Source organism: Streptomyces roseicoloratus (assembly GCF_004117935.1).
GTDB lineage: Bacteria > Actinomycetota > Actinomycetes > Streptomycetales > Streptomycetaceae > Streptomyces > Streptomyces roseicoloratus.
In genome coordinates, this window is the sequence record NZ_SDOY01000142.1 from 1 (window position 1) to 113919 (window position 113919).

Annotated in this window: 96 protein-coding genes, 1 tRNA gene and 3 pseudogenes (1 of these 100 only partly in view); 40 read left to right on the plus strand and 60 right to left on the minus strand. The window is 73.2% G+C overall.

The annotated features are described in order from the left end of the window. Positions 1–40: 40 nt before the first annotated feature. A complete protein-coding gene (locus ESG85_RS22530; protein ID WP_128977433.1) occupies positions 41–1264 on the minus strand; it encodes an IS30 family transposase in 1224 nt (407 codons plus the stop codon). A 50-nt stretch (positions 1265–1314) separates the two neighbouring features. On the opposite strand from ESG85_RS22530, the pseudogene ESG85_RS22535 reads away from it, so the two are divergent. Then, positions 1315–2604, plus strand: a pseudogene (locus tag ESG85_RS22535) (ATP-dependent helicase C-terminal domain-containing protein); the annotation flags it as partial. Here ESG85_RS22535 and pgfA read toward each other — a convergent pair. The 3 genes from pgfA to ESG85_RS22550 form a co-directional block, all read right to left on the minus strand. Next, positions 2588–3589, minus strand: a complete 1002-nt coding sequence (gene pgfA, locus ESG85_RS22540; RefSeq protein WP_128982094.1) for a cell envelope lipid trafficking protein PgfA — start codon at positions 3587–3589, stop codon at positions 2588–2590. The pseudogene ESG85_RS22535 and the gene pgfA overlap by 17 nt on opposite strands. Before the next feature lie 11 nt (positions 3590–3600). Next, the gene (locus ESG85_RS22545) at positions 3601–3741 is read right to left on the minus strand and encodes an SPW_0924 family protein (protein WP_128982096.1); all 141 of its coding nucleotides are present in this window, start codon (positions 3739–3741) and stop codon (positions 3601–3603) included. Positions 3742–3920: 179 nt separating this feature from the next. Further along, on the minus strand, positions 3921–5669 hold the full coding sequence (locus ESG85_RS22550) for a lytic transglycosylase domain-containing protein (protein ID WP_128982098.1): 1749 nt from the start codon (positions 5667–5669) through the stop codon (positions 3921–3923). 198 nt (positions 5670–5867) lie between these two features. Here ESG85_RS22550 and ESG85_RS22555 point away from each other — a divergent pair, with 198 nt between their 5' ends. Then, complete coding sequence (locus tag ESG85_RS22555) at positions 5868–6803, plus strand: DUF4184 family protein (RefSeq protein WP_128982100.1); 936 nt, start codon at positions 5868–5870, stop codon at positions 6801–6803. A gap of 296 nt (positions 6804–7099) precedes the next feature. Here ESG85_RS22555 and polA read toward each other — a convergent pair whose 3' ends face one another. Next, the gene (gene polA / locus ESG85_RS22560; protein ID WP_128982102.1) at positions 7100–9820 is read right to left on the minus strand and encodes a DNA polymerase I; all 2721 of its coding nucleotides are present in this window, start codon (positions 9818–9820) and stop codon (positions 7100–7102) included. Between the two features lie 188 nt (positions 9821–10008). Between polA and ESG85_RS22565 the strand changes: the two genes are divergently transcribed. The 8 genes from ESG85_RS22565 (at position 10009) to ESG85_RS22600 (ending at position 19985) form a co-directional block, all read left to right on the plus strand. Then, entirely contained in the window at positions 10009–12291 is a 2283-nt protein-coding gene (locus ESG85_RS22565; RefSeq protein WP_128982104.1) for an FdhF/YdeP family oxidoreductase, read from the plus strand. 79 nt (positions 12292–12370) lie between these two features. Continuing rightward, on the plus strand, positions 12371–12880 hold the full coding sequence (locus ESG85_RS22570) for a PaaI family thioesterase (RefSeq protein ID WP_128982106.1): 510 nt from the start codon (positions 12371–12373) through the stop codon (positions 12878–12880). 519 nt (positions 12881–13399) lie between these two features. Beyond that, positions 13400–13672, plus strand: coding sequence for a hypothetical protein (locus ESG85_RS36130; protein ID WP_246095220.1), 273 nt, complete (start codon positions 13400–13402; stop codon positions 13670–13672). A gap of 449 nt (positions 13673–14121) precedes the next feature. Continuing rightward, positions 14122–15357 (plus strand): branched-chain amino acid ABC transporter substrate-binding protein, encoded by a 1236-nt coding sequence (locus ESG85_RS22580; RefSeq protein ID WP_128982110.1) that lies wholly within the window; start codon positions 14122–14124, stop codon positions 15355–15357. A gap of 134 nt (positions 15358–15491) precedes the next feature. Continuing rightward, positions 15492–16424 (plus strand): branched-chain amino acid ABC transporter permease, encoded by a 933-nt coding sequence (locus ESG85_RS22585; protein ID WP_128982112.1) that lies wholly within the window; start codon positions 15492–15494, stop codon positions 16422–16424. 5 nt (positions 16425–16429) lie between these two features. Then, on the plus strand, positions 16430–18193 hold the full coding sequence (locus tag ESG85_RS22590) for a branched-chain amino acid ABC transporter permease (protein WP_128982114.1): 1764 nt from the start codon (positions 16430–16432) through the stop codon (positions 18191–18193). 5 nt (positions 18194–18198) lie between these two features. After that, a complete protein-coding gene (locus tag ESG85_RS22595; RefSeq protein ID WP_128982276.1) occupies positions 18199–19272 on the plus strand; it encodes an ABC transporter ATP-binding protein in 1074 nt (357 codons plus the stop codon). After that, entirely contained in the window at positions 19269–19985 is a 717-nt protein-coding gene (locus tag ESG85_RS22600; RefSeq protein ID WP_128982116.1) for an ABC transporter ATP-binding protein, read from the plus strand. Before ESG85_RS22595 ends, ESG85_RS22600 begins: the two co-directional genes overlap by 4 nt. 106 nt (positions 19986–20091) lie before the next feature. Here the strand turns inward: ESG85_RS22600 and ESG85_RS22605 are convergent, their stop codons facing one another. Continuing rightward, on the minus strand, positions 20092–20757 hold the full coding sequence (locus tag ESG85_RS22605) for an ANTAR domain-containing response regulator (protein WP_128982118.1): 666 nt from the start codon (positions 20755–20757) through the stop codon (positions 20092–20094). 103 nt (positions 20758–20860) lie between these two features. Between ESG85_RS22605 and ESG85_RS22610 the strand changes: the two genes are divergently transcribed. Further along, a tRNA-Leu gene (locus ESG85_RS22610) sits at positions 20861–20943 on the plus strand. A 116-nt stretch (positions 20944–21059) separates the two neighbouring features. Here ESG85_RS22610 and pyk read toward each other — a convergent pair. Together pyk and ESG85_RS22620 are read right to left on the minus strand one after the other, a co-directional pair. After that, the gene (pyk, locus tag ESG85_RS22615) at positions 21060–22490 is read right to left on the minus strand and encodes a pyruvate kinase (protein WP_128982120.1); all 1431 of its coding nucleotides are present in this window, start codon (positions 22488–22490) and stop codon (positions 21060–21062) included. 146 nt (positions 22491–22636) lie between these two features. Further along, on the minus strand, positions 22637–23311 hold the full coding sequence (locus tag ESG85_RS22620) for an SIMPL domain-containing protein (protein ID WP_128982122.1): 675 nt from the start codon (positions 23309–23311) through the stop codon (positions 22637–22639). A 126-nt stretch (positions 23312–23437) separates the two neighbouring features. Here ESG85_RS22620 and ESG85_RS22625 point away from each other — a divergent pair, with 126 nt between their 5' ends. Beyond that, a complete protein-coding gene (locus ESG85_RS22625; protein WP_128982123.1) occupies positions 23438–25234 on the plus strand; it encodes a bifunctional metallophosphatase/5'-nucleotidase in 1797 nt (598 codons plus the stop codon). 15 nt (positions 25235–25249) lie between these two features. Here the strand turns inward: ESG85_RS22625 and ESG85_RS22630 are convergent, their stop codons facing one another. From ESG85_RS22630 to ESG85_RS22645, 4 genes are all read right to left on the minus strand, one after another. After that, complete coding sequence (locus ESG85_RS22630; RefSeq protein WP_128982125.1) at positions 25250–26677, minus strand: lysine N(6)-hydroxylase/L-ornithine N(5)-oxygenase family protein; 1428 nt, start codon at positions 26675–26677, stop codon at positions 25250–25252. Continuing rightward, a complete protein-coding gene (locus tag ESG85_RS22635) occupies positions 26674–28050 on the minus strand; it encodes a pyridoxal phosphate-dependent decarboxylase family protein (protein WP_128982127.1) in 1377 nt (458 codons plus the stop codon). Before ESG85_RS22635 ends, ESG85_RS22630 begins: the two co-directional genes overlap by 4 nt. A gap of 180 nt (positions 28051–28230) precedes the next feature. Then, positions 28231–29850, minus strand: a complete 1620-nt coding sequence (locus ESG85_RS22640) for a multicopper oxidase family protein (RefSeq protein WP_128982129.1) — start codon at positions 29848–29850, stop codon at positions 28231–28233. Beyond that, entirely contained in the window at positions 29843–30220 is a 378-nt protein-coding gene (locus ESG85_RS22645; RefSeq protein ID WP_181019087.1) for a hypothetical protein, read from the minus strand. Before ESG85_RS22645 ends, ESG85_RS22640 begins: the two co-directional genes overlap by 8 nt. Positions 30221–30325: 105 nt before the next feature. On the opposite strand from ESG85_RS22645, the gene ESG85_RS22650 reads away from it, so the two are divergent. Further along, positions 30326–31216, plus strand: a complete 891-nt coding sequence (locus ESG85_RS22650; RefSeq protein WP_246095221.1) for a LysR family transcriptional regulator — start codon at positions 30326–30328, stop codon at positions 31214–31216. 98 nt (positions 31217–31314) lie between these two features. Here ESG85_RS22650 and pepN read toward each other — a convergent pair whose 3' ends face one another. The 4 genes and pseudogenes from pepN to ESG85_RS22670 all read right to left on the minus strand — a co-directional run bounded on the left by pepN (position 31315) and on the right by ESG85_RS22670 (position 36365). Continuing rightward, complete coding sequence (gene pepN, locus ESG85_RS22655) at positions 31315–33798, minus strand: aminopeptidase N (protein WP_164986295.1); 2484 nt, start codon at positions 33796–33798, stop codon at positions 31315–31317. 196 nt (positions 33799–33994) lie between these two features. Continuing rightward, the gene (locus tag ESG85_RS22660) at positions 33995–34990 is read right to left on the minus strand and encodes an asparaginase (protein ID WP_128982133.1); all 996 of its coding nucleotides are present in this window, start codon (positions 34988–34990) and stop codon (positions 33995–33997) included. 179 nt (positions 34991–35169) lie between these two features. Continuing rightward, positions 35170–35466, minus strand: a pseudogene (locus tag ESG85_RS22665) (chorismate mutase); the annotation flags it as partial. Positions 35467–35477: 11 nt separating this feature from the next. Continuing rightward, a complete protein-coding gene (locus ESG85_RS22670) occupies positions 35478–36365 on the minus strand; it encodes a helix-turn-helix transcriptional regulator (RefSeq protein ID WP_128982135.1) in 888 nt (295 codons plus the stop codon). A 95-nt stretch (positions 36366–36460) separates the two neighbouring features. Here ESG85_RS22670 and ESG85_RS22675 point away from each other — a divergent pair, with 95 nt between their 5' ends. Continuing rightward, complete coding sequence (locus tag ESG85_RS22675; RefSeq protein WP_246095222.1) at positions 36461–38377, plus strand: glycoside hydrolase family 35 protein; 1917 nt, start codon at positions 36461–36463, stop codon at positions 38375–38377. 149 nt (positions 38378–38526) lie between these two features. Here ESG85_RS22675 and ESG85_RS22680 read toward each other — a convergent pair whose 3' ends face one another. Continuing rightward, the gene (locus tag ESG85_RS22680) at positions 38527–39312 is read right to left on the minus strand and encodes a S1 family peptidase (RefSeq protein WP_128982137.1); all 786 of its coding nucleotides are present in this window, start codon (positions 39310–39312) and stop codon (positions 38527–38529) included. A 234-nt stretch (positions 39313–39546) separates the two neighbouring features. On the opposite strand from ESG85_RS22680, the gene ESG85_RS22685 reads away from it, so the two are divergent. Together ESG85_RS22685 and ESG85_RS22690 are read left to right on the plus strand one after the other, a co-directional pair. Beyond that, a complete protein-coding gene (locus tag ESG85_RS22685; RefSeq protein ID WP_128982139.1) occupies positions 39547–40389 on the plus strand; it encodes a hypothetical protein in 843 nt (280 codons plus the stop codon). A gap of 79 nt (positions 40390–40468) precedes the next feature. Further along, a complete protein-coding gene (locus ESG85_RS22690) occupies positions 40469–42256 on the plus strand; it encodes an ankyrin repeat domain-containing protein (protein ID WP_164986296.1) in 1788 nt (595 codons plus the stop codon). A gap of 290 nt (positions 42257–42546) precedes the next feature. Here ESG85_RS22690 and ESG85_RS22695 read toward each other — a convergent pair. The 3 genes and pseudogenes from ESG85_RS22695 to ESG85_RS22710 form a co-directional block, all read right to left on the minus strand. Continuing rightward, positions 42547–42921: pseudogene (locus ESG85_RS22695) on the minus strand (GNAT family N-acetyltransferase); the annotation flags it as partial. Positions 42922–43667: 746 nt separating this feature from the next. After that, positions 43668–44543, minus strand: coding sequence for an SDR family oxidoreductase (locus ESG85_RS22705; RefSeq protein ID WP_128982143.1), 876 nt, complete (start codon positions 44541–44543; stop codon positions 43668–43670). Continuing rightward, positions 44530–45369: an SDR family oxidoreductase gene (locus tag ESG85_RS22710; RefSeq protein WP_128982145.1), complete on the minus strand. Its 840-nt coding sequence runs from the start codon at positions 45367–45369 to the stop codon at positions 44530–44532. Before ESG85_RS22710 ends, ESG85_RS22705 begins: the two co-directional genes overlap by 14 nt. 64 nt (positions 45370–45433) lie before the next feature. Here ESG85_RS22710 and ESG85_RS22715 point away from each other — a divergent pair, with 64 nt between their 5' ends. Genes ESG85_RS22715 through ESG85_RS22735 form a run of 5 tightly spaced genes read left to right on the plus strand, consistent with a single transcriptional unit; the run spans position 45434 to position 49737 of the window. Continuing rightward, the gene (locus ESG85_RS22715; RefSeq protein ID WP_128982147.1) at positions 45434–46186 is read left to right on the plus strand and encodes an enoyl-CoA hydratase family protein; all 753 of its coding nucleotides are present in this window, start codon (positions 45434–45436) and stop codon (positions 46184–46186) included. Further along, positions 46183–47031: a CoA transferase subunit A gene (locus ESG85_RS22720; RefSeq protein WP_128982149.1), complete on the plus strand. Its 849-nt coding sequence runs from the start codon at positions 46183–46185 to the stop codon at positions 47029–47031. Before ESG85_RS22715 ends, ESG85_RS22720 begins: the two co-directional genes overlap by 4 nt. Continuing rightward, the gene (locus ESG85_RS22725; protein ID WP_128982151.1) at positions 47028–47741 is read left to right on the plus strand and encodes a CoA-transferase subunit beta; all 714 of its coding nucleotides are present in this window, start codon (positions 47028–47030) and stop codon (positions 47739–47741) included. The genes ESG85_RS22720 and ESG85_RS22725 overlap by 4 nt, the downstream gene beginning before the upstream one ends. Positions 47742–47752: 11 nt before the next feature. Then, positions 47753–48799 carry an NAD(P)H-dependent flavin oxidoreductase gene (locus tag ESG85_RS22730; RefSeq protein ID WP_128982282.1) on the plus strand — a complete coding sequence of 349 codons (1047 nt, stop codon included), beginning with the start codon at positions 47753–47755 and terminating at the stop codon, positions 48797–48799. Between the two features lie 11 nt (positions 48800–48810). Continuing rightward, entirely contained in the window at positions 48811–49737 is a 927-nt protein-coding gene (locus ESG85_RS22735) for a tyrosine-protein phosphatase (RefSeq protein ID WP_128982153.1), read from the plus strand. A gap of 197 nt (positions 49738–49934) precedes the next feature. On the opposite strand, the gene ESG85_RS22740 is transcribed toward ESG85_RS22735, so the two are convergent. The 4 genes from ESG85_RS22740 to ESG85_RS22755 are packed head-to-tail and all read right to left on the minus strand — an operon-like array spanning position 49935 to position 53752. Further along, positions 49935–51092 (minus strand): acetyl-CoA C-acetyltransferase, encoded by a 1158-nt coding sequence (locus tag ESG85_RS22740; protein WP_128982155.1) that lies wholly within the window; start codon positions 51090–51092, stop codon positions 49935–49937. A 36-nt stretch (positions 51093–51128) separates the two neighbouring features. Next, positions 51129–51743 carry a TetR/AcrR family transcriptional regulator gene (locus tag ESG85_RS22745; protein WP_128982157.1) on the minus strand — a complete coding sequence of 205 codons (615 nt, stop codon included), beginning with the start codon at positions 51741–51743 and terminating at the stop codon, positions 51129–51131. Between the two features lie 21 nt (positions 51744–51764). Then, a complete protein-coding gene (locus ESG85_RS22750) occupies positions 51765–52586 on the minus strand; it encodes an SDR family oxidoreductase (RefSeq protein ID WP_128982159.1) in 822 nt (273 codons plus the stop codon). Continuing rightward, entirely contained in the window at positions 52583–53752 is a 1170-nt protein-coding gene (locus ESG85_RS22755; RefSeq protein ID WP_246095223.1) for an acyl-CoA dehydrogenase family protein, read from the minus strand. The genes ESG85_RS22750 and ESG85_RS22755 overlap by 4 nt, the downstream gene beginning before the upstream one ends. A gap of 55 nt (positions 53753–53807) precedes the next feature. Here ESG85_RS22755 and ESG85_RS22760 point away from each other — a divergent pair, with 55 nt between their 5' ends. Together ESG85_RS22760 and ESG85_RS22765 are read left to right on the plus strand one after the other, a co-directional pair. Further along, positions 53808–54962, plus strand: coding sequence for an acyl-CoA dehydrogenase family protein (locus tag ESG85_RS22760; RefSeq protein WP_128982161.1), 1155 nt, complete (start codon positions 53808–53810; stop codon positions 54960–54962). Then, a complete protein-coding gene (locus ESG85_RS22765) occupies positions 54962–55960 on the plus strand; it encodes an acyl-CoA dehydrogenase family protein (protein WP_128982162.1) in 999 nt (332 codons plus the stop codon). The genes ESG85_RS22760 and ESG85_RS22765 overlap by 1 nt, the downstream gene beginning before the upstream one ends. A gap of 42 nt (positions 55961–56002) precedes the next feature. Here the strand turns inward: ESG85_RS22765 and ESG85_RS22770 are convergent, their stop codons facing one another. The 6 genes from ESG85_RS22770 to ESG85_RS22795 form a co-directional block, all read right to left on the minus strand. Then, the gene (locus ESG85_RS22770) at positions 56003–56530 is read right to left on the minus strand and encodes a pyridoxamine 5'-phosphate oxidase family protein (protein WP_128982164.1); all 528 of its coding nucleotides are present in this window, start codon (positions 56528–56530) and stop codon (positions 56003–56005) included. 83 nt (positions 56531–56613) lie between these two features. Further along, positions 56614–57009, minus strand: a complete 396-nt coding sequence (locus ESG85_RS22775; RefSeq protein WP_128982166.1) for a VOC family protein — start codon at positions 57007–57009, stop codon at positions 56614–56616. A gap of 72 nt (positions 57010–57081) precedes the next feature. After that, complete coding sequence (locus ESG85_RS22780; RefSeq protein WP_128982168.1) at positions 57082–57801, minus strand: VWA domain-containing protein; 720 nt, start codon at positions 57799–57801, stop codon at positions 57082–57084. Positions 57802–58079: 278 nt separating this feature from the next. Further along, positions 58080–59540 (minus strand): glutamate synthase subunit beta, encoded by a 1461-nt coding sequence (locus ESG85_RS22785; protein WP_128982170.1) that lies wholly within the window; start codon positions 59538–59540, stop codon positions 58080–58082. Beyond that, the gene (gltB, locus tag ESG85_RS22790) at positions 59533–64104 is read right to left on the minus strand and encodes a glutamate synthase large subunit (RefSeq protein WP_128982172.1); all 4572 of its coding nucleotides are present in this window, start codon (positions 64102–64104) and stop codon (positions 59533–59535) included. Before gltB ends, ESG85_RS22785 begins: the two co-directional genes overlap by 8 nt. Positions 64105–64732: 628 nt before the next feature. Then, positions 64733–65461 carry a VIT1/CCC1 transporter family protein gene (locus ESG85_RS22795; protein ID WP_128982174.1) on the minus strand — a complete coding sequence of 243 codons (729 nt, stop codon included), beginning with the start codon at positions 65459–65461 and terminating at the stop codon, positions 64733–64735. A gap of 253 nt (positions 65462–65714) precedes the next feature. Here ESG85_RS22795 and ESG85_RS22800 point away from each other — a divergent pair, with 253 nt between their 5' ends. The 7 genes from ESG85_RS22800 to ESG85_RS22830 all read left to right on the plus strand — a co-directional run bounded on the left by ESG85_RS22800 (position 65715) and on the right by ESG85_RS22830 (position 74254). Then, entirely contained in the window at positions 65715–66827 is a 1113-nt protein-coding gene (locus ESG85_RS22800) for an ADP-ribosylglycohydrolase family protein (RefSeq protein ID WP_246095224.1), read from the plus strand. A gap of 620 nt (positions 66828–67447) precedes the next feature. Continuing rightward, positions 67448–68584 carry an ADP-ribosylglycohydrolase family protein gene (locus ESG85_RS22805; RefSeq protein ID WP_128982288.1) on the plus strand — a complete coding sequence of 379 codons (1137 nt, stop codon included), beginning with the start codon at positions 67448–67450 and terminating at the stop codon, positions 68582–68584. Beyond that, the gene (locus ESG85_RS22810; RefSeq protein WP_128982176.1) at positions 68547–69758 is read left to right on the plus strand and encodes an ADP-ribosylglycohydrolase family protein; all 1212 of its coding nucleotides are present in this window, start codon (positions 68547–68549) and stop codon (positions 69756–69758) included. Before ESG85_RS22805 ends, ESG85_RS22810 begins: the two co-directional genes overlap by 38 nt. Before the next feature lie 206 nt (positions 69759–69964). Beyond that, entirely contained in the window at positions 69965–71305 is a 1341-nt protein-coding gene (locus ESG85_RS22815) for an ADP-ribosylglycohydrolase family protein (RefSeq protein WP_425471266.1), read from the plus strand. Continuing rightward, complete coding sequence (rbsK, locus tag ESG85_RS22820; RefSeq protein WP_128982177.1) at positions 71302–72195, plus strand: ribokinase; 894 nt, start codon at positions 71302–71304, stop codon at positions 72193–72195. The genes ESG85_RS22815 and rbsK overlap by 4 nt, the downstream gene beginning before the upstream one ends. After that, positions 72192–73451: a CaiB/BaiF CoA transferase family protein gene (locus ESG85_RS22825; RefSeq protein WP_425471267.1), complete on the plus strand. Its 1260-nt coding sequence runs from the start codon at positions 72192–72194 to the stop codon at positions 73449–73451. The genes rbsK and ESG85_RS22825 overlap by 4 nt, the downstream gene beginning before the upstream one ends. Continuing rightward, positions 73448–74254 (plus strand): HpcH/HpaI aldolase/citrate lyase family protein, encoded by an 807-nt coding sequence (locus ESG85_RS22830; protein WP_128982179.1) that lies wholly within the window; start codon positions 73448–73450, stop codon positions 74252–74254. Before ESG85_RS22825 ends, ESG85_RS22830 begins: the two co-directional genes overlap by 4 nt. 139 nt (positions 74255–74393) lie before the next feature. Here ESG85_RS22830 and lgt read toward each other — a convergent pair whose 3' ends face one another. The 11 genes from lgt to hisI form a co-directional block, all read right to left on the minus strand. Further along, positions 74394–75410, minus strand: a complete 1017-nt coding sequence (gene lgt, locus ESG85_RS22835; RefSeq protein WP_128982181.1) for a prolipoprotein diacylglyceryl transferase — start codon at positions 75408–75410, stop codon at positions 74394–74396. Positions 75411–75659: 249 nt separating this feature from the next. Beyond that, positions 75660–76508 carry a DsbA family protein gene (locus ESG85_RS22840; RefSeq protein ID WP_128982183.1) on the minus strand — a complete coding sequence of 283 codons (849 nt, stop codon included), beginning with the start codon at positions 76506–76508 and terminating at the stop codon, positions 75660–75662. A 63-nt stretch (positions 76509–76571) separates the two neighbouring features. Beyond that, positions 76572–77390 (minus strand): tryptophan synthase subunit alpha, encoded by an 819-nt coding sequence (trpA, locus tag ESG85_RS22845; protein WP_128982185.1) that lies wholly within the window; start codon positions 77388–77390, stop codon positions 76572–76574. Beyond that, positions 77387–78670 carry a tryptophan synthase subunit beta gene (trpB, locus tag ESG85_RS22850; protein ID WP_128982187.1) on the minus strand — a complete coding sequence of 428 codons (1284 nt, stop codon included), beginning with the start codon at positions 78668–78670 and terminating at the stop codon, positions 77387–77389. The genes trpA and trpB overlap by 4 nt, the downstream gene beginning before the upstream one ends. Before the next feature lie 1178 nt (positions 78671–79848). After that, positions 79849–80133 (minus strand): tryptophan biosynthesis modulator TrpM, encoded by a 285-nt coding sequence (trpM, locus tag ESG85_RS36985; RefSeq protein ID WP_425471268.1) that lies wholly within the window; start codon positions 80131–80133, stop codon positions 79849–79851. A gap of 6 nt (positions 80134–80139) precedes the next feature. Further along, positions 80140–80949, minus strand: a complete 810-nt coding sequence (trpC, locus tag ESG85_RS22860) for an indole-3-glycerol phosphate synthase TrpC (protein WP_128982189.1) — start codon at positions 80947–80949, stop codon at positions 80140–80142. A 121-nt stretch (positions 80950–81070) separates the two neighbouring features. Beyond that, positions 81071–81571, minus strand: a complete 501-nt coding sequence (locus ESG85_RS22865) for a DUF2752 domain-containing protein (protein WP_128982191.1) — start codon at positions 81569–81571, stop codon at positions 81071–81073. An 82-nt stretch (positions 81572–81653) separates the two neighbouring features. After that, on the minus strand, positions 81654–81914 hold the full coding sequence (locus ESG85_RS22870; protein WP_128982193.1) for an HGxxPAAW family protein: 261 nt from the start codon (positions 81912–81914) through the stop codon (positions 81654–81656). Positions 81915–82073: 159 nt separating this feature from the next. After that, positions 82074–82730 (minus strand): TIGR02234 family membrane protein, encoded by a 657-nt coding sequence (locus ESG85_RS22875; RefSeq protein ID WP_128982195.1) that lies wholly within the window; start codon positions 82728–82730, stop codon positions 82074–82076. A gap of 25 nt (positions 82731–82755) precedes the next feature. Then, the gene (locus ESG85_RS22880) at positions 82756–84249 is read right to left on the minus strand and encodes an anthranilate synthase component I (RefSeq protein WP_128982197.1); all 1494 of its coding nucleotides are present in this window, start codon (positions 84247–84249) and stop codon (positions 82756–82758) included. An 11-nt stretch (positions 84250–84260) separates the two neighbouring features. Beyond that, positions 84261–84629 (minus strand): phosphoribosyl-AMP cyclohydrolase, encoded by a 369-nt coding sequence (gene hisI / locus ESG85_RS22885; RefSeq protein WP_128982199.1) that lies wholly within the window; start codon positions 84627–84629, stop codon positions 84261–84263. A gap of 119 nt (positions 84630–84748) precedes the next feature. On the opposite strand from hisI, the gene ESG85_RS22890 reads away from it, so the two are divergent. Next, positions 84749–85384, plus strand: a complete 636-nt coding sequence (locus ESG85_RS22890; RefSeq protein ID WP_128982201.1) for a TIGR03085 family metal-binding protein — start codon at positions 84749–84751, stop codon at positions 85382–85384. A 55-nt stretch (positions 85385–85439) separates the two neighbouring features. On the opposite strand, the gene ESG85_RS22895 is transcribed toward ESG85_RS22890, so the two are convergent. The 10 genes from ESG85_RS22895 to hisD form a co-directional block, all read right to left on the minus strand. After that, complete coding sequence (locus ESG85_RS22895; protein ID WP_128982203.1) at positions 85440–86678, minus strand: MFS transporter; 1239 nt, start codon at positions 86676–86678, stop codon at positions 85440–85442. Beyond that, on the minus strand, positions 86675–87271 hold the full coding sequence (locus tag ESG85_RS22900; protein ID WP_128982205.1) for an ArsR/SmtB family transcription factor: 597 nt from the start codon (positions 87269–87271) through the stop codon (positions 86675–86677). Before ESG85_RS22900 ends, ESG85_RS22895 begins: the two co-directional genes overlap by 4 nt. A gap of 128 nt (positions 87272–87399) precedes the next feature. Next, positions 87400–88155 (minus strand): imidazole glycerol phosphate synthase subunit HisF, encoded by a 756-nt coding sequence (hisF, locus tag ESG85_RS22905; protein WP_128982207.1) that lies wholly within the window; start codon positions 88153–88155, stop codon positions 87400–87402. Next, positions 88152–88547 carry a RidA family protein gene (locus ESG85_RS22910; RefSeq protein ID WP_128982209.1) on the minus strand — a complete coding sequence of 132 codons (396 nt, stop codon included), beginning with the start codon at positions 88545–88547 and terminating at the stop codon, positions 88152–88154. The genes hisF and ESG85_RS22910 overlap by 4 nt, the downstream gene beginning before the upstream one ends. After that, on the minus strand, positions 88544–89272 hold the full coding sequence (gene priA / locus ESG85_RS22915) for a bifunctional 1-(5-phosphoribosyl)-5-((5-phosphoribosylamino)methylideneamino)imidazole-4-carboxamide isomerase/phosphoribosylanthranilate isomerase PriA (RefSeq protein WP_128982211.1): 729 nt from the start codon (positions 89270–89272) through the stop codon (positions 88544–88546). The genes ESG85_RS22910 and priA overlap by 4 nt, the downstream gene beginning before the upstream one ends. Next, entirely contained in the window at positions 89269–89916 is a 648-nt protein-coding gene (gene hisH, locus ESG85_RS22920) for an imidazole glycerol phosphate synthase subunit HisH (protein ID WP_128982213.1), read from the minus strand. The genes priA and hisH overlap by 4 nt, the downstream gene beginning before the upstream one ends. After that, a complete protein-coding gene (locus tag ESG85_RS35095; protein ID WP_164986297.1) occupies positions 89913–90077 on the minus strand; it encodes a hypothetical protein in 165 nt (54 codons plus the stop codon). Before ESG85_RS35095 ends, hisH begins: the two co-directional genes overlap by 4 nt. Before the next feature lie 2 nt (positions 90078–90079). After that, positions 90080–90673 (minus strand): imidazoleglycerol-phosphate dehydratase HisB, encoded by a 594-nt coding sequence (hisB, locus tag ESG85_RS22925; RefSeq protein WP_030492957.1) that lies wholly within the window; start codon positions 90671–90673, stop codon positions 90080–90082. Then, positions 90670–91800, minus strand: a complete 1131-nt coding sequence (locus ESG85_RS22930; protein WP_246095225.1) for a histidinol-phosphate transaminase — start codon at positions 91798–91800, stop codon at positions 90670–90672. The genes hisB and ESG85_RS22930 overlap by 4 nt, the downstream gene beginning before the upstream one ends. Further along, a complete protein-coding gene (gene hisD / locus ESG85_RS22935) occupies positions 91797–93140 on the minus strand; it encodes a histidinol dehydrogenase (protein WP_128982217.1) in 1344 nt (447 codons plus the stop codon). The genes ESG85_RS22930 and hisD overlap by 4 nt, the downstream gene beginning before the upstream one ends. Positions 93141–93345: 205 nt before the next feature. Here hisD and ESG85_RS22940 point away from each other — a divergent pair, with 205 nt between their 5' ends. The 4 genes from ESG85_RS22940 to ybaK all read left to right on the plus strand — a co-directional run bounded on the left by ESG85_RS22940 (position 93346) and on the right by ybaK (position 97486). Further along, on the plus strand, positions 93346–94947 hold the full coding sequence (locus ESG85_RS22940) for an oxidoreductase (protein ID WP_128982218.1): 1602 nt from the start codon (positions 93346–93348) through the stop codon (positions 94945–94947). Positions 94948–95156: 209 nt separating this feature from the next. Next, positions 95157–96173 carry a hypothetical protein gene (locus ESG85_RS22945; RefSeq protein WP_246095226.1) on the plus strand — a complete coding sequence of 339 codons (1017 nt, stop codon included), beginning with the start codon at positions 95157–95159 and terminating at the stop codon, positions 96171–96173. A gap of 66 nt (positions 96174–96239) precedes the next feature. Continuing rightward, the gene (locus ESG85_RS22950; RefSeq protein ID WP_128982220.1) at positions 96240–96977 is read left to right on the plus strand and encodes an LON peptidase substrate-binding domain-containing protein; all 738 of its coding nucleotides are present in this window, start codon (positions 96240–96242) and stop codon (positions 96975–96977) included. Positions 96978–96988: 11 nt separating this feature from the next. Continuing rightward, positions 96989–97486, plus strand: a complete 498-nt coding sequence (gene ybaK / locus ESG85_RS22955; RefSeq protein ID WP_164986299.1) for a Cys-tRNA(Pro) deacylase — start codon at positions 96989–96991, stop codon at positions 97484–97486. A 45-nt stretch (positions 97487–97531) separates the two neighbouring features. Here the strand turns inward: ybaK and ESG85_RS22960 are convergent, their stop codons facing one another. From ESG85_RS22960 to ESG85_RS22975, 4 genes are all read right to left on the minus strand, one after another. Then, positions 97532–98191 carry a DUF2567 domain-containing protein gene (locus ESG85_RS22960; protein WP_128982224.1) on the minus strand — a complete coding sequence of 220 codons (660 nt, stop codon included), beginning with the start codon at positions 98189–98191 and terminating at the stop codon, positions 97532–97534. 60 nt (positions 98192–98251) lie between these two features. Continuing rightward, positions 98252–99079, minus strand: a complete 828-nt coding sequence (locus ESG85_RS22965) for an ABC transporter permease (RefSeq protein WP_181019088.1) — start codon at positions 99077–99079, stop codon at positions 98252–98254. Positions 99080–99140: 61 nt separating this feature from the next. Next, entirely contained in the window at positions 99141–100112 is a 972-nt protein-coding gene (locus ESG85_RS22970; protein WP_128982298.1) for an ABC transporter ATP-binding protein, read from the minus strand. Between the two features lie 20 nt (positions 100113–100132). After that, entirely contained in the window at positions 100133–101431 is a 1299-nt protein-coding gene (locus ESG85_RS22975) for an NYN domain-containing protein (RefSeq protein ID WP_128982226.1), read from the minus strand. A 261-nt stretch (positions 101432–101692) separates the two neighbouring features. On the opposite strand from ESG85_RS22975, the gene ESG85_RS35100 reads away from it, so the two are divergent. After that, positions 101693–101866, plus strand: a complete 174-nt coding sequence (locus tag ESG85_RS35100) for a hypothetical protein (RefSeq protein ID WP_164986300.1) — start codon at positions 101693–101695, stop codon at positions 101864–101866. A 115-nt stretch (positions 101867–101981) separates the two neighbouring features. Here the strand turns inward: ESG85_RS35100 and dnaE are convergent, their stop codons facing one another. Continuing rightward, complete coding sequence (gene dnaE, locus ESG85_RS22980; protein ID WP_128982228.1) at positions 101982–105521, minus strand: DNA polymerase III subunit alpha; 3540 nt, start codon at positions 105519–105521, stop codon at positions 101982–101984. A gap of 384 nt (positions 105522–105905) precedes the next feature. On the opposite strand from dnaE, the gene ESG85_RS22985 reads away from it, so the two are divergent. From ESG85_RS22985 to ESG85_RS23000, 4 genes are all read left to right on the plus strand, one after another. Beyond that, positions 105906–106634 carry a hypothetical protein gene (locus ESG85_RS22985; RefSeq protein ID WP_128982230.1) on the plus strand — a complete coding sequence of 243 codons (729 nt, stop codon included), beginning with the start codon at positions 105906–105908 and terminating at the stop codon, positions 106632–106634. Positions 106635–106729: 95 nt separating this feature from the next. Next, a complete protein-coding gene (locus ESG85_RS22990; RefSeq protein WP_128982232.1) occupies positions 106730–107545 on the plus strand; it encodes a thioredoxin domain-containing protein in 816 nt (271 codons plus the stop codon). A 255-nt stretch (positions 107546–107800) separates the two neighbouring features. Beyond that, positions 107801–109450 carry an alkaline phosphatase D family protein gene (locus ESG85_RS22995; protein ID WP_128982234.1) on the plus strand — a complete coding sequence of 550 codons (1650 nt, stop codon included), beginning with the start codon at positions 107801–107803 and terminating at the stop codon, positions 109448–109450. Positions 109451–109788: 338 nt separating this feature from the next. After that, the gene (locus ESG85_RS23000; protein ID WP_246095227.1) at positions 109789–110760 is read left to right on the plus strand and encodes a zinc metalloprotease; all 972 of its coding nucleotides are present in this window, start codon (positions 109789–109791) and stop codon (positions 110758–110760) included. Positions 110761–110877: 117 nt separating this feature from the next. On the opposite strand, the gene ESG85_RS23005 is transcribed toward ESG85_RS23000, so the two are convergent. The 4 genes from ESG85_RS23005 to ESG85_RS23020 form a co-directional block, all read right to left on the minus strand. Continuing rightward, positions 110878–111447 carry a dienelactone hydrolase family protein gene (locus tag ESG85_RS23005; RefSeq protein ID WP_128982236.1) on the minus strand — a complete coding sequence of 190 codons (570 nt, stop codon included), beginning with the start codon at positions 111445–111447 and terminating at the stop codon, positions 110878–110880. 175 nt (positions 111448–111622) lie between these two features. Continuing rightward, positions 111623–113209 carry a Na+/H+ antiporter gene (locus ESG85_RS23010; RefSeq protein WP_128982238.1) on the minus strand — a complete coding sequence of 529 codons (1587 nt, stop codon included), beginning with the start codon at positions 113207–113209 and terminating at the stop codon, positions 111623–111625. 162 nt (positions 113210–113371) lie between these two features. After that, complete coding sequence (locus ESG85_RS23015; protein WP_128982240.1) at positions 113372–113839, minus strand: GNAT family N-acetyltransferase; 468 nt, start codon at positions 113837–113839, stop codon at positions 113372–113374. Beyond that, positions 113836–113919 carry the end of an RluA family pseudouridine synthase gene (locus tag ESG85_RS23020; protein ID WP_128982242.1) on the minus strand. The gene runs 858 nt beyond the window's last position, so 84 of the gene's 942 nt are visible here — the last part of the coding sequence; its start codon lies off the right edge, out of view; it ends in the stop codon at positions 113836–113838. Before ESG85_RS23020 ends, ESG85_RS23015 begins: the two co-directional genes overlap by 4 nt.

Sequence of the window (113919 nt, forward strand, 5' to 3'; positions counted from 1 at the left end):
GGCGGTTTCTAGGGGTCGTCGCAACACGTGGTCGTGTTGGTCAGGCCGCGAGTAGTTTATGCAGGCGCTCGGCCGGGGTTTCCCAGCCGAGCGTTTTGCGTGGGCGGCGGTTGAGCTGGTCGGCGACGGCGGCCAGGTGCTCGGGGTCGTGGACGGACAGGTCGGTGCCTTTGGGGAAGTACTGCCGCAGCAGGCCGTTGGTGTTCTCGTTCGAGCCGCGCTGCCAGGGGCTGGCGGGGTCGCAGAAGTAGACCGGGATGTCGGTGGCGAGGGTGAACTGCGCGTGGCGGGCCATCTCGCTGCCCTGGTCCCAGGTCAGGGACCGCATCAGCTGGGCGGGCAGGGTCTGGACGGTGGCGGTCAGGGCAGTCAGGACGGCCTCGGCTCCGTGGTCGCCGGGCAGGTGCAGGAGCATGACGTAGCGGGTGGCGCGTTCGACCAGGGTGCCGATCGCGGACCTGCCGTCCTTGCCGATGATCAGGTCGCCCTCCCAGTGGCCGGGAACGGCCCGGTCCTCCACCTCGGCGGGCCGTTCGCTGATCATCACCATCGGGGTGGTGAAACGCGGCTGGCGGCAGTTCGCCTGCCGCTGGGGTCTGCGGCGGGCCCGCCCGGAGCGCAGGGCGCCGGCCAGCTCGCGCCGCAGCTGACCCCTGCCCTGGACATAAAGTGCCTGATAGACGGTCTCGTGGACCACGTGCATCTCCGGCCGCTGGGGGAACTGTGTCCGCAGAGCGTGGCATATCTGCTCCGGGCTCCACTTCTCGTCCAGCATCGTCTGGACGGCGTCCCGCAGCTCGGGGTTCCGGAGGATCTTGCGGGGCTTGGGGCGGGGACGGCGGGCGTCGGCGCGGGCCTGGGCGGCGTGCGGGCGGTAGTGCCACTGGCCGCGTGTGCCGTCGGTGCGGTTGCGGCGGATCTCCCGGCTGACCGTGGACGGACTTCGGCCCAGCTCCGCGGCGATCGCCCGTACCGTGGCCTTCTCCCGCAGCCGGTCCGCGATGTGGATCCGCTCGTCCTCGCTCAGGTATCGGGACGGACCGGAAGCCGGCACCACCAGATTGATCGGTGGTACCGGCTTCCGGTTGCGTTCCCCGGAGCGGCCGTTGCGCCACTTCCGACCGGTCCGCTCATCGATGCCGACAATCCGGCACGCTTCGGTGTTGCTGTATCCCTGCCGCACGAGCCGGGAGTATGCCTCCCGCTCCCGGGACAACTTCTTACGCCCCTGCGGTGTCCGGTCCGCTCGGATCTGGAAGTCCATCGCACCCCTTGAACTGGGGTGTTGCGACAACCACTAGAACCAACGAGGAGGGCCGGGCGACGGACCGCGGCGCGCGGATGTCCCGGCTCGGGCTGCACCCCCGGCTCGGCCGGGCCCTGCTCGACGGGACGGCCGAGGTCGGGGCGCGGCGGGCGGCCGAGGTGGTGGCGCTGCTGAGCGAGGAGCCGCCCCGGGAGTACGGGGACGACCTGGCGGCGGCCTGGCGCGGGGCGCGCCGGGGCGGCGACGGGTACGCGGCGCGCTGGAAGGCGGAGGTCCGGCGCCTCGAACGATCGGCCGGCGAGGAGGCCGGCGGCGCGGAGGACGCGCGGACCGGATCCCTGGACGCAGGCGGCGGAGAGGATGCGGTGGCGGGTCTGGTGACGGCACTGGCGTTCCCGGAGCGGGTGGCGCGGGCGCGGGAGCAGAGCGGCCTGCTGATGGTGTCGGGCACGGGGGCGCGGCTGGCCGAGGGCTCGCGGCTGGGGTCGAGTCCGTGGCTGGCCGTGGCGGTGGCGGACCGGACTGCGCAGAGCGCCACGGCACGGGTGCGGCTGGCCGCCGTGGTGGACGAGGAGGTGGCGCGGCGCGCGGCGGGGCATCTGCTCAGCGCCGGCGAGGAGGTCCACTGGGAGGACGGGGACGTGGTGGCCCGGTCGGTGGAGCGGCTGGGGGCGGTGGAGCTGACCGTCCGCCCGCTGCGGAACGGCGCGGATCCGGCGCTGGTGCGGGAGGCGCTGCTGGACGGGCTGCGCCGCGAGGGCACGGGGCTTCTGCGCTGGAACCGGGACGCGGAGGAGTTGCGCGCCCGACTGGCCTTCCTTTACCGGGAGTTGGGCGAGCCGTGGCCGGACGTGTCGGAGGAGGCCCTGCTCGGCCGGGCCGCCGACTGGCTGGAGCCGGAGCTGTCGCGGGCGCGTCGGCGGGCCGATCTGGGGCGGATCGACGCCGGTGAGGGGATACGGCGGCTGCTGCCGTGGGCGACGGGCGAGGCGCTGCGCCTCGACGAGCTGGCGCCGGAGCGGATCGAGGTGCCGAGCGGTTCGCGGATACGGGTGGAGTACGGCGGGGAGCGGCCGGTGCTGGCGGTGAAGCTGCAGGAGATGTTCGGGCTCGCGGAGACGCCGCGGGTGGCCGGGGTTCCGGTCCTGGTGCATCTGCTCTCCCCCGCCGGCCGGCCGGCGGCGGTGACGTCCGATCTGGCCTCGTTCTGGCGGGACGGCTACCGGGCGGTGCGTGCGGAGCTGCGCGGACGCTATCCGAAGCATCCATGGCCGGAGGACCCTTCGGCGGCCCAGCCGACCCGGCACACCAGTGCCCGGCTCAGACGGGAGCGGTGAGAGGCGCCGGCCCGGAGCCGGTGTCCGGTCCCGGGCCCGCCGCCCGGGCCCGGCGGGAGCGGGCTTCGAGCCAGAAGGAGAGGGCGAGCAGGAGGAGGGCGAGGACGGTGAAGGTCCACGGGAGATAGGAGACGAGCATCAGCACCATCAGCCGATTGCCTTCGACCAGGTCGACGACGTGGGCGATGTAGTCCTCGCGCATCTTCACGTGACCCTCGAAGACGGTGACGGTGTCCTGGCCCATCAGGGCGCGGGCGTTGCGGAGCTCCTCCTTGTGGATCTCCTCGCCGTTGACGGGAGCGCCGGTCACGGGGTCGACCCAGAACATGCGCTTGGTGGTGTACCAGCGGGTGAGGCCGGTCTTGGCGAGGACGCCGGGGTCGATGTCGATGGGCATCGTCTTGGGCATGGGGACCTTGGTCCAGGGGATGGTCTGCTCGAAGTAGTAGACCTCCAGTCCGCGGAAGGTGCGGGTGCCCTGGTAGTGGATGGGGGCGGAGGTGCGGGTCTGGGCGTCGAAGTACCGGTAGTCCCGCTTCTCGGTGAGGAAGGGCCACTTGAACTCGATGCCCTCGCGGCGCACCGGGTCGCCGTCGACCGTCTCGCCGGTGGCGTGGACGGGGTCCTGGGTGTGGGCGTCGAAGATGTAGCGCTCGGGGATCTTGGAGACCATCTTGCCGTCGGGGCCGAGGACGTAGGAGAGGGAGTCCCAGACGACGACGTCGCGGCCGGCGTCGCGTTCGATCTTCCTCGACTCCTCCACGTTGCCCTTGAGGGTCTGGACGATGGTGATCCGGTCGACCTTCTTCGCCTTGAGCGTGGAGTAGTCGAGCAGGGTCGCGGGCTTCGCCTCCAGGACCGTCTCCTGGTACTGGTTCGGCGGGATCTTGGCCAGGCGCGGGAAGGCGTACCAGCGCATCGTGGGGGCCATGGCGGCGAAGAAGACGGCGAAGGCGAGCAGGACGAGGCTGGCGCGGCGGCGCATCGGGCGGCCCCTCACTTCTTGGGGCCCGGATCGGCGGTGAGCAGGGGCTTCGGCGAGGTGGGACCGTCCGGCGGCAGATCGACGAAGGAGACGAGGAGGATGAACAGGAGGACGGGAACGAGTCCGATGACGGCGGCGGCAAGGGCGCGCAAGGTCGGCCTCCCGGTGCTCGATCTGATGCGTCGTCAGGGCGGGGGCACCGTAGCAACGTCGCCGCGAGATGAGAACACGTCGCACCGGGAACACGTGCGCCGCCCTCGCGTCCGGCGGGGACGCGAGGGCGGCGCGGTGACGAGCAGGAGACCGGGGTGGTCCTTTCGCCCTCAGGCGGTCAGGAGGTCGGCGTGGGCTCCGGGGTGCCGCCCGTGGACGAAGAGGGCGACGGCGTCGGGGTCGGCTCCGGCTCGGGTTCCGGGGCGGTGACCGTGATCGTGATCGTGACGGAGCCGCCGCCGGGCGCGGTCAGCCGCAGCACGAAGGTGCCGGTCTTGTCGCCGGCGTGGATGTCCGGCAGCTCGTACGTGCCGTCGGCGCGGGTCTTCAGACCGGTCAGGGTGCGCACCGCGGTGCCGTCGGCGTCCTTGAAGTAGGGGCCGTCGGTGGCGGGCTGCGGGTCGGTCGCGGACGTGACGAACGTGGCGGTGAGGGCGACACCGGCGGCGGCGGCCCCGCCGTCGGTGGCCTTGACCGTGACCGGGCCGGTGACGGTGCCGCCGGTGGTGGCGGCGAGCTCCTTGGCGTCGACGTGGGTGAGGGTGTCGGCGGAGCGCTCGGTGACGGTCGCGGCGAACTCGACGGCGTTCAGGGCGCGTCCCACGACGGTGGCGCTGACCTTGAAGCCGCCGGTCTGCTCGCCGGCCTTCAGGGTCGGCGCGACGGCCTTGCCGTTCGACCCGGTGACGGCGGTGACCTCGCGGGCGCCGACGGCGAAGCGGGCGTCGGTCTCGTCGCTGATCCGGAAGCGCACCTGGACGCCGGCGACCGGCTTGCCGGCCAGGTCGACGGCGAGCACCGTCGGCCGCGTGGTGAAGGTGGTGCCGGCGGTGGCGCTGAGGGCGGTGGCACCGTCCTTGTTCAGGCGCGCCACCTTGGCCGCCGGATCGGTGGTGGGCGGCGTGGTCGGCTTGGTGGGCGTCGGCTCGGCGGGCTTGGACGGGCTCGGCTTCGGCGTGGTCGGCTTCGGCTTCGGCGTCACGGGGGCCGTCGGCGTCGGGCGGGCGCCGGGCGTGGTGCGCGGGTTGTCGCTGCGGTCGCCCGGGAGCACCCCGGTGCCGTCGGGCACCTGGTGGCTGCCACGCTTGTAGTACTCGAACCAGGACAGGACCGTGTTCAGGTACTCGCGGGAGCGGTTGTAGCTGAGGATGGCCTTGTCCAGGTCGGCCTTGACGGCGAGGTTGCGGCCGTTGGCGCAGAGGTAGAGGCCGGCGGCCTGGGCCGCGTCGTAGATGTTGTTCGGGTCCTTCTTCCCGTCGCCGTTGGCGTCCTGGCCCCAGGTGGCCCAGGTGGACGGGATGAACTGCATCGGGCCGACCGCCCGGTCGTGGACGCTGTCGCCGTCGTAGGCGCCGTTGTCGGTGTCGGAGATGTTCGCGAAGCCGACACCGTTGAGGACCGGGCCGAGGATAGGCGAGTTCGTGGTGCCGTTGGCGTCGACGGCTCCGCCGCGCGCCTGCCCCGACTCGACCTTGCCGATGCCGGCGAGCAGCTGCCAGGGGAGGTTGCAGTCGGGGTCGGTGGAACGTATCGACTGCTCGGCGCGCTGGTAGGCGGCGAGGACGGACGCGGGTATGCCGGCTTCGGCCGGGCCGGTGATGACCGGCAGCGTGCCGGCCGGAGAGCCCGGCTTGTTGGGCGTGTTCAGCGGGGGCAGTTCCGTGTAGTACGGAGAGTCGCCGGAGGCCGAGCCGTCCGGGGTCGTGGCGGTGTCGCCGGTCCCGATCGGCACGTCACCACTCGCTCCGTCGGTGGGCGGCTGGGTCGTGCCCGGCCCCTGAGAGGCGGCCAGCGCCGCGACCGCCGCGGCCACCACCGCACCGCTCGTGGCTCCCCTGCGCAGCCGACGGCCCAAGTGCCCTGCCATACGTGTGGTCCCTCCCCGAGTCCCGCGTCCGCGCTCCCCGCGCGGGTCCGACCCGCCGACCCTATGCCAACTCCGAGGTCCGGCACACCGGCCCCTGACCGTGTTTCACGGTTTCGTCACCACTTGGCCGTCCCGGCTTTCGGCGCGGGGCGGTCATGAATACTTGACCGGCACATCGAAACGAGGGGGAGCAGTCCGGTGCCTTTCACGCTCAGTCATGCCGCCGCGGTACTCCCGGGACTTCGGCGGGATGCCACGGCACGGGGTCCGTTGGTGGCGTCGGCACTGGTCGCGGGTTCGTTCTCACCCGACATGACCTATTTCACGGCCTCTGTCGTGCCCGGTGCGATGCGGTTCGGGAACGTGACCCACTCCTTCCTCGGAGTCGTCACCGTCGACGTGCTCATCACCGCCGTGGTGGTGGCGCTGTGGCTGACGGTGCGTGAGCCGCTGGTGGCGCTGCTGCCGCGGCGGTGGCGCGGGCGGGTGCACGGCTTCGTACGCGGCCGGCCGTGGCGGGAGCGCCGCCCGGTGGCGCTCGTCTGCTGGTTCTCCGTGTCGGCGGCCGCCGGCGCGACGACGCACGTCGTGTGGGACGCCTTCACCCATCTCGACCGCTGGGGCACACGGCTGATCCCGGTGCTCGGCGACGTGGTGGGCGGGTTCCCCGTCTATCTGTACGCGCAGTACGGGGGTTCGGCCCTGGCGCTGGTGCTGCTGGGCTGGTTCACGCTGCGGGCGCTGCGCGCGGCCCCCGCCGACGGGCCGACGCCGTCTCCCGGCCGGGTCCCGGTCCTCGACCGGCGCGGGCTGCTGATCGCTTGGGGCGTGATCGGCGCGTGCGTGGCGATCGGAGTGGTCCAGCGGGTGCTGCGCTTCTACGCGTACGGGCTCGAGGTCGGCACCCCGTTCGACATCATCCCGACGATCTGCTTCGGGGCGGGGTCGGGGCTGGCGCTGGGCGTCGTGCTGTACGGGGTGGGGGCGCGGGTGTGGTCGGCGACGCGACCGGCTTCCCGGGCGGGGGCCGAGGCCGGCCGCGGGGACGGCTCGGCGGCGGGGTCGGAGGCCGGCCGCGGGGACGGCCCGGCGGCGGGCCGACGCCCCGAACCCGTCGGCCCGGACCGCCGCTGACCGGCCCGACGGCACTCGCTCCCGCCCTCGGTGCCGTACGACGTCCCTTGTCGGCCTCCCCGCACCTGGACGGTCACTCCGTACAGCGCGGCGCCCTGGTGGTGCGGGCAGGTGCGGGGCGCGGAGGCGCCGCTGAGGGCGCCGTCCCGTGTGCCCATCCGTCCCGCCCTCGGGACGATCGCCCACACGGAGGTGTGCGCCGGGCCCGCGCGGGAGGACCACCACGACACCGCCCCGCGCGGTGAGGTATGTCCGTCGCGGGGGTCCGCCTGGTGCCGGAGTGGGTGGGGGTGGGGTCAGTGGGCTGCTGAGTCCCAGTTGGGGCCTACGCCCACCGAGACGTCCAGGGGGGCTCGGAGGTCCACGGCGTGGGACATGTGGGTGCGGACGAGGGACTCGACCTCCGCGCGTTCGCCGGGGGCGAGTTCCAGGACGATTTCGTCGTGGACCTGGAGGAGCATGCGGGAGGCGAGACCGGCCTCGGTCAGCGCGCGGTCGACGCTCAGCATGGCGACCTTGACGATGTCCGCCGCCGTGCCCTGGATCGGCGCGTTGAGCGCCATGCGCTCGGCGGCCTCGCGGCGCTGGCGGTTGTCGCTGTTGAGGTCCGGGAGGTAGCGGCGGCGGCCGAGCATCGTCTCCGTGTAGCCGGTGGCCCGGGCCTCGTCGACGACCCGGCGGAGGTAGTCGCGCACCCCTCCGAAGCGCTCGAAGTAGGTGTCCATCAGGCCGCGCGCCTCGGCAGGCTCGATGCCCAGCTGCTGGGAGAGGCCGAAGGCGGAGAGGCCGTACGCCAGGCCGTACGACATGGCCTTGATCTTGCGGCGCATCTCCGCGTCGACGGCGGACCGCTCGACGCCGAAGACCTGCGAGGCGACCGTGGTGTGCAGGTCCTCGCCGGAGGTGAAGGCCTCGATCAGGCCCTCGTCCTCGGAGAGGTGGGCCATGACGCGCAGCTCGATCTGGCTGTAGTCGGCCGTCATCAGCGCCTCGAAGCCCTCGCCGACGACGAAGCCGTGCCGGATGGCGCGGCCCTCGTCGGTGCGGACCGGGACGTTCTGCAGGTTCGGGTCGGTGGAGGAGAGGCGGCCCGTGGCGGCGACGGTCTGGCTGAAGGTGGTGTGGATGCGGCCGTCCGCCGCGACGGTCTTGATCAGGCCCTCGACCGTGGACCGCAGGCGGGCCTGCTCACGGTGGCGGAGCATGATCACCGGCAGCTCGTGCTCGGTCTGGCCGGCCAGCCAGGCGAGCGCGTCGGCGTCCGTCGTGTAGCCGGTCTTGGTCTTCTTGGTCTTCGGCAGGTTGAGCTCGCCGAAGAAGACCTCCTGGAGCTGCTTGGGCGAGCCGAGGTTGAACTCGTGGCCGACGGAGGCGTGGGCCTCCTTGACCGCCTGCTGCACCGCGCCCGCGAACTGCTGCTCCAGGGCCTCCAGGTGGTCCCGGTCGGCGGCGATGCCGTGCCGCTCCAGGCGGGCGAGGAGGGCGGAGGTGGGCAGTTCGACCTCGTGGAGGAGCTCCTTGGCGCCGACCTCGGCGAGCTTCTCCTCGAAGGCCGCACCGAGGTCCAGGATCGCCCGGGCCTGGCTCATCAGGGCCTCGGCCTCGGCGGTGTCCTCGGCGCCGAACGCGAGCTGGCCGTCGGCGGCCGCGGCGGGCGCGAGCTCCCGCCCCAGGTACTCGACGGACAGCGCGTCCAGGGCGAAGGAGCGGCGGCCGGGCTTCACCAGGTACGCGGCGAGCGCGGTGTCCATGGTGACGCCGGCGACGCTCCAGCCGTGCTCGGGGAAGACCCGCATGGCGCCCTTGGCGTTGTGCATGACCTTGGGGCGGGCGGGGTCGGCGATCCACTCCGACCAGGCCTTCTCGTCCGCGGCGTCCAACCGGCTCGGGTCGAACCAGGCGGCGGCGCCGTCGCCCGAGGCGAGGGCGATCTCCGAGACGTTCCCGGTGCCGAGGGCCCAGCTGTCGACGGTGGCGATGCCGAGGGGCCGCGCGCCGTGCTCGGCGAACCAGCCGGCGAGCTCGCCGGTGTCGAGGACGGTGAAGTCGAGCTCGACGCCGGGCGCGGGCGCCGGGGCGGCCTGCTCGGCGGCGCCGGGGTCGACGGCGAGGAGCCGCTCGCGCAGCGAGGGGTTGCGGATCTCCAGGGTGTCGAGGACGAGCGCGACGGCCGTGCGGTCGTACGGCTCGCGGGCGAGGTCCGCCACGGTCTTCGACAGCTCGACGTCGCGGACCATCTCGGTGAGGCGACGGTTGAGCTTCACCGACTCCAGGTGGTCACGGAGGTTCTGGCCGGCCTTGCCCTTGACCTCCTCGGCGCGCTCCACCAGTTCGGCGAAGGACCCGAACTGGTTGATCCACTTCGCGGCGGTCTTCTCGCCGACGCCGGGGATGCCGGGCAGGTTGTCCGACGGGTCGCCGCGCAGGGCGGCGAAGTCGGGGTACTGGGAGGGCGAGAGCCCGTACTTCTCCTGGACCTTCTCCGGGGTGAAGCGGGTCAGCTCGGAGACGCCCTTGGTGGGGTAGAGGACCGTGGTGTGCTCGGAGACCAGCTGGAAGGAGTCCCGGTCGCCGGTGACGATCAGGACCTCGAAGCCGGCGGCCTCCGCCTGGGTGGCGAGGGTGGCGATCACGTCGTCCGCCTCGAAGCCCTCGACGGCGAAGCGCGGCGCGTGCATCGCGTCGAGCAGCTCGCCGATCAGCTCGACCTGCCCCTTGAACTCGTCGGGCGTCTTCGAGCGGTTCGCCTTGTACTCGGGGAACTCGTCGGAGCGCCAGGTCTTGCGGGACACGTCGAACGCGACGGCGAAGTGCGTGGGCGCCTCGTCGCGGAGCGTGTTCGCCAGCATCGACGCGAAGCCGTAGATGGCGTTCGTCGGCTGCCCCGTCGCGGTCGTGAAGTTCTCCGCGGGCAGCGCGAAGAACGCCCGGTATGCCAGCGAATGCCCGTCCATGAGCATGAGCCGGGGGCGCGTCTCGTCGGTCTTCTCGGTCTTCTTCGATGCTGTCTCAGCCACGGAACGATCCTCCCACGGACCACTGACATTCCCGCCCGCGCACGGCGACCGCGGCGGCCCGGCCGCGATCCCGACCGGGCCTCCGGCGTCCCCGCGGGGCTCCGGCGTCCCCGCGGGGCTCCGGCTGTCGGTGGTCCGTGACAGGATCGGAGACGTACGACACTCGTCACCGCTCAAGGGAGAGCGCGATGGTCAGCAAGCCGCCCGTCGGCGACCCGGTCCAGGACGCGCCGCAGGTCGCGGCGCCGCAGCACGCCGCGGCCGGGCTGCCCGCCGTCGCCCACACCCTGCGGATCGCGCAGGCCCAGATGGGCGTGCGGCGGACCGCGCGGACCCTGCTCAAGGTCAACCAGAAGGACGGCTTCGACTGTCCCGGCTGCGCGTGGCCCGAGGGCGACAAGCGTCATGTGGCGGAGTTCTGCGAGAACGGGGCGAAGGCGGTCGCCGAGGAGGCGACGCTGCGCCGGGTGACGCCGGAGTTCTTCGCCACGCACCCGGTGGCGGACCTGGCGACGCGCAGCGGCTACTGGCTGGGCCAGCAGGGCCGGATCACGCAGCCGGTGTACCTGCCGGAGGGCGCCGACCGCTACGAGCCGGTGAGCTGGGAGCAGGCGTTCTCGATCATCGCGGAGGAGCTGACGGCGCTCTCCTCCCCCGACGAGGCGCTGTTCTACACCTCGGGCCGCACCAGCAACGAGGCCGCGTTCCTGCTCCAGCTGTTCGCCCGCGAGTTCGGCACCAACAACCTTCCGGACTGCTCCAACATGTGCCACGAGTCCTCGGGCTCGGCGCTGACCGAGACGATCGGCATCGGCAAGGGCAGCGTGTCCCTGGAGGACCTGCACCGGGCCGACCTGATCATCGTGGCCGGGCAGAACCCGGGGACGAACCATCCGCGGATGCTGTCGGCGCTGGAGAAGGCGAAGGCGGCGGGCGCGCGGATCATCTCGGTGAACCCGCTGCCCGAGGCCGGTCTCGAGCGGTTCAAGAACCCGCAGACGGCGCAGGGCATGTTCAGGGGCGCCGCGCTCACCGACCTCTTCCTGCAGATCCGCATCGGCGGCGACCAGGCGCTGTTCCGCCTGCTCAACAAGCTGGTCCTGGAGACGGAGGGCGCCGTCGACGAGGCCTTCGTCCGGGAGCACACCCACGGGTACGAGGAGTTCACGGCGGCCGCGCGGGCGGCCGACTGGGACGAGACGCTCGCGGCGACCGGCCTGTCCCGGCCGGAGATCGAGCGGGCCCTGGAGATGGTCCTCGCCTCGGAGCGGACGATCGTCTGCTGGGCGATGGGGCTCACCCAGCACAAGCATTCCGTGCCGACCATCCGCGAGGTGGTCAACTTCCTGCTGCTGCGCGGCAACATCGGGCGGCCGGGTGCCGGCGTGTGCCCGGTGCGCGGTCACTCGAACGTGCAGGGCGACCGCACGATGGGGATCTTCGAACGGCCCGCGCCGGCCTTCCTCGACGCCCTGGACAAGGAGTTCGGGATCGTCTCGCCGCGCCACCACGGCTTCGACGTGGTGCGGTCCATCCAGGCGCTGCGCGACGGCGAGGCGAAGGTCTTCTTCGCGATGGGCGGCAATTTCGTCGGGGCGACGCCGGACACGGAGGTCACCGAGGCGGCGATGCGGAACGCGCGCCTGACGGTGCACGTGTCCACGAAGCTGAACCGCTCGCACGCGGTCACCGGCACGCGCGCGCTGATCCTGCCGACGCTGGGCCGCACGGACAAGGACGTGCAGAAGAGCGGCCGGCAGGTCGTGACCGTCGAGGACTCGATGGGCCTGGTGCACGCCTCGCGCGGCAACCTGCCGCCGGCGAGCCCGCACCTGCTGTCCGAGCCGGCGATCGTGGCGCGGATGGCACGGGCGGTCCTGGGCGGGGGCTCCGCGACGCCGTGGGAGGAGTTCGAGGCGGACTACGCGCGGATCCGCGACCGCATCGCGCGCGTGGTGCCCGGTTTCGAGGACTTCAACGCCCGGCTGGCCGCCGACCCGGGCGGCTTCGCGCTGCCGCACGCGCCGCGCGACGAGCGGCGTTTCCCGACGAAGACCGGCAAGGCGAACTTCACGGCGGCGCCCGTGGAGTACCCGAGGGTGCCGGAGGGCCGGCTGCTGCTGCAGACGCTCCGCTCGCACGACCAGTACAACACCACGATCTACGGTCTCGACGACCGCTACCGGGGCATCACGGGCGGCCGGCGGGTGGTCCTGGTCCACCCGGACGACGCGGCGGCCCTGGGCTTCGCGGACGGCGCGTACGCGGATCTGGTGAGCGAGTGGACCGACGGCAGCGAGCGGCGGGCGCCCGGTTTCCGGGTGGTGCACTATCCGACGGCCCGGGGCTGCGCGGCGGCCTACTACCCGGAGACGAACGTGCTGGTGCCGCTGGAGTCGACGGCGGACGTCAGCAACACCCCCGCGAGCAAGTCCGTGATCGTGCGTCTGGAACAATCCGAGTCCGCCTAAGCGTTTGCTCAGGCGACGTGGAGTCCGCGAAGGACCAGTCGACCTCGACCAGCCGTACGACGACGAACGGAGCCCGGCCATGGGTGAGCAGCAGCATGTGAAGTTCCCGCAGGAGGTCATCGACGAGTACGCCTCGCTCGGCGTGGACCTGCCGGCGCTCTTCTCCGCCGGGCACCTGGGCAACCGGATGGGCGTGCAGATCGTGGAGGCCTCGGCCGAGCGAGTGGTCGGCACCATGCCGGTCGAGGGCAACACCCAGCCGTACGGGCTGCTGCACGGCGGCGCCTCGGCGGTGCTCGCCGAGACCCTGGGCTCGATCGGTTCCATGCTGCACGGCGGGGTGTCGAGGATCGCCGTGGGCGTGGACCTCAACTGCACGCATCACCGCGGGGTGCGGAGCGGCCTGGTGACGGGAGTCGCCACGCCGGTGCACCGGGGGCGGTCGACGGCGACGTACGAGATCGTCATCACGGACGAGCAGGACAGGCGGGTGTGCTCGGCGCGGCTGACGTGCATGCTGCGGGAGATCGGCGAGAAGGACGCGGGCAACCTGCCGGAGGCGGGGCGTGCCGGGGAGACCGGCGCGTAGGTTTCTCGTCTCAACTTCCCTTTCGCCAGGGGCTCTTGCCTCTCTCCGTGATAGCCGGTTCACTGGCGGTTCACCGACGAGGGGACTTCCGATGCGCGTCATTGCCGCGGCGCGGGCCGTCGCCGGGGGCGGGAACGGTCACCCGGTGTGCCCGGGGGCGGGCTCCGGCGCCCGTGGCGGCAGGGTGCTCGGGCTGTCTTCGGCCAAGATCGCGGAGTGCGGGAGTCGTGCGCCGGCGAGTGGGCGGCCGGGGGCTCGACGGCCGGAGCGGCCGGAGGCGCGGCACGGGTCGGACGGCGCCCATCCGGCCGGTGGTGCCCGCGCCTTGCCGAGGTCGTGCGGTCAACTGCCGTGAGCGGCAGGCCGCCGACCCCGGGCAGGGTCGCGTTCGCCGTTGTCCTGAGCGGGTGCGTGCTGATGTCGGCGGGTGGGTGCGAGGGGGGTCGCGAGCCCGCGGTGGCGCCGTCGGCTCGTACCAGTTCGCCCGCGGACGTGTGCACAAGTCTCGTGTCGTACTGGGTGAAAGAGGCACTGAGGGGCAGCAAGTGGGCGGGGCTCGACTGGGAGCAGAAGGGGATGTCGAACGAGCAGTACGGGATCCACGACGAGGTGCTCGTCGCGGCGCGGGCGGAGGAGCGCCGCGCGGGCCGCGAGGCGGCCTTCGCGCTGACCGACCGTGAGACCCGGCGGCGCTGCGAGGCGGCGAAGGGGGCGACGGGAAGTTCGGAGAACTGGCGACCGCCCAGCGAACAGCGCGTACCCACCAGCGGTTACCGGCCATCCGTGCCGTGACTCTGCGTGACGTTCCCCTGGGGTGGGAACGGAGGGGGAGCGGAGGATTCCGCTCAGCCGCGCCGTTCGCTGAGATCACACGGGGTGTCCGGTATCCGGACAGCCCCTCGGCTGCACCGTCAGGACCATGATCCACCCAAGCCCCTTAGCGGAACTGGGCGTTCTCAGTATGTGAACACCGGGCTCCTGACCCATTCGCCCTGGTTTGCCCACCGCCTGCACACCGGTTCCCCCTGTCGGCATAACAAGACAGTCACATCCTCACTTCGGCGCTCCCGGTCCTTCCCCAGCTGCGCTTAGAGTCACGGCCAGTCACCGCGCCGCCGGGCGCCTCCTCTGCACGGCCCCGCTCCACCAGTACGGCCCGGCATCGAAAACGGCACCTCTAGCTACACAGCTTCACGGCACCGCCTCAGCTTGAGGGGGCCGCGCCAGGGAAAGGAATCTTCGTGCGACACCGTTCTTTGCTCATCCTGACCAGCGTGCTCACCACGGGTGCGCTCACCCTCACCGCCTGCGGTTCGCGTGACGAGGGCAAGGGCAGCGGCGACAACGCCGGCGGCACCACCACCGTCGTCATCGGTGTGGACGCCCCGCTCACCGGTTCGCTTTCCGCCCTGGGCCAGGGCATCAAGAACTCCGTGGACCTGGCGGTCCAGACCGCCAACAAGAACAAGGAAGTCCCGGGCGTCACCTTCAAGATCGAGGCCCTCGACGACCAGGCCGTGCCGGCCTCCGGTCAGGCCAACGCCACCAAGCTGGTCGGCAACAAGGACGTCCTCGGCGTGGTCGGTCCGCTGAACTCCGGCGTCTCCCAGCAGATGCAGGGCGTCTTCTCCTCCGCCAACCTGGCGCAGGTCTCCCCCGCCAACACCAACCCGTCGCTGTCGCAGGGTGACAACTGGGGCAAGGGCGAGTTCAAGCGCCCCTTCAAGACCTACTTCCGCACCGCCGCCACCGACGTGGTCCAGGGCAAGTTCGCCGCCCAGTACCTCTTCAAGGACGCGGGCAAGAAGAAGGTCTACGTCGTCGACGACAAGCAGACCTACGGCGCCGGCCTCGCGGCGATCTTCACCGACGAGTTCAAGCGTCTCGGCGGCCAGGTCGTCGGCACCGACCACGTGACCGTGAAGGAGACCGACTTCTCCTCCACCGCCGACAAGGTCAAGTCCTCCGGCGCCGACTCCGTCTACTTCGGCGGCCAGTACCCCGAGGGCGGCCTGCTCTCCGACCAGATCAAGAAGACCGGCGCCAAGGTCCCGGTCATGGGCGGCGACGGCATCTACGACCCGGCCTTCATCAGCGCCTCCGCCGAGGCCAACGACGGCGACCTGGCCACCTCGATCGGCTACCCGGTCGAGAAGCTCGACACCGCCAAGAAGTTCATCGAGAACTACAAGGCGGCCGGCTACAAGGACCCGTACGCGGCCTACGGCGGCTACTCCTACGACGCCGGCTGGGCGATCATCCAGGCCGTCAAGGCCGTCGTCGCGGCGAACAACGGCAAGCTGCCCGAGGACGCCCGCGCCAAGGTCACCGAGGCCCTGGGCAAGGTCTCCTTCGACGGTGTGACCGGCAAGGTCTCCTTCGACGAGTTCGGCGACACCACCAACAAGCAGCTCACGGTCTACAAGGTCGAGGGCGGCAAGTGGATCGACGTCAAGAGCGACACCTTCAACCAGTAGGCACCACCCTCCCGGCGCACCGCCGAGTGCCCCGGCGCCGGGAACCTCCCCTCACGAACTGAACACCACCGCGCGAGGGCGCAAACAGCGCCCTCGCGCGGAGTCTTATCCGACAAGCTCATCGGAGGCCTGCGGTGCACGAACTGCCGCAACAGCTGGCCAACGGTCTGGCCCTCGGTGCCCTCTACGGCCTCATCGCCATCGGGTACACCATGGTCTACGGCATCGTCCAGCTCATCAACTTCGCCCACGGCGAGATCTTCATGATCGGGGGCTTCGGCGCCCTCACCACCTACACCGCTCTGCCGAGCGGAACGTCCCTTCTGGTGGCGATCCCGCTCATGATCCTCGGTGGCGCGATCGCCTCCGTGGCCGTCGCCACCGCCGCCGAGCGGTTCGCCTACCGCCCTCTGCGCGGCGCCCCCCGCCTCGCCCCCCTCATCACCGCGATCGGTCTCTCCATCGCGCTCCAGCAGCTGGTCTGGCAGTTCTACCCGGACGCCAAGAAGGCCGTCAGCTTCCCCGAGTTCAAGGGTGAGGCCTTCCAGATCACCGATGGCCTCCAGATCCAGCGGGCCGACGCCTTCATCCTCGCCCTCGCGCCGCTCTGCATGCTCGCCCTCGGCCTCTTCGTCTCGAAGAGCCGCAGCGGCCGCGCCATGCAGGCCACCGCGCAGGACCCCGACACCGCGAAGCTGATGGGCATCAACACCGACCGCATCATCGTCATGGCCTTCGCCATCGGTGCCGCGTTCGCCGCCGTCGCGGCCGTCGCCTACGGCCTCGACAAGGGCCAGATCAACTTCGAGATGGGCTTCATCCTCGGCCTCAAGGCCTTCACCGCGGCCGTCCTCGGCGGCATCGGCAACATCTACGGCGCGATGGTCGGCGGCGTCGTCCTCGGCATCGCCGAGTCCCTCTCGATCGCCTACATCGAGGACATCCCCGGCATGCAGCAGCTCGGCGGCGGTGCCTGGTCCAACGTGTGGGCCTTCGTCCTCCTCATCCTCGTACTCCTCGTGCGGCCCCAGGGCCTGCTCGGCGAGCGCGTCGCGGACAGGGCGTGAGCACCATGAGCGAGAACACCCTCACCACCGAGACCACCGCCGTGGCCAAGACGACCACAGGGCCCGCCACGCTGCTGTGGGCGATCGTCGCCGGCGCCGTCGCGACCGTCGCCAGCACCTTCCTCGCCTGGACGTGGACCACCGCCTTCCCCGGCAACCTCACGGTCTACGGCTACCCCGCCCCGCTCCAGATGCTGACGCTCGTCGGAGCCGTGCTCACCGCCGCCTACGCGCTCGCCGCGCTCGGCATCAAGGGCTTCGGCTGGCTGATCCCGACCGGTGCCCGCAAGGCGCTGTGGATCCTGGCCCTGGGCACCTTCGTCACCACCCTGTTCACCGCGATATCGATCATCGTCGAGCTGGGTGCCCTCGTGGACCTGGAGCCCGGTGCCGGCGTCGCCGTCGTCGCCGCTGCCGTCCCGGCGATCGCCGCGTACCTGCTGCCCGACGACACCCGCAAGGCCGCGCCCGCCAAGCCGCTGCCCTCCTGGGCCGAGATCCTCGTCATCGTCGGTGCCTTCGCCGTCGGTCTCTACGTCGTCACCTTCGGCATCGACACCGACGACTCGGAGCCGCAGCTCTTCATCGCGTACCTGATCCTCGTCGGCTTCGCCGCGACCGCCCTGGTCAAGTCCGGTCTCACCCAGCGGCTCACGCGGATCACCGCGCGCAACCGCCAGGTGACGGTCGCCTCCAGCCTCGTCATGGCGATCGCCTTCCCGTTCCTGCAGCAGAGCGGCGACACGTACACGCTGATCGCGGTCAACATCCTGATCTTCGCGACCGTCGCCCTCGGCCTGAACATCGTGGTCGGCCTCGCGGGTCTGCTCGACCTCGGTTACGTCGCCTTCCTCGGTGTCGGCGCGTACACCGCGGCCCTGGTCTCCGGCGCCACCTCCTCCGCCTTCGGAGTCCAGTTCCCCTTCTGGGCCGCCGCCCTCACCGGCATGGCCACCTCGCTGATCTTCGGCGTCGTCATCGGCGCCCCGACCCTGCGGCTGCGCGGCGACTACCTGGCCATCGTGACCCTCGGCTTCGGTGAGATCTTCCGCATCGCCATGGGCAACCTGGACGGCACCTCCGGCCCCCGGATCACCAACGGCCCGAACGGCATCCCGAACATCCCGCACCTGGAGTTCTTCGGGTACAACTTCGGCGAGTCGCACACGGTCCTCGGCATCGAACTCGGCGCGTACGCGAACTACTACCTGCTCATGATCCTGGTCATGGCGCTGGTCGTGCTCGTCTTCTCCCGCGCCGGCAACAGCCGCATCGGCCGCGCCTGGGTCGCGATCCGCGAGGACGAGACCGCCGCGACCGCGATGGGCATCAACGGCTTCCGGGTGAAGCTCGTCGCCTTCGCCCTCGGCGCGGCCCTGGCCGGCCTCGCGGGCACCGTGCAGGCGCACGTCAACACCACGGTGGTCCCGGAGAACTACATGTTCGCCGGTCCCGTCCCGCCGAACTCGGCGTTCCTGCTCGCGGCCGTCATCCTCGGCGGCATGGGCACGATCACCGGCCCCATCGTCGGCTCGGCCCTGCTCTTCCTGATCCCGGCCAAGCTGCAGTTCCTCCAGGACTACCAGCTCCTCGGCTTCGGCATCGCCCTGATCCTGCTGATGCGCTTCCGTCCCGAGGGCCTCATCGCCAACAAGCGGGCGCAGCTGGAATTCCACGAGAACGACGACGACCAGCTCGCCGTACCGGAGCAGCGCCAGTCCGCCGAGGCGGGCACGCAGGCCGACGGCACGGCGAAGGCGGGGGCGTGAACGACATGACGACCACCACCGAGACCGGGGCCGCGAAGACGGCGACGGCCGCGACCGTCCTCGACGCCAGCGGCGTGACCATGCGCTTCGGCGGTCTGACCGCCGTCCGCAACGTCGACCTGACCGTGCGCGAGGGCGAGATCGTCGGCCTGATCGGCCCGAACGGCGCCGGCAAGACCACCTTCTTCAACTGCCTGACCGGCCTGTACGTCCCCACGGAGGGCCAGGTCAGCTACAAGGGCACGGTCCTGCCGCCGAAGCCGCACCTGGTCACCCAGGCCGGCATCGCCCGTACCTTCCAGAACATCCGTCTCTTCTCCAACATGACGGTCCTGGAGAACGTCCTCGTCGGACGTCACACCCGGACCAAGGAGGGCCTGTGGTCCGCGCTGCTGCGCGGCCCCGGCTTCAAGAAGGCGGAGGCCGCCTCCCGCGAACGGGCCATGGAACTCCTGGAGTTCGTGGGCCTCGCGAACAAGGCGGAGCACCTGGCGCGCAACCTGCCGTACGGCGAGCAGCGCAAGCTGGAGATCGCCCGCGCGCTCGCCAGCGACCCCGGCCTGCTGCTCCTCGACGAGCCGACGGCCGGCATGAACCAGAGCGAGACCCGCACCACCGAGGAGCTGGTCTTCGCCATCCGCGACCGCGGCATCGCCGTCCTGGTCATCGAGCACGACATGAAGTTCATCTTCAAGCTGTGCGACCGGGTGGCCGTCCTGGTCCAGGGCGAGAAGCTCGTCGAGGGCACGGCCGAGGTCGTGCAGGGCGACGAGCGGGTCGTGGCCGCCTACCTGGGCACGCCGTACGAGGGCGCGCCGGGCGCGGCCGAGGTCGCCGAGGTCGAGGCCGCCGAAGCCCACGCGGAGGCCGAGGCCGCGGCCGAGGCGACTGCCGAGGCGGCGGAGGCCACCGACGACGCCGAGGCCGAGGACGCTCCGGCCGACGCCGACGCCGACGCCGACGCGGACTCCGACGACGCCGAGGCCGAGGCCGACGGCGGCGCTCCGGCCGACGCGGCTCCGGCGGACGCGGACGCGGCCGACGAGCAGCACAGCACCACCGAAGGAGACTCCAAGTGACCGCTCTTCTCGAGGTCGAGGACCTCAGGGTCGCCTACGGCAAGATCGAGGCCGTCAAGGGCATCTCCTTCTCCGTCGAACAGGGTCAGGTCGTGGCGCTGATCGGCACCAACGGTGCCGGCAAGACCACGACCCTGCGCACCCTGTCGGGTCTCCTCAAGCCCACCGCGGGCAAGATCGCCTTCGACGGCCAGGTGCTCAACGGCATCCCGGCCCACAAGGTGGTCTCGCTGGGCCTGGCCCACTCCCCCGAGGGCCGGCACATCTTCCCCCGGCTCAGCATCGCCGAGAACCTCCAGCTGGGCGCCTTCCTGCGCAGTGACAAGGACGGCATCGAGCGGGACATCCAGCGCGCCTACGACCTCTTCCCGATCCTGGGCGAGCGTCGCAAGCAGGCCGCGGGCACCCTCTCCGGCGGTGAGCAGCAGATGCTGGCGATGGGCAGGGCCCTGATGTCCCAGCCCAAGCTGCTGATGCTGGACGAGCCCTCGATGGGTCTGTCGCCGATCATGATGCAGAAGATCATGGAGACCATCGCCACGCTGAAGGCGGAGGGCATGACCATTCTGCTGATCGAGCAGAACGCGCAGGCCGCGCTGTCCCTCGCGGACTACGCGTACGTGCTGGAGGTCGGCTCGATCAAGCTGTCCGGCACCGGCCAGGAGCTGCTCGTCAACGACGACGTCCGCAAGACGTACCTCGGCGAGGAGTAGGCGCCACCCCAGACGGAAGACCCGCCCCACGACGACGTGGGGCGGGTCTTCTTCCGTATGCGGAGCGTCCGCGATGCGGAGTGTCCGCGGCGGTGCGCTCGCGCGCCTACTGCTCCTTGGCCTTCGCGGCCTTCTTCTCCTCCGCGTCCTCGATGACCGCCTCGGCGACCTGCTGCATCGACATGCGACGGTCCATGGAGGTCTTCTGGATCCAGCGGAACGCGGCGGGCTCGGTCAGCCCGTACTGGGTCTGCAGGATCGACTTGGCCCGGTCGACGAGCTTGCGGGTCTCCAGGCGCTGGGAGAGGTCGGCGACCTCCTTCTCCAGGGCGCGCAGCTCGGCGAAGCGGGAGACGGCCATCTCGATGGCCGGCACGACGTCGCTCTTGCTGAACGGCTTCACCAGGTACGCCATGGCGCCGGCGTCCCGGGCGCGCTCGACGAGCTCGCGCTGGGAGAAGGCGGTGAGCATGAGGACCGGGGCGATGGACTCGCCGGCGATCTTCTCCGCGGCCGAGATGCCGTCGAGGACGGGCATCTTCACGTCGAGGATGACCAGGTCGGGCCGGTGCTCGCGGGCGAGCTCCACGGCCGTGGCCCCGTCGCCTGCCTCGCCGACGACGGTGTAGCCCTCCTCCTCCAGCATCTCTTTGAGGTCGAGGCGGATGAGGGCCTCGTCCTCGGCGATGACGACGCGGGTCGTCAGCGGCGGGACGTGCGACGCGGTCTCGGCGTCGTCGGCGGCGGGCTGGGGCGACTCGGGGGCGGTCACGGGGGCTCCTCGTTGCTGGCCTCGATGCAAGGCGGTGCTGCACATGAAGGGTACCTAGCTGCCACAGCACTTCCGCACCGGGTACACTCCGATCAGCTGTCTGGCCGGGTTGGTGGAACGGTATACACGGAGGTCTCAAACACCTCTGCCCGTGAGGGCTTGCGGGTTCGAGTCCCGCACCCGGTACAGCTGAAAGTGGAGGTTCACCTGGTCGTGGACCTCCACTTTTCGTTACACGGGATCACGGCCGATCACCCAAAGCAACCACATGGACGCCCATGTCGGCCCGGTACCGACCACCGTCAGTTCGTGACGGGGTCCCCGATGTGGTGGACCCGGACCATGTTGGTCGAGCCCGGGACGCCCGGCGGGGAGCCGGCCGTGATGACCACGATGTCACCCTTCTCGCAGCGGCCGATGCGCAGCAGCTCCTCGTCGACCTGGGCGACCATGGCGTCGGTCGAGTCGACGTGCGGGCCGAGGAAGGTCTCCACGCCCCAGGTGAGGTTGAGCTGGGAGCGGGTCGCCGGGTCGGGGGTGAAGGCGAGCAGCGGGATCGGCGAGCGGTAGCGGGAGAGCCGCTTGACGGTGTCGCCGGACTGGGTGAAGGCGACCAGGAACTTCGCCCCGAGGAAGTCGCCGATCTCGGCGGCGGCGCGGGCGACCGCGCCGCCCTGGGTGCGGGGCTTGTTGCGCTCGGTCAGCGGCGGGAGGCCCTTGGCGAGGATGTCCTCCTCCGCCGCCTCGACGATGCGGCTCATGGTGCGCACGGTCTCGATCGGGTACTTGCCGACGCTGGTCTCGCCGGAGAGCATCACGGCGTCGGTGCCGTCGATGACGGCGTTGGCGACGTCGGAGGCCTCGGCGCGGGTGGGGCGGGAGTTCTCGATCATCGAGTCGAGCATCTGGGTGGCGACGATGACCGGCTTGGCGTTCCGCTTGGCGAGCTTGACCGCGCGCTTCTGGACGATCGGCACCTGCTCCAGGGGCATCTCGACGCCCAGGTCGCCGCGGGCCACCATGATGCCGTCGAAGGCGGCGACGATGTCCTCGATGTTGTCCACGGCCTGGGGCTTCTCGATCTTGGCGATGACCGGGACCCGGCGGCCCTCCTCGGCCATGATCCGGTGGACGTCCTCCACGTCGCGGCCGCTGCGGACGAAGGACAGGGCGATGACGTCGGCGCCGGTGCGCAGGGCCCAGCGGAGGTCGTCGACGTCCTTCTCGGACAGGGCCGGCACGGAGACGGCGACTCCGGGCAGGTTGAGGCCCTTGTTGTCGGAGACCAGGCCGCCCTCGACGACGCGGGTGTGCACACGGGGCCCGTCGACGGAGGTGACCTCCAGGGTGACGCGGCCGTCGTCGACGAGGATGCGCTCACCCGCGGCGACGTCCTCCGCGAGGCCGGCGTAGGTGGTTCCGCAGCGGTGGCGGTCGCCCTGGACCGGCTCGACGGTGATGGTGAACTCGTCGCCGCGTTCAAGGAGTACGGGCCCCTCGCGGAATCGTCCCAGCCGGATCTTCGGGCCTTGAAGGTCGGCGAGGACGCCCACGCTGCGGCCGGTCTCCTCCGCGGCCTTGCGGACGCGCTGGTAACGCTCCTCGTGCTCCGCGTAGCCGCCGTGGCTGAGGTTGAAGCGGGCCACGTCCATTCCGGCCTCGACCAACGCCTTGATCTGGTCGTATGTTTCGGTGGCGGGCCCAAGGGTACAAACGATTTTTGCTCGGCGCATAGGACGAGACTAGGCCTTACCAGCTGGTAGCGAAGGGGCCGCGCATGACTACTCAACAACCTTTCGGTGAAAGGTTGTTGACAAGTCTTGAATGTGTGCGGCGGGCTGCTCCGATGAGCGGAATACGGCCCGGGAAGCGGTTCGTCTCAGAGTGCGGGCGGCGCCATCGTGAACCGCGCCGCGACCTCCGCGGTGACCGTCTGCCGCTGCGGTTCCAGGTCCAGCGGGGCGGGCGCGTCCGCCGCCTCGGCGGCGAAGGCCATGCGCATGCCGCCGGCCGGCGCGGGCATGCCCGGCGCGAGCCCGGTGTCGGAGAGTTCGAGCAGCGCGACCAGCGAGGTGTCGAGCGCCCGCGCGTATTCGCGTGCCCGTCGCACCGCATCCCGTACGGCCTGCCGACGGGCCTCCGCGTGGGCCGGCGAGTCCGGGCGCAGCGACCACCACGGGCCGTCGACCCGTGTCCACTCCAGGTCGGCGAGCCGCGTGCTCAGCTCGCCGAGGGCCGAGAAGTCGGTGAGCTCGGCCGTCAGGTGCACCCAGCCCTGGTAGGCGCGCACCCGCTCGCCGCGGCCGTGCCGGACGGGCTCGGGCGTGACGGACAGGGCGCCGGTCTCCAGCGTGGCGACCGCCTCGCCGTAGGACCTGACCAGGGCGATCGCCTCGGCGTTACGGGACGTCAGGGCGGCCAGGACCCCGGCCCGGTCGGCGCCCCGGGCGCGGACGGACACGCCGATGCGGGCGAGCTCCGGATCCACTTCGAGACGGCCCTCGCCACGGACCGTCACCTGGGGTGCGTCGGGGGTGGGGTGCGGCTGTGTCATGCCGAACACTTTCCCACTCCGTGACCCGTAGGGGCTGTTGCGACAGTGCCGTCTGAGCCAGAATCTACGCGCGTTGTGCGCCACCCTCGGCGCGGACGCCGCAGATCACAAGGGGAGAACACGCACATGCCGCTGAACCGCCGGGCCTTCCTGGAGAGCTCCGCAGCCGTCGGAGCCGGAGTCGCACTCACCGCCGGGGCCGCCGCCCCCGCCGAGGCCCACCCGGCCCGCCCCCGGCCGGCCAAGCGGTACTCCTTCACCGTGATGGGCACCACCGACCTGCACGGGAACGTCTTCAACTGGGACTACTTCACCGACAAGGAGTTCGACGACAAGGCGCACAACGACGTCGGCCTGGCGAAGATCTCCACCCTGGTGAACCAGGTGCGCGAGGCCAAGGGCCGCCGCAACACCCTGCTGATCGACGCCGGCGACACCATCCAGGGCACCCAGCTGTCCTACTACTACGCCAAGGTCGACCCGATCACCCGGGCCGGCGGCCCCGTCCACCCCATGGCCCGGGCCATGAACGCCATCGGCTACGACGCCGCCGCGCTCGGCAACCACGAGTTCAACTACGGCATCCCGGTGCTGCGGAAGTTCCAGGACCAGTGCGACTTCCCGCTGCTCGGCGCCAACGCGCTCGACGCGAGGACGCTGCGCCCCGCCTTCCCGCCGTACAGCATGCACTGCCTGCGCACGCCGCACGGCCGGGACGTCCGGGTCGCCGTGCTCGGCCTCACCAACCCCGGCATCGCCATCTGGGACAAGGCCAACGTCACCGGCAAGATGGTCTTCCCCGGCCTGGAGGAGCAGGCCGCGAAGTGGGTGCCGAAGCTGCGCTCCATGGGCGCCGACGTGGTGATCGTCTCCGCGCACTCCGGCTCCAGCGGCACCTCCTCGTACGGCGACCAGCTGCCGTACGTCGAGAACGCGGCCGGTCTCGTCGCCGAGCAGGTCCCCGGCATCGACGCGATCCTCGTCGGCCACGCCCACACCGAGATCCCCGAGTACCGGGTCAGGAACAAGGAGACCGGCAAGGACGTCGTCCTGTCCGAGCCGCTCAAGTGGGGCCAGCGCCTCACCCTCTTCGACTTCGACCTGGTGTGGCAGAAGGGCCGCTGGGTCGTCGAGAAGGCCGGCGCGCGCGTCCTCGACTCCAACACCGTGGGCGAGGACCCGGAGATCACCGCGCTGCTCTCCGACGAGCACAAGAAGGTCGTGGCGTACGTCAACCAGGTCATCGGCACCTCCACCGCCGCCATGACCACGGCCGACGCGCCGTGGAAGGACGAGCCGATCATCGACCTGATCAACATCGTGCAGGCCGAGACGGTGAAGGCGGCCCTGGCGGGCGGCGAGTACGCCGGCCTGCCCGTGGTCTCGCAGGCCTCCTGCTTCTCCCGCACGGCGCGCATCCCGTCCGGGGAGATCACCATCAAGGACGCCGCCGGGCTCTACCCCTTCGAGAACACCATGGAGGCCCGTCTGATGACGGGCGCCCAGCTGAAGGACTACCTGGAGTTCTCGGCGCGGTACTACGCCCGGACCCCGGCGGGCGTGCCGGTGGACACCGCGAAGCTGACCAACGCCGACGGCATCCCGGACTACAACTACGACGCCGTGTCGGGTCTGACGTACGAGATCGACATCGCGAAGCCGGCCGGTTCGCGGATCGTGAACCTGTCCTTCGAGGGCAGCCCGCTGGACCCGGCGGCGCGGTTCGTGCTCGCCGTCAACAACTACCGGGCGAACGGCGGCGGCGCGTTCCCGCACGTCGCCGCCGCCCCGCAGCTGTGGTCGAACTCGGACGAGATCCGCAACACCATCATCCAGTGGGTGCAGGCGAAGGGCACCGTCGACCCGGCCGCGTTCGCGTCGGTGGACTGGAAGCTGACCCGGGACGGCGTGCCGGTGTTCTAGGGCGGTCGCCGTCTCTCAGTGCTGGACGAGAGGCGTCAGCTTCCGGCCCGGGGCCTGCCGGCCCTGGGCCGGAATGCCCGGCGCCGCTCGCTCGTCCAGGCCGAAGGTGGTGAAGGCGGTGCGGTGCGGCAGCGGGTACGGCTCCTTGCCGGTCACCGAGTTGAGGATGACGGCGCTGCGCCAGGCGGCCAGCCCCAGGTCGGGCGCGCCGACGCCGTGGGTGTGCCGCTCGGCGTTCTGCACGTACACGGAGCCGGTGACGGACTCGTCGAGGACCAGCCGGTAGTCGGCGGCGACGCGGGCCCGGCCGGCCGAGTCGTGGCGCAGGTACGGGTCGAGGCCGGCGAGCATGCGGTCGACCGGGCGTTCGCGGTAGCCGGTGGCGAGGACGACGGCGTCGGTGGTCAGCCGGGAACGGGTGGACTGCTGGATGTGCTCCAGGTGCAGCTCGACGCGGGTGGTGGCGACCCGGCCGGCGGTGCGGACCCGGACGCCCGGGGTGAGGACGGCGTCGGGCCAGCCGCCGTGGAGGGTGCGGCGGTAGAGCTCGTCGTGGATGGCGGCGATGGTGTCGGCGTCGATGCCCTTGTGCAACTGCCACTGGCGGGGCAGCAGTTCGCCGCGGACGGGCTCGGGCAGGCTGTGGAAGTAGCGGGTGTAGTCGGGCGTGAAGTGCTCGAGTCCCAGCTTGGAGTACTCCATCGGCGCGAAGGCCTCGGTGCGGGCCAGCCAGTGCAGTCGTTCCGCGCCGGCCGGGCGGGCGCGGAGCAGGTCGAGGAAGACCTCGGCACCGGACTGGCCGGAGCCGATGACGGTGACGTGCCCGGCGGCGAGCAGGGACTCGCGGTGGGCGAGGTAGTCCGCGGAGTGGACGACGGGGACGCCGGGGGCGTCGGCGAGGGGCCTCAGGGCCTCGGGGACGTACGGTTCGGTGCCGACGCCGAGGACGACGTCGCGGGTGTACGAGCGGCCCAGGGCCTCGGCCTCGCCGTCGGCGTCGAGCTGGGTGAAGTCGACCTCGAACAGGCGGCGTTCGGGGTTCCAGCGGACCGAGTCGACCTGGTGGCCGAAGTGGAGTCCGGGCAGCTGCTCGCTGACCCAGCGGCAGTAGGCGTCGTACTCGGCGCGGTGGATGTGGAACTTCTCGGCGAAGTAGAACGGGAAGAGGCGGTCGCGGGCGCGGAGGTAGTTGAGGAAGGTCCAGGGGCTGGCCGGGTCGGCGAGGGTCACCAGGTCGGCGAGGAAGGGGACCTGGAGGGTGGAGCCCTCGATGAGGAGCCCGGGGTGCCACTCGAAGGCGGGGCGCTGCTCGTAGAAGGCGGTGGAGAGGCCGCCGGGGACGCCGTGGGCGAGCGCGGCGAGCGACAGGTTGAACGGGCCGATGCCGACGCCCACCAGGTCGAGCGGACGGTCGTGGTCGTGCTGCGGGGTGCTGCCGGTCATCGGTGGGTGCTGCCTTCCACGAGGGTGAGGATCTCTTCGAGGTCGCCGGGGGTGGCGTGGGGGTTGAGCAGGGTGGCCTTGAGCCAGAGCCGGCCGCCGGCCGCGGCCCGGCCGAGGACGGCCCGGCCCTCCGCGAGCAGGGTGCGGCGGATCTCCGCGACGGTCGCGTCGTCGGCGCCGTGCGGGCGGAACAGGACGGTGGTGAGGACGGGCCTGGCGTACAGCTCGAGGCCCGGCGCCTTCTCCACGAGGTCGGCCAGCTGCCGCGCCCGGTCCACGCAGGCGTCGACGAGCGCTCCGAGGCCGGAGCGGCCGAGGGCGCGCAGGGTGACGGCGGTCTTGAGGACGTCGGGGCGGCGGGTGGTGCGCAGCGAGCGGCCGAGGAGGTCGGGCAGTCCGGCCTCGGTGTCGTCGTCGGCGTTGAGGTAGTCGGCGGTGTGTCCGAGTACGGCGAGGTCGGCGGCGTCCCGTACGGCGAGGAGTCCGGCGGCGGCGGGCTGCCAGCCCAGTTTGTGCAGGTCGACGGTGACGGTTCGGGCGCGGTCGAGACCGTCGAGGAGGTGCCGGTGGGCGGCGCTGAACAGGGCGGGTCCGCCGTAGGCGGCGTCGACGTGAAGGTCGGCGCCGTGCGCGGCGCACAGGTCGGCGATCCGGGGCAGCGGGTCGATCAGTCCGGCGTCGGTGGTGCCGGCGGTGGCGGCGACGAGGAGCGGCTGCCCGGCCAGGCCGGCGAGGGTCTCGGCGAGGGCGTCCGGATCGAGGGTTCCGGCGGGGGTGGGGACGACGACCGGCTCGGGCAGGCCGAGGAGCCAGGCGGCACGGCGGAAGGAGTGGTGGGCGTCGGCACCGGTCACGGTCCGGAGGGTGCCGTGCCGTTCCCTGGCGAGGAGCAGGGCGAGCTGGTTGGACTCGGTGCCGCCGGTGGTGACGAGGGCGTCGGGCGCCGGGGCGCCGGGGAACACCTCGGCGGCGAGGGCGGCGGTGACCAGCGCTTCGAGCGCGGAGGCGGCGGGGGCCTGGTCCCACGAGTCGAGGGAGGGGTTCAGGGCGGAGGCGGCGAGGTCGGCGGCGACGGCGAGGGCGAGCGGCGGGGTGTGCAGATGCGCCGCGCACAGTGGGTGCGCGGGATCGGCGGCACCGGCGGCGAGGGCGTGCACGAGCGTACGGAGGGCCTCGTCCTGCCCGGTTCCGTGCTGGGGCAGTACGGCACCGACGGCCTCCCGCACCCGCCGGTCCACCTCGTCCGCGCCTCCGCCGGGCAGCGGCCCGTCCCGCACGGCCGCGCCGTCGCGCAGCGCTCCGAGAACGACGTCGAGCAACGGGCGCAGGGCCTCCGGCCCGTGGACGCCTCCGGCGAGGGGTGCGGCACGCATGGACGACAGGGTGCCGGGGGTTGTCGGGGATTGTCCGGAGAGTGCGGTGGTGTGACCCGAAAGAGGGACGGACGGGTGAAACCTGCGGGTCGTTGCTTGCGGACCCGGCCGGGATCCGGCAGGGGCGTGTGTCGAAAGTCCCGCGCCCTTCGGGCGGACGACGCTCCTTTCGCCACACGCCTAGACGACCTCCAGGTTGGCCATCATGCCCATGTCCTCGTGCTCCGCGTTGTGGCAGTGGAAGAGGTAGCGGCCGCGGTAGCCGTCCCAGCGGGTGAGGAGTTCGACGGACTCGCCGGGGCGCAGGGAGACGGTGTCCTTGAGGCCGGCGTCGTGGGGCAGCGGATCCCTGCCGCCGCGGGTGAGGACGCGGAAGCCGGTGAGGTGGAGGTGGACGGGGTGGTGGACGTCGGCGACGAGGCGCCAGAGCTCGACGTCGCCGAGGCGGACGGTGACGTCGGTGCGGGCCGGGTCGAAGGCCCGGCCGCCGATCAGCCAGCCGTGGCCGCCGTCCGCGCCCATGCGTCCGGCGCGAAAGGAGAAGTCGCGGACCCGGACGGCGTCGGCGCGCCGCCAGTCGGGCAGGTCCGTGGACAGGACGCGCGGGACGCGGCTGTCGTCGCGTGCCCTGCGGGTGACGCGGAAGGCCATGACGTCGCGCGTGCGGCCGGAGCCGAGGCGGTTGACGAGGCGGACGACGGTGCCGACCGGGACGCGGGAGAAGTCGAAGACCAGGTCGTGGCGTTCGGCCGGGGCGAGGGGCAGGGTGCTGTGGGTGACGGGGCCGGCGAGCAGGCCCTGGTCGGAGCCGACCTGCTGGAACTCCCGGATGCGGCCGTCGCCTTCGTCGACGAAGGCGAGCTCGTAGTGCCGGGCGTTGGAGGCGTTCAGGACGCGCAGCCGGTAGCGGGCCGCGTCGACCTCGTGCACCGGCCACGGCGCCCCGTTGACCAGGATGACGTCGCCCAGCACTCCGGCGAGGTACGGCTCGCGCACGCCGGGGCGGGTGCGCAGGGCCGGGTCGAGCGACGGGTAGTCGAGGCTGCCGTCGGCGGCGAAGGCCCGGTCGGTGATCATCAGCGGCAGTTCGCGGGGACCGGCGGGCAGGCCGAGGGCGTCCTCGGCGTCGTCGCGCACGACGTGCAGTCCGGCGAGGCCCCGCCAGATCGCGGGTGCGGTGAAGTCCATCCGGTGGTCGTGGTACCAGAGCAGCGTCGGGCGCTGGTCCAGCGGGAAGGTGTAGGCGCGGGTCAGCTCGCTGGTCACGGCGCGCGGGTCGCGCATGCCGCCGCCGTGGTGGCCGGTGCCGCCGTCCGGATGCCCGTCCCCGTGTCCGCCCGTCGCCCCCCAGCCCCGGGGCAGCACCAGGTCGGTCGGGTAGCCGTCCGACTCCGCGGGCGTGCGACCGCCGTGCAGGTGGACGACGGTGGGCACCGGCAGTTCGTTGCGGTGGGTCACCGTGACCGGCCGGCCGCGCCGCGACTCGATCGTGGGGCCGGGGAAGGTGCCTCCGTACGTCCACAGGCGGGTCCGCACGCCGGGCAGGATCTCCGCGGTGGCCTCGCGCTGGACGAGCTCGTAGCGGTCGGTCCCGCCCGTCGTGGCGACCGGCCGGAGGACCTCGGGCAGCGGGAGCGGCACCCGGTACGGGGGCGGCAGGGGTACGGCGCTGCGGAGTTCGGCGCCGGTGGCCGCCGGGTGGCGGGCGAGTCCCGCCGCGAGGCCGAGCCCGCCGGCCGCCATCGCGCCGAGCGCCCCGCCGACGGCGAGCACCCGACGTCGCGTCAGTCCGTCACGCATCGGCGGCCTCCCGGCGTACGAGCGGCCGCAGCCAGGCGGCGGCGAACAGCAGCGTCGCGGCGGCGACCGTGAAGACGCCCAGCGGGATGTGCAGCCACAGCGCGCCCGCCGTCCCCGCGAAGTACTGCACCGTCTCGGCGGCGGCGAGGGCCAGCGTCACGAGGAACGGCCAGGCGCGGCGCAGCCGTACCCACACCCCCACCGCCACGATCAACTGGACCAGGCACAGCGACGTCACGACGTCGGCGCCGGTCGCGTGCATGCCCAGGCCGTCGAAGTCGCCGCTCAGGTAGACCCCGGCGAACACCGGTTGGCCGTAGACCGCCACGCCGTGCGTCGTGACGGCGGCCCGCCACGCTCCTGCCCACATCGGACGCCTCCCCCTCGTCGTCGGTTCGGGAACGCTCACGACGCTATGACCGGGCGGATATCCTGTCCAAGATCAATATTGCTATGCAGCCATGCCGCGGGAGGCATGATGGATCTCCACGCGCTCAGACAGTTCGTCGTCGTGGCACGCCTGGAGCACCTCAGCCGCGCGGCCGGTGAACTCCGCGTCGCCCAGCCGTCGTTGAGCCGGACCATCGCCCGGCTCGAGGACGAACTGGGCGCCCCGCTGTTCGACCGCGCGGGGCGGCTCCGGCTGAACGACGCCGGGAGGGCGTTCCTGCGGCACGTCGAGCGCTCGCTGGGCGAGCTCGACGCCGGCCGCCGGGCGGTCGCCGCGATCACGGGCGGCGGCTCCGGCAGCGTACGGCTGGCCTCGGAGACCTTCCTCACCCTGACGGGCCCGCTCGGGGCGTTCAAACGGGCCCATCCCGGCGTCGAGGTGGATCTCCACCAGATGGCCGCCGAGGAGATGGCCTCCCGGCTGCGTGCCCGGGAGGTGGACCTGTGCGTCGCCTCGCAGCCGGTGCCGCCCGAGGACCTGACGGCGGTACGGCTGATGGACGAGGAGGTGTGGGTGGTCGCGCCGCTCGGGCATCCCCTGGCGGGCCGTACCTCGGTGACCGTCGCGGAACTCGCCGACGAGCCCTTCGTCACCACCCGCACGGGGCACTGGCAGCGCCGGCTGCTCGACCGGCTCTTCGCGGGGCACGGTCTCGCCCCCGCGAAGATCGTCTGTGAGGGCGACGAGCCCAGCGCCACCGCGATCCTGGTCGCGGCGGGGCTCGGCATCGGCCTCATCCCGGACATGGCGCGGCGCAGCGCCACCCGCGTCCCGGTCGCCTGGATCGCGGTGGACTCCCCCGACTGCCGGCGCACCCTCACCCTGCTGCGGCACGCCGACAGCACGCCGGCGGGCGCCGCGCACCTGATGCACGAGGCGTTCACCGGTTGGGACTGGACCGCGGGGCCGGTCTAGGAGCTTGGGGGGGGCAGGCCTGTCCGGCTCGGCCGTGCCGGGCCTGTCCGGCTCGGCCGTTCGGGGGCCGGAGCCGGACAGACCCGGGGATGTGCGGCCTAGCCGCGGGCCCGGAGGGCTCGGCGGAGGTCGTCCAGCTGGTCGGTGAGCTGGCGGCGGAGGGCCGGGATCATCGTGTCCTCCGCCAGGTGGCGCTCGCCGAGGGCCAGGGCCTCCGCGTCGACCGCGTACGCCGGGAAGCCGCGGCGGCCGGCGGCCTCCGCCATGGCGGGGCCGCGGCGCTCGGCCATCGCGATGGCGTCCGGGTAGAAGCGGGGCAGGTAGTCGCGCAGCAGCTCGGCCTGCTCGGGCTGCCAGAAGCCCTGGGCGGTGGCCGTGAACAGGTAGTTCGACAGCTCGTCGGAGGCGAACATGGCGGACCAGGCCGCCTCCTTCGCCTCCGCCGTGGGCAGCGCGGCGCGGCAGCGGGCGGCGCCTTCCCGGCCGGTGGCGCTGGGGTCGCGCTCCAGCTCGGCGGCGATCGCCGCCTCGTCGGTCGCGCCGAGGACGGCGAGCCGGGCGAGGATGCGCCAGCGCAGCTCCGGGTCGAGCTCGGGGCCGCCGTGGACGGTGCCCTCGTCCAGCCAGGAGGCGATCTTGTCGGGCGTGGTGGCACTGTCCACGAGGACGCGCACGGCGGTCAGGCGCAGACCCGGCGCCTCGCCGTCCTCGGTGCGGCGCAGCAGGTCGCGGGTGATCGCCGTCAGGGTGGCGAGGGCGGCCGGGCGCTCGGCCTCGGAGACGTAGCGGTCGGCGATCTGCGTACGGGCGAAGCCGAGCACGCCCTGGACGACGGCGAGTTCGGTCTCCTCGGGCAGGTGCGCGGCGGCGAACTCCAGGTACTCGGCGCCGCCGAGCTCGCCGTCGCGGACCATGTCCCGCATGGCGTTCCAGACGACGGCCCGGGTGAGCGGGTCGGGGATGCGGGAGATGCCGCGCAGCGCGGTCTCCTCGGACACCTCGTCGAAGCGCATCTTGGCGTAGGTGAGGTCGCCGTCGTTGAGGACGACCAGCGCCGGGCGCGGCCCGTCGAGCGTGATCGGGGCCTCCTGCGGGACGTCGGCTCCCACGCGCTCGCGCAGTACGAGGTCGCCGGCCGCGTCGCGGTCGTAGACGCCGACGGAGAGGCGGTGCGGGCGGCTGCCCCGGCGGTCGACGGTGAGCCGCCACGTGCCGCCCTCGCCCTCCAGGCGCGGGGTGAGGACGTCGACGCCGGTCGTGCGGAGCCACTGCTCGGCCCAGGCGTGGACGTCGCGGTCGGTGGCGGCGGCGAGGTTGTCGACGAAGTCGGCGAGGGTGGCGTTGCCGAACTTGTGCCGCTTGAAGTGGATGTTGATGCCGGCGAGGAAGTCCTTCTCGCCCAGCCAGGCGACGAGCTGCCGCAGCGCGGAGGCGCCCTTGGCGTAGGAGATGCCGTCGAAGTTGAGCAGGGCGGACGCGGTGTCGGGGACGGCGTCCGGGTCGGGGGCGACCGGGTGGGTGGAGGGCCGCTGGTCGGCCTCGTAGCCCCAGGACTTGCGGGTGACGCCGAAGTCGATCCAGGTGTCGGCGAAGCGGTCGGCGCAGGCCTCGTTGACGGTCTGGAAGCCCATGTACTCGGCGAAGGACTCGTTCAGCCAGATGTCGTCCCACCAGCGCAGGGTGACGAGGTCGCCGAACCACATGTGGGCCATCTCGTGGGCGATGACCATGGCGCGGGTCATCCGCTCGGTGTCGGTGACGGCGGAGCGGAAGACGAACTCGTCGCGGAAGGTGACGAGTCCGGGGTTCTCCATGGCACCCGCGTTGAACTCGGGGACGAAGGCCTGGTCGTACGAGTCGAAGGGGTACGGCTCGTCGAACTTCTCGTGGTAGCGGTCGAAGCAGGCCTTGGTGACGTCGAGGATCTCGTCGGCGTCGACGTCCAGGTGGGGCGCGAGCGAGCGGCGGCAGTGGATGCCGAAGGGCAGGCCGGCGTGCTCGGTGCGGACCGAGTGCCACGGGCCGGCGGCGACGCAGACCAGGTAGGTGGAGAGCAGCGGGGTGGGCGCGGCCTTCCAGCGGCCGTCGGCCTGCCGCTCGGTGATGCCGTTGGAGAGGACGGTCCAGCCGTCGGGCGCGGTGACGGAGACCTCGAAGACGGCCTTGAGGTCGGGCTGGTCGAAGGCGGCGAAGACGCGCTGGACGTCCTCCATGAACAGCTGGGTGTAGACGTACGCCTCGCCGTCGGTGGGGTCGGTGAAGCGGTGCATGCCCTCGCCGGTGCGGGAGTAGCGCATGGTGGCGGTGACGGACAGGGTGTGCTCGCCCTCGGTGAGGGCGAGTGGGAGCCGGTTCTCGTCGAGGGCGGCGACGTCGAGCGGAGCGCCGTCGAGGACGGCGGAGTGGAGGGTGTCCGGCCTGAGCTCGACGAAGGTGGTTCCGGCGGTGCGGGCGCTGAACCGGATGAGGCTGGTGGACTCGAAGGTGTCGTCGCCGGTGGTGAGGTCGAGGTCCACGGTGTAGTGGTGGACGTCGAGGAGCTGGGCACGGGTCTGCGCTTCGTCGCGCGTCAGTACGGACATGGGGCCCATGCTGCCCGATGCCTCGCGCGGCCGGGAGGGGCGTTCACCGAGAGCTCAGGAGCGGGACGTCGGCCGCGGGCCGGCCGGAGGAGCGGTGACCGGCCGGGCGGGCCCGGGGCGGGGCTTCCGGGACGTCGGTCAGGCGAGGGATCGGGCCCACCACTCCGGCGGCGTCACCGTGTCGCCTTCCGCACCGTCAGGCGAGGCCCGCGCCGTCGACGTGGGCGAAGGCGGCCGAGATCCGGGGGCGGTCGTAGCCGGCGGGGCCCTTGGCGCCGCTGGAGAGCAGGGCGTGCAGCAGCAGCCGGGCCTTGGCGGGGGCGAGCGGGCCCGCCGGGATCAGGCCGCGGTGCAGCAGGTCGTACTCGGAGCCGGGGCTCCGGTAGGTGTGGGAGAGGGTCGCGCCGGCGCCGGTGCGGGAGGCCAGGACGACCGGCATGCGCTCGGCGAGCGCGGCCAGCGGTTCGACGAACCAGGCGGGTACGTGTCCGGCGCCGAACGCGGCGACGACGAGGCCGTCGTGGCGGTCGGCGACGGCGTCGAGGAGTTCGCCGCGGTCGCCGAGGGAGAGCGTCAGGAGGGCGACCCGTACGTCCGGGTCGAGCCGCAGCGGGCAGGCCCTGGCCGGGACGGCGGGGCGCAGCAGGATCCGCGGCTCGCCCTCGACGACGGCGCCGAGCGGGCCCGCGCCGGGCGAGGTGAAGGTGGCGACGGAGGTGGTGTGGGCCTTGTGGGCGAAGCGGGCCGCGTGGATCTCGTCGGCGAGGACGACGAGGACGCCGAGGCCGCGGCAGCCGGGGTCGGCGGCGACGGCGAGGGCGGCTGCCAGGTTGGCGGGGCCGTCGGCGCCGGGCAGGTCGGGGCGGCGCATGGCGCCGGTGACGACGACGGGCTCCTCGGTGGTGCAGAGGAGGTCGAGGAGGAAGGCGGTCTCCTCCAGGGTGTCGGTGCCCTGGACGACGACCACGCCGGAGCCCTCCGCGACCGTCGCCGCGACCTCGTCGGCGAGGGCGGCGAGGTCCTCGAAGGAGAGGGTGGAGCTGGGGACGCGGCGGAAGTCCCGCAGCTCGACGTCCACGCCGGCGGGCGCGACGCCGAGCTCGGCGAGCACCTCGGCGCCGGACATGCGGCTCGCGTCACCGCCGCGCGCGGAGATGGTGCCGCCGAGGGTGAATACGGTGACGCGTGCCATCAGCGTGCTCCGTCCCTGTCCGCGTCCCTGTCCGTGTTCGCGTCCCTGTCCGTGTTCGCGTCCCTGTCCGTGTCCGCGTCCCTGTCCGTGTTCGCGTCCCCGTCCGTGTTCGCGTCCCCGTCCGTGTCCGCGGCCCCGTGCGTGTTCGCGTCCGTGTCCCGGTCCGCCTCCGTCGTCGTTCCGTCCGCGATGGTCTCGTGGTGGCGGATGACCTCGGCGATGATGAAGTTCAGCAGCTTCTCCGCGAACGCCGGGTCCAGTTTCGCGCTCCCGGCGAGTTCCCGCAGCCGGGCGATCTGCCGGGCCTCGCGGGCCGGGTCGGCGGGCGGCAGCTGGTGCTTCGCCTTGAGGACGCCGACCTGCTGGGTGCACTTGAAGCGCTCGGCGAGCATGTGGACCACCGCCGCGTCGATGTTGTCGATGCTCTCGCGCAGCCGGGTCAGCTCGGCCCGTACGGACTCGTCGATCTCGCTCATGACCAGCGAGCCTATCCGGATCCGGTGAGGAGGGTGGGCGGGTGTTCGGGATCCGGAACGGTGGTGCTCCAGCCACCCGGAACGGTGCGGCCCTGCTGCTCGCGGAAGCGGATCGGGGCGGTGCCGACCCGGCGGGTGAAGAGCCGGGAGAAGTAGGCCGGGTCGTCGTAGCCGACGCGGCGCGCGACGGCGGCGACCGGCAGGTCGGTGGCGGCGAGGAGCTCCTTGGCGCGGCCGAGGCGCACGGTGAGCAGATAGTCCTTGGGGCTGCGGCCGGCGGCGCGGCGGACGGCGGCGCGCAGTTCGGCGGCGGTCATGCCGTGCCGTGCGGCGTGCTCGGCGACGGACAGCGGGGTGAAGGCGTCGCGGGCGAGGGCGGACAGGACCGGGTCGCCGTCGGCGGCGGTGTCGGCGCGGGCGCGGCGCAGGGCGACGAGGAGTTCGTGGACGGCGGCGGCGGTCTCGACCTCGAGGAGCGGGTTGCCGGGGCGGGCGGCACGGGCGATGCGGCCGATGGCGGCGCGGGCGGACTGGGCGTCGGCGAGCGGGACGACGGGCCGTTCGGGCTCGATGTAACCGAGTTCGGTGTAGGTGGCGGTGGCGGGTCCGGTGAAGTCGACGAAGGCCTCGTCCCAGCCGGTGCCGGGGTCGGCGGCGTAGTGGTGGGGCACGCCGGGGGTGAGCCAGATCAGGGCGGGCGCGGTGACGGTGGTGCGGCGGCCGTCGGGGCCGCGGTACCAGCCGCCGCCGGAGCTGACGACGACGGCGACGTGGTGGTCGAGGGTGCGCGGGCCGACGGTGGGCAGGGCGCCGTGCTGGAGGCCGACGCCGAGGCAGACCAGGCCGAGGCGGTGGTGGACCGGGCTCGGCGTGAAGTAGCGCATCCAGGTGTGGTACATGGCGCGGCTCCCTTCCTGTGGTCCGCCTGAAGGTCCACACTGCGACGATCTTTGTCCATGGACCGGTCCGCCGCCAGAGGGTGAGGGTGAGGCGCATGAGCGAGTTCAGCCAGTTCAGCGAGTCCGGCGAGTCCGGCGAGTCCGGCGGCCACGGCGGGTCCGACGAACCCGGCCGGCCCGGCGCACTCGGTCGGCCGGGCGCACCCGGCCCGTCCGAGGCGCACGGCCCGTCCGACGGGTCCGGCCGGTCCGGTGCGGCCCGTCCGGCCCGCCGGTTCGAGGTGGGCGACCGGGACTTCCTGCTCGACGGGCGGCCCGTGCGGCTGCTCTCCGGGGCGCTGCACTACTTCCGGGTGCACGAGCAGCAGTGGGACCACCGGCTCGGGATGCTGCGCGCGATGGGCCTCGACTGCGTCGAGACGTACGTGCCGTGGAACCTGTACGAGCCGGAGCCGGGCCGGTACGGCGACGTGGGCGCGCTCGGCCGGTTCCTGGACGCGGTGGCGCGGGCCGGAATGCGGGCGATCGTGCGCCCGGGGCCGTACATCTGCGCGGAATGGGAGAACGGCGGTCTGCCGCACTGGCTGACGGGCCCGCTGGGGCGGCGGGTGCGCACGGACGACCCGGAGTTCCTGGCGCCGGTCGACCGCTGGTTCCACCGGCTGCTGCCCCAGGTGGTGGAGCGCCAGATCACGCGGGGCGGCCCCGTGGTCCTGGTGCAGGTGGAGAACGAGTACGGCAGTTACGGCACGGACGCCGGGTATCTGCGGCACATGGCGGACCTGCTGGTCGACTGCGGGGTGGAGGTGCCGCTGTTCACCTCGGACGGTCCCGAGGACCACATGCTGACCGGCGGCTCGGTGCCGGGCGTGCTCGCGACGGCGAACTTCGGCTCGGACGCGCGCGAGGCGTTCGCGACGCTGCGGCGGCACCGGCCGGAGGGGCCGCTGATGTGCATGGAGTTCTGGTGCGGCTGGTTCGACCACTGGGGCACGGAGCGCGCGGGGCGGGACGCGGCGGACGCGGCGGCGACGCTGCGGGAGATCCTGGAGTGCGGGGCCTCGGTCAACGTCTACATGGCGCACGGCGGGACGAACTTCGCCGGGTGGGCCGGGGCGAACCGTTCCGGCCGGCTGCACGACGGCGCGCTGCGGCCGACGGTGACCTCGTACGACTACGACGCGCCGGTGGACGAGGCCGGGCTGCCGACGGAGAAGTTCTGGCGGTTCCGTGAGGTGCTGGCCGCGTACGCGGAGGGGCCGCTGCCGGAGGTGCCGGAGCCGCCGGCACGGCTCGGGGCGCCGGCGGCCGGCGGGATGGTCGGCTGGGCGTCGCCGGACGAGGTGCTGTCGGTGCTGGGCGGCGAGGAGACGGTCACGCCGGTGCCGCCGGCCTTCGAGGAACTGGGCGTCGACCGGGGCCTGGTGCGCTACCGGGTGACGGTGCCGGGGCCGCGGCAGCCGTATCCGCTCTCGGTGACGGGGCTGCGCGACCGGGCCGTGGCGTACGTCGACGGGCTGCCGGCCGGGGTCCTGGAGACGGAGGACGCGGTGCTGGCCGGGCCGGTGCCGGGCGGGGCCGTCGTGGACCTGTGGGTGGAGTCGCTGGGCCGGGTCAACTACGGGCCGCGGCAGGCGGAGTCGAAGGGCGTCACGGGCGGGATCCGGCACGAGCGGCAGTTCCTGCACGGGGTACGGGCCCGGGGCCTGCGGCTCGACGCGTTCACGGCGGAGGCCGTGGCGGAGGTGCCGTTCGGGGCGGTGCCCGCGGATCCGCGGCCGGGCCTGTACCGGGGCTCGGTGGACGTGGCGGGCGCGGGGGACGCGTGGCTGCGGCTGCCCGGCTGGACCCGCGGTTTCGTCTGGGTCAACGGCTTCTGCCTGGGCCGGTACTGGGACATCGGCCCGCAGGACGCCCTGTTCGTGCCGGGCCCGGTCCTGACGGAGGGCGCGAACGAGGTGTGGGTGCTGGAGCTGGAGGGCGGCGCGGGCGGCCCGGTGGAGCTCGTGTGAGCACGCGGGTGCCCGGGACCCGACGGTCCCGGGCACCCGCGTACGGGTGTCGTGCCGCTCCCGGGCGGCGGTGGCGCCACGGCACGGCCGCCGCCCGGCTGCTGGTGTGACGGCGGGGCCGCCGGGCACGGCCGCCGCCCTGGGGGGTACTACAGCGAGGCCGCCGCGGACTTGATCGCGGAGGCGAAGGTGGACACCTCGGTGTAGACGCCGGGGTAGCCGGCGCGGGCGCAGCCCTCGCCCCAGCTCACGATGCCGACCTGGATCCAGGCACCGTTGGCGTCCCGGCGGAACATCGGGCCGCCGGAGTCGCCCTGGCACGTGTCGACGCCGCCCTGGCTGTAGCCGGCGCAGATCTCCTCGGCGGGCACGAGGGAGCTGCCGTACGCGGCCTGGCAGGAGGCGTCCGAGACGAACGGGACGTTCGCCTTGAGCAGGTACCGCTGCTGCGCCCCGCCCTCGCGGGCGGCGCCCCAGCCGGCGACGGTGAAGGTGCCGCTGTTGTACGCGGTGGTGTCGGCGATCTTCAGGTTCGGCAGGCTGGTGATGGGCGAGGCGAGCTTGATGAGGGCCCAGTCCTTGCCCTGACCGTTGTAGCCGGGGGCCTGGTAGACCTTGGTCGAGCGGACCTTGATGGCGCTGCCGGAGCGGAGGTCCACGACGCCGGCGGTGGCGGTGATGCCGGTGTTGTTGCCGGAGCCGCTGACGCAGTGCGCCGCGGTGAGGACGATCTGGGGGCTGATCAGGGAGCCGCCACAGCCCATGGAGAGCCTGACCATCCAGGGGAACTCGCCCTGGGCGGCGCGGGTGCCGCCGACGACCGGGGCGGGCGCGGCGGAGGCGGTGGTGGGCTGGAGGCTGACGGCGGCGAGGACGACGGCGCCCGCGGCGGCGAGCTTCTGCAGCGCGCGCACCAGTCTGTTCTTCTTCTGCATACGACTGCCTTCTTTCGTGGGGGGTCGATCTTGATGGCATGTGCCCGTCAAGACGTGGTCCGGATTATGAGGAGGGCGCGACGGGCGTCACAAGGAGGCCTTTTCGGCCAGACGAGCGACGGGCCGGACCGCCGCCGACGGCGGCCGGGACCGGGGCCGCCCGGCGGGCCGGGGCGACCGTCCGGGCTCCGGGACGGCCGCCGCCCGTACCCTGGACGGCAGGGGGTGATCGGGATGCCGCACAGCGGAGAAGTCTCTCCCGTGGTCCACGGGTTCCCGCACCTCGACACGGTCCGCTCGTCCCTCACGGCGCTCTATCGGCGGCTCTCCCCCGACGGCGTACGGCGCTACGAGGTCAGCGTCCCGGCCTCGGACGTCCTGGTCGACGACGGCGACGGGCTGCACCTCGGCGCCCAGCGGGTCGCCCGCGCGCTGGTCCGTCAGCTGCGGCTGCCCGAGGCGCGGATGGTCGTGAGCTTCCGGGCCATGGAGCACGCGGCGAGCGTCGAGCTGGGCGCGGGCCCGGAGTACTTCGTCGAGCTCAACGAGCGCTTCGCCCGCCGCGAGCACCGGCGCGACATCGGCGCCGCGCTCGCCCACGAGATCACCCACGTCCTGCTGCACCGGCTCGGCCTCGCGATGCCCACGGACGCCGGGACCGAGATCCTCACCGACGTCGCCGCCACCTACCTCGGCGCGGGCTGGCTGCTCCTGGACGCCTTCCGCCGGGACGGCATGTCCAGCCAGAAGCTGGGCTATCTGACGCCGGAGGAGTTCGGCTACGTGCTCGCCAAGCGGGCCACGGCGTTCGGCGAGGACCCGTCGCCCTGGTTCACCAGCGCGGTCGCGTACGAGGCGTGGCTGCGCGGCCGCGAGGCGGCCGCCCGGGACTGGCGCCGCCCGCCGCTGGCCGGCGCGGGCTGGGCCGCCCGGCGCAGGGCCCGGGCGGCGGGCGGGGACGGCGTGTTCCCCTGCCCGGTGTGCGGGCAGCGGCTGCGGGTGACCGCCGGCGGCGGGCAGCGGCGGGTCAGGGCCCGGTGCGGGGTGTGCGACAGCGTCCTGGAGTGCACGCCCTGACCGGCGCGGGTCGCCGTGCACCTGCCGTGCCCGCCCATCCGTTTGCGCCGTTCGGGTACTTCGGGTGAGGGTCGTGGCCATGAGCAGGTTGTGGGACGCGCTGTGGGCCGGGGACGACGACGGGCTGGTCAGGGCCCTGCGGGAGGGGGCCGACGCCGAGGCGAGGGGCGACGGCGAGACACCGCTGTACCGGGCGGCCGTCGGGAACCAGCCGGTCGCCGTGCGCGTACTGCTCGCCGCCGGAGCCGACCCGGCGCGGGCGAGCGGCGAGGACGACACGGACCTGCCGCTGTGCGGGGCGGCCTGCGGCGGCCACACCGAGGTCGTACGGGCGCTGCTCGCGGCGGGCGCGGACCCGGACCAGGAGGAGGGCTACGGCTTCACGGCCCTGGCCTGGGCGGTACGGCTCGGGCACACGGGGACGGCCGAAGTCCTGCTCGCGGCCGGCGCGGATCCGGCGCGGCCGGGCCCCGACGGCCTGCTGCCGCTGACCGCCGCCGCCCGCCGCGGCTCGCCCTCGCTGGTCCGCGCGCTCCTGGAACAGGGTGCCGGACGCGACCGCGCGGCGCTCCAGGAGGCGCTGGCGGAGGCGCGGCGCTGGATCGGCGTCGACATGGCGGCGGTGCTGCGGCGCGGCCTGGTCGAGAGCGGCGGCACCGCCGACACGTACGAGGCGGTGGTGCGGCGGGTGCCGGAGGACGGCGGGATCACCGTGGTCGTCGAGCTGCTGCGGGAGGACGGCGCGCCTGCCCGCGGCGACGAGCGGCAGACCGGCCACGCCGCCGTCGCCACCCTCCTGGAGGGCGCCCTCGGCGTGTCCGTGCCACCGGAGGAACTCGCCGGGCGGGCGCTGGCCTGCGGCGATCCCGACCAGGACGACTGGACGACGGCGGTCGACGCGCTCGCCGCCCGCGCCGACGAGACGGTGTTCGTCACCGCCACCGGCTGGTGCGCGAGCCCGGACCCCCTGCGCCGCGCCCTGGGCGCCCGCGTCCTCGCGTCCCTCCCGGGCTTCACGGCAAGCGCGGTACCGGTCCTGCGCGCGCTGGCGGCCGGGGAGGCGGAGGTTCTGACGGGGGCGGGGCCTTGGGCCGGGGCGGGGCCTTTGGCTGGGGCTCGGGTCGCTTCCGCGGAGGCGGAGGCGGAGGCTGTGACGGGGGCGGGGCCTTCGGCCGGGTCGGAGGCCGGGACTCCGGCGGGGGCCGTCGTTGAGGCCGGGAATGCGGCCGAGGCCCGGGCGGCGGCCGGGACTTGGGCCGGGGCTGGGGATCCGGCCGGAGCTGGGGCCAAGGCCGGGACTTCGGCAGGGCCTCGCTTCGCGTCCGGGGCCGGGGTCCGGGCCCCGTCCGACGTCGGAGGCGGCGCGCGGGAGGCCGGGCGGGAGCCCGCCGCTTCCGTGGTCGTCGCGCTCGGGCAGTGCGGGGACGGGAGCGCCGTGCCCGAACTGCTCGCCTTCGCCGGGCATCCGGACGCCGAGGTAAGGCGGCAGGTGGCCGCCGCACTGACCGGCATCGTGCCGTCCGGGGACGCCGTGGCCGTCGCGACGATCGTGGCGCTGAGCCGGGACCCCGACGCGCGGGTACGGGACTGGGCGACGCTCGCGCTCGCCGAGTTGCCCGACGACACGCCCGTCGTCCGGGAGGCGCTGGCCGCCCGGCTCGCCGACGCGGACCCGGAGACGGCCGCCGAGGCGGCCCGCGGCCTGGCCATCCGTCAGGACCCACGCGCGGTGGACGCCCTGGCCCGTGCCCTGGCGGACGGCGACCCGGAGGGCCCGGCCCGCGAGACGGCCCTGTCCGCACTGGAACACGTGGCGGATCCGCGCGTCAGGACCCGCCTGGAGTGGACGACTCCGCGCGGCCGCTGAGACGGGCGGGGCGCACGGCGGCCCGGCGCCGGCGCCGAGGAGGGCGGTGGGCGGGCACCGAGGAGGGAGCGGGCCGGCGCCGAGGAGGGCTCGACCGCCCTCCGGCGCCCAGACGGGCGGCCGTTGCTCTCGTGCGCCGGAAGGGACTCGGGCGCGGACGGACAGCCCCAGACCCCGGCCGGGCAGGCTCAGGCGCGGACGGACGACCCCGGGCCCCAGGCCGGGCAGGCTCAGGCGCAGACGGACGACCCCAGACCCCGCCGGGCAGGCTCAGGCGTCGCCGGCGGAGCTCAGGCGAGGCGGTGGCGGCTATGCAGGTGGCCGTCGAGCGGGTACTCGGGTGGCGACCCGGGCAGGATGCGGTCGAGCGCGTAGCCGCTCTTCTCCGCCACCCGGCACGAGGCCGGGTTGTCCACCTGGTGCAGCAGGTCCAGCCGCTCGAGCCCGCAGGGCCCGAAGGTGGCGAAGGCCCAGCCGGTGAGGGCCTCCAGTGCGCGGGGCGCGACGGTCCGCCCGCGCGCGTGCGCCGCGGTCCAGTAGCCGACCTCGGCCGCCGGGGCGCCCGGCGCCGCGCCCTTGAGCACCACTCCGCCGACCAGTCGCCCGTCACCGTCACCGCCACCGGCCGGCGCCTCCAGGACGGCGAGGCCGTACCGGTCCCCCGCCGTTGAGATCATCCGAACAGTCCGAGCGCTGGCCAACTACGTGGACGAATTGGTGTCCCCGGCTTTGAAACTCGACGGAGAATCCGAAAGGAAGGCTTATCTGGAGACCATGCCCGACGGTATTCGCAACTTGGGGCTCGGGTATTTCGGCTCTCGCAATATTGACCTTGAGCGGCAATGCCATCAGGCGATCCAGAAGACTTCTGACGGTGAGAGCATTTTCGATCTGAAGGAAGGCAGAGAGATTCTGGCGAAGTGTGACGAGTTCTCAAACGAAGTTAGCGACGTGCTCCTACTGCGGTAGCGCCTTAAGGGTGGAGCATGATGGGGTGCAGAGCAGAGTTTGCCTGGAGCCGGCGCCGGCTTCGGCAGAACTCTCGTCGTCAACACCTCCTTGCACGAACTCGAACCGGGCGAGGACGTCCGCAAGATCACCTTCCGGGCCCGGCCCACCGCCCGCGCAGTGCGCTACGAGCTGTTCACCACGCTCGACCTGGCCGACGAGCCACCGCGCCACCCCCACGAGTTCGACCGGCTGCTTGATGGGTGTCGTGTGTTGTTCATAGGTACGCGTCATTGGTTTTTCACTGGTGCTGATCTGGGCTGTCGTGGGTTTCGTGTGTCGCTTTGCTGGTGAAGGTTGGTGTCGTTTGGCGGGTGGGCGGGATGTCGCCCCTGTAGGCGAGGCATGGCGAAACGCTGCGCGGGACGGTGTCGTGTCTGGCCAAGGGACGGGGCGGAGGACTTCAGGTGCCGTAGACCGGAAGCGGTGGTTCCGACGCGGCCAGGAGTCCGAGGGCGGCTTCGCCCGCCTCCCCGGGGGTCCAGCGGGTGGGGCTGGTCGCCGTGGGGCCCGGGCGCCAGCCCTCCATGACGGTCAGGCGACCGCCCTCGGCCTCGAAGACGCGGCCGGTGACTCCGGCGGAGGCGGCGGAGCCGAGCCAGACGACGACGGGCGAGACGTCCTCGGGGAGCGCGGCGAGGTCCGCGAAGGTCCGCTCGGTCATGCGGGTGCGGGCCGCCGGGGCGATGGCGTTGACCTGGACGCCGTAGCGTGCCGTCTCCGCCGCCGCGACGAGCGTGAGGCCGACGATGCCCGCCTTCGCCGCCGCGTAGTTGCCCTGGCCGACGCTGCCGAGGAGTCCCGCGCCCGAGGTCGTGTTGATCACGCGGGCGGCCACCGGCCGGCCCGCCTTGGCCTCGGCCCGCCAGTGCGCGACGGCGTGCCGCAGCGGCAGGAAGTGGCCCTTCAGGTGGACCCGGACGACCGCGTCGAAGTCGTCCTCGCCGAGGTTGACCAGCATCCGGTCGCGCAGGAAGCCCGCGTTGTTGACCAGGGTGTCGAGCCGGCCGAACGCGTCGAGGGCGGTCCGCACCAGCGCCGCCGCGCCCTCCTCCGTCGCGACGTCGCCGCCGTGGGCGACGGCCTCGCCGCCCGCCTCGCGGATCTCCTCCACGACGCGCGCGGCCGGGCTGTCGGCGTCCGGCCGTCCGTCGAGCCCGACGCCGAGGTCGTTGACCACCACCCGCGCGCCCTCCGCGGCGAAGGCGCGCGCGTGCGCGCGTCCGAGCCCCCGTCCCGCGCCCGTCACGGCCACCACGCGTGCGTCACACAGACCCATGTCCGTCCTCCTTGTCGGCCTTGTTGGCTGTTGCGGCGTCCAGGAAGGCGGGGCGTTCCCCGCCGCCGTGCACGAGCAGCGAGGCTCCCGACACGTACGCCGCACGGTCGGAGGCGAGGAAGACCGCCGCCTCGCCGATCTCGGCCGGTTCCGCGAGCCGCCCGAGCGGCACGGTGCGGCCGACGGCGGCGACGCCCTCGGCGTCGCCGTAGTGCAGGTGGGACAGTTCGGTCCGCACCATGCCGGGGACGAGCGTGTTGACCCGTACCTCGGGGGCCCATTCGACGGCCATGCTGCGGGCGAGGTTCTCGAGCCCGGCCTTGGCGGCCCCGTACGCGGCGGTGCCGGGCGAGGGCCGGGTGCCGCTGACGCTGCCGATCATGACGACGGAGCCGCGGGCGGCGCGCAGCCGCCCGTACGCGGCGAGCGAGACGGTCAGAGGGACGGTGAGGTTCAGCTCCAGGACCCGGGCGTGCCGTTCGGCGTCGCCCGTGTCCTGCGGCCCCGGCGCTCCCGGCCCCGTCCCCCCGCCCGGCTCCGCTCCCGCCAGCAGGCGGTACGGCGTGCCGCCCGCGTTGTTGACCAGGGTGTCGAGGCGTCCGTAGCGCTCGTCGACGCGGGCGAGGAGGGCCGTCACGTCGGCGGGCCTGCGCAGGTCGGCCGGCTCGAACACGGCCGTGCGGCCCGCCGCCTCGACCGGTTCGTCCGGTGGCCTGCGGGCGCAGACCACGACCTGCGCGCCCGCCCGCAGGAAGGCCCGGGCGATGCCCGCGCCGACCCCTCGGGTTCCGCCGGTGACGACGGCGACCCTCCCGTCCAGCTCCATCGGCTGCTACCTTCCTCCCAGCGTTACCTAACAAACGTTTGGTGGAAAGGTAGCTGATCCGCTCATGGGTGTCTCCACCTCCCGCCCGGACAAGGGCGTCGCGCTCGTCACCGTCGACTTCCCACCGGTCAACGCCCTTCCCGCACACGGCTGGTACGCGCTCGCCGACGCCGTCCGCTCCGCCGGGCGCGATCCGGAGGTCCGCTGCGTCGTCCTCGCCGCCGAGGGCCGCGGCTTCAACGCGGGCGTCGACATCAAGGAGCTCCAGCGCGACCCGGGCCACGACGCACTGGTCGCCGTCAACCACGGCTGCGCCGAGGCCTTCGCCGCCGTCTACGACTGCGCGGTGCCGGTGGTCGCGGCGGTCGGCGGCTTCTGTCTGGGCGGCGGCATCGGTCTCGTCGGCAACGCGGACGCGATCGTCGCCGCCGACGACGCCGTCTTCGGGCTGCCCGAGCTCGACCGGGGCGCGCTCGGCGCCGCCACCCATCTGGCCCGGCTCGTGCCCCAGCACCTGATGCGCGCCCTGTACTACACCTCGCGCACCGTCACCTCCCGCGAGCTGCACGCACACGGCTCGGTCTGGAAGGTGGTGCCGCGCGAGGAGCTCCGCGCCGCCGCCCTGGAACTCGCGGGCGAGATCGCCGCCAAGGACGGCACGCTCCTCCGGCTCGCCAAGGCGGCCATCAACGGCATCGACCCGGTCGACGTCCGGCGCAGCTACCGCTTCGAGCAGGGCTTCACCTTCGAGGCCCAGCTCTCCGGGGTCGCCGGCCGGGTCCGCGACGCCTTCGGGAAGGACGGTGGACGGCGGTGACCGACAAGACCATGACGCCGGAGGAGGTCGTCGGGCGGCTGCGCTCCGGCATGACGCTCGGGATCGGCGGCTGGGGCTCGCGGCGCAAGCCCATGGCCCTGGTCAGAGCGCTGCTCCGGTCCGAGATCACCGATCTCACCGTCGTCTCCTACGGCGGACCGGACGTCGGCCTGCTCGCCGCGGCCGGCCGGATCCGCCGGCTCGTCGCGCCGTTCGCGACCCTCGACACGATCCCGCTCGAACCGCACTTCCGGGCGGCCCGCGAGCAGGGCCGGTTCGCGATGACCGAGTACGACGAGGCCATGTTCATGTGGGGGCTGCACGCCGCCGCCAACCGGCTGCCCTTCCTGCCGGTACGGGCCGGTCTCGGCTCCGACGTGATGCGGGTCAACCCCGAGCTGCGCACCGTCGCCTCCCCCTACGGGGACGGCGAGGAGTTCGTGGCCGTGCCCGCGCTGCGCCTGGACGCCGCGCTCGTCCACCTCAACCGCGCCGACCGGTCCGGCAACGGCCAGTACCTGGGTCCCGACCCGTACTTCGACGACCTGTTCTGCGAGGCCGCCGACACCGCGTACGTCTCCTGCGAGCGGCTCGTCGACGCCTTCCCCGCCGGCACCGCCCCGCAGACCCTGCTGGTCAGCCGGCACAGCGTGACCGGCGTCGTCGAGACCCCGAACGGGGCGCACTTCACCTCCTGCGTGCCCGACCACGACCGCGACGAGCCCTTCCAGAAGCTGTACGCGACCACGCCCTGGCCCGAGTTCGCCGCACGCTTCCTGTCCGGCAAGTCCGAGGACGACTACCAGGCCGCCGTCCGCGCCTGGCGCGAGGAGGACGCGACGTGATCACCCGTGCCGAGTACTGCGTCATCGCCTGCGCCGAGGCCTGGCGCGACAGCGGCGAGGTGCTCGCCAGCCCCATGGGCCTCGTCCCCTCGCTCGGCGCCCGGCTCGCCAAGCGGACCTTCTCCCCCGACCTCCTCCTCACCGACGGCGAGGCGCTGCTCGTCGGCCTCGACGGGCGGCCCGAGGGCTGGCTGCCGTACCGCCGGCACCTGACCATGGTCACCGGCGGCCGGCGGCACGTGATGATGGGCGCGAGCCAGATCGACCGCTACGGCAACCAGAACATCTCCTGCATCGGCGACTGGGAGCGGCCCGCCCGCCAGCTGCTCGGCGTCCGCGGCGCTCCGGTCAACACCCTGAACAACCCGGTGAGTTACTGGATCCCCCGGCACTCGCCGCGCGTCTTCGTCGAGCGCGTCGACATGGTCAGCGGAGTGGGCTACGACCACGCCGTCGGCCCGTACCACCGCCTGCCCCGGGTGGTCACCGACCTCGCCGTGCTCGACTTCGCGACGCCCGACCACCGCATGCGGCTCGCGTCCGTGCACCCGGGCGTCACCGTCGACGAGGTCCGGGCGGCGACCGGCTTCGACCTCGCGACCGACGGCGAGGTGCCGTACACCCGCGAGCCGACCGCCGAGGAGCTGCGGCTGATCCGCGAGGTCGTCGACCCGGGCGGGCTGCGCGACCGCGAGGTGCCGCCCCGATGACGGCCCCCGTCCTGAAGACGGCGCTCACCGAGCTGACCGGCGTCGAGCACCCCATCGTGCAGACCGGCATGGGCTGGGTCGCCGGGCCCCGGCTGGTCTCCGCCACCGCGAACGCGGGCGCCCTCGGCATCCTCGCCTCCGCCACCATGACCACCGGCGAACTCCGTTCCGCCGTACGGGAGGTGAGGTCCCGCACCGACCGGCCCTTCGGCGTGAACCTGCGGGCCGACGCGGGCGACGCCCGCGAACGCGTCCGGATCATCGTCGACGAGGGCGTCCGGGTCGCGTCCTTCGCGCTCGCGCCCTCGCGCGAGCTGATCGCCGAACTCAAGGACGCCGGAGTCGTCGTCATCCCGTCCGTCGGGGCGCGCCGGCACGCCGAGAAGGTCGCCGCCTGGGGCGCCGACGCGGTCCTCGTGCAGGGCGGCGAGGGCGGTGGGCACACCGGCGAGGTGGCGACGACCGTGCTGCTGCCACAGGTGGTCGACGCCGTCGGTATCCCGGTGATCGCGGCCGGCGGGTTCCACGACGGGCGCGGCCTGGTCGCCGCGCTCGCCTACGGCGCGGCGGGCATCGCGATGGGCACCCGCTTCCTGCTCACCTCCGACTCGACGGTGCCCGACGCCGTCAAGGCGCGGTACCTGGCGGCGACCGTGAAGGACGTCACCGTCACCACGGCCGTCGACGGGCTGCCGCACCGGATGCTGCGCACCGACCTGGTCGCCGCGCTCGAACGGGCGGGCCGGACAAGGGCGTTGGCGCAGGCCGTGCGCCGGGCCGCCGCGTTCCGCCGGATCTCCGGCCTGTCCTGGACCGCGATGGTCCGCGACGGGCTCGCCATGCGCCACGGCAAGGACCTGTCCTGGAGCCAGGTCCTGCTCGCCGCGAACACCCCGATGCTCCTGAAGGCTTCCATGGTCGAGGGCCGCACCGACCTCGGCGTCATGGCCTCCGGACAGGTCGCGGGGGTGATCGAGGACCTGCCGAGCTGCGCGGAACTCGTGACCCGCGTCATGTCCGAGGCCGCGCACGTGCTCCGGACCCTTCCCCCCTCGTAAGGGAGTCAGCCATGTCTCTGCCGAGACGCGCCCTGCTGGGCACCGCCGGTGTCACCGCCCTCCTCGCGGCCGCGGCCCCGCCCTCACTCGCCCGCCCCCGGCACCGGCGGCCCGGGTCCGGGTCCGGGTCCCCGCTCGCCGCGAACGCCATCCGGCAGATCCCGCTCCAGGGCGCGGTCAACGTCCGTGACCTGGGCGGATACCTCACCTACGACGGTGCCCGGGTCCGTACGGGACGGGTCTACCGCGGCGACCACCTCGGCAGGCTGACCGACGCGGACGTGGCCGCGATCGGCGCGCTGGGCCTCACCCGCGTCGTCGACTTCCGGATCCCCCTGGAGGTGCAGTACGACGGCGCGGACCGGCTGCCGGCCGGCGTCGCCGGGGTGGCCCGGTCGGTCACGGACAACGGGCTGTTCGGGCAGCTGCTCACCGCGATCGGCTCGCGCGACCCGGTCCGGCAGGAGGAGATGCTGGGCGACGGCCGGGCGGCGGCCTTCATGACCGAGGTGTACCGCACCTTCGTCACGAACGCCGCCAACCGGCAGCGGTTCGGCGCGACCCTGCGCGAACTCGCCGCGCCGGGCCAGGGCCCGCAGCTCTTCCACTGCACCTCGGGCAAGGACCGTACGGGCTGGGCGAGTTGGCTGGTGCTGACACTGGTCGGGGTGCCGGAGCGCTCGGCCACGGACGACTACCTGGCGTCCAACGCCTTCCGCGCCGCCTACGACGCCCGGGTGCGCGAGGGCCTCAGGCAGGGCGGGCTGATGCAGGACCCGGACCTGATCATCCCGCTCCAGGAGGTGCGCCGGGAGTACCTGGACGCGGCCCTCGCCGAGGTCCGCACCGGCTACGGCGGCCTCTACCGGTACGTGACGGACGGCCTGGGCCTCGACCTGCGCACCCTGGCGGGCCTGCGGGAGCGGCTGGTCGTCTGACGAGCCGTACCTGACGAGCCGTACGCGAGAGAGCGAGGCCCGCGCCCGGCGGCAGTACGGGCCCGCACCCGGCGCGTGAGCCGCTCTCACCCGGCGACAGTACGGCCCGCACCCCGCGAGGGCGCGGGCCGCGCGCATTCCCGTACGGCGGCCGGTCCCCTTGCGGCGGCCGGTGCTCCTCCCGCGGCCGCTTCCCCCTACAGCCGCTCGATGATCGTCACGTTCGCCTGTCCCCCGCCCTCGCACATGGTCTGGAGCCCGTAGCGGCCGCCCGTGCGTTCCAGCTCGTGCAGGAGGGTCGTCATCAGCTTCACGCCGGTCGCGCCGAGCGGGTGGCCGAGGGCGATCGCGCCGCCGTTGACGTTGACGCGGGCCGGGTCGGCGCCGGTCTCCTTCAGCCAGGCGAGGACGACCGGGGCGAAGGCCTCGTTGATCTCGACGAGGTCGATGTCGTCGATGGTCATCCCGGTCTTCTTGAGGGCGTGCGCCGTGGCGGGTATCGGCGCGGACAGCATCCGGATGGGGTCCTCGCCGCGCGCCGACAGGTGGTGGATCCGGGCGCGGGGGGTGAGCCCGTGCTCGCGTACGGCGCGTTCGCTCGCGATCAGCATCGCCGCGGCGCCGTCGGAGACCTGGGAGGAGCAGGCGGCGGTGATGGTGCCGCCCTCGACGACCGGGTCGAGCCCGGCCATCTTCTCCAGGCTGGTGTCGCGCCGCGGTCCCTCGTCGACGGTGACGTCCCCGTAGGGCACGGTCTCGCGGGCGAAGCGGCCCTCATCGATGGCGCGGATCGCCCGCCGGTGCGAGCGCAGGGCGAACTCCTCCTGGTCGCGGCGGCTGATGCCCCACTTGGCGGCGATGAGTTCGGCGCCGTGGAACTGGTTGACCGGCGCGTCCCCGTACCGGGCGCGCCAGCCCTCGGACCCGGCGTACGGGCCCTGGGTGAGGCCCAGGGGTTCCGCGGCCTGCCGGGAGGCGAAGGCGATCGGGATCATGGTCATGTTCTGGGTGCCGCCGGCGACGACCAGGTCCTGGGTGCCGGACAGCACGCCCTGGGCGGCGAAGTGGACGGCCTGCTGGGAGGAGCCGCACTGGCGGTCGACGGTGACGCCGGGGACCTCCTCGGGCAGTCCGGCGGCGAGCCAGCAGGTGCGGGCGATGTCGCCGGCCTGCGGCCCGACGGTGTCGAGGCAGCCGAGGACGACGTCCTCGACGGCGGCCGGGTCGACGCCGCTCCGCTCGACGAGGGCCTTCAGGACGTGGGCGCCGAGGTCCGCCGGGTGGACGGCGCCGAGTCCGCCCCTGCGGCGGCCCACCGGGGTGCGGACCGCTTCGACGATGTAGGCCTCGGCCATGCTGTTCCTCCTGAAGGGATCCTGAAGGGATGGGGATCAGGTGCGTACGGCGATCCCGTCGAGCACCATCGACAGGTACTGGCGGGCGATCTCCTCGGGGCTGTGCTGCCCGCCGGGGCGGTACCAGGACGCGGCGACCCAGACGGTGTCGCGCACGAAGCGGTAGGTGAGCCGGACGTCGAGGTCGGCGCGGAAGGCGCCGGACCGGACGCCGCGCTCCAGGGTGCCGAGCCAGGCCTTCTCGAACCTGACCTGCGAGTCGGCGAGGTAGTGGAAGCGGGGCTGGTCGGTGAGGTGACGGGCCTCCTTCTGGTAGATCGCGACGGCGGCGCGGTGCCGGTCGATCTCCCGGAAGGACTCGGTGACGAGGGCCTCGATGGTCTCCCGGGGGCCCAGATCGGCGGCGAGCACGGCGTCGTAGCCGTCCCACAGCTCGGTGAGGAAGGTGGAGAGGATCTCGTCGAGCATCGATTCCTTGGAATCGAAGTGGTAGTAGAGGCTGCCGGCGAGCATGCCCGCCTCGTCCGCGATCCTGCGGACGGTGGTGGCGTTGTACCCCTGGGCGGCGAACACCTCGGCCGCCGTGTCGAGGAGCTCCCTGCGCCGCTCGGGCGAGGCGGTCACCTGCGTCTTCTTCTTCGTCGTTGGCACGGGTCCATTGTGGTACGCGTGCTACGGGTGCCGGCTGCTGACCGAGACGGTCTCCCCGGTCATGTACGAGGAGTAGCCGCTGGCCAGGAAGACGATGACGTTCGCGACCTCCCAGGGCTCGGCGTGCCGTCCGAAGGCCTCGCGTGCGGTCAGCTCCTCCAGGAGCTCGGCGGAGGTGACCTTGACGAGGTGCGGGTGCATGGCGAGGGAGGGCGCGACGGCGTTGACGCGGACGCCGTACGCGGCGGCCTCGACGGCGGCGCAGCGGGTCAGGGCCATCACACCGGCCTTGGCGGCGGCGTAGTGGGCCTGTCCTGCCTGGGCGCGCCAGCCGACGACGGAGGCGTTGTTGACGATCACGCCCCGGTGGCCGCCGGTCCGGGCGGTGTCGCGGAAGCGGCGGAGGGCGGCGCGGGTGCAGCGCATGGTGCCGGTGAGGGTGACGTCGAGGACGCGGTGCCACTGCTCGTCGGTCATGTCGGCGAGTTCGGCGGTGCCGCCGAGGCCCGCGTTGTTGACGAGGACGTCGAGGCCGCCGTGGTGCCGTACGGCCGTGTCGTACAGGGCCCTGACCTGGGCCTCGTCGGTGACGTCACAGGGCTGGGCGGCGACCCGGTCGGCGCCGAACTCGGCGGCGAGGGCGGTCTCGGTCTCCTTGAGGCGGCGCGGGTGGGCGTCGCTGACGAGGACGCGGGCGCCTTCCTCCAGGAGACGGCGGGCGGTGGCGCCGCCGATCCCGGCGCCGGCGGCGGCGGTGACGACGGCGGTGCGGCCGGCGAGCAGCCCGTGGCCGGGCACGTACGGGGGCGGGGACGCGGGTGAGGGCCCGGGCGGGGTGCTCATGGGCGCGGCTCCTTCGGGAGGCCGAGCACCCGCTCGGCGATGATGTTCCGCTGGATCTCGCTGGATCCGGCGTAGACGGTGTCGGCGCGGGAGAAGAGGAACAGCCGCTGCCAGTCGTCGAGTTCGTACGGCTCGCCGGCGGCGAGGGTCGCGGCGGCGCCGCGTACGTCCATGGCGAGCTCGCCGAGGTCGCGGTGCCAGTGGGACCAGCAGAGCTTGGCCAGGGACGGGTCGGTGCCGGTGAGGGCGTTGGCGCGCAGGGCGCGCAGTCCGGTCCAGGCGCGGACGAGCCGGTCGCGCAGGAGCGGGTCGGCGGCGGCGCCGTTGGCGCGGGCGAGCGCGACGAGGGCGTCGAGTTCGCGGCGGAAGCCGACCTGCTGGCCGAGGGTGGAGACGCCGCGTTCGTACCCGAGGGTGGCCATGGCGATGCGCCAGCCGTCGCCGGGCGCGCCGACGACGTGGCTCGCGGGTGTCCGGGCGCCGTCGAAGAAGACCTCGTTGAACTCGCCGGTCCCGGTGAGCTGGGTGATGGGCCGGATCTCGACTCCGGGCTGGTCGAGCGGGACGAGGAGGTAGGAGAGCCCGGCATGCGGGCGGGCGCCGGGGGCGCGGGGCTCGGTGCGGGCGAGGACGAAGCACCACTGGGCCTCGTGGGCGAGGGAGGTCCAGGTCTTCTGGCCGTGTACGACCCAGGCGTCGCCGTCGCGGACGGCGCGGGTGCGGACGGCGGCGAGGTCGGAGCCGGCGTCGGGCTCGCTGTAGCCCTGGCACCAGAGTTCCTCGACGGCCCGGATCCCCGGCAGGAAGCGGGCCTTCTGCTCCTCGGTGCCGTGGTCGAGGAGGGTGGGGCCGAGGAGCTGTTCGCCGATGTGGTTGACGCGGGCGGGGGCGTCGGCGAGGGCATACTCCTCGTGGAAGGCGATCTGCTGCTCGATGCTCGCGCCGCGGCCGCCGTACTCCTCCGGCCAGCCGACGCAGGTCCAGCCGTGGGCGGCCATGTGCCGCTCCCAGGCGAGGCGTTCGGCGAAGGCCTCGTGTTCCCGGCCGGGTCCGCCGAGGCCGCGCAGCGCGGCGAAGTCGCCGCGCAGCTGTTCCCCGAGCCAGTCGCGTATCGCGGCGCGGAACTCCTCGACGCCGCCGGTGGCGCTCCTCATGGCGCTGCTCATGGCCGTACGTTAACCTACCAAACACTTGTTAGGGAAGAATGGAGGGCGACGCCCGATGGACCTCACCCCTGACGCGGAGACCGAGGAGTTCCGGGCGGAGGCCCGCGCCTGGCTGCGCGCGCACGTGCCCGCCGAGCCGCTGCCGTCCCTGGAGACCGAGGAGGGCTTCGCCGCCCATCGCGCCTGGGAGGCCGAACTCGCCGCCGACCGCTGGTCGGTGGTCTCCTGGCCGGAGGAGTACGGCGGCCGCGGCGCCGACCTGTTCCGCTGGCTGGCCTTCGAGGAGGAGTACTACGCGGCGGGCGCGCCCGGACGCGTCTCCCAGAACGGCATCAGCCTGCTCGCGCCCACCCTCTTCGCGCACGCCACCGAGGAGCAGCGGGCCCGGGTCCTGCCGGCCATGGCGACCGGCGCGACGATCTGGGCGCAGGCCTGGTCGGAGCCCGGGGCCGGCTCCGACCTCGCCGCGCTCACCTCGCGCGCGGTGCGCACCGACGGCGGCTGGCTGCTGACCGGGCAGAAGACCTGGTCCTCGCGGGCCGCCTTCGCCGACCGGGCCTTCGGCATCTTCCGCACCGACCCGGCACCGGCGGCCGAGGGCCGCCCGCACCGGGGCCTGACCTGTCTGATGTTCGACCTGCGCGCCCCCGGTGTGACCGTGCGCCCCGTCGGACGGCTCGACGGCAAACCGGCCTTCGCCGAGCTGTTCCTGGACGAGGTGTTCGTGCCGGACGAGGACGTCATCGGCGAGCCGGGCCAGGGCTGGCGGATCGCCATGTCCACCACGGGCGACGAGCGCGGGCTCACGCTCCGCTCCCCCGGCCGCTTCCTGGCCGCCGCCGACCGGCTCGTACGGCTGTGGCGGGAGCGGGCGGACGAGGGGGACACCGCGCTGCGCGACCGGGTCGCGGACGCGGTGATCGGGGCGCGCGCCTACCAGCTGTTCACGGCGGCCGGCGCCGCCCGGCTCGCGGCGGGCGGGAGCACCGGCGCCGAGTCCAGCCTGAACAAGGTGTTCTGGTCGACGTACGACATCGCCCTGCACGAGACCGCGCTCGACCTGCTCGGCCCGGACGGCGAACGGGCGGACACGGCCTGGGCCGAGGGCCACGTCTTCGCGCTCGCGGGGCCGATCTACGCGGGCACCAACGAGATCCAGCGCGACATCATCGCCGAGCGCCTGCTCGGCCTTCCGAAGGGCCGCCGCTGATGCGTTTCCTGCCGACCGACGAACAGCGCGCCTTCACCCGCTCCCTCGACGCGATGCTGACCGCGGCGGACACCCCGGCGGTGGCTCGGGCCTGGGCGGCCGGCGAACCGGCGGCCGGGCGGGCCCTGTGGGCGCGGCTCGGGGCGGCCGGGGTCTTCGCGCTCGCGGCGCCCGAGGCGTACGGGGGCGCGGGGCCGCTGCCCGTCGAACTCGCCCACGCCTTCGTGGAGTCGGGCCGCCACGCCGTCCCGGGGCCGCTGGTGGAGACGGTCGCGGCGACCGCGCTGCTCGCCGAACTGGCGGCGCTGGGCGAGCCGGCCCCGGCGAAGCGGCTGCTGCCGGGACTCGTGTCCGGGGAGACGGTGGCGACGCTGGCGATGGCCGAGGTCTCGCCGTACGCGCTCGATCCGGACGCCGCCGGGCCGGTCCTCGCCGTCGACGGCGAGGAGCTGCGGCTCGCGCCCGGGCACGAGGAGATACGGGTGTCCGCCGATCCGGTACGACGGCCGGCGCGGCCCGCGCCGGGCGGCGAGCTGCTGGCGGCGGGGCCCGCCGTGGCCGCGGCGGCGCGGCACGCGCAGGACTGGGCGCTGCTCGCGACGGCGGCCCAGTCGCTGGGCGTCGGGCTCGCGCTCCTGGACCGGACGGTGGCGTACGCGAAGCAGCGCAGCCAGTTCGGCACGGTGATCGGCGCGTTCCAGGCGGTGAAGCACCGGCTCGCGGACACGCTGATCGGCCTGGAGTTCGCCAGGCCGCTGCTGTTCGGAGCGGCGCTCACCTTCGAGAGCGGCGATCTCGCGGCGGCCAAGGCGGCGGCCGGTGAGGCCGCCTACGCCGCCGCCGGCACGGCCCTCCAGATCCACGGCGCCATCGGCTACACCGAGGAACTCGACCTCTCCCTCTGGCTGCGCAAGGCCCGCCCCCTGCGCGACGCCTGGGGCACACCGTCCTGGTGCCGGGCGCGGGTGCTGGCGGCGCGCGGCCAGGGAGGTGTCTGACACCGTCTGACACCCCCTGGGACCGGTCCTCGCGGCGCCCCTTCAGGACCGGTCCTCGCGGGCCGGGCTGTCGTCGGTGCCGCGCCGCAGCGTCCGTACGCCGCGCCCTGGCGTCCAGGTGCGCAGGACGATCTCCTCGCCGTCGACGGACGTCCTGACGACCTCCGTCAGCTCGATCCGGAAGACGTGGAACGGCATCGGCATGCCGACCTCGCCCGCGTACCAGTCCAGCTTCCCGGGATCGGTGATCTCGACCGCCCGCCCGGAGACGCGGACGTCGCCGCCGCCCATGCTCGTGCCCTCGCCCGGGTTGGCGAGCAGCGAGAAGCGCGGGTCGCGCAGCACGTCACGGGCCTTGCGCGAGTCGGGCATCATGCCGAGCCACAGCTCTCCGGCCCGGAAGTCGGCCTCGATGCCGCTGAGCCGCGGCGAGCCGTCCTTGCGCAGGGTGGCGAGGGCGTGGTGGGTGTACTGGCCGAAGCGCTCGCGCACGGTGACGGCGAGCTCGGGTTCGGCGGCCTCGAAGGCGGACCAGGGGACGGCGGTCGGGGTGGTTCCGGTGATTCCCATGGTTCCAGGGAACACCGGAAACCCGACATCTTCTGTCCGGATTGCTCCGGACAGAAGCCTGTCTCCTGCGGACCCGCGCCGCCCTAGGACTGCGCCGCGGCCTCGGCGGCGGCGCGCTCGGCCTTGCCGCGCTCGACGCAGAACTCGTTGCCCTCCGGGTCGTGGAGGACGACCCAGCCGGTGCCGTCGGGACGGCGCTGGTCGTCGAAGAGCGTCGCGCCGAGCGCGATCAGCCGCTCGACCTCCTCGTCACGGGTGCGGTCCTGCGGCTGGAGGTCCAGGTGGACCCGGTTCTTCACCGTCTTCTTCTCCGGGACCTGGATGAAGAGCAGGCCGGTGCCGGGCGCCTCGACGAGCGCCTCCGGATCGCCGGGGACGTCGTCGTCGGAGAGCTTGGAGTCCAGGGCCCGGGCCCAGAAGGAGGCGAGGGCGTAGGCGTCGGAACAGTCGATGGTGATGTGTCGCACGAGAGAGGTCATGCGGTCATGTTCGCCTGCCGTCGGGACGACCGGCGACCCCTTTACTCCCGCGCCCGCCCGCCCCGCGCCCGCTCAGGTCCGTACGATGCCCCGCGCCCGGGCGGCTGCCAGCCAGGCGGGCAGGTCGGCGACCAGCCGGTCGTACAGCTCCTCGTCCCTGACCCGGCGCGGGTCCTTCCCGGCGTGGAAGAAGCCGGTGTTGTCGACCGGCCGCTTCGCCGGAACCGCCAGCTCGTCGAGCCGGCGCAGGAACTCGAACTGCCGGCTGCCCGGGTCGCCGAAGCCGACGAACTGCCAGAAGATCGGCAGCCGGGCCGCCTTGCAGACGTACCGCTCGGCGGCCGGCTTGTTGATCGGCCCGCCGTCGGTCTGGAACACGACGAGGGCGGGCGCGTTCGCCCCGCTGTCGAGGTAGTGGTCGATGACCGCGTCCATGGCCAGGTGATAGCTGGTCTTCCCCATGTGGCCGAGACCGGCCACGATCCGGTCGATCCGCCCCTCGTGCTCCCCCAGCACGATGTCGGCCTCCGCGTCGACGTCGGTGGAGAAGAACACCACCGGCACCCGGCCGTCGTCGTCGAGCTGCGCGGAGAGCCCGAGCACCCGGTCGGCGAGGGCCTGCACGCTGCCGTCGGCGTAGTACGGCTTCATCGAGCCGGAGTAGTCGACGACGAGGTAGACGGCGAGCCGCTGACCGTCGATCCCGTGCCGCCGGAGCGAGTCCCCCGCCTTCTTGTACAGATCGACGAGCGCGGGCGCCGTCTCCTCGACCTTGCGCAGACTCAGAGCCACGCCCCGCAGTGTACGGCGCTCCGCCTCGTCCCTGGCAGGGGACGGAGCACCCCTGGGTGCCGCGCGTCCCGGACCCCCGGTGTCCCGCGTCCGAGGCCCGGCGCGTCCCGCGTCCGAGGCCCTGGGCGGTCCCGCGTCCGGCGACCCGGACGCGCCGCGGCGCTCGCCCGGTCGTCCAGGTCGGGGACAGTGGGGCAAGCGCCGCGCTCAGTTCCGCACGTCGTTGTACGGGACGGATGAGGGGTGGTCCGGCGGACCGGACCGGCCGTGCGAGGCCGTCAGACCGTCAGCGCACGGTCCGTCGGGCGGATCGGGGCCGGCAGGGAGCTGGCGCCCGTGAGGTGGCGGTCCACGCCGCGGGCGGCCGAGCGGCCCTCCGCGATGGCCCACACGATCAGCGACTGACCGCGGCCGGCGTCACCGGCGACGAAGACGCCATCGACGTTGGTGGCGAAGTCCGCGTCACGCGCGATGTTACCCCGCTCGTCGAGGTCCAGACCAAACTGGGCGACCAGGCCGTTCTCCACGTCCGTGCCGGTGAAGCCCATCGCGAGCGTGACCAGCTGGGCGGGGATCCTCCGCTCGGTGCCCGGCTTCTGGGTGAGCTTGCCGTCGACGAACTCGACCTCGACCAGGTGCAGGAACTGGACGTTGCCGTCCTCGTCGCCCTCGAAGTGGGTGGTGGAGACGGAGTAGACCCGCTCGCCGCCCTCCTCGTGCGCGGACGTGACCTTGTAGAGCATCGGGAAGGTCGGCCAGGGCTGGTTGGCGTTCCGCTCCTCGCCCGGGCGCGGCATGATCTCCAGCTGCGTGACCGAGGCCGCGCCCTGGCGGTGCGCCGTGCCGACGCAGTCGGCGCCGGTGTCGCCGCCGCCGATGACGACGACGTGCTTGCCCTCGGCGGAGATCGGCGGGGTGACGAAGTCGCCCTCGACGACCTTGTTGGCGAGCGGCAGGTACTCCATCGCCTGGTGGATGCCCTTGAGCTCGCGGCCCGGCACGGGCAGGTCGCGGGCGGTGGTGGCGCCGGCGGCGATCACGACCGCGTCGAACCGCTTGCGCAGGTCGGTGGCGGTGAGGTCGCGGCCGATCTCGATGCCGGTGCGGAACTTGGTGCCCTCCGCGCGCATCTGCTCGATGCGGCGGTTGATGTGCCGCTTCTCCATCTTGAACTCGGGGATGCCGTAGCGCAGCAGACCACCGATGCGGTCGGCCCGCTCGTACACGACCACGGTGTGGCCGGCCCGGGTCAGCTGCTGCGCGGCGGCCAGACCGGCCGGGCCGGAGCCGATGACGGCGACGGTCTTGCCGGAGAGCCGCTCGGGGATCTGCGGCTTGACGTCGTTGGCGTCCCACGCCTTGTCGATGATGGAGACTTCGACGTTCTTGATGGTGACGGCCGGCTGGTTGATGCCGAGCACGCACGCCGACTCGCACGGAGCCGGGCACAGGCGGCCGGTGAACTCCGGGAAGTTGTTGGTGGCGTGGAGGCGCTCGGACGCGGCCGACCAGTCCTCGCGGTAGGCGTAGTCGTTCCACTCGGGGATCAGGTTCCCGAGCGGGCAGCCGTTGTGGCAGAACGGGATGCCGCAGTCCATGCAGCGGCCGGCCTGCTTGCTGATGATCGGCAGCAGGGAGCCGGGGACGTAGACCTCGTTCCAGTCCTTGACGCGCTCGCCCACCGGCCGGGTCTCGGCGACTTCGCGCCCGGTGGTCAGGAAGCCCTTGGGGTCAGCCATTGGTCGCCGCCTCCATCATCTTCTCGGTGGTCTCGGCCTCGGAGAGACCGGCGAGCTCAGCGGCGTCCTTGGCGGCGAGCACTGCCTTGTACGTGGTCGGGATGATCTTGCTGAAGCGGCCCACCGCCGCGTCCCAGTCGGCGAGGAGCTTCTCGGCCACGGTGGAGCCGGTCTCCTCCTGGTGGCGGCGCACGACGTCGTGCAGCCACGCCTTGTCGGTGTCCGACAGGGCCTCGACCGCGCCCAGGTTGCCGGAGTTGACGTTGTCCCGGTCGAGGTCGATGACGTAGGCGACGCCGCCGGACATGCCGGCCGCGAAGTTGCGTCCGGTCTCGCCGAGGACGACCGCCGTACCGCCGGTCATGTACTCGCAGCCGTGGTCGCCCACGCCCTCCGAGACGACCAGGGCGCCGGAGTTGCGGACGCAGAAGCGCTCGCCGGTGCGGCCGCGCAGGAACAGCTCGCCGCCGGTCGCGCCGTACGCGATGGTGTTGCCCGCGATGGTGGAGTACTCCGCCAGGTGGTCCGCGCCGCGGTCCGGGCGGACGATGACGCGGCCGCCGGAGAGGCCCTTGCCGACGTAGTCGTTGGCGTCGCCCTCCAGGCGGAGGGTGACGCCGGCCGGCAGGAAGGCGCCGAAGGACTGGCCCGCGGAGCCCGTGAAGGTGATGTCGATGGTGTCGGCGGGCAGGCCCGCGCCACCGAACTTCTTCGTCACGTGGTGGCCGAGCATGGTGCCGACGGTCCGGTTGATGTTCCGGATCGGGACCTGCGCGCGCACCGGCTGGGCGGCCTCGGCGGACTCGGCGTTCAGGGCCTCGGCGGCGAGCTGGATCAGCTCGTTGTCGAGGGCCTTCTCCAGGCCGTGGTCCTGCTCGACCAGGGCGTGGCGGACCGCGCCCTCGGGCAGTGCGGGCACGTGGAACAGCGGCTCCAGGTCCAGGCCCTGCGCCTTCCAGTGGTCCACGGCGCGGCTGGTGTCGAGCAGCTCGGCGTGGCCGACGGCCTCCTCGATCGAGCGGAAGCCCAGCTCGGCGAGGAGCTCGCGGACCTCCTGCGCGATGAACTCGAAGAAGTTGACGACGTACTCGGCCTTGCCGGAGAAGCGGTCGCGCAGCACCGGGTTCTGGGTGGCGATGCCGACCGGGCAGGTGTCCAGGTGGCAGACGCGCATCATGACGCAGCCGGAGACGACGAGCGGCGCGGTCGCGAAACCGAACTCCTCGGCGCCGAGCAGCGCGGCGATGACGACGTCGCGGCCGGTCTTCAGCTGGCCGTCGGTCTGGACGACGATCCGGTCGCGCAGCCCGTTGAGCAGCAGGGTCTGCTGGGTCTCGGCGAGGCCGAGCTCCCAGGGGCCGCCCGCGTGCTTCAGCGAGGTGAGCGGCGAGGCGCCCGTACCGCCGTCGTGGCCGGAGATGAGGACGACGTCCGCGTGGGCCTTGGACACGCCGGCCGCGACCGTGCCGACGCCGACCTCGGACACCAGCTTCACGTGGATGCGGGCGACCGGGTTGGCGTTCTTGAGGTCGTGGATCAGCTGCGCCAGGTCCTCGATGGAGTAGATGTCGTGGTGCGGCGGCGGGGAGATCAGGCCGACGCCCGGCGTCGAGTGACGCGTCTTGGCGACCCACGGGTAGACCTTGTGGCCGGGCAGCTGGCCGCCCTCGCCGGGCTTGGCGCCCTGGGCCATCTTGATCTGGATGTCGTCCGCGTTGACCAGGTACTCCGAGGTCACGCCGAAGCGGCCGGAGGCGACCTGCTTGATCGCGGAGCGGCGCTCCGGGTCGTACAGGCGCTCCGGGTCCTCGCCGCCCTCACCGGTGTTGGACTTGCCGCCCAGCTGGTTCATGGCGATGGCGAGGGTCTCGTGGGCCTCGCGCGAGATGGAGCCGTACGACATGGCGCCGGTGGAGAAGCGCTTGACGATCTCGGAGACCGGCTCGACCTCGTCGACGGAGATCGACGGGCGGTCGGAGGTGAAGCCGAACAGACCGCGGAGCGTCATCAGGCGCTCGGACTGCTCGTTCACCCGGTCCGTGTACTTCTTGAAGATGTCGTACCGCTTGGAGCGCGTGGCGTGCTGCAGGCGGAAGACCGTCTCCGGGTCGAAGAGGTGCGGCTCGCCCTCGCGGCGCCACTGGTACTCGCCGCCGATCTCCAGGGCGCGGTGCGCCGAGGCGACTCCGCTGACCGGGTACGCCTTGGCGTGGCGGGCGGCGACCTCCTTGGCGACGACGTCGAGGCCGGCGCCGCCGATCTTGGTGGCGGTGCCGTTGAAGTACTTCTCGACGAAGGCGGTGTCGAGGCCGACGGCCTCGAAGACCTGGGCGCCGCGGTAGGAGGCGACGGTGGAGATGCCCATCTTGGACATGACCTTGAGGACGCCCTTGCCGAGGGCGTAGATCAGGTTCCGGATGGCCTGCTCGGGCTCGATGTCCGTGATGAAGGTGCCGGCCCGGACCAGGTCCTCGACGGACTCCATGGCGAGGTACGGGTTGACGGCGGCGGCGCCGTAGCCGATGAGCAGGGCGACGTGGTGGACCTCGCGGACGTCGCCGGCCTCGACCAGCAGACCCACCTTGGTGCGCTGCTTGGTGCGGATGAGGTGGTGGTGGACGGCCGCGGTGAGCAGCAGCGACGGGATCGGCGCGTGCTCGGCGTCGGAGTGCCGGTCGGACAGGACGATCAGGCGGGCTCCGCCCTCGATCGCCGCGTCGGCCTCGGCGCAGATCTCCTCGATGCGGGCGGCGAGGGCGTCGCCGCCGCCGGTGACCCGGTAGAGGCCGGACAGCGTCACGGCCTTCATGCCGGGCATGTCGCCGTCGGCGTTGATGTGGATGAGCTTGGCCAGCTCGTCGTTGTCGATCACCGGGAAGGGCAGGGTGACCGAGCGGCAGGAGGCCGAGGTCGGGTCGAGCAGGTCGCTGCCCGGGCCGAGCGAGGAGCGGAGGCTCGTCACGAGCTCCTCGCGGATGGCGTCCAGCGGCGGGTTGGTGACCTGCGCGAAGAGCTGGGTGAAGTAGTCGAAGAGCAGCCGCGGGCGCTCGGACAGGGCCGCGATCGGCGAGTCCGTGCCCATGGAGCCGATCGGCTCGGCGCCGGTGCGGGCCATCGGGGCGAGGATGACGCGGAGCTCTTCCTCGGTGTAGCCGAAGGTCTGCTGGCGGCGGGTGACCGAGGCGTGGGTGTGCACGATGTGCTCGCGCTCGGGGAGGTCGGAGAGCTCGATCTCGCCGGTCTCCAGCCACTCCGCGTACGGCTGCTCGGCGGCGAGGGCGGCCTTGATCTCGTCGTCCTCGATGATGCGGTGCTCGGCGGTGTCGACGAGGAACATCTTGCCGGGCTGCAGACGGCCCTTGCGGACGACCTTGGCGGGGTCGATGTCGAGGACGCCGACCTCGGAGGAGAGGACGACGAGGCCGTCGTCGGTGACCCAGTAGCGGCCGGGGCGCAGACCGTTGCGGTCGAGGACCGCGCCGACCTGGACGCCGTCGGTGAAGGTGACGCAGGCCGGGCCGTCCCAGGGCTCCATCAGGGTGGAGTGGTACTGGTAGAAGGCGCGGCGCGCCGGGTCCATGGAGTCGTGGTTCTCCCACGCCTCGGGAACCATCATCAGGACCGCGTGCGGGAGGGAACGCCCACCGAGGTGGAGCAGTTCGAGCACCTCGTCGAAGGAGGCGGAGTCGGAGGCGTCCGGCGTGCAGACCGGGAAGATCCGCTCGATGCCGCGGCCGTCGGCGGCGGTGCCGAAGACGTCGCCGGCGAGCTGGGCCTCGCGGGCGGTCATCCAGTTGCGGTTGCCCTTGACCGTGTTGATCTCGCCGTTGTGCGCGACGAAGCGGTACGGGTGGGCGAGCGGCCAGCTCGGGAAGGTGTTGGTGGAGAACCGGGAGTGGACCAGGGCCACGGCGGTGGCGCAGCGGCGGTCCGACAGGTCCGGGAAGAAGGGCTCGAGCTGGCCGGTGGTCAGCATGCCCTTGTAGACGATGGTGCGGGCGGAGAGCGACGGGAAGTAGGTGCCCGCCTCGCGCTCGGCGCGCTTGCGCAGGACGAAGGCCTTGCGGTCGAGGGCGATGCCGCTGGTCTCGCCGTCGGCGACGAAGAGCTGGCGGAAGACCGGCATGGTGGAGCGGGCGGAGGCGCCGAGCAGCTCGGGGGCGACGGGGACCTCGCGCCAGCCGAGGACGGTCAGGCCCTCCTCGGACGCGATCGTCTCGATCTCCGAGACGGCCTGTGCGGAGCCGTCTGCGGGGAGGAAGGCGATGCCGACGGCGTAGGAGCCGGCCTCGGGGAGCTCGAAGTCGGTGACCTCGCGCAGGAAGGCGTCCGGGACCTGGAGCAGGATGCCGGCGCCGTCTCCGGAGTCGGGCTCGGAGCCGGTGGCGCCGCGGTGCTCGAGGTTGCGCAGTACGGTCAGCGCCTGCTCGACCAGCGCGTGGCTGGCAACACCGGTCAGGGTGGCCACGAACCCGACACCACAGGCGTCGTGTTCGTTACGGGGGTCGTACATCCCCTGCGGAGCGGGGCGACCGTCCATGGGCGACCAGGCGTCGGAACGCATCGGCTCTCCCGTCGTCGTCGTGGCATATGCAGCAGCCGAGGGACGACGTTGGCCCTCCGCGAAATTTCGTGCAGGTTACATGATGGCTGGCTTCTCGAGAAGCGGATAGCGCATTCCAGCATGCGGACACCGCCGATACGGGCGGTGGCGGGTGGTTCAGCTGCGGGGCACGGGAACGGCGGCGTTCCCGTGGGGGACGGATCGAGGATTCCGGGGTGACTCCGGGGTGTCCGGCGACCCGTCGCAGAGCGGGCTTCATTGCCCGCGGCGCTTGTCCCTCATGCCCGGCGGGCGAGGTTTCGAAACCGGCAGGTAACCGGCTAGTTATGTGGCGCTGTGCATAGTGTCCCACCTGGGCGGCCGATCCGCCCAGGGAGATACGTCACAGCGACAGGGTGCCCGATGAGCGGACGAACCGCACGCGCGCACGCGAAAGACCCCCGGCCGGGACGACCAGGGGCTTTGCGGGCACGGAGGCGTTTCGCGGCACGCGCCGGGGGGCGCGGGGACCGCGAGGGGTTTCGCGGCACGCCCCGTGGGGGTCGCGCGGCACGCGCCGGGGGCCGCGGGACCGGAGCCTCCGCAGGGGCCTCCGTCCCGGGCGTACGGTCCGCAGCCGGCCGTACGGCTACAGCGCGGCCCCGAAGGCCATGCCGAGTCCGTACGTGACGGCCGCGGCGGCGCCACCGAGGACGAGCTGGCGCAGACCGCTGAACCACCAGCTGCGGGCGGTCACCCGGGCGACGAGCGCGCCGCAGGCGAAGAGTCCGGCCAGGGCGAGCAGGACGGCCGGCCACAGGGCGGTCGCACCGAGCAGGTACGGCAGGACGGGCAGCAGCGCGCCGAGCGCGAACGAGCCGAACGACGACACGGCGGCGACCGTCGGCGACGGCAGGTCGTCGGGGTCGATGCCCAGTTCCTCGCGGGCGTGGATCTCCAGCGCCTGCTCCGGGTCGCGGGACAGCTGCATGGCGACCTCGCGGGCCAGCGCGGGCTCGACGCCACGGGAGACGTAGAGCGCGGCGAGCTCCTCCATCTCGTCGATCGGGTGCTTGCGCAACTGGCTCCGCTCGACGTCCAGTTCGGCCTGGACGAGCTCGCGCTGCGAGGCGACGGAGGTGTACTCGCCGGCGGCCATCGAGAAGGCGCCCGCGGCGAGTCCGGCGAGACCGGTGATGACGACGGTCTGCGAGGAGACCGCGCCGCCCGCCACGCCGGTCATGAGCGCGAGGTTGGAGACGAGCCCGTCCATCGCACCGAAGACCGCGGGCCGCAGCCAGCCGCCGTTGACGTCACGGTGGGTGTGGTTGTCGCGGTGGGCCTCGTGGAGCGGTGCGACGGCTTCGATGATGGACATGCTTCTCCCCTTGTCTTCCTGCGGGTTCGGCTGCCCGCCCCCCTTCGACACGATCGAAAATACGCCCGATGTAAGGGGCCCGCCAGCAAGGCAGGCCGTACTTACTAAGGCTCACCTTGGCGGGCGAGGACGGCTGACGAGACGTCAGGAGGCCGTCAACGGAGTGACAGAAACGTTTCTGTGAGCGTCGGAGCCGCGCGCGTGGCAGGGATGGGGAGGAGAGGCGGGCGAACGGAAGGGGAGCGAGGACGAGATGACCGGGGAGATGCGCGGCGGGGCGCCGACGGCGACGGGGTGGGCGGGTACGGGTACAGGCACGGGCACGGGCACGGGCACGGGTACGGGAGCGGGTACAAGAACGAGTGCGGGTGCGGGTGCGGGTGCGGGGATCGGGCTGCGGGAGCGGGCGCGGGGTGCGCTGCTCGGGCTCGCGGTGGGCGACGCGCTCGGCGCGCCCGCCGAGAACCTGCGCCCCTCCGAGATCCGCCGCCGCTGGGGCCGGATCGAGGGCTTCCTGACGGACCGTCCGGCGGGAACGGACGACACCGAGTACGCCGTCTTCTCCGGGCTGCTGCTCGCCCGGCACGGCTCGGCCCTCACCGTCGCCCATGTCGAACGGGCCTGGCACCACTGGATCGCCGACCTGGACGAGGGCCCCTTCCGGGGCGCCGGCTTCTCCGAGCGCGGCACTCTGGAGAACCTCCGCCGGGGGCTGGCCGCGCCCATCTCGGCACAGCACCGGCACGCGTGGAGCGACGGCCTCGCCATGCGGGCGGCGCCGTTCGGCGTCTTCGCCGCCGGGCGGCCCGCGGAGGCGGCGCGGCTGGTCGCGATCGACGGCAGCGTCAGCCACGAGGGCGAGGGCATCTACGGCGGGCAGGCGGTCGCGGCCGGCGTCGCGGCGGCGATGGGCGGCGCGACGGTCACGTCGGTGATCGCGGCGGCGCTCTCGGTGGTGTCGATGGACTCCTGGACGGCGCGTTCGATGCGGCGCGCGGTCGTGGCGGCGCAGCGGGTGGAGCCGGATCCGCTGACGCGGGAACGCGCGGTGCGCTCGGCGGTGGTCATCGGCGGCTATCCGTGGACCGACCTGGCGCCGGAGGCGGTGGCCCTCGCCTTCGGCGCGTTCGCCGCCGCCCGCGGGGACTTCCGCACCTCGGTCCTGACCGCCGTCAACATGGGCCGCGACGCCGACACGACGGCGGCGGTCGCCGGTGCGCTCGCCGGTGCGCTGGGCGGCGCCGCGGCGATCCCGGAGGAGTGGTCCTCCGTCATCCCGCCGGTCGCCGGCAGCTGCCTCCCTTCGATGCGCGGCTACCACGTCCTGGACATCGCGGACCTGCTGACTCCGGAGGAGGACTCCTGATGAGCGCCGACCCGACCGCCACGGCCCGCCCGGACGACCCACCGGAGGCCCCCGGCCACCTGCCGCCGCCGCTGCCGCTGCCGCTGCCGCTGCCGCTGCCGCAGGAGGCGAACTCGGCGCCGCCTGGCGACGGTTCGCGGGCGTCGGCGCCGGGCGGGGCAGCACGGGCGAGCGGCTCGGAGGAGATCTCGCGGGCGCGTCGACGCGGGGCGGCGGCCGACCTGCCGTGGCCGCCGGCCGACGGCGACACCGGCGCGGCACGGGGCACGGCCGGCGCGGGTCGCCGCCTCCCCCGCGACGAGGCCGGAAAGCCGGGCCGCCCGACGTGGCCGACGGCCGCCGGGCAGGCCACCGGACCGGCCGCTCCGACCCGGCGTGGGACGTGCGCCGAAGGGCCCGGCACCGTGCCCGCCGGTGACGCCGCACGCGGCATCGCCCCCGACCGCGCCGTCGGCGCCCCGGCCGCCCCGGCGCGGCACGGGGAGCACACCGGGGCGCCCGCCGCCTCCGTCGGCGGTCGCGGGTCCGGCGATGCCCCGGGCGGACGGCGGCGGGCGCCCGTGCTCGGGGTGCGGCGACGGCGGCGGTCGGGGGTGCCGTACGGAGAGCGGGTCGAGGGGATGCTGCTCGGGCTCGCCGCGGGGGACGCCGCCGGGTGGCCCGCCGCGCGGCACCGGGCCGCGCGGATGCCGCAGTGGACACGCCGTCTCACCCGCGAGCTCGACACCTTCGCCGAGGACAACGCCACCACCACCCTCCCCGTCCCCATCGCCCTCAACCAGCCGCCCGAGCCGCTGCGCCTCGGACCGTCCGACGACGCCGAGTGGGCCGTGTTCACCGCCGAGGCCCTGCTCTCCGCGTCCGGCCCCCTCTTCCGTACCCTCGCCCCGGAACGCCGTCTGCCCGCCGCCGTCGACCTCGCCTGGAACGCCCTCGCGAGCCAGGTCGCCGCCGCGGCCGACCGCGCGCCCGAGGTCGAGTCGGCGGTCCTTCCGCTCCGCGCCCGGATCTCCGTCCGGGCCGGGCTCGGCAATCTCGCCACCGGTCTGCGCCCGCCGGCCACCGGCCACGACAACCCGCACTACTTCGACGACGCCGCCTGCGTACGCGCCGCCGTCCTCGCGCTCGCCCACCCGGGCGAACCGCTCGCCGCCGCCGGACTCGCCGAGTTCGACGCTCGCTACACCCAGGACGGTGACGGGGTCCACGGTGCCCGCGCGATGGCGGCGGCGGTCGCGGCCGCTCTCGGCGGGGCGTCGGCCGGCGAGGCGGTGGAGGCGGCACTCGCGCAGCTGCCGCCCGCGACGGAGATCGGCCGCAACGGCCGGCACGCGGTGCGGCTCGCCCGTACCTCCGCCACCGCCTTCGAGCTGGTCCCGCTCCTGGAGCACCAGATCGTGGACCACGTCTACAGCTACGGCATCGCCGCCGCCGAGACCGTCCCGGTCGCCCTCGCCCTGGCCCTGGCCGCCCGCGGCGACGTGGCGGCGGCGGTGCCGGCCGCCGCCTGCCTGTCCCGGGTCGCCGACTCGGCCCCGGCCCTCGCGGGGGCGCTCACCGGCGCGCTGGGCGGCGGAGGTTCGGTACCGGCGACCTGGCGGGAGGCGTGCCGCAGGCTCGCGGGCTGCGCGCTGCCCCGCCTCGCGGGCACGGACCTGGTCGAACTCGCCGGTCTCCTCGCAGCCACGGAACCGGCGGCCACGGGTGGACAATTCCGCCATGAGCCCGCAAACACCCCAAACCACCGGAACACCTGATATCACCTCCGTCCCTCGTCCTCCCGTCCCCACGCTGGACGACCGGATCACCGGCAGCCTGCTCGGGGCCGCCGTCGGCGACGCCCTCGGCGGCCCCGTCGAGGGCTACGCCCCCGAGCAGATCGTGGAACGCCACGGCGGCCGCGTCACCGGCGTCGTCGGCCCCTGGAACGGCGCGGCCTGGCGCACCGCGCGCCCCATCGCGCCGTACCACAAGGGCGACGGACACGTCACCGACGACACCCTCATGACGCACGCCCTGATCAGGGTGTACGAGAAGGTCCGCGACCACCTCGACGCGTACGCGGTCGCCGAGCACCTGGTGCCCGAACTCATGGGCCGTACGGTCTGGATCCCGGAGCTGGAGGCCGAAGCGCTGCCGCTCCAGCGGGTCTTCCTGGCCGAGAAGTGGATCGTCACCCGGCTCCACTACGGACACGCCGACCCTCGCGAGGCCGGCAACGGGAACGTCGTCAACTGCGGTGCGGCCATGTACATGGCGCCGGTCGGCCTGGTCAACGCGGCCAACCCGGCGGGCGCCTACACCGAGGCCCTCGACATCGCGGGCGCCCACCAGTCCTCGTACGGGCGGGAGGCCGCGGGTGTCTTCGCGGCGGCGGTGGCGGCGGCGTGCGCGCCCGGCGCCACACCGCGCTCGGTCGTCGACACGGCGATCGCCCTGGCGAAGGACGGCACCCGGGCGGCGATCGAGGCGGTCGCCGAAGTGGCGGACGGACACCGCGACTTCGAGACGGCGCTGGGACCGCTGCGCGCGGCCGTCGCCCCGTACGACTCGGTCGGCCCCGACTACCGCGCCCCGTCCCTCGACGCCCGCCGCCCGTCCCGCGTGCACGCGATCGAGGAACTTCCCGTCGCGCTGGGAATGCTGCTCGTCGGCGAGGGCGACTACCGTCGCACGGTCCTCGGCGCCGTCAACTACGGCCGTGACTGCGACTCGATCGCCACCATGGCGGGCGCGCTCTCCGGCGCGCTGCACGGCGAGTCCGCCGTCCCGGCGGAGTGGGCGAAGCAGGTGGCCGAGGCCAGCCGGCTCGACCTGCACGGCCCGGCGACCGCGCTGACGGCGGTGACCCACGAGGTCTTCATCCGCGACACGGCCCGCCGCCGCGCCCACGAGTCGGCCTACGCGACCCTGACGGACACCACCCGATGACCCCCGGACCGACGGCTGCCAGAAGGCCGGATCCCGGAACGACGGCTCCGGGCCCGACGACCTCGGGCGCGACGCCTCCCGACAGGACGCCGCCCGGCAGGACGCCGCCCGACAGGACGCCGCCCGGCACGGCCGCGCCCGCCGCGACGGCGTCCGCTGCCGTCTCCGGCGGCGTCCGGCTCACCTGGGTTCAGCCCGAGGATCTGGTGGGGCACGAGCTGCGGCAGGCCGCCGAGGACGGTCGTGACGCGCGCGCCCTCGCCGCTCGCTGGCACGCCGCCGGTGGCCCCGCGGCCCCGGCCACGGCCGGTGCCTCCCCCACCCCGCGCCCCGGTCTGCGTCCCCTGGCCGAGGAGCTGCTCGACGCCCTGGCCGCTCTCCCCTCGCCTCTGGCGCACCACGAACCCACACCGCTCTCCGCCGTCACCGCTCTTGCTCCCGCCTGCGCCGACACGGCCGCCGCCCGCCCGTCACGGGACGACGCCCTGCTCCCCCGGCTGCACGCCGCCTGGCTCGGCCGGGCCGTCGGATGTCTGCTCGGGAAGCCCGTCGAGAAGCTGCCGCTGCCCGCGATCCGGGCACTCGCCCGGGCCGCGGGCAACTGGCCCCTCGACGGCTGGTTCACGGAGCGCGGCGTGCCGCCGGAGCTGCTCGTCGCCCATCCCTGGAACCGCCGCTCCGCCGGGACCTCCCTCGCCGAGAACATCGACGGGATGCCCGAGGACGACGACCTCAACTACCCCCTCCTCAACCTGCTGCTCCTCCAGCGGCACGGCCGCGGCTTCACCACCGCCGACGTCGCCCGGCTCTGGCTCGGCGAACTGCCCGCCGGGCGGACGTTCACCGCCGAGCGGATCGCCTACCGCAACCTCCTCGACGGCGTCGAGCCGCCGCTCACCGCCACCCGCCGCAACCCGTTCCGGGAGTGGATCGGCGCGCAGATCCGCGCCGACGTGCACGGCTGGACCAACCCCGGCGACCCGGCCGGCGCCGCCCGGCAGGCCCACCGGGACGCGGTGCTCACCCACACCGCCAACGGCGTGTACGGAGCCATGTTCGTCGCCGCGACGATCGCCACCGCCGCGGGCGGCGCCGCCGACGTGCACGAGTCCCTGGCCGCCGGGCTCGCGGTCGTGCCGCCGGAGTCCCGGCTGGCGAAGGCGGTCCGGTGCGGCATCGCCACCGCCCGCGCCCACCCCGGGCACCACGACTTCGACACCGTCGTGGACCGGCTCCACGCCGCGCTCGGCGGGTACCACTGGGTCCATGCCGTGCCCAACGCCGCCCTCCTCGCCGCCGCGCTCACCCACGCCGACGGCGACTTCACGCGCTCCGTCTGCGCGGCCGTCTCCGGCGGCTGGGACACCGACTCGAACGGCGCCACCGCCGGCTCGGTCGCGGGGCTGCTGGCCGGTCACCCCGAGCGGCTTCCCGCATTCTGGACCTCTCCTCTCAAGAACCGTCTCTCGACCTCGGTGCCGTCCTTCGACGGCATCGGCTTCGACACCCTGGCCGCACTGACGCACTCGGAGGCAGTACGCCCATGACCAGCAGCATCGTCGTACTCGGCAGCACGAACATGGACCTCGTGGCCTATGTGGCCAAGGCACCCGCCCGCGGCGAGACCGTCACCGGCCGCGAGTTCCTCACCGTGCCCGGCGGCAAGGGCGCCAACCAGGCCGTCGCCGCGGCCCGCGCCGGCGCCGAGGTGTCGATGATCGGCGCGGTCGGCGCCGACGACTTCGGCCTGCGGATGCGGAGCGCCCTGGAGCACAGCGGTGTCGACACCGACCTGCTGCGCACCGTCGAAGGCCCGTCCGGCACCGCGCACATCGTCGTCGACGACGAGGGCGGCAACGCGATCGTCGTCGTCCCCGGCGCCAACGGCACCGTCACCTCCCTCGACCACGGCGACGAGGCCCTGATCGGCACCGCCGACGCCCTGCTACTCCAGCTCGAACTCCCCCTCTCCGTCGTCGTCGAAGGCGCCCGCGCCGCCCGCGAGCGCGGCGTCCGCACCGTCCTCACGCCGTCCCCCGTACGCGCCCTCCCTCCGGAACTCCTCGCCGCCACCGACCTGTTGGTGCCGAACGAGCACGAGGCCGTCGCCCTCACCGGCCGCACCGACCCGCACGCCGCCGCACAGGCGCTGCTCGACTGGGTGCCCGAGGTGGTGGTCACGCTCGGCTCCGCCGGCTGCCTCTACGCCGCGCGCGGCGCCGAACCGCTGACCGTGCCCGCCCCCAGCGTCCGGGCCGTGGACACCACCGCCGCCGGTGACACCTTCGTGGGCGTCCTGGCCGTGGCCCTCACCGAGGGCAGGCCCATGCCGGAGGCCCTCGACTGGGCGGCCGCGGCGGCGGCGCTCTCCGTGCAGCACGCGGGCGCGTCCACCTCGATGCCCTACCGCGTCGCGATCGAGGCGGCCCTCGCGTGAACGCCCCGCACCCGTCCGCACCCGCCACCGGCCCCGCCGACCCGCCCGACGCCACCGGCCCCGCCGCACCCGCCCGGCCGCTCGACGGGCTGCGCGTCCTCGACCTCGCCACCCTCTTCGCCGGGCCGCTCGCCGCCACCCTGCTCGGCGACTTCGGCGCCGACGTCGTCAAGATCGAGCACCCGCGCAAGCCCGATCCGTCCCGCGGCCACGGCCCCGCCAAGGACGGCGTCGGCCTGTGGTGGAAGGTCCTCGGCCGCAACAAGCGGACGATGACGCTCGACCTGTCCACCCGCGGCGGCCGCGACACCCTGCTCCGGCTCGCCGCCGACGCCGACGTGATCGTGGAGAACTTCCGCCCCGGCACCCTCGAACGCTGGGGGCTCGGCTGGGAGGAGCTGTCCACCGTCAACCCGCGGCTCGTGCTCGCCCGCGTCACCGGCTTCGGCCAGTTCGGCCCGTACGCCCACCGCCCGGGCTTCGGCACCCTGGCCGAGGCGATGAGCGGCTTCGCCGCCATCACCGGCGAACCCGACGGACCGCCGACCCTGCCGCCCTTCGGCCTCGCCGACTCCATCGCCGCCCTCACCACCGCGTACGCCGTGATGACCGCGCTCGCCGCGAGGCACACCACCGGCCACGGCCAGGTCGTCGACATGGCCATCATCGAACCGATGCTCTCCGTCATCGGACCCCACCCCCTCTGGTACGACCAGCTCGGCTACGTCCAGCCGCGCACCGGCAACCGCTCCCGCAACAACGCCCCGCGCAACACGTACCGGACCGCCGACGGCTCCTGGGTCGCCGTCTCCACCTCCGCCCAGTCCATCGCCGAACGCGTGCTGCGCCTCGTCGGCCGCCCGGAGCTGATCGACGAGCCCTGGTTCGCCACCGGCACCGGCCGCGCCACCCACGCGGAGGTCCTCGACGAGGCGGTCGGTTCGTGGATCGCCCGCCACACCCGCGACGAGGCCCTGGCCGCGTTCGAGAAGGCGGAGGCCGCGATCGCCCCCGTCTACGACGTCCGGGACGTCCTCGACGACCCCCAGTTCCAGGCCCTCGGCACGGTCACCGAGGTCCCGGACCCGGAGCTCGGCCCGATCCGGATGCAGAACGTGCTCTTCCGGCTCTCCGACACCCCGGGCGCCATCCGCTGGGCCGGCCGGCCGCACGGCGCCGACACCGCCGCACTCCTCACGGAGCTCGGCCTCGGTCCCGACGAGATCGACGCGCTGCGCGCCGAAGGAGCCGTATGAACCCGAGCACCCTTCCCCTCACCTGGCTCTACGCCCCGGGCGACCGCCCGGACGTGGTCCGCAAGGCCCTCGCCTCCGGCGCCGACGTCGTCATCGTCGACCTGGAGGACGCGGTGGCCCCGGACCGCAGGGCCTACGCCCTCGCGGCCACCCGCGAACTGCTCGCCGATCCCCAGCCCGTACCGGTCCATGTCCGTGTCCACGCATTCCGCGACATCCCTTCCCTGGTCTCCCTGCCCGGACTCGTCGCTCTCCGTGTTCCCAAGGTGACACACGCCACTGACATCGCCCGGATCGTCGAGCTCTCCGCGGGCCTCCCGCTCTACCCGCTCCTGGAGAACGCGCTCGCGGTGGAGCACGCGTACGCCATCGCCACGGCGCACCCCTCGGTCCACGGCATCGCGCTCGGCGAGGCCGACCTCGCCGCCGACCTGGGCGTACGCGAGGACCGGGGGCTCGACTGGCCGCGCAGCCGGGTCGTGGTCGCCGCCCGGGCCGCCGCCCTGCCGCCGCCCGTCCAGTCCGTCCACCCCGACGTCCGCGACCTCGACGCCCTTGCCGCGAGCTGCGCGCGCGGCCGGGCGCTGGGATTCCTCGGCCGGGCGGCGATCCATCCCCGCCAGCTCCCGGTCATCGAGCGGGCCTACCTCCCCACCTCCGACGAGATCGCCGCCGCCGAAGAAGTCGTCAAGGCGGCGGAGGTCCAGGACGGCGCCCTCGCTCTGCCCGACGGCCGCTTCGTCGACGCTGCCGTCGTCGTCCGCGCCCGCCGCGTCCTGGCCTTGGCGGCCCGCCGGGCGTAGGCGGTGTCCTCCGGATCACGGCCCGGGGCCCGCCTCGGCGGTCGGGCGCTGACCCGCACGGCGCGGGCGGAAATGGCGGAGGGCCGCCGGGACCAGTCGGTCCCGGCGGCCCTCCGCCTCGTGCCCTGTGTCCCGCGGGTCAGCGCCCGCCGGCTCCGGCGCCGTTCCCGGCGCCGTCCTTGTCCTTCGCGTCCGCGGCCGGGGCGTCGTCCGCGACGGCGTCCGTGTCGCCGGGCGCGGCGTCCTCGGCCGGCGCGCCGTCGCCGTCGGCGCCGGTCGTGTCGGTCGCGTCCGCGGCCTCGCCGGTCTTCCCACCGTCCACGGCCCCGTCACCGCCCACGGCCTTCTTCGGCTCGACGGTCTCCTCGCGCCCCGGACGCACCTTCGCCGAGATCACGATGTACGCGACGGCCAGCAGGAACACGATGATCGCGGTCCACACGTTCAGCCGGAGGCCGAGAACGTGGTGCGCCTCGTCGACGCGCATGTACTCGATCCAGCCCCGGCCGGCGCAGTACGCGGCGACGTAGAGCGCGAAGGCGCGGCCGTGGCCGAGCTTGAAGCGGCGGTCGGCCCAGATGACGAGGAGCGCGACGCCGATGCACCACAGCGACTCGTAGAGGAAGGTCGGGTGGTAGACGCCCTCGACACGGTTGGCGCCGGCGCTGATCTCCAGGCCCCAGGGCAGGTCGGTCGGCTTGCCGTACAGCTCCTGGTTGAACCAGTTGCCCCAGCGGCCGACGGCCTGGGCGAGGGCGATGCCCGGCGCGATGGCGTCCGCGTACGCCGGGAGCGGGATGCCGCGGCGGCGGCAGCCGATCCAGGCGCCGACGGCACCGAGCGCGATGGCGCCCCAGATACCGAGGCCGCCTTCCCAGATCTTGAAGGCGTCGACCCAGTTCTCACCCTCGCTGAAGTACAGCTGGTAGTCGGTGATCACGTGGTAGAGCCGGCCGCCGACGAGGCCGAAGGGCACGGCCCAGACGGCGATGTCGGCCACGGTGCCGGCGGTGCCGCCCCGGGCGATCCAGCGCTTGTTGCCGAGCCAGACGGCGACGAAGACACCGATGATGATGCAGAAGGCATAGCCGCGCAGCGGGATCGGTCCGAGGTGGATCACGCCGGTCGACGGGCTGGGAATGAAGGCAAGGTCCATGGCAGGACCGACGCTACCCTGCCGGGCGGGCCGTACGGCAGCCAGCCCGGCAACTTCTCCGTAACGCCGTCGGGATCGTCGCCGGCCGGCCACCGGCCGTCGGTGGCTCCGGTGGCCGGATGTGACGACCGGCGGCGGGCGGCGGCGCGGGCTCGGTCTGCGGCCCAGGCGGCCGACGAGGGCTTCGCCGCCCGTCGGGGCCTGACGTCCGTCAGTGGCCCGTAGGGCCCGTCAACGGCCTGTAGCCCCTCAGCGGCCGGCGGCCGCTCCGGCGCCCGGGGAGCCCGCGGCCGGGGAGGCGGTGCCGGGCTTCTTGCCCTGGTTGGCCTCGGCGACCCACTTCTTCAGGTTCTCCACGGAGATCTGCTCGTTCCCCTTCTTCGGGAAGATCGATTCTCCGTTGAGCAGCACGGACGGCGTGCCGCTGAACTCGCTGCTGCGGAAGGCGTCGTTCGACTTCTTCACCCAGCCGTCGTGCGTGCCGTCCTCGACGCAGCTGCGGAAGGCGGGCGTGTCGAGCCCGGGGACCTTCGCGGCGAGTTCGATGAGCTTGGCGTTGTCGGCGTAGGCGTCGTCGGTTTCCTGCGGCTGGTTCACGTACAGCGTGTCGTGGTACGCGGTGAACTTCCCGGCGTCCTGGGCGCAGGCGGCGGCGTTCGCGGCGCGCAGCGAGCCGCTGCCGCCCAGGTTGCCGTCGATGAGGGTGGCGAGGTGGTACTCGGCCTTGACCGCGCCCGAGGCCTCCAGCTCGTGGATGGTGTCGCGGAAGAAGTTCTCGAACTGGGCGCACGCGGGGCAGCGGAAGTCCTCCCAGACGGCGAGCGTGGCCGGTGCGTCCGGCTTGCCCTGCGGGATGGCGGGCTTGTCACCGCCGACGGCGCCGGCCGGGGCGACGACGGGGCCCGCCTTGTCCGAGCTGTCCTTGCCCCCGGTGTTGGCCGCGATCACGCCGACGACCGCGGCCAGGCCGAGGACGCCGACGACCGCCGCCGACACGATGAGGACGCGGCGCTGCTTCTCGCGGGCCTTCTCGCGCTCGCGCTGCTGCTGGAGGCGCTCCCGCGCGCTCCGGTTACCGTCACGGTTCTTCTCGCTCACGCCACGAGAACGAACCGGGGAGGCACGCGCGTGCCTCCCCGGTCACGAATCCACCCGTATGGGTTACTTCCTGCGGCGGACTCCCGCGGCGAGTTCGGCCGCCAGTTCCCTTACGGCGCCGAGCGCGGCGGCCTCGTCGCCGTCCGCGTCGAGGATCCGCTTGACGAAGGCGGAACCGACGATGACGCCGTCGGCGAAGCCGGCGACCTCCTCGGCCTGGGTGGCGTTGGAGACGCCGAGGCCCACGCACACCGGCAGCTCGCTGGTGGCCCGGGTACGGCGGACCAGGTCGGCGGCCTGCTCGCCGACCGACTCGCGGGTTCCGGTGACGCCCATGAGGGAGGCGGCGTAGACGAAGCCGGAGCCGGCCGCGGTGATGGTCGCCAGGCGCTCGTCCCTGCTGCTGGGGGCGACGACGAAGACGGTGGCGAGACCGTGCTTGTCGGCGTGCTCCCGCCACACGGCGGACTCCTGGACCGGCAGGTCGGGCAGGATGCAGCCCGCGCCGCCGGCCGCGGCCAGCTCCTCGGTGAAGCGCTCGATGCCGTAGCGGTCGATGGGGTTCCAGTACGTCATCACGAGGACCGGCTTGCCGGTGGCCTCGTGGGCCTCCCTGACCGTGCGCATCACGTCGGCGATCTTCACGCCGCCGCGCAGCGCGATGTCGTCGGCGGTCTGGATGACCGGGCCGTCGAGGACCGGGTCGCTGTGCGGCAGGCCGACCTCGACGACGTCGGCGCCGCCGTCGAAGACCGCCTTGATCGCGGCGATGCCGCCGTCGACGGTCGGGAAGCCGGCCGGCAGGTACGCGATGAGCGCGGCCCGGTCCTCGGCCTTCGCCGCGGCGAGGGTCTCTTCGAGCAGCTGGATGGTGCCGGTCACTTGGCGTCCCCTTCGATCTCGGCGGTGGCGGCCTGGTTCGCGGCCACCTCGGCGTCGGTGTCGTACAGGCCGAAGTAGCGGGCGGCGGTGTCCATGTCCTTGTCGCCGCGGCCGGAGAGGTTCACGACGATCAGCCCGTCCTTGCCGAGTTCCCTGCCGACCTCCAGGGCCCCGGCGAGGGCGTGCGCCGACTCGATGGCCGGGATGATGCCCTCGGTACGGGAGAGCAGGCGCAGCGCCTGCATGGCGGCGTCGTCGGTGACGGCCCGGTACTCGCCGCGGCCGCTGTCCTTGAGGAAGGCGTGCTCGGGGCCGATGCCCGGGTAGTCGAGGCCGGCCGAGATCGAGTACGGCTCGGTGATCTGGCCCTCCTCGTCCTGGAGGACGTAGCTCCGGGAACCGTGGAGGATGCCGGGCTCGCCGGCGGTGAGCGTCGCGGCGTGCTCGCCGGTCTCGACGCCGTGGCCGGCCGGCTCGCAGCCGATCAGCCGGACGGAGGCGTCCGGGACGAAGGCGTGGAAGAGGCCGATGGCGTTGGATCCGCCGCCGACGCAGGCGACGGCCGCATCGGGCAGGCGTCCGGCGAGCTCCAGGATCTGCCGGCGGGCCTCGACGCCGATCACGCGGTGGAAGTCGCGGACCATGGCGGGGAAGGGGTGCGGGCCGGCGACGGTGCCGAAGAGGTAGTGGGTGCTGTCGACGTTGGCGACCCAGTCCCGGAACGCCTCGTTGATGGCGTCCTTGAGGGTGCGGCTGCCGGACTTCACGGCGATGACCTCGGCGCCGAGCATGCGCATGCGGGCGACGTTGAGGGCCTGCCGCTGGGTGTCGATCTCACCCATGTAGATGGTGCAGTCGAGGCCGAACAGGGCGCAGGCGGTGGCGGTGGCGACGCCGTGCTGGCCGGCGCCGGTCTCCGCGATGACCCGGGTCTTGCCCATGCGCCTGGTGAGCAGGGCCTGGCCGAGCACGTTGTTGATCTTGTGCGAGCCGGTGTGGTTGAGGTCCTCGCGCTTGAGGAAGACGCGGGCGCCGCCGGCGTGCTCGGCGAACCGCGGGACCTCGGTGAGGGCGGAGGGGCGGCCCGTGTAGTGGACCATCAGGTCGTTGAGCTCGCGGGCGAACTCGGGGTCGTGCTTGGCCTTGTCGTACTCGACGGCGACCTCGTCGACGGCGGCGACGAGGGCCTCCGGGATGAACTTGCCGCCGTAGGCACCGAAGTAGCCCTCGGCGGACGGGACCTGGCCCTCCAGGTCCGGAATGAAGAACTCGCTGGACATGCGGTTGCTCCTCGCGGGGCCGGTGGCCCCGAATGACGTGCGGTTGATGGTCACGTTATGCGCGCGCTCCCCTGCCCTACGGCACCCCACCCCGGACCGCGACCCCGGCCACGGACCGCCACCCACCCGGGGCTACGCCCGGCCGGATGGAGCCTGCGCCCCGACAGAGGCGGCGCCCCGCGGTCGTGGGCCTGCGCCCCGCCCGAGGGCGGCGCCCCCGCGGCGTGGGCCTGCGCCCCGCGGCGTGGGCCTGCGCCCCGCTGGGCCTGTGCCCCGCGGCGTGGGCCTGCGCCCCGCTGGGCCTGTGCCCCGCCTGGCGGGGCTTGGACCCGCCGTGGGTGCCGGCGCCCCGCCGTTCCGTTGTGGGCAGTCGTTCCGCTGGGCGGAACGGGTGGGCACAACGGGACGGCGCCCCTTGCCGGGCCCAGGCCCCCGCGCCTTGACGGCCACCCTGCGGGCGCGGCGCCCTGGGGGTGCGGGTAGGCACAGGGGCGGAACGCGCCCGCAAGGGCGCCGTCCCGTGTGCCCACCCGTCCCGCCCCAGCGGGACGAATGCCCACACGGAGGTACGGCACCGCACCGTCCAACCGGGCGCAAGCCCAGACGGAGGGCGCGGCATCGCACCGCCCTGCCGGGAGCGGACCCGGACGGAGGCGCAGCACCACACCGTCCAACCGGGCGCAAGCCCAGACGGAGGTGCAGCACCGTCCCGACCAGGAGCGGACCCGGACGGAGGTACGGCATCGCACCGCCCTGCCGGGCGCGGACCCGGACGGACGTGCAGCACCGCGCCATCCAACCCGGGCGCAAGCCCAGACGGAGGTGCAACACCGCACCGTCCCGACCAGGAGCGGACCCGGACGGAGGTACGGCATCGCACCGCCCGGCACAGGCGCGAGCCCGGACGGAAGGTACGGCACCGCACCGCCTTGCCGGGCGCAAGCCCAGACGGAGGTGCAGCACCGCACCGCCCGGCACAGGCGCGGGCCCGGACGGAGGTGCGGTTGCGCCCGGTCGGTACGGCGGGTGCCCGGCGGAGGGCCTGGGGTGGCGTCGCCCGGTGGGACGGGCGTCGTGTGCAGGGCTCCGGTGGGCGCCGGCCGGCAGGGCGCGGGGGCGGTGAGGCGGAGGACCGGACGCAGGGGCCGCCGTGGGGCGGCCGGGTCGGGCTGCGTGGGTCAGGTGATGCGCGCTGAGCGTGGCGGGCGCCATCGCATGCCGTTGACCTGCCCCGGCTCGTCGCCGATCACATAACGCACCCGGCGCCCGTGGACACGGCGCGCCGGCGCGCGGCAGCCGCGTGGGCGGCAGCCGCGGGCGAGCGGGGCGTGGGCGGGCACGGAGGCGGTACGGAGCAGGGTGCGGCGCCCGGGCGACGCGGCACCGACCGCCGACGGCGCGCCGACCGCGCCCCGGGCACCGGGGCCCGGGACGTACGGCGGCGTGTCGTGGCGGTGGATCATAAGCGGTCAGCCCCGGCCGTGGCGCAGGGCCGGGTGGGCACCGGCGGCGACCAGGTCGGCGACGGCGGCCTTCGGGTCGCGGCCGGTGACCAGGGACTCGCCGACCAGGACCGCATCGGCGCCGGCGTTGGCGTACGCGATGAGGTCGTGCGGCCCGCGGACGCCGGACTCGGCGACCTTGACGATGTGGGCCGGGATCTCGGGCGCGACGCGCTCGAAGGTGGAGCGGTCGACCTTGAGGGTCTTCAGGTTGCGGGCGTTGACGCCGATGATCCTGGCGCCCGCCTCGACGGCCCGCTCGACCTCTTCCTCGTCGTGGACCTCGACCAGCGGGGTCAGGCCGATGGACTCGGCCCGCTCGATGAGGGAGACCAGCGCCTCCTGCTCGAGGGCGGCGACGATCAGCAGCGCGAGGTCCGCGCCGTACGCCCGGGCCTCCCACAGCTGGTAGGCGGTGACGATGAAGTCCTTGCGCAGGACGGGGATGTCGACCCTGGCGCGGACGGCCTCCAGGTCCGCGAGCGAGCCGCCGAAGCGGCGCTGCTCGGTGAGGACGGAGATGACGGCGGCGCCACCCGCCTCGTAGTCGGCGGCCAGACCCGCAGGGTCGGCGATGGCGGCGAGCGCGCCCTTGGACGGGCTGGAGCGCTTGACCTCGCAGATCACCGTGACGCCGTCCCCGCGCAGTGCGGCGACACCGTCCTTGGCCTGCGGCGCCTTTGCGGCGCGCTCCTTGAGCTCGTCGAGGGAGACCCGCGCCTGCCGCTCTGCGAGGTCGGCGCGCACGCCGTCGATGATCTCGTCGAGCACACTCACGCGAGAGGCCCCCTTCCGGGATTCGATGAACACGGTTCAGCCACGTCGATGGTATCCGCAGGTGGGCCGCCGGCCCGCATCGGTGGGCGTCGCGTCCCATCTGCTGGGACTTCGGAGAGGCTCACGGGGCCAGCGCGGAGCCGAAGGGAAGGTTCCGTACGAGGGTGAACACGGCCAGAACGCCCCCGATGCCCCACCACACGGCCGGGGCGACCGCGAGGCTCATCGGGAGGCCGCGGACGGCGCGAACCAGCCAGAGGACCATGAGGACCGCGAAGAGGCCGTAGCCGACGACGGCGAGCGCGTTCGCGCCGAGGGCGGCGCCCAGGTCGCCGTGGACGAAGGCGTGGGCGCTGCGCAGTCCGCCGCAGCCGGGGCAGTAGACGCCGGTGAAGCGCAGCAGCGGGCAGACCGGGTAGTGGCCGGGTTCGTTGGGGTCGACGGTCCCGACGTACGCGAAGGCGGCGGCGGCGCCTGCGAGGGTGCCGAGCGGCGCGAGGAGCCGGCGGGCGAGCGGGCGCGGCGGGACCGGCGGTGGCGGGGTGCAGGGGCCGTACGTGCCGGGATGAGCGGGGGCGTGCTCGGCCGGGGTCACGGCTGCCGCCGTCGGGTTCGGGTCCACCCGGTGATTCTCGCCCGTACGGCGCGAAGGCGCAGCCCCGCCTCGCGGGACTGCGCCTTCGGGGTGAACCGGGGCCGCGTGATCAGGCGTGGGCACGCTCGACCGCGCTGCGGGTGGCGGCCTCGCGGGCGGCCACGACGGCGGCGGACTCCTTGGGCATGCCCATGCCCGCGACCTTCATCGCGCCGCCGACGACACCGCCGAGGAGGATGACACCCATACCCGCCCAGAAACCGGGCACGTTGGCGGCCACCATGAAGACGCCGGCGATGCAGAAGCCGATGAAGGAGATGATGACACCGGTCCAGGCGGCCGGGGTGTGTCCGTGGGCGCTGCCCGCCATGAGTTGCTCCTCGTTGGTGTTGCTCGGTGGTGACGCCTCATTCTTCCGTACATGCGGGCGCCGTGATGCATCGGGGTGCCCGAACGATCACGCGTCGCGGTCCCGTGAGCGGTCGCCGAGCGGTCACGTCGGCGTCACCGTACCGGGAGGGGACCCGGATCAGCTCCGGTGCGTCGGGTCCTCGCCGCGGTCGAGGGCCTTCCAGAGGTCCTCGGGGCGGTCCGGGTCGACGGTCGCGGGGCGGCGGGCGGCGCGGGGGGCGCCGGAGCGCTCGTAGCGGCCGCCCATGGCGGGCCACGACGTGCCGAAGCGCAGGGCGAAGAGTCCGGCGGCCAGGATCAGGACGGCGCCGGCCGCGGTGACGTACGGCCAGACGGTGTGGCTGAGGCCGCCCACGGCGGCGGCGGTGTTGCCGCTGATCCTGGCGGCCTCGGCGTTCAGCGCGGAGCGGTCGGAGGCGCCCAGGACGGCGGCGAGGGCCGCTCCGGCGCCGCTCAGGGCGAGCAGCGCGGCGACCATGGTGCGGCCGGTGCGGCGGACCGCGAAGACGGCGACGAGCGCGGCGAGGCCGACGATCGCCAGGGCGGTCGGCACGCCGGTGACGGCTCCGCCCTCGGCCTCGACGGGCACGGTGCCGCCGCCGACGGACGCGGTGCCCTCGGCCCAGATCTGGCCCGCGGAGAGCAGTACGACGGTGGCTCCGAGGGCGCCGAGCAGCAGGGCCGCGGCCAGGCTGCGGCGGGCGCCGGAGGGGGCGGCGCCGCCCTGTCGGGCGGCTCGGGGCTGGGGTACGGATACAGCACTCACGTACCCCACTATCCCCTACCGGCGTGCCGATCGTTCATCCGGTCGTGTGCATCCGGTTCGCCGTGTGGACGGCGCGGAGCACCGCGGCGGCCTTGTTGCGGCATTCGTTGTCCTCGGCGACCGGGTCGGAGTCGGCGACGACGCCCGCTCCGGCCTGCACGTACGCGGTGCCGTCACGGAGCAGCGCGGTGCGGATGGCGATGGCGGTGTCGGAGTCGCCGGCGAAGTCGAGGTAGCCGACGCAGCCGCCGTAGAGGCCGCGGCGCGAGGGCTCGAGTTCCTCGATGATCTGCATCGCGCGGGGCTTGGGCGCGCCGGAGAGGGTGCCGGCCGGGAAGCAGGCGGTGAGGACGTCGAAGGCGGTCCTTCCTTCGGCGACCTTGCCGGTGACCGTCGAGACGATGTGCATGACGTGCGAGTAGCGCTCGATCGACATGAAGTCGACGACCTCGACGGAGCCGGGTGCGCAGACCCGGCCGAGGTCGTTGCGGCCGAGGTCGACGAGCATGAGGTGCTCGGCGCGCTCCTTGGGGTCGGCGAGCAGTTCCTCGGCGAGGTCGTGGTCCTCCTGCGGCGTGGCGCCGCGGTGCCGGGTGCCGGCGATGGGGTGGAGCATGGCGTGCCCGTCCTCGACCTTGACCAGGGCCTCGGGCGAGGAGCCGACGACGTCGAAGCCGTTCTCGAAGCGGAACAGGTACATGTACGGGGACGGGTTGGTGGCCCGGAGCACCCGGTAGACGTCGAGGGCGGAGGCGGTGCAGGGGGTCTCGAAGCGCTGGGAGGGCACGACCTGGAAGGCCTCGCCCGCGCGGATGCGCTCCTTGATGTCCTCGACGGCGTCCTGGTAGGCGGGGCCGCCCCACAGGGCGGTGTACTCGGGGAGCGCGGATTCCGGGAGGGCGGCGGGGGTGGTGGCGACCGGGCGGCCCAGGGCGGCCTCCATGGCGTCGAGGCGGGCGACGGCTCCCGCGTAGGCCTCGTCGACGCCGGTGTCGAGGTCGTTGTGGTTGATCGCGTTGGCGATCAGCAGCACGCTGCCGTCCCAGTGGTCGAGGACGGCGAGGTCGCTGGTGAGCAGCATGGTGAGCTCGGGCAGCTTCAGGTCGTCACGGCCGTGCTCGCCGATGCGCTCCAGGCGGCGGACGATGTCGTAGCCGAGGTAGCCGACCATGCCGCCGGTGAAGGGCGGCATGCCGGACGCGAGGTCGCGCGGGGTGTGGAGGGTCTCGACGGTGGCGCGCAGCGCGGCCAGCGGGTCGCCGTCGACGGGGACGCCGACGGGCGGAGTGCCGAGCCAGTGGGCCTCGCCGTCCTTCACCGTCAGGGTGGCGTCGCTGCGGACGCCGATGAAGGAGTAGCGGGACCAGCTGCGGCCGTTCTCCGCGGATTCGAGGAGGAAGGTGCCGGGGCGTTCGGCGGCGAGCTTGCGGTAGAGCCCGACCGGGGTGTCGCCGTCCGCGAGGAGCCTGCGGCTGACGGGGATGACGCGGCGGTCGGCCGCCAGCTTGCGGAAGGTCTCGAGATCCATGGCGCCAGACCCTACTCGGCCGCGAGGAGCACGTCGGTGTCGAAGCAGGTGCGGGTGCCGGTGTGGCAGGCGGCGCCGACCTGGTCGACCTTGACGAGCAGCGTGTCGGCGTCGCAGTCGAGGGCGACGGCCTTGACGTGCTGGACGTGCCCGGAGGTGTCGCCCTTGACCCAGTACTCCTGGCGGCTGCGGGACCAGTAGGTGGCGCGGCCGGTGGTGAGGGTGCGGTGCAGCGCCTCGTCGTCCATCCAGCCGAGCATGAGCACCTCGCCGGTGTCGTACTGCTGGGCGATGGCGGGGACCAGTCCGCCGGGGCTGCGCTTGAGGCGGGCGGCGACGGCCGGGTCGAGGGCGCTGGGGGTCCGGGGCGCGGTGCTCATGCCGCCATTGTGCCGTGACCGCGGGTGACGGCCGGGGTGCGTCCACTGGGCGGAACGGCGGGTCCGGTCGGCGGGCGTCCGCTGGGCGCGGCGGTGGCCGTGCCCGTACGCTGGCGGCCATGTCGACCCATGCGAAGCGTGAACGCCTTCTGCTCGCGGACCTGTTGGAGGCGGCCGGCCCGGACGCCCCGACGCTGTGCGAGGGCTGGCGCACCCGGGACCTGGCGGCGCACGTGGTGGTGCGGGAGCGCCGGCCGGACGCGGCGGCGGGCTCGCTCGTCCCGGCGCTGAGGGGCCGGCTCGACCGGGTGCAGGCGGAGTTCGCCGAGAAGCCGTACGAGGAGCTGATCGGGCTCATCCGTACGGGGCCGCCGCGGCTGTCGCCGTTCACCATCAAGCAGGTGGACGAGGGCGCGAACGTCGTCGAGTTCTACGTGCACGCCGAGGACGTGCGCCGGGCGCAGCCGGACTGGTCGCCGCGCGAGCTCGACCCGGTCTTCGCGGACGCGCTGTGGTCCCGCCTGGAGAAGACGGCGCGGCTGGCCGGCCGCAGGGCCCCGGTGGGCCTGGTGCTGCGCCGCCCCGACGGCCGCACGGTGGTGGCGCACCGCGGCACCCCGGTCGTGACGGTGTCCGGGGAGCCGGGCGAGCTGCTGATGTTCCTGTTCGGCCGGCAGGACGCGGCGAAGGTGGTCCTGGACGGCGAGCAGCAGGCGGTGGACCGGCTGCACGAGACGAAGCAGCTGGGGATCTGAGAGCGGCTACTCCGGCAGCTCGGCGCGGCGCAGGGCGGGGACGATCTGAGAGCGGCTACTCCGGCAGCTCGGCGCGGCGCAGGGCGGGGACGACGAGACCGTAGACGCCGCTGAGGGCGCAGACGGCGGCGCTCGCGACGTAGACGGGGCCGGCGCCCCAGAGGCCCATGGCGGCGCCGGTGAGCGGCATGCCGAGCGGGGCCAGGCCGAGGCTGGCGAGGCTGGCGACGGCGGTCACCCGGCCGAGGTAGGCGGGGTCGCACGTGGTCTGGACGAGGGCGGAGCAGAGCGCTCCGGAGACTCCGGCGAGGAGGCCGATCGCGGCGGCGACGGCGACGGCGAGGGGCAGCCGGGGAACGAACGCGAGGCCGCCGATGGCCGCGGCGCCGAGGACCAGGGTCCCGCCGGCGGTGGCGCCCGCCCGGGGCAGCCGTCCCCTGATCGCGAGGAGCAGGGAGGCGCCGCCTGCGCCGGTGCCGAAGCCGGCCAGGATCCAGCCGATGCCGGGAGCGCCCCAGCCGCGCTGTTCGGAGAGGACGGCGAGGCCGACGTTGAGCGGGCCGACGAAGCCGAGGTCGGCGAGCAGGATGGTGATCATCAGCGGGCCGAGGACCCGGTGGCCGCGCAGGTAGCGCAGGCCGTCGGCGAGGTCGCTCAGGGCGGTGCCGTCGCTCTTCGCCTCGCCGGCGGGTGTCCGGAGCCTGAGGGCGCACAGCAGCGGCAGGGACAGCGCGAAGAGGATTCCGGCGACGCCGAAGGCTCCGGCGGTGCCGCCGAGGGCGACGGCGAGGCCGCCGAGCGGAGAGCCGAGGACGGCGCCCGAGCGGTAGGCGAGGCCGCGCAGTCCCTGGACGCGGGCGAGCTGGTCGTGACCGGCGATGCGGGGCGGCAGGGCGCCGACGGCGGGCAGGAACAGGGCGTCGACGACGCCGAAGACGACGGCGACGGCAGCCAGCAGCCACAGCCCGGGGGAACCGACGAGCATCACCGCGGCGAGCCCGAGGGTGACGAGGCACCGGACGGTGTCGGAGGCGAGGACGACCCGGCGCGGGCCGAGCCGGTCGGCGATCACTCCCCCGAAGAGCAGGAGCAGGGCGCGCGGGGCGGCGGAGACGGCCATCACGAGTCCCGCCTGGGCGGGGCTGCCGCTGCTGACGGCGGCCCAGGAGAGGGCCAGGTAGTAGACGCTGTCGCCGAGGGTGGAGGCGGTGAAGGCGCCGAGCCAGCGCAGGACCTGGGGGTCGCGGTGCGCGGGCCGGGCGGCGGGGGCGGCGGCCGTGGTGACGGCCGTCACCGGGGCAGTCCCCGGTACGGGAAGCCGTGGAGGTGCACGGCGACGTTCTCGCGGCCCTCGGTGTCGCCGGCGGCCTCGGCGGCGCGGGCCTTGCGGTCGTACTTCTCGCAGACGGCGGCGAGTTCCTCGCCGAGCGCGGCGAGTTCGGCGGCGGTGAGGCGGGGCAGCCACTCGGCGCTGAGCGCGGCGGACCGCCAGGCGTCGGACCAGGTGAGGCGTTCGTCGAGGAAGCGGCTGTGGAGCTCGCCGCGCTGCCGGTCGACGGTGCGGCCGACGGCGTCGCTCGCGGCGGCGAGTTCCGGGCTGTCGCGGACGTCCTCGTCGCGGATGGTGATGCCGTACGAACTCGGCTGCCACCAGCGTTCGCGGCCGTCGCTCGACCGGGCCTCCGCCTCCTCGATCAGCCCGTGCTCGGCGAGCTTGCGCAGGTGGTAGCTGACGAGCGAGACCGCCTCGTCGACCTGATCGGCGAGCTGCGAGGCGGTGGCGGTGCGGGCGACGAAGAGGGCGCGGTAGAGGCGCATCCGCAGGGGGTGCGAGATGGCCTTGAGGGTGCCGATGTCGGTGATGCGGCGGTTCTCCTGCGAGGTCATGCCCATGACGCTAGATACAAACGAAATCTTGCGCAATATAAATTGCACAAATAATCCTGCGCAAGTGGGAACGAAGAAGGGCCCCGGAGAGGGCCCTTCCTGTGGCACGTCGCGAACCGGAATCCGGCTCAGCGGACCTCGTGGCCCGCTTCCCTCAGCGCTCCCTTGACCTCGCCGATGCGCAGGTCGCCGAAGTGGAAGACGGAGGCCGCGAGGACAGCGTCCGCGCCGGCGGCGATGGCCGGAGGGAAGTCGGAGAGCTTGCCCGCGCCACCGGAGGCGATCACCGGGACGGTCACGTGCTTGCGCACGGCCGCGATCATCTCGGTGTCGTAGCCGTCCTTGGTGCCGTCCGCGTCCATCGAGTTGAGCAGGATCTCGCCCGCGCCCAGCTCGGCGGCCCGGTGCGCCCATTCGACGGCGTCGATGCCGGTGCCCTTGCGGCCGCCGTGCGTCGTCACCTCGAAGGAGCCGGTGGGCGTGCGCCGGGCGTCCACGGACAGGACGAGGACCTGGCGCCCGAAGCGCTCCGCGATCTCCTGGATCAGTTCGGGGCGCGCGATGGCGGCCGTGTTCACGCCCACCTTGTCCGCGCCGGCCCGCAGCAGTCTGTCGACGTCCTCGGCCGAGCGGACGCCGCCGCCCACGGTGAGCGGGATGAAGACCTGCTCGGCGGTGCGGCGCACCACGTCGTAGGTGGTCTCGCGGTTGCCGGAGGAGGCCGTGATGTCGAGGAAGGTCAGCTCGTCGGCGCCCTCGGCGTCGTACAGCTTGGCCATCTCGACGGGGTCGCCCGCGTCGCGCAGGTTCTGGAAGTTGACGCCCTTGACGACGCGGCCGTTGTCCACGTCCAGGCAGGGAATCACGCGTACGGCGAGGCTCATGACGACGCTCCTCGGTAGGCCTCGAGTTCGACTTCGACGAGGACACGGGGGTCGACGAAGCCCTCGACGACCATCAGGGTCGTCACGGGACGCACGTCGCCGAAGACCTCCTTGTGGGCCCGGCCCACGGCGTCCACGTCGCGGGCATGGGTCAGCAGCATCCGGGTCCGGATCACCGACTCCGGGCCGAGTCCGAACTCGGCGACGGCCTCCAGGGCGGTGGCGAAGGCCACCTTGGCCTGCTCGTACGGGTCGCCCTCGCCGTACAGCACCGTGCCCTTGAAGGACGTGGTGCCGCCGACGACCACCCGGTCGCCCGCCGCGACGGCCCGCGAGAAGCCGAAGGCGTCCTCCCACGGGCTGCCGCTGCTCACCCGTTCCGTGCCGCTCATGCGGAGGCCACCGCCTGCAGGGCCTCCTCCAGGGTGAAGGCCTTCGCGTAGAGCGCCTTGCCGACGATCGCGCCCTCGACGCCCAGCGGCACGAGCCCGGCGAGGGCCCGCAGGTCGTCCAGGGAGGAGACGCCGCCGGAGGCGACGACGGGCTTGTCGGTGGCCGCGCAGACGTTCTTCAGGAGCTCCAGGTTGGGGCCCGTGAGCGTGCCGTCGCGGCCGATGTCGGTGACGACGTAGCGGGCGCAGCCCTCGGAGTCGAGGCGGGCCAGCGTCTCGTAGAGGTCGCCGCCGTCGCGGGTCCAGCCGCGGCCCTTCAGGGTGGTGCCGCGCACGTCGAGGCCGACGGCGATCCTGTCGCCGTGCTCGGCGATGACCTTGGCGACCCACTCGGGGGTCTCCAGGGCGGCGGTGCCGAGGTTGACCCGGGTGCAGCCGGTGGCGAGGGCCGCGGCGAGCGAGGCGTCGTCACGGATGCCGCCGGAGAGCTCGACCTTGATGTCCATGGCCTCGGTGACCTCGCGGACCAGGGCGCGGTTGTCGCCGGTGCCGAAGGCGGCGTCCAGGTCGACCAGGTGGAGCCATGCGGCGCCGGAGCGCTGCCAGGCGAGGGCGGCCTCCAGAGGGGAGCCGTAGGAGGTCTCGGTGCCGGACTCGCCGTGGACGAGGCGGACGGCCTGGCCGTCACGGACGTCGACGGCGGGGAGGAGTTCGAGAGTGCTCACAGGGTTCCGATCCAGTTGGTGAGGAGCTGGGCACCGGCGTCGCCGGACTTCTCGGGGTGGAACTGGGTGGCCCACAGGGCGCCGTTCTCGACGGCGGCGACGAACGGCTCGCCGTGGGTGGCCCAGGTGACCTTGGGCGCGCGCAGGGTGGGGTTGCCGATCTCCAGGGTCCAGTCGCGCACCGCGTAGGAGTGCACGAAGTAGAACCGGGCGTCGGCGTCCAGGCCGGCGAACAGCTCGCTGTCGGCGGGCGCGTCCACGGTGTTCCAGCCCATGTGGGGCACGACGGGGGCGTCGAGCGGCTCGACGGTGCCGGGCCACTCGTCGAGGCCCTCGGTCTCGACGCCGTGCTCGATGCCGCGGGCGAAGAGGATCTGCATGCCGACGCAGATGCCCATGACGGGCCGTCCGCCGGACAGCCGGCGTCCGACGATCCAGTCGCCGCGGGCCTCCGTGAGGCCCCGCATGCAGGCGGAGAAGGCGCCGACGCCGGGGACGAGGAGTCCGTCGGCGTTCATCGCCTTCTCGTAGTCGCGGGTGATCTCGACGTCCGCGCCGACCCGGGCGAGGGCCCGCTCGGCGGAGCGCACGTTGCCGAAGCCGTAGTCGAAGACGACGACCTTCTTGGGGGTGCCCGCCGTCATGACCACACGTCCAGACGCAGGACGCCGGCCGACAGGCACATCACGGCGCCGATGGAGAGCAGCACGATGAGGCCCTTGGGCATCTTCTGCTTGACGAAGGAGTAGATGCCGCCGAGCAGGAAGAGCCCGACGACGATGAGGACGGTGGAGAGGCCGTTCACGGTTAGAGGGCGCCCTTCGTCGAGGGGAGGATGCCGGCGGCGCGCGGGTCGCGCTCGGAGGCGTAGCGCAGGGCACGGGCGAGGGCCTTGAACTGGCACTCGACGATGTGGTGCGCGTTGCGCCCGTACGGCACGTGGACGTGCAGCGCTATCTGCGCCTGGGCGACGAAGGACTCCAGGATGTGCCGGGTCATCGTGGTGTCGTAGGAGCCGATCATCGGCGCCATGTTCTCGGGCTCGGTGTGCACCAGGTAGGGGCGGCCGGAGAGGTCGACGGTGACCTGGGCGAGCGACTCGTCCAGCGGGACGGTGCAGTTGCCGAAGCGGTAGATGCCGACCTTGTCGCCGAGGGCCTGCTTGAAGGCGGCGCCCAGGGCGAGGGCGGTGTCCTCGATGGTGTGGTGCGAGTCGATGTGGAGGTCGCCGTCCGTCTTCACGGTCAGGTCGAACAGACCGTGCCGGCCGAGCTGGTCGAGCATGTGGTCGTAGAAGCCGACCCCGGTCGACACGTCGACCTTTCCGGTGCCGTCGAGGTCGATCTCGACGACGACGGAGGTCTCCTTGGTGGTGCGCTCAACGCGGCCTACGCGGCTCATGCGTTCTGCTCCTTCTTCAGCTCACGAACCGCGTCGAGGAACGCGTCGTTCTCTTCGGGGGTGCCGGCGGTGACCCGGAGCCGGCCGGGTACGCCGTTGTCCCGGACCAGGACGCCCCGGTCGAGGATCTTCCGCCAGGCCGCGTGGGAGCCCTCCGCTCCGTCGAAGCGGCCGAACTGCACGAAGTTGGCGTCGGACTCGGTGACCTCGTAGCCGATGGCGCGCAGCTCGGCGACCAGCCGGTCGCGTTCGGCCTTGAGCTGTTCGACGTACCCGAGGAGGGTGTCGGTGTGCTCCAGGGCGGCGAGGGCGGTGGCCTGGGTGACGGCCGAAAGGTGGTACGGCAGTCTCACCAGCTGGACGGCGTCGACCACGGCGGGGTGGGCGGCGAGGTAGCCCAGACGCAGTCCGGCGGCGCCGAAGGCCTTGGACATCGTCCGGGAGATCACCAGGTTCGGGCGGCCCTCGACGAGGGGCAGCAGCGAGGCCCGGTGGCTGAACTCGACGTAGGCCTCGTCGACCACCACGAGGGAGGGCTTGGCGGCCTGGGCGGCGTCGTACAGCGCGACGACGGTCTCCGCCTCGACGGCGGTGCCGGTGGGGTTGTTGGGCGACGTGACGAAGACGACGTCCGGCGCGTTCTCCGCGATGGCCTGCTCGGCCGCCGCGAGGTCCAGGCGGAAGTCCTCGTCGCGCGGACCGGAGATCCAGCCGGTGCCGGTGCCGCGGGCGATCAGGGCGTGCATCGAGTACGAGGGTTCGAAGCCGATCGCGGTACGGCCGGGGCCGCCGAAGGCCTGCAGCAGCTGCTGGAGCACCTCGTTGGAGCCGTTGGCCGCCCAGACGTTCTCCCGGGCGACCGGGTGCCCGGTCGTGCGGGTGAGGTAGCGGGCGAGCTCGGTGCGCAGTTCGACGGCGTCCCGGTCGGGGTAGCGGTTGAGGCCGCGGGCGGCCTCGGCGACCCGTTCCGCGATCCGGGCCACCAGGGGCTCGGGCAGCGGGTAGGGGTTCTCGTTGGTGTTCAGCTGGACGGGCACGTCGAGCTGGGGCGCGCCGTAGGGCGACTTGCCCTTCAGCTCGTCACGGATCGGCAGGTCGTCGATCCCGATGGTCTTGCGCTGGGTCACTTGCTCTCGGGGACCTTCCATCCGAACCGTGCCTTGATCGCCGCGCCGTGCGCCGGGAGGTCCTCCGCCTCGGCGAGGGTGACCACGTGGTGGGCGACCTCGGCGAGGGCGTCGCGCGTGTAGTCCACGATGTGGACGCCGCGCAGGAAGGACTGGACGGACAGGCCGGAGGAGTGGCAGGCGCAGCCGCCGGTGGGCAGCACGTGGTTGGAGCCCGCGCAGTAGTCGCCGAGGGAGACCGGGGCCCAGGGGCCGACGAAGACGGCGCCCGCGTTGCGGACCCGGTCGGCGACGGCGGCGGCGTCGGCGGTCTGGATCTCCAGGTGCTCGGCGCCATAGGCGTCGACGACCCTGAGGCCGTCGGCGATGTCCTTGACGAGGACGATCGCGGACTGCTTTCCGGCCAGGGCCGGGACGATCCGGTCGTCGACGTGCTTGGAGGCGGCGACCTGGGTCTTCAGTTCGGCCTCGGTGGCCTCGGCCAGCTCGGCGGAGTCGGTGACGAGGACGGAGGCGGCCATCGGGTCGTGCTCGGCCTGGCTGATCAGGTCGGCGGCGACGTGGACGGGGTCGGCGGTGGAGTCCGCGAGGATCGCGATCTCGGTCGGGCCGGCCTCGGCGTCGATGCCGATGCGGCCCTTGAGGAGGCGCTTGGCGGCGGCGACGTAGATGTTGCCGGGGCCGGTGACCAGGTTGACGGGGGCGCAGCCGGGATCGCCGGCGGTGCCTTCGGTGCCGTACGCGAACATAGCGACGGCCTGGGCGCCGCCGGCGGCGTAGACCTCGTCGACGCCGAGGAGGGCGCAGGCGGCGAGGATCGTGGGGTGCGGGAGGCCGCCGAACTCCCGCTGCGGCGGGGAGGCGACGGCGAGGCCCTCGACGCCGGCTTCCTGGGCGGGCACGACGTTCATGACCACGGACGAGGGGTAGACGGACCGGCCGCCCGGCACGTAGAGGCCGACGCGCTCGACGGGGATCCACTTCTCGGTGACCGTGCCGCCGGGCACGACCTGGGTGGTGTGGGTGGTGCGGCGCTGCTCGCGGTGGACCTTGCGGGCGCGCCGGATGGACTCCTCCAGGGCCGCTCGGACGGCGGCGTCGAGCTCGTCGAGGGCGCGGGTCAGCGCCTCGGCGGGGACGCGCAGGCTCGGCACGCGGACGCCGTCGAATTTCTCCCCGTAGTCGATCACGGCCGCCGCGCCGTGATGCCGGACGCCCTCGCAGATCGGCCGCACCTTCTCCAGGGCGGCTTCCACGTCGAACTCGGCACGGGGCAGCAGGTCACGCAGGGCGGAACCCTCGGGGAGGGCCTCGCCGCGCAGATCGATTCGAGAGATCACGGCTCAATTCTCGCAGACGCCCCACAACGCCGGACGTCCGTATCACTGGCTGATACGCATCGCGGACACCCGTACCACTGGCTGATACGGGCCACTCTGGCGTCTTGTCGCCACTCCTGACCGTTAGCGTTCAGTCCGTCACTCAGCGGGAAGAACGGCTGTACGAATCCGGGAAAGCGGAATCGTGGGAAGCGAGGGGGCGGCAGTGACCGAGCCGCGCGAGGACGACGGGATGCCGGAGGGCCTGACCGGGCCGGAGGAGGTCATGTGGAGGGCGTTCCGGGTGGGCGGGACGTGTGACCTGAGGGAAGGGATACCCGAGCGGGACGATCCGTTCGCGCTGCGGACGCCGTGGGGGCCCGAGCGCAGCGTCCGGGCGGAGATCGTGGCGCTGCTGCTGCTCGAGGGGCCGCCGGCCGTGGCCGGGCGGGTCGCGGCGCTGAAGCTGCGCGGGGCGCGGATCACGGGGGTGCTGTATCTCGCGGGCGGCACGATCGGGCCGTACGTGGAGCTGCAGGGCTGCCGGTTCGACGGCGAGGTGGTGCTGCCCGAGGCCCACTTCGGGACGCTGCGGATGGTGGAGTGCGCGATCCCGCGCCTGGAGGCGGCGCGGCTGCACACGGAGGGCGACCTGCACCTGCCGCGCTGCCGGGTCGAGCGGGGCATCCGGCTGACGGACGCGCAGATCGGCACGGACCTGCTGATCAACCAGATCCGGGTGTGGCCGGACCGGCGCGGCCGGGCGGTCACGGCGGACGGCATGGTGGTCGCGCAGGACTTCCAGGCCGAGCTGATCGAGACGTACGGGGAGGTGAGCCTGCGCGGCGCGAAGGTCGGCGTGTCGCTGAGCCTGCGGGGCAGCGTGCTGCGCGGGGCGCAGCACCGCCGCGCGCTGAACGCGCCGCAGCTGACCGTGGAGCGCACGCTCTACCTGAACGCGGCGTGGGTCTACGAGACCTCGGGGAACGCGACGGCCACGCCGCCGTACGGGGTGACGCCGGCGCAGGGCGCGCGGCGCAAACCGGTCGAGTGCCACGGCGGGGTGCGGCTGGACGACGGCCGCTTCGGCGACTCGGTCGACCTGAACCACGCCCGGTTCGTGCTGGACGGCTCGCGGCGGGAGGAGCTGTCGCTGCGCCGGATCGTGACCCCGGAGCTGCGGTTCAACGGGGAGCGCCCGGAGGAGGGCCGGGTGGTGCTCAACGGGGCGAAGGTGGTGACGCTGATCGACCTGGCCGGCAGCTGGCCGGGCCCGGGCGGGCTGGCGATCAACGGCTTCCTCTACGAGAACCTGGTGCCGTACGGGCACTTCCCGCTGGCCCGGCGCCTGGAGTGGGTGGCGGCGGCCACTCCGGAGTACGCGCCGGAGCCGTACGAGCGGCTGGCGACGGTGCTGCGCAACAGCGGGGAGGACGCGGACGCCCGCGAGGTGCTGCTCGCCAAGCAGCGGCGGCGCCGCGAGACGCTGCCGGTGGCCGGGAAGCTGTGGGGCTGGGTCCAGGACCTGACGGTGGCGTACGGCTACCGGCCCGGCCGGGCGGCGCTGTGGATGGCCGTCCTGTGGGCGGCGGGCACGGTCGCCTTCTCGCACTACGACGCGGTGCCGCTGAAGCCGGGCGAGTCGCCGCACTGGAACGCCCCGCTGTACGCGCTCGACCTGCTGCTCCCGGTGATCGACCTGGGGCAGGTGGGCTTCTGGCGCCTGGAGGGCTTCTGGCAGTGGGCGTCCACGGTGCTGATCCTGCTGGGCTGGGTGCTCGCCACGACGGTGGCGGCGGGCGCGTCGCGGCTGCTGCGCCGGGGCTGACGGCTTCCGGTTGTGCGGGCGGGGGGTGGCGCGGGCATTCCTGTCGTGCGGTCAGGGGGCGCGGGCATTCCGGTTGTGCGGGCGGGGGGTGGCGCGCGCACCGATTCGCCCCTTCCTTTACGTTGTCTTGACCCCCGTCAGCACAACCTTCCCGCCGCCACCAAAGCTTCACAGTCCCCCACTGGCGCGGCCCTCACCTGCGGTTTTCAATGTTTCGCACCATGTCACTGCTCCGCGCCCTGATCGGCACCTCCCGCATGGTCCGGCACGCCCCGCGGCTCGCCGCCGCGCTGACGCCGGACGACGACGTGCTGCTCGACGCGCCGGACGGGCGGCTCGCCCCGGCACTGGTCGCCGCCGCGCTCGACGACCCGGAGCCGGCCGCCAAACTGCTCGCCACCACCCGCGACGCGGCCGAGTGGGAGGAGCGGGACCGCTACGTCACGCGGCTGAGCGCCTTCGCGTACCGCAGGGACGGCTGGCTGGAGCACTGGCTGTCGGCCGCGCCGCACGACCCGGACGCCCTGCTCGTCACCGCGCAGCTGGCGGTCCGCCGGGCCTGGGAGTCGCCGGCCAGGGCGGAACGGCTCCGCGAGCTCGGCCCGCTGATCGAGGCCGCCGCCGAGGCCGCGCCGCGCGACCCGGTGCCGTGGCGGCTCGCCCTGGACCACGCGCGCGGCACCCACGCCGGGCACACGGTCTTCGAGGCGCTGTGGGAGCAGGCCGTACGCCGCGCCCCGCACCACTACGGCAGCCATGTGGCCGCGCTGAAGTACCTGTCGGCGCAGTGGTACGGCTCGCACCGCGAGTGCTTCGACTTCGCCGAGCAGGCCGCGGAGGACGCGCTGCCCGGCTCGCTCGCCCAGGCACTGCCGGTGCGGGCGGCCTTCGCCCAGCTGCTCGCCGCCCCCGGGCGCGAGCACGGCGTGCGGGCCGGCCGGATCGACGCGGCGGCCGACCGGGCCCTCGCCCTGTCGGCGGAGTACCCGGCGGGCGCCCTGTGGCCGGCCGAGGTGCGCAACCTGCTCGTGCGCGTCCTCGTGGAGCGCGGCCGCTGGCACGACGCCCTGGCGGAGTTCGGCCGGATCGGGCCGCAGGCCAGCACGTTCCCGTGGACGCTGGTCGCCGAGGACCCGCTGCACGGCTTCCTGGAGGCACGCGCCCGCACGGTCCGGGAAGCGGCCCGGCGCATCCCGCTGGGCGCGGCCGCCGGGCCGGCCGCCTGAGGTGTCCGCGCCGGTTGCGGGACGGGCCGACGGGGGCGCGCCCGGCGGCCATTACGCTTGACCGCTGTGACCACCGCCCGTCTGCCTCTCTTCCCGCTGAACACGGTGCTGTTCCCCGGGCTCGTGCTGCCGCTCAACGTCTTCGAGGAGCGGTATCGCGCCATGATGCGCGAACTGCTGCGCACGGACGAGTCCGAGCCGCGGCGCTTCGCCGTCGTGGCGATCCGCGACGGCCGTGAGGTCGCGCCGACGGCGCCGGGCCTCCCGGACCAGACGGCGCTGCCGGAGAAGGGACCCGCGGCCGGTTTCGGCCCGGACCCGGTCCAGGCCTTCCACCGCGTCGGCTGTGTGGCCGACGCCGCGTCGATCCGGCAGCGCGCGGACGGCGGCTTCGAGGTGATGGTCACCGGCACCGTCCGCGTGCGGCTGCTCTCCGTCGACGCGAGCGGGCCTTTCCTCACCGCGGAGGTCGAGGAGATCCCCGAGGAGCAGGGCGAGGAGGCGGACGCGCTCGCGGAGAGCGTGCTGCGCGCCTTCCGCTCGTACCAGAAGCGGCTCGCGGGCGCCCGGGAACGGTCGATGACGACGAGCGAACTGCCGGACGACCCCTCGGTCGTGTCGTACCTGGTCGCCGCGGCGGCCGTGCTCGACATCCCGGCCAAGCAGCGGCTGCTCCAGGCACCGGACACGGCGACCCGGCTGCGCGAGGAACTCACCCTGCTCCGCTCGGAGACGGCGGTGCTCCGCCACCTCCCGTCGCTGCCCGCGGTGGACCTCACGCGCGCGCCGACCAGCCCGAACTGAGCGAGGAACCCGTGGCGAAGAAGCAGAAGAAGAACGGCGGCGGCACCCCGGCGACGGTGGCGCTGACGGCCGCGGGCACGCCGTACACGCTGCACGCGTACGAGCACGACCCGGCGACCGCGTCGTACGGCGAGGAGGCGGCCGAGGCCCTGGGCGTCTCCCCCGACCGGGTGTTCAAGACCCTGGTCGCCGACGTGGACGGCGAGCTCACGGTCGCCGTCGTCCCGGTCGCCGGCCAGCTCGACCTGAAGGCACTGGCCGCGGCGGTCGGCGGCAAGCGGGCGGCGATGGCGGACCCTGCGGCGGCCGAACGCACCACCGGCTACGTGCGCGGCGGCATCTCCCCGCTGGGCCAGCGCAAGCGCCTGCGCACGGTCCTGGACGACTCGGCCTCCGGCCACGAGACGATCTGCGTCTCGGCGGGCCGCCGCGGTCTGGAGGTCGAACTGTCCCCGAAGGACCTGGCGACCCTGACGAACGCGGTCCTGGCGCCGATCGGGCGCGGCTGACCGCGCGCCGGCGCGGCACCGGGGCCGCTCCCCGCCGTCGTCCGCTCAGCCCTGCGGCGCCGCGGGCGGCGTCTGGTGCGGCGCCGGCTCGGTCCAGGTCGTCCCGTCGTCCTCCGGCTCCGGGTCGCGCGGGCCGAACAGGGCCGTCAGGCCCAGGTGGACGAGCATCGCGGCGATCGGCCAGGCCAGCAGCGCCGCTGCGCCCATCTTGAGTTCCAGCGGCGCCTCGAAGACGACGTCGGGACCGACCGCCTTGGCGTGCCCGACGACGTCGCGGTCCGGGCCGAACCAGACGCCCACGCCCCAGGCGAGCAGTGAGCCGAGGACACCGCCGGCCGCGAGGCCGAGGACGAGGGCGATGCCGCCGTGCCGGTGGATCAGGAACACCAGGGCTGCGGCCAGCGCGCCGAAGCCGAGGGCGAGGAGGACGAAGGTGCCGTCCATCCCGATGGCCGACTCGCCTTCGCTGTTCTTGAGGTAGACGGCCTTGCCGTCGGAGAACAGCGTCACCCGCGGCGCGAGCCACAGCCACAGCAGACCGAGCAGCAACCCGCCCGCCACGGACGCGGCGACCACCACGGCGGACTGCCGCAACTCGGTCGCCGTGCTCGGGGCGCCGCCCGATGCGGGCGGCACCGGCTCGGGCGCGGGCCAGGCGGAGTCGTGCGGCGGCGGCTGGTGCGGCGGAGTCAGAGGTGCGGTCACGACGCCATCGTGCCAGGTGCGGCTGTGAGCCGCCTCAGCGGACCTGGGCCCGGGCGGCGCTCAGCGGACCGCGGCCCTCCGGTACGCCCGGGTGGCGACCGCGAGCGAGACGACGCCCACCGCCCCGCACACCGCGAGGTCGAGGCAGACCGCCGTCCAGTCCGGGTGGGTGTCGAAGGTACGGGCCAGGGCCTCCACCCCGTACGTGGAGGGCAGCAGGTCCCGTGCCCAGCCGATCGGGCCGGGCAGCCGCTCGGCGGGGAGCACGCCGAGCAGCAGCGCCGCCGACATGCCGAGCTGGCCGAGCAGGGTGGCGAGCTCCTGCCGCGGGGCGAGCAGGCCGAGCGCCGCGCCGAGACCGGAGAGCGCGGCCCCGGACAGCGGCACCACGGCCGCGAGGATCCACAGGTGGCCGAGCGGCAGCCCGAAGAGCAGCGAGCCGGCGACCGCGGTCACCAGCGTCCCGGGCACGGTGAAGGAGGCGTACGCGCCGGCCGCACCGAGCACCACGGCCGCGGGCGGCACGGGCAGCGTCGCGTAGTGGTCGAGCCCGCCGCTCGCGCGCAGCTGTCCGAAGTACTGGGCGAGCAGGTTGAGCGCCACGAAGGCGACGACGAGCACGGCGGAGCCGGCGACCACGGCGCGGGCCTCCGAACCGCCGTCGACGACGCCCCGCATCAGGACCATGATCCCGATCGACTGGAAGGTCGCCACGAAGAGCAGCGGGATCCGGGCGACCCGGGCGCGCGAGAGCTGGGCGCGGTAGACCGCGCCGAGCGCGGGGAACAGCCGGGCGCGCGGGGCGAGCGGGGCCGCGTCCGGCTCCTCGTCGCGGGGCCGGCCGACGGGCACGCCGGCGGTGACGGCCTCGGCGGGCAGGGTGCTCAACTCGTCCAGCTCCTGACGGTCGACACGGACACGTACACGCTCGGGAACGTCACAGGGCGCGTCATGCCTTCACCAGTCCCCGGGTCTCGCCGCCGAGCGCCAGGTACACGTCCTCCAGGCTGGGCGTCGCCAGGGTGAAGTCGTCCAGGGCCGCGAAGGCCGCCCCGCCGGTCACCGCGGCGACGGCGGCGCGGGCCTCGTCCGGGGCGAGCCGGAGCACCCAGCGGCGGCCGGACTCCTGCGCGGAGGTGCGCAGCGCGGCGACCTCGGGGACGTCCAGCGGGGCGCGCTCGCGCCAGACGAGTTCGACCCGCACCTCGCCGGCGACGCGCTCCTTCAGTCCGGCGGGGGTGTCGCAGGCGATGACCCGGCCGCGGTCGAGGACGGCGACCCGGTCGAGGACGGTCTCGGCCTCGATGACGTTGTGGGTGACGAGCAGGACGGTGGTGCCGCGGTCGGCGCGCCGCCGGTCGACGGCGGCCCAGACGGCGCGGCGGGCGACCGGGTCCATGCCGGTGGTGGGTTCGTCGAGGACGAGGACGGGCCGCTCGCCGACGAGGGCGGCGGCGACGCAGGCGAGCCGGCGCTGGCCGCCGGAGAGCTTCTTGAGGGGCCGGCCGGCGAGCTCGCCGAGTCCCAGCTCGTCGAGGACGGCGTCGCGCTCGGCGCGGGCCTCGCGGGTGCCGAGGCCGCGCAGCCGGCCGGTGGTCTCGGCGGCGAGGGCGACGGTCAGCTCGTCGAGGGCCGTGGACTCCTGGCCGAGGTAGGCGAGGAGCCGGGAGGCGCGCTCGGGGTGGCGGACCAGGTCGTGGCCGAGCATCCGGACGGAGCCGGAGTCGGGGCGCATGAGGCCGGTGAGCTGGCGGACGAGGGTGGACTTGCCGGCGCCGTTGGGGCCGAGCAGGCCGAAGATCTCGCCGCCGCGCACATCGAGGCTGATCCCGTCGGTGGCCCGTACCTCGGGGGTCGCGGGCGTGCCGCGTCTGCCGCGTGTGGCGGGGTACGTCTTCACCAGGTCCCGCACCGCGCACACCGTACTCACAAGGGAGGAGCCTACGGGGTCCCCCGGCTCTCCTCGGGCCCGGGGGCGTGCTGCGCGGCGGCGTGGACGTCGATCTCGCGCCAGAAACCGGCCCGGATCGCGTAGCGGTCGTGCTCGTCGATCTGGTCGTCCTTGTGGGCGAGCAGGCCGAAGCGGGCCGCGTAGCGGAGCAGTTCGCCGTCGATGCGGTGCGGGATGCGCGGGTACATGGTGGCGAGCTTGGGAACGTGGCCGGGCTCCGGGAGCCGGTCGAGCCAGCGGCGGGCGAAGACCTGGCCGACCTCGTAGGGGTCGCCGCCGACGGTGGTGATGTCCTCCTCGCGGTCGGCCCAGCGCTGCTCGGCGCTGGTGAGCTGGGCGAGGGTGGGCAGGGACGCGGTCTCGGCGGGTTCGCCGAGGGGCGGGGCGGGGCGGTCGATCCAGCCCCGGTCTGAGGACCAGCGCAGGGTGGCGCCGTGTGTGTGGGGCGCGGCGGCCGGGGCGGAGGCGCGCAGGGCGGCGAGGTCCTTGGGGGTGGGGACGGTCTTGTGGGAGGCGGGCGCCGGGACGGCGGCACCACCCGCCGGTTCGGCGGCGGGGGCCCGGTCGGCGTCCGGGGTGCCGGCGGGGGCGGCGGGCGCGGCGGAGCCGTTGTGCCGGGTCGCGGCGGCCCGCTCGGCGGAGGCGGCGAGGGCGGACTCGGGCAGCGGGGCGGAGAGGATGGCGGCGATCTCGGGGCGGGGCGCGGGCGGCGGGGCGCACGGTCCGGTGAGCTCCCTGGGGCGGATGGCCCGGGTGATCCAGACCCGGTCGAGGACGCGCCGCTCGTCGGCCTCGGCGACCAGGTCCTCGGACTGGTTGTAGTCGCCGTCGGCGGCCTGGACGGCCCACAGGTGGACGGCGACGCCGTGTTCCTTGGCGGACATCAGGCCGGGCAGCAGGTCGCCGTCGCCGGTGACGAGGACGATGTCGGAGCAGGCGCGGTTGCGGGAGAGCTCGGTGAGCTCGGTGTGCATGGCCGCGTCGACGCCCTTCTGGGCCCAGCGGCCGTCGCTGCGGGTCAGGGCTCCCAGCCGGACGGTGACACGGGGCATGACGCGCAGCCGGCGGTGCTCGGGCTGCGGCACCCGGTCGGGTGCTCCGTCGAACCAGTAGATCCGCAGCAGCGGCTGCTGGGTGTCGGCCTCGGCGCGTTCGCGCAGCTGCTGGACGAGCGCGGCGTGGTCGACGGTGATCCGCGAGCGGGCCGGTTCTCCGGCGAGGAGGCTGGCGGCGGCGCCAAGGAGGTAGCCGGCATCCACCAGGACGACGCATCGGTCCACGTGTTCCACCCTCTTTCGGAAAGCGCTTCGGGAAACTTCGGGAAGCCCTGCGGGAACCTCGGGATCGGAAGTGCTCCGGGTTCCTCCGAGTCTGCCCGACCGCGATGGGGTTGACGTCCGGAACTGGATCATCGGCGTGGCGGATCTCACGCGGAAGCGCCCGGAGGCGGCGCTCACCGTCCGTAATGATCCAAAATGCGGCGCTTCCTGCCGTGTGTGAGTCTGGCAGCGGCCCTGGCCCCCACACCCCTTTGAGGAGGCATCATCACCATGGCCAAGAACCGGAAGCAGGACCGCAGTCAGCAGCGCGGCTCGCAGGCCGAGCGCGGTGCGCAGCAGGCCCAGCAGTCTTCGATGGAGTCCCAGGCCGAGCACCGCGCCACCCAGATCACCCCGGGTGACGTGGCCCGCAAGGGCCGGCAGAAGCGTTTCGGCCACAACTGACGAGCCGACGGCGGAGAAGCCGACGGCACGCAGCCGACGGCAAAGGGGCGCGCCCGTGACGACGGGCGCGCCCCTTGCGCGTACGGCGGAGGCCGGGCGTCCGGCAGTTCTGTGCCTAGCCGGCCAGGCAGGACGGGCCGAGCAGCACCTTGAGGTCGCCGAAGAGCGCCGGGTCGGGCTGGACCCGGTGCCGGTCGAGCCGGAGCACGGTGGTCGAGCGGGGCCCCTGGAGCTTGATCCTCACCTCGGTGTTGCCCTTGTGGTGCTGGAGGATCTCGCCCAGCCGGCTGATCATCGGCGGGGTGACCTTGACCGTCGGGATGGTGAGGATGACCGGCGCGTTGGTGCCCGCGTTCGACAGGTCGGGGACCATCAGCTCCATGGCGACCAGGCGGGGGACGTCCTCGCGCTTGTCGAGCCGGCCCTTGACGAAGACGACCGCGTCCTCGACCAGCTGGGTGGAGACCAGCTGGTAGGTGGCCGGGAAGAACATGCACTCGATGGAGCCGGCCAGGTCCTCGACGGTGGCGATGGCCCAGGCGTTGCCCTGCTTGGTCATCTTCCGCTGGAGGCCGGAGATGATGCCGCCGATGGTGACGACCGCGCCGTCCGCGTGTTCGCCGCCGGTGAGCTGGGAGATGCCGGCGTCGGTCTTGTCGGACAGGACGTGCTCGAGGCCGAAGAGCGGGTGGTCGGAGACGTAGAGGCCGAGCATCTCGCGCTCCTGGGCCAGCAGGTAGGACTTCTCCCACTCGACGTCGGAGAACTCGACGTCGAGGCCGAAGCCCGGCTCGTCGGTGCCCTCGTCGCCCATGCCGCCGAACAGGTCGAACTGTCCCTCGGCCTCCTTGCGCTTGACCGCCACCACGGTGTCGATCATGGGTTCGTGCTGGGCGACCAGGCCCTTGCGGGTGTGGCCCATGGTGTCGAAGGCGCCGGCCTTGATCAGCGACTCGATGGTCCGCTTGTTGCAGACGACGGCCTCGACCTTGTCCAGGAAGTCCGGGAAGGAGCTGTACTTCCCCTTGCTCTTGCGGGTCCTGATGATCGACTCGACGACGTTGGCGCCGACGTTGCGGACGGCGGTGAGGCCGAAGAGGATCACGTCGTCGCCCTGGGCGGCGAAGTTCGACTCGGACTCGTTGACGTTCGGCGGGAGCACCTTGATGCCCATGCGGCGGCACTCGTTCAGGTAGACGGCGGACTTGTCCTTGTCGTCCTTGACCGAGGTGAGCAGTCCCGCCATGTACTCGGCGGGGTAGTTCGCCTTGAGGTAGGCGGTCCAGTAGGAGACCAGGCCGTACGCGGCGGAGTGCGCCTTGTTGAAGGCGTAGCCGGCGAACGGGACCAGGACGTCCCAGAGGGCCTGGATGGCCTCGTCGCTGTAGCCGTTCTTCTGGGCGCCGGCCTGGAAGATGGTGAAGTTCTTCGCCAGCTCGTCGGGCTTCTTCTTGCCCATGACGCGGCGGAGGATGTCGGCCTCGCCGAGCGAGTAGCCGGCGATGATCTGGGCGGCCTTCTGGACCTGCTCCTGGTAGACGATCAGGCCGTAGGTGACGTCGAGGACCTCCTTGAGGGGCTCCTCCAGCTCCGGGTGGATCGGAGTGATCTCCTGCTGGCCGTTCTTGCGCAGGGCGTAGTTCGTGTGCGAGTTCATGCCCATCGGGCCCGGGCGGTAGAGCGCGGACACGGCGGAGATGTCTTCGAAGTTGTCGGGCTTCATCAGCCGCAGCAGGGACCGCATGGGTCCGCCGTCGAACTGGAAGACGCCGAGGGTGTCACCGCGCTGGAGCAGTTCGAAGGTCTTCGGGTCGTCCAGCGGCAGGGCGAGCAGGTCGAGCTCGACGCCCTTGTTGGCCTTCACCATCTTGACGGCGTCGTCCATGATGGTGAGGTTGCGCAGGCCGAGGAAGTCCATCTTCAGCAGGCCGAGCGACTCGCACTGCGGGTAGTCCCACTGCGTGATGGTGACGCCGTCGGTGTGCCGCACCCAGATCGGGGCGTGGTCGACGATCGGCTCGCTGGACATGATCACGCCGGCCGCGTGCACGCCCATCTGCCGGACCAGGCCCTCGACGCCCTTGGCGGTGTCGATCACCTTCTTCACGTCCGGCTCGTTCTCGTACATCGCCCGGATCTCGCCCGCCTCGCTGTAGCGCGGGTGGGAGGGGTTGGTGATGCCGTCGAGGTCGATGCCCTTGCCGAGGACGTCGGCGGGCATGGCCTTGGTGAGCCGGTCGCCCATCGCGTACGGGTAGCCGAGGACGCGGGCGGAGTCCTTGATCGCGTTCTTGGCCTTGATCTTGCCGTACGTGCCGATCATGGCGACCTTGTCGGCGCCGTACTTCTCGGTCACGTACCGGATCACCTCGACGCGCCTGCGCTCGTCGAAGTCGATGTCGACATCGGGCATCGAGATGCGCTCGGGGTTGAGGAAGCGCTCGAAGATCAGGCCGTGCGGGATCGGGTCGAGGTCGGTGATGCCCATGGCGTACGCGACGATCGAGCCGGCCGCGGAGCCTCGGCCGGGGCCGACGGCGATGCCCTGCTTCTTCGCCCACATGATGAAGTCGGCGACGACGAGGAAGTAGCCCGGGAAGCCCATCGAGATGATGGTGTCCATCTCGTACTCGACCTGCCGCATGCGGTCCTCGGGGATGCCGTCCGGGAAGCGCCGGTGCATGCCCCGCATGGTCTCCTCGCGGAACCAGGAGACCTCGGTGTAGCCCTCGGGGATGTCGAACTTCGGCATGAGGTCGCGCTTCTCGAACATGCCGGTGGTGTCGATCTGCTCGGCGACGAGCAGGGTGTTGCGGCAGCCCTCCTGCCAGGCGTCCGAGGAGTCGACGGCGTACATCTCGTCCGTGGACTTCAGGTAGTAGCCGGTGCCGTCGAACTTGAAGCGGTCCGGGTCCGAGAGGTTCTTGCCGGTCTGGATGCACAGCAGGGCGTCGTGGGCGGCGGCCTCGTGCGCGTACGTGTAGTGCGAGTCGTTGGTGACCAGCGGCGGGATGCCGAGCTTCTTGCCGATCTCCAGCAGGCCGTCGCGGACCCGGCGCTCGATCTCGATGCCGTGGTCCATCAGCTCCAGGAAGTACCGGTCCTTGCCGAAGATGTCCTGGTACTCGGAGGCGGACTTCAGGGCCTCGTCGAACTGACCGAGGCGCAGCCGGGTCTGCAGTTCGCCGGAGGGGCAGCCGGTGGAGGCGATCAGGCCCTCCGACCACTGCGAGATGGTCTCCTTGTCCATCCGGGGCCACTTCTGCAGCCAGCCCTCGGCGTACGCGTCGGAGGACAGCCGGAAGAGGTTGTGCAGTCCGGTGCTGTTCGCCGCCCAGATGGTCTTGTGGGTGTAACCACCGGAGCCGGAGACGTCGTCCTTCTTCTGGTGCGGCTGGCCCCACTGGATCTTCCGCTTGTTGCGGCGGGACTCCGGGGCGACGTAGGCCTCGATGCCGATGATCGGCGTCACGCCGGCCTTCTGGGCGGTGTGGAAGAAGTCGTACGCGCCGTGGAGGTTCCCGTGGTCGGACATGGCGATGTGGGTCATGCCCATCTCGTTGCACGCGTTGAACATGTCCTTGAGCCGCGCGGCACCGTCCAGCAGGGAGTACTGGGTGTGGACGTGGAGGTGCGTGAAGGGCGGCTTGGTCACGGGGGATGCCTCCTGCGGATTCTGGGGGGTCAGCGTGGAAGTCTACGTCGCCCCACTGACATCGGTCGGGCACCGGGCGGTACGTTCGCGCGTGGGGAGACAGGGAACGCTTGTCCCATTTGTCATGCACGTTTTCCAGCCAGGAGGCTCTTCGACGCCGGTCCCCCAGGTCACCGCCGACGAGCGCGGTGAGCAGATCCTCGCCGTCTTCGACATCCGGGTGCGTGACCATCGATACCGGCGAGAGGTTCCGTGATCGCTGGAACCGCCGCGAGGCGAGCCGGGGCCGCCGGGCCGCGAGGCGGGTCCGGTGGTGCGTACGAGGCGGCTCACAGCTCGGCCTTAGGGGCGCCTTACGTCCCGGCATGGCACACTTCCTGGTCGATGAACATGGCAGGAATCCAGCTGAGAGCCCTCCGGGCGGCGTTCTTCACGGCACTGGTCGTGACGCTGTCCGTGGCCTCGCACGTCCTGCTCTCCGGGGTCCCGCTGCCCCTGGCCACGGTCGCCCCGGTGGGGGCGGCCGTCTTCGCGGTGGCCTTCGCCCTGGCCGGCCGTGAGCGCGGCTTCGGCCCCATCGCCGGGCTCCTCGTCCCGCTCGAACTGGCCGCCGACACGCTCTTCACCAGTGGGCAGGCCGCTTGTTACGGGCCCGCCGGCGGCCCGGTCGCCGGTTCGCTGCGCGCGGTCGGGTTCGACGTGGACGCGCTGTGCGGCGGCGCCGTCGGCGCCCCGCTGCCCGGCGTGGCGGCGCCCGGGAGCGGCACGGCCGCGGCCCTGCTGAGCTCGCCCGATCCCGCCGTGCCGTGGCTGCTGCTCGCCGCCCACGTGGCCGTCGGGCTCGGCGCGGCCGCCTGGCTGCGCGGCGGCGAACGGGCCCTCGCCCGGCTGCTGCGGGCGGCCGTCGCCTTCGCCTTCCGGCCGCTGCTGCTGGCGGCCGCGTTCGTCCGCGCCGCCGGGGCACGCCCGCGGCGCGCCGGGCGCCCCGTGGACCGGCCGCGCCGGTCCCGTACCCGGCTCTTCGCACACTCCGTGGGACGGCGGGGGCCTCCGCGCGGTGCGCGCCCGGGGCGTACGGCTCCGGGTGGCGCGCCCGCGCCCGCCCTCGTCTGAGCGAACCGCTCGACGGGCGGCTCGTGACGGGCAGCACGCGCCCCTCCCTCGTTTTCCCTTCCTTTTTTCTTCTCCCCGTCACGGAGTGCAGGACCATGAGCAAGCGCAACAGCCAGGCCAACAAGGCGGCCGCCCGCGAGCGGCTGCGGATCGAACGCGAGCGGCAGGCCAAGAAGGAGAAGACCCGCCGCCAGGTGATCGTCGCGGCGTCGGCGCTCGGCATCCTCGCGGTCGCCGGCGGCATCGGCTACGGCGTCGTCCAGGCCAACAAACCCACCGCCTGGGAGACCGCCGCCGACGCGAAGAACGTCACCGCGCCGAAGAACACCGAGGGCACGAACGGCACCACCGTGGTCCTCGGCAAGCCGGAGGCCAAGCAGACGCTCGAGATCTACGAGGACTCCCGCTGCCCGGTGTGCGCGACCTTCGAGCAGGGCGTGGGCGCCACCGTCGAGAAGGACGTCGCCGACGGCAAGTACAAGCTCAAGTACGTGGGCGCGACCTTCATCGACAACGCCGACCAGGGCGAGGGCTCCAAGAACGCCCTGTCCGCTCTGGGCGCGGCGCTGGACGTGAGCCCGGAGGCCTTCCTGAAGTACAAGGCCGCGCTGTACTCGGCGGACTTCCACCCCGAGGAGAGCCAGGACAAGTTCGCCAAGGACTCCTACCTGCTGGAGGTGGCGGACTCCGTCCCGGCCCTCAAGGGCAACGCGGAGTTCCGGAAGAACGTCGAGAGCGGCACCTTCGACGCCTGGGCGATGAAGATGTCCCAGGCCTTCGACGACAGCGGCGTGCGCGGCACGCCGACGCTGAAGATGGACGGCAAGACGCTGACGGCCGAGGGCAGCGACAACCCGCCGCTGACGGTCGAGCAGTTCAACGCGGCGCTCGGCAAGGTCCTCAAGGGCTGACGCCCTCGCCCGCGAGGGCCTGCCTTCGCCCGCGCGCGCCTGCCCTTCCGTCGCGAGCGCGGCCGGGCTTCCGCAACGGGCCCCGAAGCCCCCGGAGTTCTCCGCTCCGGGGGCTTTCCCGTGTCCGGTCCCGCGCCCGGAGGCCGCTGCCGCGCCGGAGACGGGTGCCCGAGGAAGGAACGGGCCGGGAAGAACGGGCGAACATCTGCGCAGAAGTCTGCCAGTTTGCCCTACCAGTCGGTAATCTGACGGGCCGTGACCAGTCGTAACCTCATATCCGTCCCCAGCCGCCGCTCCGTGGTGAAGGCCGCCGCCGTGACGGCCGTCGCCGCGCCGGCGCTGGTGGCCGCCGCCTCGCCCGCACTCGCCGGAGCCGGGGCGCCCGCGTTCCTGCACGGAGTCGCCTCCGGTGACCCGCTGCCCGACGGCGTCCTCCTCTGGACGCGCGTCACCCCCACCCCCGACGCCCTGCCCGGCTCAGGCCGGGGCCCCGACGTCACGGTCGGCTGGGAGCTGGCCGAAGACCGTGACTTCACCCGCACGGTGACGAGCGGGACCGTCGTCGCCGGCGCCGCGTCCGACCACACCGTCAAGGTGGACGTCCGGGGCCTGCGGCCCGCCACGTCCTACTGGTTCCGCTTCACCGCGGGCGGGACCGCCTCCCCCGCCGGCCGCACCCGCACCGCGCCCGCCGCCGATGCGGCGGCGCCCGGAGTGCGCTTCGGCGTGGTGTCCTGCGCCAACTGGGAGGCCGGCTACTTCTCCGCGTACCGCCACCTGGCCGGCCGTACCGACCTGGACGCGGTCCTCCATCTCGGCGACTACATCTACGAGTACGCCAGCGGCTCCTACCCCGACGCCGAGTACACCGTCCGCAGGCACCAGCCTGAGCACGAGATCGTCTCGCTCGCCGACTACCGGCTGCGGCACGCCACCCACAAGACGGACCCCGACCTCCAGGCGCTGCACGCGGCGCACCCCGTCGTGGCGATCTGGGACGACCACGAGTTCGCCAACGACACCTGGTCGGGCGGGGCCGAGAACCACACGCCCGGGACCGAGGGCGCCTGGGCCGAGCGGATGGCGGCGGCCAAGCGCGCGTACTTCGAGTGGATGCCGGTGCGCGCCTCCACCGAGGGAACGGTCTACCGGCGGCTGCGTTTCGGCCGCCTGGCCGATCTGCATCTGCTCGACCTCCGCTCCTTCCGCTCGCAGCAGACGGGCGTGGGCAGCGGCAAGGTGGACGACCCGGAGCGTTCGATCACCGGGCGGGCGCAGCTGGACTGGCTGAAGTCCGGACTCGCGGCCTCGGACGCGACGTGGCAGCTGGTGGGCACCTCGGTGATGATCTCGCCGGTGGCCTTCGGCGCGCTGCCGGCCGAACTGCTCGGCCCGCTGGCCGAACTGCTCGGACTGCCGCAGGAGGGCCTGGCGATCAACGTCGACCAGTGGGACGGTTACACGGACGACCGCAAGGAACTCCTGAAGCACCTGACGGACCGGGGCATCCGCAACACGGTCTTCCTGACCGGCGACATCCACATGGCCTGGGCCAACGACGTGCCGGTGAAGGCCTCGACCTATCCGCTGTCGGCCTCGGCGGCCACGGAGTTCGTGGTGACCTCGGTGACCTCGGACAACCTGGACGACCTGCTCCACGTGGCGCCGGGCACGCTCTCGGTGGTGGCCGCGGGCGCGATCAAGGCCGCCAACCGCCATGTGAAGTGGGTGGACATGGACCACCACGGTTACGGCGTGCTCGACGTGACGGCCGAGCGTTCCCAGATGGACTACTACACGGTCTCCGACCGGGCGGACCGGGACGCGACGACCTCCTGGGCGCGTTCCTATCGGACCCTGACCGGAACCCAGCGGGTCGAGCGGGTGTACCAGCCGGTGCGCTGACGACACCCGCTGGACACAGCTACAACGATTTTCAGCCATGATCCCCCGTGTTAACGGGAGATCACGTCACTACGGCGGGTGGCGAGTTCGGAGCGTCGAATCCGGACACACCACCCGCCTTCGGCGTCTCTTCTGTTACGTCCACGTCTCAAACTCCGGAAGCGGCGCAAGTTTTTCTTCCCGATGCCCCGATTTGCCCAACGAATGATTGGGCTTGATCAATCCTCAACGACACATGACATGGACGCGTAATCTCCCCGGCGGTGGCGAGGAAGTGCCTCTCCCCCAACCCCCACGAGGAGTCACCCGTGCGTGCTCTTGCCCGTATATCGCCGCGTATGTCACGTCGTATGCTCGGCACCGCCGTCATGGCCGGAACCCTGGCCCTGGCCCCCCTGTCCGCCCCGGCGGCCGCCCCGGCGACCACCACCCTGGCCGGCGCCTCGGTCGAGGAGTGCGCGGACGGCACCGCCGCCCTGTCCGGCGCGCGCAAGGCCAAGGGCGACGCCCACAAGGCCGAGCCCAACGAGGTCACCGCCGCCCAGGCCAAGGCCATGGACGCGGACCTGAAGAAGAGAGTCGCGGAGGCCCGTCTGTCCGGCCGCGCCGACGCCTCGCGCGCCCTGGGCGCCACCACGGTCTCGATCCCGGTCTACTTCCACGTCATCCACAGCGGTTCGACGGGCAAGCTGAGCGCGACCGACATCAACAACCAGATGGCCGTCCTCAACGCCGCCTACAGCGGCCAGGGCACCGGCAACGTGAACACGGGCTTCCAGTTCACCCTGGCCGGAACCGACTACACGGACAACGCCGGCTGGTACAACCTGTCCTCCGGCTCCACCGCCGAGAAGCAGATGAAGCAGACCCTGCGCAAGGGCGGCGCCAACGCGCTGAACTTCTACACCGCCAACCTCAGCGGCGGCCTGCTCGGCTGGGCGACCTTCCCGTCCTCCTACAGGTCGAACCCGTCGATGGACGGTGTCGTCGTCCTCGACGCCTCGCTGCCCGGCGGTTCCGCGGCCAACTACAACCAGGGCGACACCGCCACCCACGAAGTCGGCCACTGGATGGGCCTGTACCACACCTTCCAGGGCGGCTGCAACGGCAACGGTGACTACGTCTCCGACACCCCGGCCGAGAAGAGCCCGGCCTACGAGTGCCCGACCGGCCGTGACTCCTGCGCGTCCAAGTCCGGTGTGGACCCGATCCACAACTTCATGGACTACACGTACGACGCCTGCATGTACCAGTTCACCGCCGGCCAGGTGGCCCGCATGAACGACCACTGGACCGCGTACCGCGGCTGACGCACCGTCCGGACACGGCGGCGTGGCCCCCGGGAGCAACCGTCCCCGGGGGCCACGCCCGTTCCCGCCGCCCCGCGCTCGTACGCCTCCCAGGCCGTCGGCCCTCCGGCGGCCGGCCTACAGGCTGTCGAGGAACGACAGCGCGACCGCCCAGGTCCGTTCCGCCGCCTCCGCGTCGTAGTCCGGCAGCTCCGGGTCGGTGTACAGGTGGCCGGCACCGCGGTAGCGGTGGACCTCCACGTCCGCGCCCACCTTGCGCATCCGCAGGTACCAGGCGGACAGCCAGTCGTCCGTCTCGAACGGGTCCGGCTCGGCCACGTGCAGCTGCACCGGCAGCTCGTCCACCGAGGCCGACTCGGCGATGTCCGAGGTCCCGTGGAACAGCAGCAGGGCGCGCGCCTTCTCGTCGCCGAGCGCCAGCGTCTGCGCCACCGAGGCGCCGAACGACAGGCCCATGTACACCAGGCCCCGCTCCGAGTAGGGCGCCGTCGCCAGGACCGCCCGCTTCAGCAGCTCGTCCTTGCCGATCCCGTCCCGGAGTTCCCTGCCCTCCTCCACGGTCTCCACCGTCCGGCCGTCGAAGAGGTCGGGCGTCCACACCTGGTGCCCGGCGGCGCGCAGGCGCTCGGCGGCGGCCTCGACGGAAGGGGTCAGTCCGTAGACGGAGTGGAAGAGCATGATGTCCATGCGCACCATCCTGCCACCCTGACCTGTGGCGCCCGGGCACATGCCGCACGGCCCACGGCCGACCGCGCCTCGGGACCACCGCGCGACCCCCGACCGACCGCGCCTCGACGCATGCCCACCCGCCACGACCGACCGCGCCTCGACGCATGCCGCACCCGCCACGGCCGACCGCGCGTCAGCGCATGCTGCGCACGTCCAGCGCGCGCAGCACGCGGTCCACCACCTCCGGGTCGGCACCCGGCTCACTGCGCGCCGAGAGCACCGCGTGGCGGGCCGCCGACAGCATCTCCTTCTGGATCCGGTGCGCCGATTTCAGCCGTTCCACGCGCTGCGCGAACGCCGCGCGCCGCTCCTCGTCCACCATGTCCGGGCTGATCCGGGCCCCGATGTCGAAGGCCCCGCGCTGCAGCCGCTCGGCCACCTCCTCCGGCAGCTCCTCCACCTCCTCGATCTCCTTCAGCCGCTTCCTGGCCGCCTTGGCCGCCCGGATCGCCAGTTCCCGTTCGAAGGCCCGCCCGGCGTCCGCGTCCGCCTGCACACCGAGCCGGCGCACCAGCCAGGGCAGCGACAGACCCTGCACCACCAGGGTCGCGAGGATCACACAGAAGGCGATGAAGACGAGCTCGTCGCGGCCGGGGAAGGGCGAACCGTCGTCCGTGCGGAGCGGGATGGCGAGCGCGAGCGCCACCGAGGCCACGCCGCGCATCCCCGCCCACCACATGACGACGGTCTCCCGCCAGCTCACCGGGATCTCCTCGGCGACGTCGCGGCGGTCGTGCAGCCGCTGCGCGAGCCAGGTGGCCGGAAGCAGCCACAGCAGCCGCACCCCGACCACCACGCCGACGACGACCAGGCCCCAGCCGAGCATCTGCGCACCGCGCCCCTCGGCCACCCCGAAGACGTGCACGAGCTCCAGACCGATCAGGCCGAAGGCGATGCCGGTGACCAGCGTGTCGACGATCTCCCAGAAGGTCTGGCCGGCCAGCCGTCCCATGACGTCGTCGGCGTCGAGCGCGTACTCGGCCAGGAAGAGCGCGGTGACGAGCACCGAGAGCACGCCCGAACCGTGCAGCTCCTCGGCCAGGACGTAGGAGACGAAGGGGACGAGGAGGGTGAGTCCGGTCTGCAGCGGGGCCTCGCCGAGGAAGCCCATCAGCTTGTTGGCGGCCCAGCCGAGGGCGAGCCCCACGGCGACCGCGACGACGGCCGACAGGACGAGCTCGCCCAGCGCCTCGGGCCACGAGAAGTGGCCCGTGACCACCGCGGTGATCGCCACGTGGTAGAGCACGATCGCGGTGACGTCGTTGAAGAGTCCCTCGCCCTCCAGGATCGACACGAGCCGCCGCGGCAGGCCGAGCGATCCGGCCACCGCGGTCGCCGCGACCGGGTCGGGCGGCGCGACCAGCGCGCCGAGCGCGAGCGCGGCGGCCAGCGGGATGCCGGGCACGAGGACGTCGGCGACGGCGCCGACGGCGGCCGTCGTGACGAACACCAGGGCCACCGCGAGCAGGAAGATCGGCCGCCGGTTGGCCGCGAACTGGCGCCAGGAGGTGCGCTGCACCGACGCGTAGAGCAGCGGCGGCAGGACGAGCGGCAGGATGAACTCGGGTGGGATGTCGACGTTCGGCACGAAGGGCAGGAAGGCCAGCACGATCCCGACGAGGGTCATCAGGACGGGTGCCGGCAGCCCGAGCCGGTCTCCCAGGGGGACCGTGAGCACGGCGCCGAGCAGCAGCAGGAACAGCAGGGCGAGCTGGTCCACGGCGTCCCCTTCGGTCGCAGGGCGGGTCGCTGATCACCATGCCACCCCGCCGGACCGACCGGACGCACCACCCGCCGCCGGGGTGTCCCCGGCCTCCGCCCCGCGGCGCCTCCGCCCCGCGGCGCATGCCCTGAGCGCCTCCGCCCTACGGCACCCGGGACCCTACAGCGCCCGCCGCATCGCCCGGTGCGGCATGCCCGCGTCCGGGAACTCGGGGCCGTACGCCACGTAGCCGAGCCGCTCGTAGAAGCCGAGGGCGTGGGTCTGCGCGTGGAGGTCGACGGCGGTCAGCCCGCGCTCCCGGGCGGCCTCCTCGATGCCCCGCACCAGCGCCGCGCCGACCCCGAGGCCACGGGCGGCCTGGGTCACGGCGAGCCGCCCGAGCGAGCCCACCGACGCGTCGGCGCCGGTCTTGCCCACCGCGTCCGCGCCGAGCAGCAGCCGGCCGGTACCGAGCGGCTCACCGTCCGCGCGGACCGCGAGCAGGTGCACGGCCGTCTCGTCGTACCTGTCGTACTCGAGCTCCTGCGGCACGCCCTGCTCGACGACGAAGACCTCGCGGCGGACCGAGAAGCACGCCTCGCGGTCGGTGCCGTCCACGGCCTCCCGGACGTCGTACGGCGCGGTCACCGGCTCTCCGAGGCGATCCGGTCGAGGGCGGTCTGCAGGTCCGCCGGATAGGTGCTCGCGAACTCGACCCACTGCCCGTC

What these genes read in the sequence shown, in the direction of transcription:
- ESG85_RS22870 (WP_128982193.1), bottom strand. Translation starts at nt 81,914, where the DNA reads ATGGCGGGCAGCGCCCACGGACACACCCCGGCCGCCTGGACCGGTGTC.
- ESG85_RS22595 (WP_128982276.1), top strand. Translation starts at nt 18,199, where the DNA reads ATGACGACCACCACCGAGACCGGGGCCGCGAAGACGGCGACGGCCGCG.
- ESG85_RS22620 (WP_128982122.1), bottom strand. Translation starts at nt 23,311, where the DNA reads ATGACACAGCCGCACCCCACCCCCGACGCACCCCAGGTGACGGTCCGT.
- ESG85_RS22775 (WP_128982166.1), bottom strand. Translation starts at nt 57,009, where the DNA reads ATGACCTCTCTCGTGCGACACATCACCATCGACTGTTCCGACGCCTAC.
- ESG85_RS22795 (WP_128982174.1), bottom strand. Translation starts at nt 65,461, where the DNA reads ATGTCCATCATCGAAGCCGTCGCACCGCTCCACGAGGCCCACCGCGAC.
- ESG85_RS22800 (WP_246095224.1), top strand. Translation starts at nt 65,715, where the DNA reads ATGACCGGGGAGATGCGCGGCGGGGCGCCGACGGCGACGGGGTGGGCG.
- ESG85_RS22805 (WP_128982288.1), top strand. Translation starts at nt 67,448, where the DNA reads ATGCTGCTCGGGCTCGCCGCGGGGGACGCCGCCGGGTGGCCCGCCGCG.
- ESG85_RS22630 (WP_128982125.1), bottom strand. Translation starts at nt 26,677, where the DNA reads ATGACCGGCAGCACCCCGCAGCACGACCACGACCGTCCGCTCGACCTG.
- ESG85_RS22910 (WP_128982209.1), bottom strand. Translation starts at nt 88,547, where the DNA reads ATGAGCGGCACGGAACGGGTGAGCAGCGGCAGCCCGTGGGAGGACGCC.
- ESG85_RS22650 (WP_246095221.1), top strand. Translation starts at nt 30,326, where the DNA reads ATGATGGATCTCCACGCGCTCAGACAGTTCGTCGTCGTGGCACGCCTG.
- ESG85_RS23005 (WP_128982236.1), bottom strand. Translation starts at nt 111,447, where the DNA reads ATGGACATCATGCTCTTCCACTCCGTCTACGGACTGACCCCTTCCGTC.
- ESG85_RS22635 (WP_128982127.1), bottom strand. Translation starts at nt 28,050, where the DNA reads ATGCGTGCCGCACCCCTCGCCGGAGGCGTCCACGGGCCGGAGGCCCTG.
- hisI (WP_128982199.1), bottom strand. Translation starts at nt 84,629, where the DNA reads ATGAGCACCGCGCCCCGGACCCCCAGCGCCCTCGACCCGGCCGTCGCC.
- ESG85_RS22570 (WP_128982106.1), top strand. Translation starts at nt 12,371, where the DNA reads ATGGGTGAGCAGCAGCATGTGAAGTTCCCGCAGGAGGTCATCGACGAG.
- ESG85_RS22810 (WP_128982176.1), top strand. Translation starts at nt 68,547, where the DNA reads ATGAGCCCGCAAACACCCCAAACCACCGGAACACCTGATATCACCTCC.
- ESG85_RS22710 (WP_128982145.1), bottom strand. Translation starts at nt 45,369, where the DNA reads ATGGAGCTGGACGGGAGGGTCGCCGTCGTCACCGGCGGAACCCGAGGG.
- ESG85_RS22760 (WP_128982161.1), top strand. Translation starts at nt 53,808, where the DNA reads ATGGACCTCACCCCTGACGCGGAGACCGAGGAGTTCCGGGCGGAGGCC.
- trpB (WP_128982187.1), bottom strand. Translation starts at nt 78,670, where the DNA reads ATGTCCAGCGAGTTCTTCATTCCGGACCTGGAGGGCCAGGTCCCGTCC.
- ESG85_RS22550 (WP_128982098.1), bottom strand. Translation starts at nt 5,669, where the DNA reads ATGGCAGGGCACTTGGGCCGTCGGCTGCGCAGGGGAGCCACGAGCGGT.
- ESG85_RS35100 (WP_164986300.1), top strand. Translation starts at nt 101,693, where the DNA reads ATGGCCAAGAACCGGAAGCAGGACCGCAGTCAGCAGCGCGGCTCGCAG.
- trpM (WP_425471268.1), bottom strand. Translation starts at nt 80,133, where the DNA reads ATGATCCACCGCCACGACACGCCGCCGTACGTCCCGGGCCCCGGTGCC.
- ESG85_RS22660 (WP_128982133.1), bottom strand. Translation starts at nt 34,990, where the DNA reads ATGGCACGCGTCACCGTATTCACCCTCGGCGGCACCATCTCCGCGCGC.
- pepN (WP_164986295.1), bottom strand. Translation starts at nt 33,798, where the DNA reads ATGTCCGTACTGACGCGCGACGAAGCGCAGACCCGTGCCCAGCTCCTC.
- ESG85_RS22625 (WP_128982123.1), top strand. Translation starts at nt 23,438, where the DNA reads ATGCCGCTGAACCGCCGGGCCTTCCTGGAGAGCTCCGCAGCCGTCGGA.
- ESG85_RS22990 (WP_128982232.1), top strand. Translation starts at nt 106,730, where the DNA reads ATGAGCAAGCGCAACAGCCAGGCCAACAAGGCGGCCGCCCGCGAGCGG.
- ESG85_RS22685 (WP_128982139.1), top strand. Translation starts at nt 39,547, where the DNA reads ATGCCGCACAGCGGAGAAGTCTCTCCCGTGGTCCACGGGTTCCCGCAC.
- ESG85_RS22705 (WP_128982143.1), bottom strand. Translation starts at nt 44,543, where the DNA reads ATGGGTCTGTGTGACGCACGCGTGGTGGCCGTGACGGGCGCGGGACGG.
- ESG85_RS22830 (WP_128982179.1), top strand. Translation starts at nt 73,448, where the DNA reads ATGAACCCGAGCACCCTTCCCCTCACCTGGCTCTACGCCCCGGGCGAC.
- hisF (WP_128982207.1), bottom strand. Translation starts at nt 88,155, where the DNA reads ATGAGCCTCGCCGTACGCGTGATTCCCTGCCTGGACGTGGACAACGGC.
- ESG85_RS23000 (WP_246095227.1), top strand. Translation starts at nt 109,789, where the DNA reads ATGTCACGTCGTATGCTCGGCACCGCCGTCATGGCCGGAACCCTGGCC.
- ESG85_RS22880 (WP_128982197.1), bottom strand. Translation starts at nt 84,249, where the DNA reads ATGGATCTCGAGACCTTCCGCAAGCTGGCGGCCGACCGCCGCGTCATC.
- ESG85_RS22735 (WP_128982153.1), top strand. Translation starts at nt 48,811, where the DNA reads ATGTCTCTGCCGAGACGCGCCCTGCTGGGCACCGCCGGTGTCACCGCC.
- ESG85_RS22530 (WP_128977433.1), bottom strand. Translation starts at nt 1,264, where the DNA reads ATGGACTTCCAGATCCGAGCGGACCGGACACCGCAGGGGCGTAAGAAG.
- ESG85_RS22715 (WP_128982147.1), top strand. Translation starts at nt 45,434, where the DNA reads ATGGGTGTCTCCACCTCCCGCCCGGACAAGGGCGTCGCGCTCGTCACC.
- ESG85_RS22945 (WP_246095226.1), top strand. Translation starts at nt 95,157, where the DNA reads ATGTTTCGCACCATGTCACTGCTCCGCGCCCTGATCGGCACCTCCCGC.
- hisH (WP_128982213.1), bottom strand. Translation starts at nt 89,916, where the DNA reads ATGACGGCGGGCACCCCCAAGAAGGTCGTCGTCTTCGACTACGGCTTC.
- ESG85_RS22675 (WP_246095222.1), top strand. Translation starts at nt 36,461, where the DNA reads ATGAGCGAGTTCAGCCAGTTCAGCGAGTCCGGCGAGTCCGGCGAGTCC.
- ESG85_RS22785 (WP_128982170.1), bottom strand. Translation starts at nt 59,540, where the DNA reads ATGGCTGACCCCAAGGGCTTCCTGACCACCGGGCGCGAAGTCGCCGAG.
- ESG85_RS22770 (WP_128982164.1), bottom strand. Translation starts at nt 56,530, where the DNA reads ATGGGAATCACCGGAACCACCCCGACCGCCGTCCCCTGGTCCGCCTTC.
- ESG85_RS22590 (WP_128982114.1), top strand. Translation starts at nt 16,430, where the DNA reads ATGAGCGAGAACACCCTCACCACCGAGACCACCGCCGTGGCCAAGACG.
- ESG85_RS22765 (WP_128982162.1), top strand. Translation starts at nt 54,962, where the DNA reads ATGCGTTTCCTGCCGACCGACGAACAGCGCGCCTTCACCCGCTCCCTC.
- ESG85_RS22985 (WP_128982230.1), top strand. Translation starts at nt 105,906, where the DNA reads ATGAACATGGCAGGAATCCAGCTGAGAGCCCTCCGGGCGGCGTTCTTC.
- ESG85_RS22890 (WP_128982201.1), top strand. Translation starts at nt 84,749, where the DNA reads ATGTCGACCCATGCGAAGCGTGAACGCCTTCTGCTCGCGGACCTGTTG.
- lgt (WP_128982181.1), bottom strand. Translation starts at nt 75,410, where the DNA reads ATGGACCTTGCCTTCATTCCCAGCCCGTCGACCGGCGTGATCCACCTC.
- pgfA (WP_128982094.1), bottom strand. Translation starts at nt 3,589, where the DNA reads ATGCGCCGCCGCGCCAGCCTCGTCCTGCTCGCCTTCGCCGTCTTCTTC.
- ESG85_RS22750 (WP_128982159.1), bottom strand. Translation starts at nt 52,586, where the DNA reads ATGAGCACCCCGCCCGGGCCCTCACCCGCGTCCCCGCCCCCGTACGTG.
- ESG85_RS22900 (WP_128982205.1), bottom strand. Translation starts at nt 87,271, where the DNA reads ATGACCTCGCAGGAGAACCGCCGCATCACCGACATCGGCACCCTCAAG.
- gltB (WP_128982172.1), bottom strand. Translation starts at nt 64,104, where the DNA reads ATGCGTTCCGACGCCTGGTCGCCCATGGACGGTCGCCCCGCTCCGCAG.
- rbsK (WP_128982177.1), top strand. Translation starts at nt 71,302, where the DNA reads ATGACCAGCAGCATCGTCGTACTCGGCAGCACGAACATGGACCTCGTG.
- ESG85_RS22740 (WP_128982155.1), bottom strand. Translation starts at nt 51,092, where the DNA reads ATGGCCGAGGCCTACATCGTCGAAGCGGTCCGCACCCCGGTGGGCCGC.
- ESG85_RS22690 (WP_164986296.1), top strand. Translation starts at nt 40,469, where the DNA reads ATGAGCAGGTTGTGGGACGCGCTGTGGGCCGGGGACGACGACGGGCTG.
- ESG85_RS22755 (WP_246095223.1), bottom strand. Translation starts at nt 53,752, where the DNA reads ATGAGCAGCGCCATGAGGAGCGCCACCGGCGGCGTCGAGGAGTTCCGC.
- ESG85_RS22680 (WP_128982137.1), bottom strand. Translation starts at nt 39,312, where the DNA reads ATGCAGAAGAAGAACAGACTGGTGCGCGCGCTGCAGAAGCTCGCCGCC.
- ESG85_RS22645 (WP_181019087.1), bottom strand. Translation starts at nt 30,220, where the DNA reads ATGTGGGCAGGAGCGTGGCGGGCCGCCGTCACGACGCACGGCGTGGCG.
- pyk (WP_128982120.1), bottom strand. Translation starts at nt 22,490, where the DNA reads ATGCGCCGAGCAAAAATCGTTTGTACCCTTGGGCCCGCCACCGAAACA.
- ESG85_RS22565 (WP_128982104.1), top strand. Translation starts at nt 10,009, where the DNA reads ATGGTCAGCAAGCCGCCCGTCGGCGACCCGGTCCAGGACGCGCCGCAG.
- ESG85_RS22640 (WP_128982129.1), bottom strand. Translation starts at nt 29,850, where the DNA reads ATGCGTGACGGACTGACGCGACGTCGGGTGCTCGCCGTCGGCGGGGCG.
- hisB (WP_030492957.1), bottom strand. Translation starts at nt 90,673, where the DNA reads ATGAGCCGCGTAGGCCGCGTTGAGCGCACCACCAAGGAGACCTCCGTC.
- ESG85_RS22670 (WP_128982135.1), bottom strand. Translation starts at nt 36,365, where the DNA reads ATGTACCACACCTGGATGCGCTACTTCACGCCGAGCCCGGTCCACCAC.